Raw genomic sequence first — 114327 nt, 5'->3', positions numbered from 1 at the left:
GGCGCGGTGCTCGTCCGCCGTCTGCCGCAGCAGGGCCCCGAGCACCGTGACCTTGACCACGCTCGCCGAGTCGAAGGCCGCGTGGGCCCGGAAGGTGCACGAGGTCCCGGTGGTGCGGTCGTACAGGGCGAGCGCGGTGGAGCCCTGGCGTCCACGGAGCGCGGCGGCGAGGTCCTGCGACAGCCGGTCCGCGAGCCCCGGCCGCTGCGAGGTGCATGTCACGGGCGAGCCGCCGACGGACGCGCCGCCCGTGCTCGCCTGCGCCGGGGCGGCGGTGGCGAATGCGGCGAGGGCCGTCCCGGCGGTCATGGCCGCGGCCAGTCCCCGCTGGGCGAGGCGGGGTATGCGCGATGCGGGCATGGAGGTTCCGTCCTGCTCGGTGTTGCGGTCGCGGCGGCAGCGCGCACGGAGTCGGCGACGGCTGCGCGAAATGCGGGGAACGAAGGCGACGCTACAGGGACGAACAAGACCAAACGGACCAACAAATAGCACTATGTCCGCTTTGTGCAGATTTCCCGACCTGTGACATTTATCAATGAATTCACCCTTGCCATGCCACGCCCTGCGGCCCGGCAACCCCGTCCGTCACGAAAACGCCATTCCGCCACCACGAGCTGGAACCCGGCATTACGGTCATGCACGCATCCGGCACACCTTGGGGGACCGTCATGACCAACCCGTACGCCGCTCCGCCCGCGCCCCGCTGGGCACGCAAGCGCTACCTGCTGCCCGCGCTCGGCCTGGCCCTGTTCATCGGCGTCGGCATCGGCAGCAGCGGCGGCCGGAATGCGACGGGCACCGACGCAAAGCCTGCGGCCGCCGCCCCGGCGGTCACCATCACCACGACGGCGACCGCGACCCCCGTACCGGCCACCACCGTGACCGCCACGACCACCGTCGAGGTCACCCGCACCGTCACGGCCGAACCGGCGGCGGACACCGGCATCGACGACGGCAGCGTCGGCGGAAGCAGCGGCGGTGACGGCGGCAGTGACGGCGGCGGAAGCGCCTACTACGCCAACTGCACCGCGGCCCGAGCCGCCGGAGCGGCCCCGCTGCACGCAGGCGACCCCGGCTACGACTCCCACCTCGACCGCGACGGAGACGGCGTCGCCTGCGAATGACCATGGGCCTAGGGGGGTTGGGCCGGCCACGAGGACGACCCCCGCCTCGTCCGGGCACCACTGGACGCCGACGACGCGTCACGTCCCGAGACGCACGGCCGGTGTTACGGGGGCCCGCGCGGCCTGCTCGACTTCGACGGCGCGCGCGCCCGCGCCGCACAGCCGGCCGCGACGCTCGACCCGGACGAGGCCGCCGGGACCCCGTACCGGAAGCGGCGGCCCGAGTGGGTGATCCCCATGGACCACCTGCTCACCCTGGACGGAGCGTGGATCCGCTCCACACGGGACGACTACCTCGACCTCGCCAACGCCTACCTGGACGGCCTGGCCCCGGACGTCATCGTCGTCCGCCTGCGCATCCACTGCTGACGGACCGTCCGCGGAGCCGGCCGGCCGGGTTCACAGGCGCACGACGACCAGGGCGGTGTCGTCGGTGGCGTCGCCGGGCGGGAGCAGGTCGCCGAGCACCGCGTCGGCGAGGCTCTCGCAGTCGTCCGTGTGGTGACGGGCCAGGGAATCGGCGAGCCGGGCGAGGCCGACGTCGATGTCCTCGCGGCGGCGTTCGATCAGACCGTCGGTGTAGAGGACGAGGACGTCGCCCTCGTGGAAGGCCGCGGCAGCCTGGATCCGGGGGGCGTGCCGGGGGCGGGCCGCGAGCGGGGGGTCGGTGGCCCGGTCCAGGAACTCGACGCTCCCGTCCGCCCGGGCGAGGGCCGGCGGGAGGTGACCGGCGCTGCTGTAGGTGATGGTGTGGGTGTCCCAGTCGACGAATGCCGTGGCCACCGTGGTGTTCTCGGCGCCGTCGATGGTCCGGGCGTACAGTCCCAGGACTTCCAGGGCGCGGGCGGGGCCCGCGGAGACGAGGCAGGCCGCGCTGAGGGCACTGCGCAGTTGTCCCATGACGCCGGCCGCGGGCAGGCCGTGCCCGACGACATCGCCGACGGCGACGGCGATGCGGTCGCCCGGCCGGTCGATGAGGTCGTACCAGTCTCCGGCCACGTTCAGCGCCGCGGCGGCGGGCCGGTAGCGCACGGCCGCGTGGTGGCGGCCGACCGGGCGGGGAACGGGCAGCATGGCCTTCTGCAGGGACAGCGCGACTTCGCGGGCGCGGATGAGCTCGGTGACCTCCTCCACCCGGTGCAGCAGCAGGGCCACCCGCCCGTCCGGACCGAGGACGGGAATGTTGATCTGGGTCCAGTACCGGTCGTTCAGTGCTCCGGGCCGTTCGGGGTTCTCCTCGGTGTGCCGCAGCGCCATGGTGTCGCTCTCGCCGGTTGCCGCCGCCCGGATCAGTGACGCCTGGACCCTGGACGTGAGGGTCGCGACAGTGGCGTCCGGATCGTCGCGGAAGTCGTCGGGTAGGTACTTGCCGATGACCTGCTCGCGGGTGCGGCCCACCGTGTGCAGGAACGCGTCGTTGGCGTCCACGTAGATCAGCCGCGGCGTCAGCAGTGCCACCGCTCCGGGAAGGGCCCGGAACACCGCCGCGTAGTCGATCTCTGGTTCCGCCACGTCTTTCCCGCCTCGACGTCGCCACTGGCGTGCATGTCCGACGGGGTGCCCCTCGCACGGCCGGCACGGACAGCACCCCAGACCAGCATGTGTCCGGCCCGCGACCTCCGCATCCGGGACCACGGCACCCGGGACCACGGCACCCGGGACCGGCAAGCGCATACCTCACGGCCGCGGCCCTTGGCAGCTCCAGCCCAAAGCCGCTCCCTCCGACCTCATCGGGCCCGTGTGCGATCGTCACGCCTCCCAGGTACGTTGAGCCGTCAGCCGAAGGGGAACGCTCGCGAGGGAGCGCCCCGCAACGCGTGGCTGCGGGGCGCCGATCCACTTTCACAACGGGCCCCAGTGGGGTTTAGTCGACCGTCCGCCCGTCGTACATACCGCCCCTGCAGGTCGGGAGCACGGGCGTCGACCGATCGATCGTTCCGCCGCCGTCCGTGCACTCACCCGGGGTGACGCTGGCCGGGGCGACGCTGGCCAGGGTGACGCTGCCGGCGGTGGCGCTGGCGGTGGCGGCGCCTGTGAGGCCGAGTCCGGCGAGGGCTGCCGTGGCGAAGACTGCGGCGAGGATTCGTCGAATGCGCATTTGGTTCGCCTTTCACAGATTGCCTCGGTTGGGGCACTAGCCAGCTTGATCTTCACCCATATGGGTGGCACGTCATGTTGGGCCATTCGGGTGACAGTGTTGTCGGGTGCGGGGTCGGTGACGCGACCCGTCGGAGCGGATGGAAGCCCGTGCCACATCCGTGCCGGAAAGAGCGGATCCCAGCGGTCAAGACCCTCGGGTGCCTGCTCGGGCTTGAGTTGCGCCGCGTCGGCAGCGGCAAGCGGATGACCTTCGGTAAGTCCGGTGAAGCCACCCTGACTCAGTGGATGGCGGAGCCTGCGAGTGTGCTGGATCGAGCGGGACGAACCGTGGGCCATGGAGTCGCAGCTCACCCAGCCGCGCCCGGAGGGCACAACGAGGGCACAACGGTCTCGCATGGGTTCAACGGCAGCCAACGTCGGCCAACACCGTTTCCCCTGGTCAGCGGCGTACCTTGACAGTCGCCGCAGAGAATGCCCGAAGGGGCGGCACCCCCGCACAGGGTGTCGCCCCTTCTTTTCGAGCACCGGGTCCGCCGCTCATCGGTGAGGGTCGGGGACGAGCGGCGGGCCCGGATCCGGGTGGGATCAGCGGTGGTCGCTGCCCGCCGACTGGGTGGCCGCGCGGCCCGCCTCCAGGCGGGCCACCGGGATGCGGAACGGGGAGCAGGAGACGTAGTCGAGTCCCACCTCGTGGAAGAAGTGGACCGACTCCGGGTCGCCGCCGTGCTCGCCGCAGACGCCGAGCTTGAGGTCGGGGCGGGTGTCGCGGCCCGCCTTGGCCGCGGCCTTGACCAGGGAGCCGACGCCGTCGTTGTCGATCGTCTCGAAGGGGCTGACGCCGAAGATGCCCTTCTCCAGGTAGGCCGTGAAGAAGGAGGCCTCCACGTCGTCGCGGCTGAAGCCCCACACCGTCTGGGTGAGGTCGTTCGTGCCGAAGGAGAAGAACTCCGCCGCCTCGGCGATCTGACCGGCGGTCAGCGCGGCGCGCGGCAGCTCGATCATGGTGCCGATGGCCAGCTTCAGCTCGACGCCGGTGGCGGCCTGCACCTCGGCGATGACCTGGTCGGCCTCCTCGCGGACGATCTCCAGCTCCTGGACCGTGCCGACCAGCGGGATCATGATCTCGGCGCGCGGGTCGCCCTTGGCGTTCCTGCGCTCGGCGGCGGCCTCGGCGATGGCCCGTACCTGCATGGTGAACAGGCCGGGGATGACCAGGCCGAGACGCACCCCGCGCAGGCCCAGCATCGGGTTCTGCTCGTGCAGCCGGTGGACGGCCTGGAGCAGGCGCAGCTCGTTCTCGTGCGGGTCCTTGCGGGCCTCGGCGAGCGCGACGCGCACCGACAGCTCGGTGATGTCGGGCAGGAACTCGTGCAGCGGCGGGTCCAGGAGACGGACCGTCACCGGCAGGCCGTCCATCGCCTCGAACAGCTCGACGAAGTCCTGCTTCTGGAGCGGGAGCAGCTCCTTCAGGGACTCCTCGCGCTCGGCGTCCGTGTCGGCCAGGATCAGCCGCTCCACCAGCTCGCGCCGGTCGCCGAGGAACATGTGCTCGGTGCGGCACAGGCCGATGCCCTGGGCGCCGAAACGGCGGGCGCGCAGCGCGTCCTCGGCGTTGTCGGCGTTGGCGCGCACCCGCAGCCGGCGCTTGCGGTCGGCGAACGCCATGATCCGGTGCACGGCCTCGACCAGCTCGTCGGCGTCGTCGGCGCCCGCGTGCATACGGCCCTCGAAGTACTCCACGACCGGGGAGGGGACGACGGGCACCTCGCCGAGGTACACCTTGCCGCTGGACCCGTCGATGGAGATGACGTCGCCCTCCTCGACGACGTGCCCGCCGGGGACCGTCATCCGACGGCGCTTGGTGTCGACCTCCAGCTCCTCGGCGCCGCAGACACAGGTCTTGCCCATGCCGCGGGCGACCACGGCCGCGTGGGAGGTCTTGCCGCCGCGCGAGGTGAGGATGCCCTCGGCCGCGATCATGCCGTCGAGGTCGTCGGGGTTGGTCTCGCGGCGGACCAGGATGACCTTCTCGCCCGAGCGGGACCACTTGACGGCGGTGTACGAGTCGAAGACCGCCTTGCCGACCGCCGCGCCCGGGGAGGCGGCGATGCCCCGGCCGACCTGCGCGGCCTTCGCGTTCTCGTCGAAGCGCGGGAACATCAGCTGGGCCAGCTGGGCCCCGGTGACCCGCTGGAGCGCCTCGGTCTCGTCGATGAGGCCCTGGTCGACCAGCTGGGTGGCGATCCGGAAGGCAGCGCCCGCGGTGCGCTTGCCGACGCGGGTCTGGAGCATCCACAGCTGGCCGCGCTCGATGGTGAACTCGATGTCGCAGAGATCCTTGTAGTGGTTCTCCAGGGTCTCCATGATCTGCATGAGCTGGTCGTACGACTTCTTGTCGATCGACTCCAGCTCGGCGAGCGGGACCGTGTTGCGGATACCGGCGACGACGTCCTCGCCCTGGGCGTTCTGGAGGTAGTCGCCGTAGACGCCCTGGTGGCCGGAGGCGGGGTCACGGGTGAAGGCGACACCGGTGCCGGAGTCGGGGCCGAGGTTGCCGAAGACCATCGAGCAGACGTTGACGGCGGTGCCCAGGTCGTGCGGGATGCGCTCCTGGCGGCGGTAGAGCTTGGCGCGGTCGCCGTTCCAGGAGTCGAAGACCGCCTTGATGGCGAGGTCCATCTGCTCGCGCGGGTCCTGAGGGAAGTCCCGGCCGGCCTCGGTCTTGACGATCCGCTTGAACCGGGTGACCAGCTTCTTCAGGTCCGCGGCCTCCAGCTCGGTGTCGACCGTGACCTTCTTGGTCTCCTTGGCCTTGTCCAGCGCGTCCTCGAAGAGCTCCCCGTCGACGCCGAGGACCGTCTTGCCGAACATCTGGATGAGGCGGCGGTAGGAGTCCCAGGCGAACCGCTCGTCGCCGGACTGCTGGACGAGGCCCTGCACCGACTTGTCGGAGAGGCCGATGTTCAGGACGGTGTCCATCATGCCGGGCATGGAGAACTTCGCCCCGGAGCGGACCGACACCAGGAGCGGGTCGTCGGCCTGGCCGAGCTTCTTGCCCATGGCCGCTTCGAGCGCTGCGAGGTGTGCACTCACCTCGTCACGCAGTGCCGCGGGCTCCTCGCCACTGTCGAGGTAGGTCTTGCAGGCCTCGGTGGTGATCGTGAAGCCCGGGGGGACCGGAAGGCCCAGGTTGGTCATCTCGGCGAGGTTGGCACCCTTGCCGCCGAGGAGGTCTTTGAGGTCCTTGTTGCCCTCGGTGAAGTCGTAGACGAACTTCACGGCCTCAACGCTGGTGGCGTCCTCGGCTACCTGGGGTTCTTTGTTTTCCGACACGGGTCTCGACTCCTCGAGGACGCGGTGGCTGCCCTGACGGGCAGGAACATACCCAGATCGAAGGCGCCTGGGTACGTCCACTTGTGCGTCATGCGCCTGTAACTCGACGTCCGCCAGCGGATCGAAAGTCAAAGCTTGGCAAGCGTCAAGCAGCTGATGTTTTCATTTCTTGAACACAACATGGGCCATAGGCAGACCATATCGCTCATGTGAGCATCTCTCGTCACGTCTGAGTTCGATCGATGAACGATCAAGGGGTGGCACTCAGTGCCACCCCTTGGAGAAGTGCAGTCGCCCAAGATTCGCTCATGTGAGCGCAACCCTTATCAAGGGTGGCGAGAATCACGCTTTCACAGACGACCGGTTTTCACCATGCGGACGGGTCCCCGGACACGAAACACCCTCGTCATCCGCCCCACACACCGTCCGCCCCACACACCGTCCGCCTCACACACCGAGCGCCAGCAGCCGTTCCTCCACCCGCTCCGGCGCGTACAGGTGCTCCACGACCATCGCGGCGGCGCCCACCAGCCCGGCCCGTTCGCCGAGCGCCGAGGTCACCACGTCCAGCCGGGCCGTGGAGCGCGGCAGCGCCCGCTGGTACAGCAGTTCCCGCACCCCGGTGAGGAAGGGGGTTCCGGCCAGATCCCCGGCGATCATCAGCACACCGGGGTTGAAGAGCGTCACGACGGTCGCCAGCACGTCCCCGACGCTGCGCCCGGCCTCGCGGGCCAGCGCCGCGGCCTCGGGGTGCCCGGCCGCGAGCAGGTCGCGCACGTCCGAGCCGGACGCGGCCGGCACTCCGGCCTCGACGAGCCTGCGGGCCACCGCGCCGCCGCTGGCGACCGCGGCCAGGCAGCCGCGGGAACCGCACCGGCACAGCGCGTCGGCGCCCACCCGGATGTGCCCGATGTCGCCGGCGCCGCCGTCGATCCCCCGGTAGACCGCGCCGTCCACCACCATCCCGGCGCCGATGCCGGTCGACACCTTGACCAGCATGAACGCGGAGCAGTCCGGGTGTCCGGTGCGCTGTTCGCCGTACGCCATGAGGTTGGCGTCGTTGTCGACGAGGACCGGCACGCCCGTGGCGCCGGTGTGCTCGGTCAGGGCGCGGGACAGCCGGCCCCGTATGTCGTACCCGTCCCAGCCGGGCATGATCGGCGGCTGGACCACCCGGCCGGTCTCGGTGTCGACCGGGCCCGGCACCGCGAGACCGATGCCGCAGACCTCGCCGGGCGCGTGCCCCGCCTTGTCCAGCAGCTGGGCGAACCACCGGCCCAGTTCGCCCAGGACGGCGTCCGGGCCGTCCTCGACGACCAGCGTGCCGGAGTGCTCGGCGAGTATCTCGCCGGTGAGGGTGAGGACGGCGGCGCGCGCGTGCCGGGTGTCGAGGTCCCCGGCGAGGACGACCGCGTGGGCGTCGTCGAACTCCAGGGTGATGGAGGGGCGGCCGCCCAGCGGGGAGTCCACCGGACCGCCCGCGCCCTCGCGCAGCCAGCCCGCGCGGAAGAGCCGGTCGAGGCGCTGGCCGACGGTGGCCCGGGAGAGCCCGGTCACCTGCTGGAGGGCTCCGCGCGTCGTGGCCCGGCCCGTGCGCACCAGTTCGAGCAGGTCGCCGGCGCTCGCCTGGCTCCCCGCCCTGGTGACCCTTCCCGCTCTGCCCGGACGTCCGGTCATGCCCACCCCCTTGTGTTTCTCAAGCCTGCATTACATATTGAGTTTTGCGTGTTAAATAGACGTAACTCTACGGTAGCCACTGCCGAACCGGTCCGCCCAACGTCTTCGGGGAGCCCCGAGTGGATCGCACCGCCCAGCTCAGTGCCCGACCCCGTCCGACGGGGCTTGCCGTTGCATACGATCCGCCGGTCGCGGCCGCACCGCTGCACCTCAGAGCCGCGCAGGTGCTGGACGGCAACTGGACGGGAACATCCACGGTGCCCTCGCACAGCCTGTACCCGCACCAGTGGTCCTGGGACTCGGCGTTCATCGCGATCGGCCTGCGGCACGTCTCGCCGCTGCGGGCCCAGACGGAGCTGGAGACGCTGCTGGCCGCCCAGTGGGACGACGGGCGGGTCCCGCACATCGTCTTCAACCCCTCCGTGCCGCTCGACGCGTACTTCCCCAGCCCCGACTTCTGGCGCTCCTCGACCGCGGGGCGCACCGCGGGCGCCCCGCGCACCGTACAGACCTCGGGCATCGTGCAGCCACCGGTGCACGCGCTGGCCGCCTGGCTGGTGCACTGCGCCGACCCGGTGCTGTCCCGGGCGCGCGGCTTCCTGACCCGGCTCCACCCGCGGCTGGCGGCCTGGCACCGCTATCTCCTGCACCGCCGGGACCTGGGCGGGGGCGGGCTGGCGTCCGTCGTCCACCCCTGGGAGCAGGGCATGGACAACAGCCCCTGCTGGGACGCCCCGCTCGCCCGGATCACCCCGGCACCGGCCCGCTCCTTCCGCCGCGCCGACCTCGACCACGGCGCCGCCGAGGACCGGCCCACGGACCTGGACTACGGGCGGTACGTGCGGCTGGCGACGAACTACCGGGACCGGGGGTACGACGACAACCCGGGCGCCCCCGCCGATTCCGGGGGCGGCCGCGGGACGGGTGCCTTCGCCGTGGAGGACCCGGCCTTCAACGCCCTGCTGATCGCCTCCGAGTTCGCGCTGGCGCGCATCGCGCACGAGCTCGGCGCGACCGGCACCGCCCGCCGCGCCCGCGCGCAGCGGCTGACGGCGGCGCTGGTGGAGCGGCTGTGGGACCCGGCGGAGGGCATGTTCCTCTGCCGGGACGTCCGCGCGGGCCGGCCGATCCCCGAGCGCAGCGTCTCCGGCCTGGTCCCGCTGCTGCTGCCCGGCCTCCCGCGCGACATCGTCAGCGCGCTCGTGCGCACCCTCGGCGGTCCCCGTTTCGGACTGGGCGACAGCACCCGGCTGGTCCCGAGCTACGACCTGCTCGGCGAGGCCTTCGACCCGCACCGCTACTGGCGGGGGCCTGCCTGGTTCAACACCGCCTGGCTGCTGGAGCGCGGGCTGCGGCTGCACGGCGAACAGCCGCGGGCCGACGCGCTGCGCACGGCGGCCCTGGAGACCGCCGACGCGACCGGGTTCGCGGAGTACGTGGACCCGTACACCGGCGAGGCGTGCGGCGCGACCGGCTTCAGCTGGACCGCGGCGCTCACGCTCGATCTGCTCCACGAGCCCTTCGGACACGGCGTGTCCGTCCCGGGCAACGGCACGTTCGACATGAGAGACAAGGGAGGGGACCGAGGATGACGGACCGGCTTCATCTGCTCGTGTACGGCGGCACGTTCGCCGTCGTGGGCGACGGTGGGGACATCAGCGGCGTACGCGGCGGCTCCCCCGACGGGCTGTTCCTGCGCGACGCCCGGCACCTCAGCCGCTGGCAGCTGACGGTCGACGGCGCGGTGCCGGAGGCGCTGTCGCCGGTCGCGGACGGGGACACCGCTCGCTGCGTCCTGGTGCCGCGCGGCGGCCGCGCCGACACGCCCGCGTACACGCTGTTCCGTGAACAGGCCGTGGGCGACGGCTCGTTCGTCGAGACGCTGCGGGTCACCAGCAACCGGCCGGTGCCCACCACCGTCCGGCTGGCAATCACCGCGGACGCCGACTTCACCGACCAGTTCGAACTGCGCTCCGACCACCGCACCTACGCCAAGGCCGGCGCGACCCGCTCCCGGCAGGTCCTCGACGACGGCGTGGAGTTCACCTACCGGCGCGGGGAATGGCGTTCCTGTACGACGGTGACGGCCGAGCCCGTGCCCGACGGCGTCGAGGAGACCGGCACCGGCGCCCGGCGGCTGGTGTGGACCCTGGAGCTGGAGCCGCACGGCACGGCCGAACTGACCCTGCGGGTGATGGCCAGGCCGCACGGCGAGAAGCGGGCCCTGCGAGTGCCGCGCTCGCCCGCCGCCCTCACCGAGCAGCTCCTCGCCCTGGAGGGCGACTTCGTGGAGGGCGTGGCCTTCCCGACCGGCTGGCCGGAGCTGGCGGCGGCGTGCGCCCGGGGCCTGGCCGACCTCGCCTCGCTCCAGGTGCCGGCGACCGGCCCGGACGGCGAGGAGCTGCGGGTGCCCGCGGCGGGCGCCCCGTGGTTCCTGGCCCTGCTCGGCCGCGACGCCCTGCTGACCTCGCTGTTCGCCCTGCCCTACCGTCCCCAGCTGGCCGCCGCCACGCTCCCGGCGCTCGCCGCGGCCCAGGCCACGGACACCGCGGTGACGTCGGTGTCGCAGCCCGGCAAGATCGTGCACGAGCTGCGGCACGGCGAACTGGCCCACTTCGGGCAGGTCCCGTACGGCCGTTACTACGGTTCGGTCGACGCGACGCCGTTGTTCCTCGTCCTGCTCGGCGCGTACGTCGAGCACACCGGGGACACCGCCCTGGCCCGGCGCCTGGAGTCGCACGCCCGCGCGGCCGTCGGCTGGATGCTGGACCACGGCGGACTGACCTCCCGCGGCTACCTCGTGTACCGCGCCGACCAGGGCGGTCTGGCCAACCAGAACTGGAAGGACTCCCCCGGGGCCATCTGCCACGCCGACGGCACCCGCGCCCGCGGCACGGTGATGGCGGCCGGGGCCCAGGGCTACGCCTACGACGCCCTGCGCCGCACGGCCTGGGTCGCGCGCACCGCCTGGGCGGACGAGGTCTACGCGGCCCTGCTGGAACAGGCGGCCGCCGATCTGCGCGACCGTTTCCAGCGGGACTTCTGGATGCGCGAGCACTCCTTCCCGGCGCTGGCCCTGGACGGCGAGGGCCGTCAGGTCGACGCGCTGGCCTCGGACGCCGGGCATCTGCTGTGGTCGGGCCTGCTGGACAAGGAGTACGGGAAGGCCGTCGGCCGTCGGCTGCTGGAGCCGGACTTCTTCTCCGGCTGGGGCGTACGCACCCTCGCCTCCGGGCAGCCGGCGTACCACCCGCTGTCGTACCACCGCGGCTCGGTCTGGCCGCACGACAACGCGCTGATCACCCTGGGGCTGGCCCGCTACGGACTGCACGACGAGGCCCGTACGGTCGCCCACGGCCTGGTGGACGCGGCCACCGCGACCGGGCACCGTCTTCCCGAGGTGCTCGCGGGCTACGGCCGCGAGAGCCACGCGGAGCCGGTCCCCTACCCGCACGCGTGTGTACGGGAGTCCCGGTCGGCGGCGGCCCCGCTCGCCCTGCTCACCGCGGTCGGTGGTGCGTAGGGCCCTTCCTGTGGGATGTTGACGAGGCGTTTGCCGGGTGTTTGCCCTGGCTCGTGAACGGGCACCGCGGACAGACCGTACGGGATGACGGCGGGCCGGCCTCCCCAGCGAGGCCCGCCGCTCCCTCACGCGCCTCGCACGGAAGGACCTCCGTTGTCCCAGCACACGAGCAGCCGTCAGGAACCGGACGCGGCAGTGGTTGCCGCGGACGAGCTCCTGACCCCGGACATCGACGAGGGGGCGCCTGCCACGGCGGAGAGCGAGCCCGCACGACGGAGCACGTCCCCGGACCCGGACCCGGCCGAGGACGCGGAACCGACGGCCGCCGAGGCAGCGGGCGAGGCGGCGGAGCCCGGAACCGGGCAGAACTCCGGCACCGACACCGAGACCGAGACCGACGCCGACACCGACACCGGTCAGCAGGACGGGGAAGCGGCCGGGGAAGGCGAACCGGCGTCGGCCGACGCCGACGCCGTCACCGGTGCCAGCACCGGCACCGGCACGCAAGCCGCTTCGGAAGACGCGCCCGCAGTCGCGTCCGACGCCGAGGCCGTGACCGCGGTCGAAGCCACACCCGGAACCGAAGCGGACTCCGAGACCGACACCGAGGCCGAGGCCGAAGCGGAGACCGACGCCGAGGCCACGACCGCCGCCGACACCAAGGCCGAACCCGCCGTCGAGACCGCACCCACCGCCGATACCGAACCCGCCGCCGAGGGCGCCCCCGGTGCGCCGGCCGCTCGCGTCGGGATCCGCGGTCGCTGGCGAGGCTGGCGGGCCGGGCATCCGGCCGTCTCCCGGGGGCTCTCCGTCACCGTCACCGTCCTCGCCGCGCTCCTCGTCCACGTCTGCCTCCAGCTGCCGAGCACGCTCTCGACCCTGCGGCTCCAGGAGTTCCTGCGGCTGCCCGCCGAGGCGGTGATGGTGGCCGTCGTGCTTTTGAGCCTGCCGCGCCGGGCACGACTGGTGGTGTCCGCGGTCCTCGGGGCGCTGCTCGGTGCCCTGACCGTGCTGAACATGCTGGACATGGGGTACAACGACTACCTCGGCCGGCGCTTCAACATCATCCTCGACTGGGGTCTGCTCGACGACGCCCGCTCGTATCTGAAGGACTCGCTCGGCGGGACGGTCACCCTGGCCCTCACCGTCGGTGTCGTCGTCGCCGTGGTCCTGCTGATCGCCCTGGTCTCGCTGGCCCTGGTCCGGCTGGGCAACCTGCTGGACCGGCACCGCAACCAGGCGACCCGGGCCACGCTCCTGGTCGGCACCGTCTGGATCACCTGCACCTCGCTCGGCCTGGAGGTCGCGGGCGTGCCCATCGCCGCGCAGCACATGGCCGGCGTCGTCCAGTTCCAGGTGGACACGGTGCAGCAGACCCTGCACGACGAGGCGGCGTTCCGGAAGGAGGCCGGGAAGGACACCTTCGGCAACACCCCCGCCGACCAGCTCGTGCCGGACCTGCGCGGCAAGGACATGATCTTCACGTTCATCGAGAGCTACGGCCGCAGCGCGATCGAGGACCCGATCATGGCGCCCGGCGTCGACCGGACGCTCGCGGACAGCACCGCGGAGCTGGCGAAGGCGGGCTTCCACGCCAAGAGCGGCTGGCTGACCTCGGCGACCTACGGCGGCAGCAGCTGGCTCGGTCACTCCACCACCCTGTCGGGCCTGTGGATCGACAACCAGCAGCGCTACCGGACCGTCATGAACAGCGACCACCTCAGCCTCACCAAGGCCTTCAAGAAGACCGGCGCCTGGGACACCGTCGGTGTCATGCCGGGCGTCCAGAAGGGCTGGCCGGAGCAGAAGTACTACGGCCTCGACAAGGTCTACAACGCCTTCCAGATGGGCTACCAGGGTCCGAAGTTCAGCTGGTCCACCATGCCCGACCAGTACGCGCTGGAGGCGTTCCAGCGGCTGGAGCACAGCAAGAAGCGCGACAAGCCGCTGATGTCGGAGATCATCCTGACCTCCAGCCACCAGCCGTGGGCGCCCATCCCGAAGATGGTCGACTGGGACTCCATCGGTGACGGCTCGCTCTTCGAGGGCATCGAGAAGGCGGGCAACGACCCGGCGGACGTCATCGCCGACTCCACCCGGTCCCGGGAGGAGTACGGCAAGTCCGTCCAGTACTCGGTGACCGCCCTCACCCAGTGGCTGGAGCGCTACGGCACCGACGACACCGTGCTGGTCTTCCTCGGCGACCACCAGCCGATCGCCCGGGTCAGCGGCAACCACGCCAGCCGTGACGTGCCGATCTCGATCGTCGCCAAGGACCCGAAGGTCCTCGACAAGATCGCCGGCTGGAACTGGACGGACGGTCTGCGTCCCGCGCACGACGCGCCGGTGTGGAAGATGAACCTGTTCCGCGACCGGTTCCTGACGGCGTACGGCTCGACGCCGCACCCCTCCGGGAGCTGATCAGCCCCCGGAGGTGTCCAGCTCCGCGTCCTCGCCGACGCCCGCGCAGTCGTAGGGGTCCTTCAGCCAGCCGTCCGGCAGCACCACCCGGTTGTTGCCGGACGTACGGCCGCGGGGCCCGTCGGCGCCGGAGGGCCAGGGCTGGTCGAGGTCCAGCTCGTCCAGCCCGGTCCGCAGTTCGTCCAGCGACGAGGTGATCGCGAGCCGCTTGCGCATCTCGGAGCCCACCGAGAAGCCCTTGAGGTACCAGGCGACGTGCTTGCGGAAGTCGACGACCCCGCGCGACTCGTCGCCGATCCACTCGCCGAGCAGGGTGGCGTGCCGCACCATGACGTCGGCGACCTGGCGCAGGGAGGGGCGCGCGATGTCGTCGGTCCGCCCCTCGAAGGCCGCCACCAGGTCGGCGAACAGCCACGGGCGGCCCAGGCAGCCGCGTCCGACCACGACACCGTCGCAGCCCGTCTCGCGCACCATCCGCAGCGCGTCCTCGGCCGACCAGATGTCGCCGTTGCCGAGCACCGGGATCTCCGGCACGTGCTCCTTGAGGCGCGCGATGGCCTCCCAGTCGGCCGTGCCGCCGTAGTGCTGGGCGGCGGTGCGGCCGTGCAGCGCGATGGAGGTCACACCCTCCTCGACCGCGATCCGTCCGGCGTCGAGGTAGGTGATGTGGTCGTCGTCGATGCCCTTGCGCATCTTCATGGTGACGGGGAGGTCCCCGGCGCCGCTGACGGCCTCGCGCAGGATCGAGCGCAGCAGGTTGCGCTTGTAGGGCAGGGCGGAGCCGCCGCCCTTGCGCGTCACCTTCGGGACCGGGCAGCCGAAGTTCAGGTCGATGTGGTCGGCGAGGTCCTCCTCCGCGATCATGCGGACGGCCTTGCCGACGGTGGCGGGGTCGACGCCGTACAGCTGGATCGAGCGCGGCTTCTCGGTCGCGTCGAAGTGGACCAGCTGCATGGTCTTCTCGTTGCGTTCGACCAGCGCCCGGGTGGTGATCATCTCGCTCACGAACAGCCCCTTGCCGCCGCTGAACTCCCGGCACAGGGTGCGGAAGGGCGCGTTGGTGATGCCGGCCATGGGGGCCAGCACGACGGGCGGCCGGACGGTGTGCGGGCCGATCTGCAAGGGGGATGCGGGCGTGGGCATTACCCCATTGTCGCGTATCGGCCGCCGTGCCCCGTCGTTCCCCGGCGAAGACCATGTACCGGTAATTAGTTAGACGCACTATTGAAGTCGGCGTACGATGGAACGCATGCCCGAGCTCAGCCCCCGGCGCCGTCAACTCGTCCTCGCGATCTGCTGCATGAGTCTGCTGATCGTGAGCCTCGACGTCACCGCCCTGAACGTCGCCCTGCCGTCGATGCAGCGCGAACTCCATGCCGAGACCTCCGGTCTGCAGTGGACGATCGACGCCTACACCCTGGTGCTGGCCTCGCTGCTGATGCTGGCCGGCTCCACGGCCGACCGGATCGGCCGCAAGAAGGTCTTCATGGCGGGCCTGACCGTGTTCTCGGCCGGCTCGCTGCTGTGTTCCCTGGCACCCAGCCTCGACCTGCTGATCGTGTTCCGGATGATCCAGGCCGTCGGCGGCTCCATGCTCAACCCGGTCGCCATGTCGATCATCACCAACACCTTCACGGCCCCGCGCGAGCGGGCCCGGGCGATCGGTGTCTGGGGTGCCGTCGTCGGCATCTCCATGGCGGCCGGTCCCCTGGTGGGCGGGCTGCTGGTGGAGTCGGACGGCTGGCGGTCGATCTTCTGGGTCAACCTGCCCGTCGGGCTCGCCGCGCTGCTGCTGACCCTGCGCTTCGTCCCCGAGTCCCGCGCGCCGAAGGCCCGCCGCCCCGACCCCGTCGGCCAGCTGCTGGTGATCGCGCTGTTCGGCTCGCTGACGTACGCGATCATCGAGGCGCCGTCCGCGGGCGCGGGCACCGTCCTGCCCTTCGCGCTGCTGGCCCTCGCGGCCCTGGCCGGACTGCTCCGGTACGAGCCCCGGCGCGCCGAACCCCTCATCGACCTGCGCTTCTTCCGGTCGGCGCCGTTCAGCGGGGCCACGGTCGTCGCGGTCAGCGCGTTCGCCGCGCTCGGCGGCTTCCTGTTCCTGTCGACCCTGTACCTGCAGAACGTGCGCGGCCTCGACGCCCTGCACGCGGGCCTGTGGATGCTGCCGACGGCGGTGCCGATGTTCCTGTGCGCACCGCTGTCCGGACGGCTCGTGGGCAGCCGGGGCCCCCGGCTGCCGCTGCTGGTGGCCGGTCTCGCGATGACGGCGAGCGGGGTGCTGTTCGCGGCCTTCGAGGCGGAGACGTCGAACGTCACGCTGTTCGCCGGGTACGTCCTGTTCGGCATCGGCTTCGGCTTCGTCAACGCGCCCATCACCAACACCGCGGTGTCCGGCATGCCGCGCAGCCAGGCCGGCGTGGCCGCCGCGGTGGCCTCCACCAGCCGCCAGCTCGGGCAGACCCTCGGCGTCGCGGTGGTCGGGGCGGTGCTGGCGTCGGGCGTGGGTGCGTCGCCGTACGCGCGGGTGTTCGTGTCGGCCGCACGGCCCGCGTGGTGGATCCTCGCCGGATGCGGCTTCCTCGTGCTGGGGCTGGGCGTGCTCACCAGCGGCCGGTGGGCCCGGCGCACCGCCGAGCGGACGGCCGAGCGGCTGGAGGCCGTGGAGCTGCGGGACGTGGTGGGCGCGGGCGGCAGGGCCTAGGACCCGGCCGCCGGGGGAGGGCACGGCTTGGCCAACTCGCCGTGAAGAAACCCTGTTGATGTTGGTCATGCTGCACACTCCTTGCGGGCCGGGGTTCGCCCGGACGAGACCGCTGGAGGCGTCGTGCCGATGAACGCGAGCAAGGTGACCCGCTGGGACCAGCACGGGCGTGAGCATGTGGTCAGGGTGCAGCGCTCGGGCGTGCAGCGCACGATCAGCTGCGACACGTGCGGCTGGCGGCAGAGCACGCAGTTCCTGCCCTGGCTGAAGGCGCAGGAGCACCTGGCCGAGGCCCACCAGGCCACGGTCGACCCGAGCGAGGCGCAGACGTCGCGATGACTTCCCGGAGCGCGGGCAGTCGTACCCCTACGACGCTCCCGCCCCCGTCGGAAGGCCTGCCATGAGCGCTCTGCACGACACCCTGCGAAGGTACGTGAAGAACGGGACGGTGCCCGGAGCCGTCGGGCTGGTGGCCCGCGGCGACGACGTCGAGGTGGTGACGGTCGGCTCCGCGGATGCCGAGGGCACCGCCCCGATGGCCCGTGACTCGGTCTTCCGTATCGCCTCGATCACCAAGCCGATCACGGCGGCGGCGGTGCTGATGCTGGTGGAGGACGGCCGGATCGGCCTGGACTCCCCGGTCGAGAAATGGCTGCCGGAACTGTCCTCGCCGATGGTCGTACGCACCCCGGCGGGCCCCGTCGAGGACGTGGTGCCCGCCGCCCGCCCCATCACGGTCGAGGACCTGCTGAGCTCCCGGGCGGGCTGGGGCTTCCCCGCGGACTTCTCGCTGCCCGCGGTCCAGGCGCTGTTCGAGGTGCAGAAGGACGGCCGCTTCCCGCAGGAGTGCCCGCCCCCGGACGCCTGGGTGGCCGCGCTCGCCGAGGTGCCGCTGCTGCACCAGCCGGGCGAGGCCTGGCTCTACCACACCTGCTCCGACCTCCAGGGCGTTCTGGTCGCCCGCGCCTCGGGCGGCACGCTGCCGGACTTCCTGGCGGAGCGGATCTTCGAGCCGCTGGGGATGCGCGACACGGCGTTCGAGGTCCCGGCCGGGCGGCGCCACCGCTTCACCGCGGCCTACCGGCCCGGTCCGGACGACACCCTCGTCCTGGCGGACACCCCGGACGGCGCGTGGAGCCGGGTGCCCGCGTTCCCGTCGGGCGGCGGCGGGCTCGCCGCCACGGCCGACGACTGGCTGGCCTTCGCCCGGATGCTGCTGGCGGGCGGCGAGGCGAAGGGCCGCCGGCTGCTCTCCCCCACCTCGGTGAGCCGGATGACCACCAACCACCTGACCGCCGGGCAGCGCGAGGCCGGCACCCTCTTCCTGGAGGGCCAGGGCTGGGGCTACGGCGGTCAGGTCGACGTCGCCCCCGTCGACCCGTGGAACGTGCCCGGCCGCTACGGCTGGGTCGGCGGCACCGGCACCACGGCCCATGTCGTCCCGGCGACGGGCACCGTCACCGTGCTGCTGACCCAGGTGGCGATGACCGGCCCGACGCCCACACCGCTGATGCGGGACTTCTGGCGGTGCACGGCGGGCGGGCGCTAGTCACCCGCGCAGGCCGCGCACCAGCAGGTCCACCAGGGACGCGAAGTCGGCCTGTGCCTCCGGGCGGGTCCACACCCGGGCGTATCCCGGGTCGTGGAAGCGACCGGAGGCCTGGAAGACGGCGCGGGCCGCGGCGGCCGGGTCGGGGACGCCGAAGACCCCCGTCCCGACCCCCTCCTCGATGATCCGGGTCAGCTGGCCGATCAGGTCGGCGATGTGCGCGGCGACCGCCTCGGCGCTCTCGGCGGCCAGCACCCGGTACGTGGCGAACAGCTCCGGGTCGCCGCCCGCCTTGCGGCGCTTGGCGTCGAACAGCGACCGCAGCCAGTCGCGCAGCCGGGCCTCGGGGTCGCCGGGGCCGGACGCGAACGCGGCGAGGCCCTCGGCGGTGCGGTCCAGCCACCGTTTGGTGACCGCCTCGCGCAGCGCGGCCTTGGTGCGGAAGTGGCGGTAGACGCTGCCGTGGCTGACGCCGAGCGCGCGGGCCACGTCCACCACGGTCGCCTTGGCCGGGCCGTGGCGGCGCAGTACCTCCTCGGTCGCCTCCAGGATGCGTTCGGCGGTCAGGGTCTCGGTGCTGGGTGCCATGCCTCAGACCGTACCCACAGGGGTGGTCAGCGCTCGCTGTCGAGGTGGGCCAGGGCGGCGGCTCCGTAACGGTCACCGGCGGCGGCGTCGGCCGGGACGGCCTGCTCGATCGCGGCGAGGTCCGCGTCGTCCAGACGGACGTCCAGCGCGCCGAGCGACTCCGTCAGCCGCTCCCGGGTGCGGGCCCCGACCAGCGGCACGATGTCCTCGCCGCGGGCCAGCACCCAGGCGATGGCGATCTGCGCGACGGTCACGCGCTTCTGCTCGGCGATCTTCCGCAGCGCCTCGACCAGGCCCAGGTTGTGCCGGAGGTTGTCGCCCTGGAAGCGGGGCGAGAAGGCGCGGAAGTCGTTCGCCGCGAGCTGCCGGTCGGCGGTGAAGTGCCCGGAGATCAGACCGCGCGAGAGCACCCCGTACGCGGTGACGGCGATGCCCAGCTCACGGGTGGTCGGCAGGATCGACTTCTCGATGCCCCGGGAGATCAGCGAGTACTCGATCTGGAGGTCGGCGATCGGCGCGGTGGCCGCCGCCCTGCGGATGGTCTGCGCGCCGACCTCGCTGAGGCCGATGTGCCGGACGTACCCCTGCTCGATCAGTTCGGCGATCGCGCCGACGGTCTCCTCGATGGGGACGGCCGGGTCGAGCCGGGCGATGCGGTAGACGTCGATGTGGTCGACGCCCAGGCGCTGGAGGGAGTACGCGGCGAAGTTCCGGACCGCGGCCGGGCGTCCGTCGTAGCCGGACCAGTCGCCGTCCGGGCCGCGCAGGGCGCCGAACTTCACGCTGACCAGGGCCTGCTCCCGCCGGGCCGCGGGGGCGGAGCGCAGGGCCTCGCCGATCAGCATCTCGTTGTGGCCCATGCCGTAGAAGTCGCCGGTGTCGAGCAGGGTCACGCCCGCCTCCAGGGCGGCGTGGATCGTGGCGATCGACTCGGTCCGGTCCGCGTCGCCGTACAGCGCGGACATGCCCATGCAGCCGAGGCCGAGGGCGGAGACCCGGGGGCCGGTGGTTCCGAGGGAACGGGTTCGCATCGTCATGCACATCAGCCTGGCATGACAGATGACAGATTTCAATATTTGTCAGCCGTTCGGCCGCCCGCTCCGGGCGGCCCCGGAAAACGAAAAGTTCCCCGCACCCGTCAAAGGGGTGCGGGGAACTTCCGGTGTGCGGGACCTAGCAGCCGACGAGGCGGCCGGCGAGGTAGCCCTCGATCTGGTCCAGGGAGACGCGCTCCTGCTTCATCGAGTCACGCTCACGCACGGTCACGGCATTGTCGTCCAGCGTGTCGAAGTCGACGGTCACGCAGTACGGGGTGCCGATCTCGTCCTGACGGCGGTAGCGGCGGCCGATGGCGCCGGCGTCGTCGAACTCGATGTTCCAGTGCTGGCGCAGGGCGGTGGCCAGACCCTTGGCCTTCGGGGACAGCTCCGGGTTGCGCGACAGCGGCAGGACCGCGACCTTCACCGGGGCCAGGCGGTGGTCCAGGCGCAGCACGGTGCGCTTCTCCAGCTTGCCCTTGGCGTTGGGGGCCTCGTCCTCGATGTAGGCGTCGAGGAGGAAGGCCAGCATCGCGCGGCCGACACCGGCCGCGGGCTCGATGACGTACGGGGTCCAGCGCTCGCCCGCCTCCTGGTCGAAGTAGGAGAGGTCCTGGCCGGAGGCCTTGGAGTGCGCGCCGAGGTCGTAGTCGGTGCGGTTGGCGACGCCCTCCAGCTCACCCCACTCGTTGCCGCCGAACTGGAAGCGGTACTCGATGTCGGCGGTGCGCTTGGAGTAGTGGGAGAGCTTCTCCTTCGGGTGCTCGAACCACCGCATGTTCTCCTCGCGCATACCGAGGCCGGTGTACCAGTTCCAGCGCTGCTCCATCCAGTACTCCTGCCACTGCTCGTCCTCGCCCGGCTTGACGAAGAACTCCATCTCCATCTGCTCGAACTCGCGGGTGCGGAAGATGAAGTTGCCGGGCGTGATCTCGTTGCGGAAGGACTTGCCCATCTGGGCGATACCGAACGGCGGCTTGCGGCGCGAGGTGGTCTGCACCTGGGCGAAGTTGGTGAAGATGCCCTGGGCGGTCTCGGGGCGCAGGTAGGCGACGGAGCCGCTGTCCTGCGTCGGGCCGAGGTGGGTGGAGAGCAGGCCCGAGAACTGCTTGGGCTCGGTGAAGGTGCCCTTGTTGCCGCAGTGCGGGCAGCCGAGGTCGGCGAGGCCGTTCTCCGGGAGGCGGCCGTGCTTGGCCTCGTAGGCCTCTTCCAGGTGGTCGGCGCGGAACCGCTTGTGGCACGAGGTGCACTCGGTCAGCGGGTCCGTGAACGTGGCGACGTGACCGGAGGCGACCCAGACCTCGGGGGCCAGGATCACGGACGAGTCGATACCGACCACGTCCTCGCGCGACGTCACCATGTAGCGCCACCACTGGCGCTTCAGGTTCTCCTTGAGCTCGACGCCCAGCGGTCCGTAGTCCCAGGCGGCGCGCTGGCCGCCGTAGATCTCACTACACGGGAATACGAAGCCACGGCGCTTGCTCAGGCTGACGATGGTGTCGATCTTGTCGGCGGCCACGGTGCTCTCTTCATAAGGACGACGGGCGGCGAAGCGAGAAGCTTCCAGCGAATGCTTCAGGGTACCGGCGTGGGCTCCCCCACAATCAAATCGGGCCTGCCTCCGGCGGCCGTCCGGGCACGCCGGGGCCTCGTCGGCGCGCTTGTTGACAACGGTTTCCATATTTGTTGAAAATGAGTGTCATGAACGTACGACGACGGCACATATCCGGGGTCGCGATCGCCGTGGCCTGCGCACTCGGGCTCACCGGCCTGACCGCCTGCACGACCGACAGCGCGGCGGCCGCCGGCACCGGGCAGTTCGACGTCGTCGCCTCGTTCTATCCGATGGCCTTCCTCGCCGAGCGGATCGGCGGCAGCCACGTGCACGTCACCAGCCTCACCAAGCCCGGCCAGGAACCGCACGACCTGGAGGTCAGCGTCCGCCAGCGGGTGCGGCTGGAGGAGGCCGACGCGGTGCTCTACCTCAAGGGCCTCCAGCCCACCGTGGACGAGGTCGTCGCCCAGTCCGAGGCGAGGACGAAGATCGACGCCGCCGCCCTGACCACGCTGGAGCGGCACGGCACCGAGGTCGGCGGCCACGCGGCCGAGCACGACAGCGACGAGCACGGGCACGACCACGGGGAAACGGCCGGCCAGGACCCGCACATCTGGCTCGACCCGGTGAAGTACGCCGAGGTGGCCCGGGGCGTCGGCGCGGCCTTCGAGAAGGCGGACCCGAAGCACGCGGCCGACTACCGCAGGAACACCACGGCCCTGGTCGGCGAGCTCGGCGAGCTCGACACCCGGTTCCGGGAGGGTCTGGCCGGCACCGGCTCCAAGGTCTTCATCACCACGCACGCCGCCTTCGGCTACCTGGCCGAGCGCTACGGCCTCACCGAGGAGGCCGTCAGCGGCCTCGACCCCGAGTCCGAGCCGAGCGTGAACCGCGTGAAGGACCTGGAGACGATGGCGAGGGCCGACGGCGTCACCACCGTGTTCTACGAGACGCTCGTCAGCGACCGCACCGCCCGGACCATCGCCAAGGACGCGGGGCTGCGCACGGACGTCCTCGACCCGATCGAGGGCATCACGGACAGCTCCCGCGGCACGGACTACTTCTCGGTCCAGGAAGCGAACCTCAAGGCGCTGCAGACGGCGCTGGGCGCCAAGTGATCAAGTGATCTCCACGGAGGATGCAACCATGAGCGAAGCCGTCATAGCGCTGCGCGGCGTCCGCGCCGAGCTGGGTGCGCGCCCCGTCCTGCGCGGCATCGACCTCACGGTCCGCCGCGGCGAGGTCGTCGCGCTGCTCGGCGCCAACGGCTCCGGCAAGTCGACGGCCGTACGCAGCGTCATCGGCCAGGTGCCGGTCAGCTCCGGCGAGATCGAACTGTTCGGCACCCCGCGCGCCCGCTTCCGCGACTGGCGGCGGGTGGGTTACGTACCGCAGCGCACCACGGCCGCGAGCGGGGTGCCCGCGACGGTCACCGAGGTCGTCTCCTCGGGCCGGCTGTCCCGGGCCCGCTTCGGCATGCTGCGCAAGGCCGACCACGCGGCCGTGCGGCGGGCCCTGGAGCTGGTCGGCATGGCGGACCGGGCGAAGGACTCCGTCGACGCCCTGTCCGGCGGCCAGCACCAGCGGGTGCTGATCGCCCGCGCCCTGGCCGCCGAACCCGAGCTGCTGATCATGGACGAGCCGATGGCGGGCGTCGACCTGGCCAGCCAGGAGGTGCTCGCGCACACCCTCGGCGAGCAGGTCGCCCAGGGCACGACCGTCCTGCTGGTGCTGCACGAACTGGGCCCGGTGGAGCCCCTGATCGACCGGGCGGTCGTGCTGCGCGACGGCTGTGTCCTGCACGACGGCCCGCCCCCGAAGGCGGTCGGCCAGCACGCGCTGCCCGGCCACGACCACGTCCACCCGCACGCTCCGGCGGGCGCCGAACCGATCCGCACGGGACTGCTGAGCTGATGGAACTCCTCGACTACGCCTTCGTCCAGCGGGCCCTGCTCGCCGCCGTCCTGGTCGGCATCACCGCGCCCGCCGTCGGCATCTACCTCGTCCAGCGCCGCCAGGCCCTGATGGGCGACGGCCTCGGCCATGTCGCGATGACCGGCGTCGGCCTCGGCGTCCTGCTGAACGCCTCGCCGGTGTGGATGGCGACGGCCGTCTCCGTCCTCGGCGCGGTCCTCATGGAACTGATCCGCTGGTACGGCAGGACCCGCGGCGACATCGCCCTCGCGATGCTCTTCTACGGCGGCATGGCCTGCGGCGTGATGTTCATCAACCTCGCGCCGACGGGCTCCAACGCCAACCTGACGTCGTATCTCTTCGGCTCGCTGTCGACCGTGTCGCAGTCCGACGTGACGGCGATCTGCCTGCTCGCCGGCTTCGTCGTACTGGTCACCCTGGGGCTGCGCCGCCAGCTCTTCGCGGTCAGCCAGGACGAGGAGTTCGCGCGGGTGACCGGGCTGCCGGTGCGGGCGCTGAACCTGCTGACGGCCGTCACGGCGGCGGTCACGGTGACCGTCGCGATGCGGGTGGTCGGTCTGCTGCTGGTGTCCGCGCTCATGGTGGTGCCGGTCGCGGCGGCCCAGCAGCTCACCCGCAGCTTCGCGGCGACCTTCGCGATCGCCGTGGCCATCGGCGTGAGCGTGACGATCGGCGGCACGGTCACCTCGTACTACCAGGACGTGCCGCCCGGTGCGACGATCGTGCTGCTGACCATCGGGGCGTTCCTGGCGCTGACCGCGCTGGCCGCGCCGCTGGCCCGGCGCCGCGCGCGTGCGCTCGCCGCCGGCCGGCCCGCCGGGGACCCGGCAGAGTGCGCGATTCCGGCCAGTCGGGGGGCCGACGGCCCGGTCGGCGTCTGACCACAGGCAGGCCGGGCTGGCACAATGGCCCGGCAGGCGCAGACGTGAGGAGGCACCCCGTGACGACCGCTGGACCGCCCGTGAAGGGCCGCTCCACCCGGCAGCGTGCCGCCGTGGCGGCGGCGCTCGCCGAGGTCGACGAGTTCCGCAGCGCCCAGGACCTGCACGACATGCTCAAGCACAAGGGCGACTCGGTCGGTCTGACCACGGTCTACCGCACGTTGCAGTCCCTCGCCGACGCCGGCGAGGTCGACGTCCTGCGCACCTCCGACGGCGAGTCCGTCTACCGCCGCTGCTCCAGCGGCGAGCACCACCACCACCTGGTCTGCCGTGTGTGCGGCAAGGCGGTGGAGGTGGAGGGCCCCGCGGTGGAGACGTGGGCGGAGGCCGTCGCGGCGGAACACGGCTACGTCAACGTGGCCCACACGGTGGAGATCTTCGGGACCTGCGCGGACTGCGCGGGACCGCGCCAGGACTGAACCGGCGGGCGCCGGCCGGGCGGGCGCCGGGCCGGCGGGCGCCCGTCGAACGCGCGTCAGACGCGGGTCAGATGGCGGTCGAGGATCGCCCGCAGCCGGTCCGCGTCGGCGGGGCCGGACAGGCCCCGCTTGGGCAGCAGCGTGAAGCAGGTCGCGTTCTTGTCGTCGCTGTACAGCGTGAACAGCTCCGCGCTCTCCCGGTAGCGGGGCTGCCCCGACCAGTAGATCGTCGACGCACCGGCGTCCGTGGTCACCGTCACCCCGGCGTCCGTCACCACCGCCCGGAAGACACCGTTGCGCGCGGCCACGCGCTGCACCGTACGCGCCTGCAACCGGGGCAGGAAGAGGAACATGACCGCGGTGAGGCCCGACCACACCATCAGGAACATGTCCGGCTTCCCGCCGGCCAGCCAGACGGCGGCCTCCACGGCGGCCAGGCAGAACATCACCCCGATCACCCAGTTGAACCGGCGCCCCGCCCTGCTGAACCGCCGGCGTTCCCACAGCACCTGCGCGAAGTCCTTCACGGTCGGCTGATACGTCAGCTCGACCGTCTCCTGCACCGCATCCCGCCCCATGTCCATGACCATGAGGCGGGATCGTACAGGCGGTCGTCGCAGGTCGATCAAGAGCGGCCGAAGCAGCGCTCCAGCTCGTCCAGGTCGTAGAAGACGCTGCCCCGGGAGACGGGACGGCAGCCCGTGCGGAACGCCGTCTCCTTCTCGTTGTAGAGCATGCGCACCAGGTAGCGGCCGTCCTTCTCGAAGAGGTCCCACTGGATGTTCGCGCCCAGGGGAGCCACCGACGCGCCCCGCCACGGGTTGGCGGCGTAGGTGTACGGCCGGTCGGCGGTGACCGGCCGGGTGCTGCCCGGCAGGCCCATCAGGGCGGCCAGCGGGATGATCTCCTCGGCGTGGGTGAAGCGGAGTTCGGCGCCCAGGGCGCTGCTGCCGTCCCGCTTGGCCTCGGCCTGCCGGAAGAAGTCGTCGAGCAGCACGCCGGCCATGCGGTACGTGATGTCGCTGTCGGCGAAGCCGGGGCCCTTCTCGTAGAAGTCCTCCGCGTCGCCGAGGTACCCGAACCAGGCCGCGTCCCGGGCGGAGATCCAGCGCTCCATCCGCCGGCCCCTGCCGTCCGGGCTCTCCTGGCTCATCGCGGGGGCGATGGCGTACAGGTTGTAGACGGCCTGCGCGGCGGCGACCCGGTCGGCCTCGGGCAGCTGCTCGACGAAGTCGGCCGTGAAGATCCGGCGCAGCACCCGGCGGGCGGCCTCGTGGGTCCTGGGCTGGTCGGTGATGCGCGCCAGCGTCTGCGCCAGCCGCCGGTCGTTCGCGAGGTAGTCGCGGTAGGCGGCGCCCCCGGCGGCCTTGTGGAAGTAGAGCAGGTCCTTGTCGGTGCGGGCCGGACCGATGAGCGGGGCCAGCGCCGGATCGGTGGCGGCGAGCGCCGCGGTGAAGACGGTGCCGCTGTCCACGGCCCGGCCCTGGCCCGAGCTGACGACGTCGATCCGCTCGCCGTCCGCGGCGATCCTCGTGAACAGCGACGGCAGCCGCTCGGCCATGCGGACCGCCGTGTCCCGCATCTCCTGCCTGCCGCGTCCGCTGAGACCGCCGTAGCCGACTTCGCCCATGGCGGCCTCCAGGGCGCGCACCTCGGGGCCGAACCCCTCGCCCCTGCGGGTGAGCCGGCCCTCCGTCTGCGCCCGGTCCCACAGCGCGAGGACCAGGTCGCCGTCCTCGCTGTCGGTCGCGGCCCGGGAGCCGTGCCGGGAGACGTTCTCCGTGAAGACGGGGGTGAAGCCGGCCGGGGGCCGCTGGTAGGTGCGCGGGTCCTGCCGCGCGGAGTACGGAGCCTTGGTGCCGTAGCTGTCGAGGTGGGCGGGCTGCCGGTCCGCGGCCTGCGCGGGCAGGACCGTGACCAGCAGCGCGCACACCGCCAGCGTGAGGGTGGGAGTCAGGCGTCTCATGGGCGGATCGTCGACGACCGCCGTGAACCCCCGGTGGCCCCGAGGTGGCCGCCGCCGCCCCTACTCGGCGGCCGGGTCGCCCTCCATCGCCAGCAGCTCCTCGTTCGGGATCGCGCCGCCGAAGCGCCGGTCGCGCGAGGCGAACTCGATGCAGGCCCGCCACAGGTCACGGCGGTCGAAGTCCGGCCACAGCACGTCCTGGAACACCATCTCGGCGTACGCGCTCTGCCAGAGCAGGTAGTTGGAGGTGCGCTGCTCGCCGCTCGGGCGCAGGAACAGGTCCACGTCCGGCATGTCCGGGTAGTACATGTACTTCGAGAGGGTCTTCTCGGTGACCTTCGACGGGTCGAGCCGGCCCGCCTTCACGTCCTCCGCGAGGGCCTGCGCCGCGTCGGCGATCTCCGCGCGGCCGCCGTAGTTCATGCAGAAGTACAGCGTGAGCGCGTCGTTGTCCTTGGTCTGCTCCTGGGCGACCTGGAGCTCCTTGGCGACCGACTTCCACAGCTTGGGCATCCGGCCCACCCAGCGCACCCGGATGCCGAGCTCGTCGAGGGTGTCGCGGGTCTTGCGGATGAAGTCGCGGTTGAAGTTCATCAGGAAGCGCACCTCGTCGGGCGAGCGCTTCCAGTTCTCGGTGGAGAAGGCGTACAGGGAGATGCTGCCCACGCCGATCTCGACCGCGCCCTGGAGCACGTCGAGCACGCGCTCGGCACCGACCTTGTGCCCCTCGGTGCGCGGCAGTCCGCGCTCCTTGGCCCAGCGGCCGTTCCCGTCCATGACGATCGCCACGTGCTTGGGGACCAGCTCGCCGGGGAGCTTGGGCGCGCGGGCGCCGGACGGGTGCGGCTCCGGCGCCTTGTACTCGCGGCGCTGGCGTCCCAGGAACCCGCGTACCACCATGTGCTTCTCGTCTCCTCTTACGGCCTGACGCTTATTTCTCAACGTACCGAAGCGAGCGCAGCCCGCGCTCCAGATGCCAGTGCAGGTAGGCGGACACCAGTCCGCTGCCCTCCCGGACGTGCCTCGGCTCGCAGGCGTCCGCGGTCTCCCAGTCTCCCGTAAGCAGCGCGCCGAGCAGTTCCAGGGTCGCCGGTGAGGGTACGACACTTCCCGGCACCCGGCAGTCCACGCACAGGGAGCCCCCGGAGGCCACCGAGAAGAAACGGTTGGGTCCGGGCATTCCGCACTTCGCGCAGTCGTCGAAGCTCGGCGCGTAGCCGTTGACGGCGAGGGAGCGCAGCAGGAACGCGTCGAGGACGAGATGCGGGGCGTGCTCGCCCCGGGCGAGGGTGCGCAGGGCGCCGACGAGCAGCATGTACTGCTGGACGGCCGGCTCGCCCTCATGGTCGGTGAACCGCTCGGCGGTCTCCAGCATGGCCGTCCCGGCGGTGTACCGGGTGTAGTCGGTGACGATCGAGCCGCCGTACGCGGCGATGATCTCGCTCTGGGTGCACAGCGGCAGCCCGCGGCCGACCAGCTCGCTGCTGCCCCGCGCGAAGAACTGCACGTCCACGTGGGAGAAGGGTTCGAGGCGGGCCCCGAACTTCGACTTCGTGCGCCGCACCCCGCGGGCCACCGCCCGCACCCGGCCGTGGCCGCGGGTGAGCAGCGTGATGATCCGGTCCGCCTCACCCAGCTTCTGGGTGCGCAGCACGATGCCGTCGTCGCGGAACAGACTCATGGGCCCATTGTCGCCTACGGCGGATGCGCTCCGGGGACGGAGTCGGGGAGAAGAGAGTCAGGAGGCGCCCGGCTCGGGCGGGGTCGTCGTCGCCCGCACGGAGTCCGGTAATCCGTTCTGGCTGATGCTCCACAGCTCGGCGAAGCGCTTGACCCGCTCCTGCACCTCCTTCTCGGTCGCGTCCACCGTCGTCCAGGAGGGCACGCCCATCTGGTCCGCGGTGATCTCGTAGGACAGGGCGCCGTCGAAGATGATGAAGTCGATCATCTTGCCGCGCTGGGCGTTGATCGGCAGATGCGGCAGGGCCACGACCCGCACCTCGATGCCGATGCTCCGCTGCTCCTCGCAGAGCGCGTCGAGGGTCGCGATGTCCTCGGGCTGCTTCACCACGAACAGCCGCCGCACCTTGACCCTGCGCTGCGGGTCGTCGATCGCGACACGCTGTGCCTCCAGATACCGGCCGGCCGGCTCGCTGTTCCAGAAGTCGCCGTCGACCGGGGAGGTGCTGATGGCGTCGATGGAGGCGGTGGCGCACTTGGTGAGCGTCAGCAGCCAGTCGTGGTTCTCGCCCGGCGACTTGGCGTTGAGGTTGGCGAAGTTGTACATGTAGCCGGCCAGGCGCTCGATCTCCTGGCCCGCGAAGTCGTGCAGGATCTTGGGCCCGTTGGCGACCACCTTCGTGGCGTACTCGGCCAGCCGGGGCACCCCGTCGCCCCGCAGCTGTTCCACCTCGTTGAAGAGCTTGGTGGCCTCGCCGATGTCCACGAAGCGCTGCTCGACCACTCCGCGCAGCTCGCCCAGCTGCTGCGCGAAGGTGATCATGAACTGGACGATCAGGATCGCGCCGCCGAACAGGACGGACACGACCACCCGCCACAGGTCGTCCGGGCCCGGGGAGATGACGTTGGTCAGCACATAGGCCCCGCCTCCCGTCGCCACGGTGATCAGGAGTTTGCGCAGCAGCGACCGCGCGCTTTCGTCGGATCCCCGGTCTCCCCGGCCGGCCGTGGTGCTGTTGATTCGCGTAGATGTCGGAGCGTTCATCTCGTTTCTCCCCCGTCGGGATCGAGGTGCTGTGCGCGGTCAGGGCGCCATGAGGGACTCCCGCTGCGCCGATGCGGCCCGCAGGGCGAGCTGGTCCCGGACGCGCTGTACCTGGGTGTGCCACTGCCGGCTGAACCCGGGATCGTCCTCGAGTACGTCCCACAGGGCGGCGAGCCTTCGGTCCACCCGCGCTCTCGGCATCCACAGGTGCAGCAGATGGTCGACGAGCGGGCCCAGCACCTTCAGCGCGGCTGCCCCGTCCGCGGATCCGATCCGGATGCCGTCGAGTTTGTCAACGACTGTCGTCAACAACCAGTCGTGTACCGCGAAATCCTCGGCGAGCCGGGCCACCGCGGTGGGTTCGATGTCGTCCGGCACTCTGAACTCGACCAGCCGTACCCCTCCTTCGGCGACCGTGAAGCGTTCGAGCGACACGCCCGCGCCCGCCGCCGCGGGCAGCGCGGCCCAGCGCAGGCCGGTGGTGCGGGAGGTGAGGGGCACGTCGTAGTCGACGAGCAGACGGCTGCGGGAGATCCTGCCGAGGAGGCCCTCGGCCACGGAACCGACGTCGAGCGCGTCGCCGCCGGCCGTCCGGTCGTGGCTCAGGAAGCCGTGCGCGGCCGCGGTGGCGGGGAGTCTGCCGACGGGGACCAGCACGCCCGGCCGGACCAGGTAGTAGCCCCACGGCCGGCGCCGGTCCGGGCCCGCCGTGGGGGCCGAGAAGTACGCCGACGCCTGCAGGACGCGGCCGTCCGTGAGGCTCGCGCGGGCCGCGACCGTGCCGACCACGCGGACCTTGGCCCCGTTGGCGGTGGGCAGCCGGCAGTCGACGCCGGTGAGCACCTCGGGGGACACCACGTACAGGTTGGGGCGGTTCGAGGTGCGGATCCGGTCGTCGGCGCGCAGTTGCAGCAGCCGTTCGGAGACGCCCGCGCCCACCGCGTCCCGGCACGGCAGCAGACAGGTGCGCACCTCGCCGCAGGCCAGGTGCGGGCGGCGCGCCGTCTCCCCCGTCGCGCCCATGTCACAGCCCCGGCGGGAACACGTAGGACGTGCGCTCCACGACGCCCTCCGGCACGGGGTGTCCCTCGGCGGCGGCCCGCGCGACGACCTGGGCCTGTGCCCCGGCGTCCACGTGGGTCTGTTCGAGGATGACCCGGACCGCGTGCTCGACGGGCAGGAAACGGGACGGGAGCACGCTGCACGTGCGGTACGCCGTGAAGGGCGCCGCCGTGGGGTCGAGCCGCAGCAGGCTCGGCAGCGCGTCCCAGTCCTCGGGGAAGGCGGCCCCTTCCCGGTTCTCGGGGACGAGTACGGCGTCCCCCTTGTCGCGCAGCAGGCCCAGCCGGGCCAACTGCCACACGGCGGCCAGGAAGGCGCAGGACCAGACGCGGCTGCCGGTGTGCTCCTGCCACAGTTCGACGTCGACGAAGACGGAGTGGCCGCGGGCGCCGGTCTCGCTGGGCGGCTGCCAGGCGGCCGCGGTGTCGAGGGCGGCCGTGGTGCGCCGGTCGGGGGCGCGGCGGCCGTTGCTGAGCCAGCCGGTCAGGCCCAGGGGCGGGCGGAAGCCCCTGCTGCCGGGCGGCGGTGTCTCGACGAGCCGGTCCAGGACGGCGTCGGCGAGCCCGCCGCGCTCGGGCCGCCGGGGGTCGGTGCGGGCGCAGCCGGACTCGCGGGCCAGGTAGTCGATGCCCAGACCGGCCCGCTCGGCCGCCTTCAGCAGGGGCGGCAGGAGCTCGGCGGGGGTGGCCAGACGGCTGAAGTAGTCGTCGATCAGGAAGCAGGTGCTCACCCGGGGCGGCCTGCCGTCCGGGAGCGCGGGCAGCGAGTCGCGCGCGGCCTGCACCCAGGGCCGTACGGCGGCGAAGTGGTGGTACAGCCGCTCGGGGCCCTCCGCGAAGTCCTCCATGTACAAGTGGCCGAGTTCCAGGGACAGATGGGAGAAGGGCACGGCCTCCGTGCGCGGCTGGGCACTGGTCTCCTGGAACACGGCTCCGCTTCGGCTCACAGCTGCCCCCAGTACTTGTCGTCGGCCAGCCGTTCGGCGAGTTCGCCCATCGCCTGCCAGGTCTCGACGTTGGCGATCCCCCTGTCGAACACGTCCCGGTCGGTGATGAGTTGTTCGCGCAATTGCAGGACGGGTTCCAGCGGCACCGATCCGAGAACCCGGCTCCTGCCGATGCCCAGATCCGCGGCAATGGTCTCCAGTTGTTTGTTGTACTCGCGCATCCACGCCGACTGGGCGGGCGGCACCTCCGACCACAGCGCCGATTTGAGATCGGGCACGGCCGCCCGTACGAAACGGATGGAGCCGAGCAGGGTCTGCCGGTCGTGCCCCATGACCTCGCCGGCGCTCACGATGCCCTGTCGGCCGCCGACGAGTTCGGCGGCCGCCGTCACATGCTGGCGGGTCCAGCGGTGATAGATGAGCCAGCGGGTCTTGATGCGCCGTAACTCCTCGCGTGCGGTGGCCGCGAGAGCTAGGTCCATCGCATAGCTGCGGCCGGCGCTCAGGTCCACCACGATCACGTCGAATTCGCGCTTCAGCCCGAGGATCAGATCCACGCAGCGGTGGAGGTTCTCGGTGTCGGTGACGAATTCACCGCCGCTGCGGTCTCCGGGGAGCAGAACGAGCCGTCCGGAGCGGTCGGGTTTGTCACGCAGGACGTAATGCTCCGTGCGCGCCCAGACATCGACGCGCATCGGTTCCCCCGTCTCGCCTTTCAGATACGAGTGCAGGCCGCACCCTTCGGCTTCCTTGAGGACGTCGGGCAGGTCGAAGACGGCCGGGGCGGTGGGCGAGCCGAAGTCGAAGTCGAGGTAGCAGACGTCGACCCCGGCGAGGGCTCTGCGGTAGGCGAGGTTGGCGCTCGTGACCGAGCGGCCGGTGCCTCCCTTGTCGGAGGCGGCGAAGACCAGCACGGTCACACCCCCGAACCGGTGTCCCTGGCCCGGGCCAGGATGTCGAGCCTGCGCAGCACCCCGTAGGCGAGGGCGCAGGCGGTGCCCGGCTGGTTGTCGAGGACCAGGCGGGCGCGGCGCAGGTCCGCCACCACGCTCGTCAGCTCCTCGCCGCCGCGGCTCTTGGCCGGCGGGGCGGGCTTCATCTGCTCCTTGCCGAGGAGGTGGGTGGCCTCGCTGAGCAGGGCCCGTGCGAGCGCGGTCAGTTCGGTGCTGCGGATCGGCGACTGGTCGTAGAGCTGGGAGGCGGCGACCATGCACTCGGTGACGCGCTCGGTGATGCTCCAGGACAGCGGTCCGGTGCGCTCCTGCGAACTGGGGTAGACCGCGTGGACGTTGTCCCACAGGCCGGCGCCCTCGCCCTCGCCGACGCGCCGCCGCCACAGATGGCCGAGGATGTCCTCGGCGAGCTGGAGCAGCCGGTCGCGGGAGGTGAGGTTGCGGGACAGGGAGCACAGCTGGATGGTCCGTTTGAGCAGCTGGGCGGAGAAGTCGGTCATGGCCCACTGCATGGCCGGGCCGTGCCGGTCGCTGCCGAGCAGGGGCAGCGAGACGCCCGGGTTGTGCAGACGGACCGCCGGATCGTCGTCGGTGGCCCGGCTGGTGATGCGGCCGCGTTCGGCGAGCCGCTCCATGACGTCGACGGTGCGGGCGAGGTCGTCGTCGGTGGCGCGGCGGCGGACCAGGTCGTGGACGAGGATGGAGGCCACGCAGAGCGAGAAGTACTCCGACTCCAGCTGCTGGCCCGTGGTCCGCCAGGGGATGTCCTCCAGGGGCCAGCGGTCGTCGCCGAAGCGGGCGATGCCCGACCAGTACTGCTGGGTGATCTCCCACCGCAGTCGTAACGCCTCGGCCAGCCGCTGCTGTTCGGGGTTGAGCAGGGCGAGGGTGAGGGTGCGCTCGGAGAACAGGTCCTGGATGCCGTCGAGGGCGACGACGGTGAAGTAGAGGTAGGGGACGGCGTCGGCCGCGCCCGGGGGCTGGACCCCGATCTCGTCGGTGGTCTCCACCTGGGGCGCGTCCTGGACCAGGCTCCAGGCCCAGCCGCACTCGAACAGGCGGTTCTCGTTGCGCAGTTGCTCCTCGACCTCGACGCCGAGGGTCAGGCTCTCGCCGATGACGGCGCGCAGTGCCTTGAAGCGGTCCTGGAACCGCTGGAGCACCACCCGGTCGGAGGCGCGCCCCCGGCCGAGGAGACGGCACATGGCCTGTCCCTGGGAGGAGTCGACCTCGAAGACGTTGACGGTGAAGGAGCGCAGCAGGCTCACCATGGCGGAGGTGAGCCGCATGCTGGTGGTGTCCCAGAGCCTCTGGATCAGTCTCTGCGTCTCGGCGCGGGTCGTTCTCGTCCGGTAGACCCGGAGGAAACCGAGGGTGGCCAGGCACAGGGTGACGGACATCGAGAAGGAGTCGACGACCCCGAATTCCCGCTGCTCCTTGGTGAGTTCCTGCTCGGGGTCCGCGGGGAGGAAGTAGTAGCCGCCGGCGAACGTGGGACCGAGGTCGCCGCCGTGGTGCTTGGTCATGAAATCGTTGAGCACCCGGACCAGGTTCCCGGGAATCTCGGTGGCGTCCCCCGCCTCCTTCAGGGCCTGCTCCACGTCCTCCTCGGTGACGTCGGGATTGTCCAGACCGAATTCGGGAATCTCGGTGGCGGGATACATGAGGCACAGCAGACGTTCGGCGTCGGCGACGCTGCTGCGGCCGCCCCATTCACCCCAGTTCCATTCGCCGCTCTCGAAGGTATGGCCGGCGATGGCCTGCCATACGTCGAGAAGCTGCGCGCGCGGTTTGATCTGCATTCCCCATGCCCCCTCACACAGGTGCGAAAAACAACCGCGGTCAGTCGTTGCGGTGACCGCAGGCCAGAATCATTCCCGTGTAGCCGTCGCGAAGGTCGTCCGGTTTTCCGAGGTGCATGGGATCGACATCGCTCGCGAAACCCTTCAGCAGGTTCCTGATCTCCACTGCGCCGACGTAACTCGCCGGAAAGTCCTCCCCGCCCACGGGATATCCACGGGAATTCTCCATGAATGCGGCGGCGAACGGAGCACCCGGTTCCAGGGCGTTCATGAAACAGGCGACGCCGTCCGCGAACTCGTCCCGGGACTCGGTGATCGACTCCGCGACGAAGAACATCGTGCCCATGGCCCAGCGTTCCGTTTCGCCGTCGGGGCCCGGCCTGCCGAGGTCGTACAGGTTCCCGGACCGGACGGTGACGGTCCGCCGGAACCGCTCCCTGGGGTCCGGGCCGAGCGCGGCGTAGCCCTCGCCGCCCTCGCCCTCGCACAGGACGTCCCAGAACGGGTCCCAGGTGGCGGCGTAGCCGGGGATCTCACTGCGCAGATGGGCCACGTTGGCGGCCGACCACTCGTACTGGGTGATGGTCTCGCACCAGGGAAGCATGGCGAAGGCGGGATACAGGTTCGGTCCCGCACCCACGTCGATACCGGACCCGACGCGACCCGGTTTCCTCCGGAAATGATCACCGAAGTGATCGCGGACGACCGACAGGATCTGCTTGTCGTCAGGATGAAGCGCGAGGTAGTTGCGGTGGATGTATTCCTGGGGGTCAAATTTGTCCCAGTCGACATCAGCGTTCAGCTTATCCGCGCCAGTCAGCGATCCCGAGGTCATTGGCTCAATGTAGCGCACGGCGCCCGTGCAGCGGGCCAGCCAATCACGTCAAGTCCCGTTCCCGTCTTGAGTGACCAGAAGACGTCAGGCGAAGATAGGGAAACATGCGCGCCCATCCCGTTCGGTATGCATATCCCATCATTGGTATGCATCTTCGAATCTTCCACAAGGGGACCAGATGCCTCCTCTTCTGCAGATCAGAGCGGTCACCGAAGCGGATCTTCCGGAACTGGTCCGCCTGGACGCGGAGGCCTTCCCCTCCGGACCGTATCCGTACTTCGTCCTGCGGCAGTTCCTCGACGCGTACGGCGACCACATGCTCGTCCTGGACGACGGCGCGAGCCTGCTCGGCTACGTGCTCGCCACCGCACCCAACCGCGACCTGAGCTGGATCCTCAGTCTCGCCATCACCCCGGGCCTCCAGGGCCAGGGGCTCGGCCGCAGGATGATGTCCGAGATCCTCGACCATCTGCGCTCCGAGGGGGTGAAGGAGGTCTGGCTCACCGTCGAACCCGGCAACGACACGGCCGTCCTCCTCTACCGCTCGCTGGGCTTCGCGCCGGAAGGCACGCCCCGCAAGGACTACTTCGGCACGAACCAGCACCGCCTGCGCATGACGCTCCTCCTCTGAGAGCTCCAGGCAACCGAATCCGCCCGCGCGGTGGTCTGGTGGGCGAGGAGGGTGCTTGATGCAGGCCGAACTTGAGGCCCAGTATGAGGAATTCGTCAGAGCGCGATGGTCACGCCTGGTGCGGACCGCGTATCTGCTCACCGGCGACGCCCACCACGCCGAGGACCTGACGCAGACCGCGCTGGCGAAGGCGTACCGGTCGTGGCGGCGCGTCGCGCGCAGCGACAACCCGGAGGCGTACGTCCGCCGGATGCTGGTCACCTGCAACAGCGACCGCTTCCGCAAGCGGCGGGTGGCCGAGGCGCTGACCTCGGCGCCGCCGGAGCGGGCGCGGCGGGACGACGCGGTGGGGCGGGTCGACGAGCGTGGTGTGCTGATGGCCGCGCTGGCCGGACTGCCGCCCCGGCAGCGGGCGGTGGTGGTCATGCGCTATTGGGAGGACCTGTCCGAGGGCGAGGTCGCCGAGGTGCTCGGCTGCTCGGTCGGCACGGTCAAGAGCCAGGCGTCCAAGGCGCTGGCGAAGTTGCGCGTCAATCCGGGACTGGGGCTGGTCGCGGACGCGCCGGAGCCCAGCCGTACGTCGGCCGGACAGGGAGACAGCAGGTGAGCGAGGAAGAGCGACGGTCGTCGCAGGCGGGTTCCGGGGCCGGATCCGGTGGCGCCCCGGCGAGCGGCGAGGACATCGACCCCCGCTTCGAGGAGCAGGTGCGCGAGTTGCTGGCCGAGGACGCGTACGCCTTCCGGCCGGCGCCCGCGCCCTATGCCGCGGTACGGCGCCGGGGTGCGGCCGAGCGGCGCCGCCGGGTGGCGGCGGCGGGGGCGATGCTGGTGACGCTGGCCGCGCTGCCCGTCGGGGCGTACGCGGTGGATGTCGGCGGGAGGTCGGACACGGCTTCGCCGCGGCCCTCCGCCGGCGCCCCGCACAGCCCCCTGCCGGTCTCGTCCGCGCCGGTGTCGGCGCCGGCCACGGAGCCGGCCCGCCCGGCCACGGAGGGACAGCTGCTGGACGGCATCACCTGGGCACAGGCCGCCGACGGGCTGAAGAAGTGCATCGCCTACAACGAGTCGTTCCGGTCCGCGGGCGAACGGAGCCTGGGCAAGGCCGCGGACTACCGGATCGTCCTGGCGATGAACAGCACCGGCGACTCCAACGCCCCCGGTGACGGCATGTACGTCGTGGCGGTCTCGAAGCAGGCGCCGGCCGCGCAGTCGATCCGGCTGATCTGCACCGTCAAGGACGGCGCGGCGACCGGCGGCAACACCAGCGTGGGCAACGACGCCCCCGAGGACGGCGGCCCCGTGTCCGTCGACATGAACAGCGGCAAGCTCTACCAGCAGTCGGTCATCGACCGCGGGCACTGGAGGCTGCCGTTCGGCTGGGCGATCATCGGCACGGTCGACCCGAAGGTGACGAAGGTGACCGTCTCCTACGGCGGCGCCACCGGCGAGACCGTCCTGGACCACGGCTGGTTCGTCGCCCACGGCACCCTGGACCGGCAGGTCACCAGGGCTCCGCACGTCAAGGGCTACGACGCGGCGGGCAAGCTCGTGTACGACTCCGACCAGGACAAGTACTACGAGAAGACGCTGCCCTAGGGCCTGCCTCGGGGATTTCAGGAACCCCGGACGTTTCACCGCGCGCTGCGCGCCCTCGGCAACACGGGCGCGCAGCGCCGTCATGCCGGCGCACCGCGACGCGGGACCGTCGGACGTCCCGCGTCACACGTCCGGCGGTATCCAGGGGCCGTAGAGCCTGATAGGTCGTCAATTGCCGCCATTTCACCGTGCCATTGGTCGGACCTCCGGCGGATACCGCCATTCGTGTGCGGGCCCTTGACCACCCTCACGGCCGCTCCTATGGTCGCGCTGACCAACCGGACGTAGGACGTCGTATCTCCGCGGACAATTCACCCGCTCCGGGCCCGAACCCCCCGCCCTCCTCTCCCCCGAAACCCCTTCGCTGGAGGAACCGTGCGCGACGTGACCCACGACGTTCCGGCGCCGCACCGCCGGTCGTTCCTGAAGCACACCGGCGCCCTGGGCGCGGCCGCGGCGCTCTCGTCGTCGCTGGCGGCCTGCTCGACCGGGCCGCAGTCCACCAACGACACCGGGTCGGACGCCGGCGCGCAGCGCACCCTGACCGCGGTCATCGGCTACGGCAACGACGGCAGCTGGGATCCGACGCAGACGGCGTCCGCCTTCGCCATGGCCGCCAACAACCACATCTACGAGGGGCTGGTCGACACCGACCCGATCACCCGCGAGCCGTACGCCGCGCTGGCGACCCGGACGCCGGAGGACCTTTCGGGCACCTCGTGGAGGTTCGCGCTGCGGCCGGGCGCCACGTTCCACGACGGGCGGCCGGTCACCGCCGACGACGTCGTGTTCGTCTTCGACCGGATCCTCGACCCGGACACCCAGACCCTCGCCAAGGGCTTCTTCGCGAGCTGGCTGAAGGAGGTCCGCAGGGTCGACGCGCGCACCGTCGAGCTGGTGCTGAAGTTCCCCTTCCCGGACGGGGTGTCACGGCTCACCCTCGCCAAGATCATGCCGAAGCACGTGTACGGGCAACCGGGCGCCTGGGACGACGCGATCAGAGGCAGGGCGGTGGGCTCGGGCCCGTACCGGCAGACCGCCCACCACCCGAAGTCCAACACCACCTTCGCCGCGTTCGCCGGCTACAACGGCCCGCGCAGGCCCGCCTTCAGCAGGATGAACTGGCTGACGATCGTGGACGCCGCCCCGCGGGTCGCCCGGATCTCCGGGGCCGCCGCGGGCGCGCAGATCGCCGACAACATCCCGTACGCCAACATCCGGCAGCTACGCAAGGGCGGCATGTCGGTGGTCGGCGGGGCCGGGATGAACAACCTGTTCCTGATGTTCAACACCCGGCACAAGCCCTTCGACGACGTACGGGTGCGCCAGGCGCTGCACTACGCCGTCGACACCGAGAAGATGGTGCAGGTCGCCCTCAAGGGCCACGGCAGGCCGGCCTCGTCCTTCCTCGACGAGGGCAACCCGTCCTACCGGCGGGCGGGGACGGTCTACGACCACGACCCCGAGCGGGCGAAGGCCCTGCTGAAGGCGGCCGGGGTGAGCGGGCTGCACGTCGACCTCCTCGCGGTGAACGTCAGCTGGATCGTCGACTGCCTGCCGACCCTCAAGGCCTCCTGGGACGCGATCGGCGTGCGGACCACGCTCTCCCCGCAGGAGACCACGGCCGTCTTCACCAAGCTGGACCAGAAGCAGGACTACCAGGTCGTGGCGGCCGCCTCGAACCCCAACCAGTTCGGCCTCGACGCCGACCTGATCATGCACTACAACTACGGCCCGCAGAACCTCTGGATGCAGTACGCCCGCTGGGCCGGCGACCCCGTCGCCCGGCAGCTCTTCAAGGACATGGACCGGGCCACCCGGGAACCGGACCCCGCGCGGAAGCTGGCGATGGTCCAGGACTATCTCGACGTCGTCGCCGAGCAGGCCGTGCTCTACCCGGTCGTCCACAACGAGCTGATGACCGCCTGGAACCCGAGGAAGCTGACCGGGATAAGGGCGCAGCCGTACCCCGGTGTGAACCTCCTCCAGGCCAAGTGGACCCAGTGACAGGGAAGTCGCCCTCGTGATCGCCGTCGTCAGGATCCTGGCCCGCCGTCTCGCCCTGCTCGTGCCGCTGCTGCTCGGCATCGTGCTGTTCGTGTTCCTGGTGATGCGCTTCTCCGACGTCGACCCGGCGTCCGCGTTCTTCCAGGGCGCCAACCCGACCCCGCAGCAGCTGCACGACTTCCGCGAGCGCAACGGCCTGCTGGACCCGCTGCCCGTCCGCTACGCCGAATTCGTCGGCGACCTGCTCCACGGCGACCTGGGCACCAGCGCCCTGACCCGGTCCCCGGTCGCCGACCAGGTCGCCACCGCGCTGCCGCTCACCCTCCAGCTGACCTTCCTGGGGCTCGGCGTCGCGGTGGTGCTGGCGCTGGCCGGCGGGGTGACCGCCGCCCTGTACCGGGACCGGCTGCCGGACCAGGTCATCCGCGTCGTGTCCCTGACCGGGGTCGCCGCGCCGTCCTTCTGGCTGGCCCTGCTGATGATCCAGTACCTGGCGGTCGACCGGGGCTGGTTCCCGGCCGGCGGCTACGTCAACCCGGCCGACTCCTTCACCGGCTGGCTGCGGACGATGACGCTCCCGGCGCTGGCGCTGTCCCTGCCGGTGGCCGCGCAGCTCACCCGGGTGGTGCGCACGGCGGTGGTGGAGGAGCTGGACAAGGACTACGTGCGGACCGCGGTCGGCAGCGGGCTGCCGCCGCGGGTCGTGGTGGGCCGCAACGTGCTCAGGAACGCGCTCGTCAATCCGCTGACCGTGCTCGGGCTGCGGGTCGGCTATCTGCTGGGCGGCGCCGTCGTCATCGAGACGATCTTCTCGCTGCCCGGCATGGGCAAGCTGATGATCGACGCCGTGCAGAACGGCGACCCGGCCGTCGTCCAGGGCGTGGTCCTGACGACCGCGGCCGGCTTCGTGGTCGTCAACCTCGTCATCGACGTCCTCTATCTGCTGGTCAACCCGCGTCTGAGGGAGGCTGCATGACCTTCACCCGCGAGGGCCTGGCCCGGGCCCTGTCCCGGCCCGGCATCCGGCTGCGCGGCTGGCGCCGGCTGCCGCCGCTGTCGCGGACGGCCGTCTGTCTCCTGGCCGTCGTCGTCCTGGCGGCGCTGTTCGCCCCGCTGCTGGCGCCGCACGACCCGCTCGACCAGCAGCCGCCCGTCGACGACACCGGACATCCGTCGGCCGCGCACTGGATGGGGCAGGACAGCCTCGGCCGGGACATCCTCAGCCGGCTGATGTACGGCGCCCGCTGGTCGCTGGCGATCGGACTGGGCGCGACCACGCTCGCGCTGGTCGTCGGCGCGCTGCTCGGCGCGGTCGCGGCGACCTCCCGCAAGGGGGTCGACGAGACGCTGATGCGCGCCCTGGACGTGGTGATGGCGTTCCCCGGCATCGCGCTGGCGGCGGTGCTCGTCGCGGTCTTCGGCGGCGGCATCACCGTACTGATCTGCGCGATCGCGTTCCTGTTCACCCCGCCGGTGGCCCGGGTCGTACGGGCGAACGTGCTCGACCAGTACGGCGAGGACTATGTGACGGCGGAGCGGGTGATCGGCGCCCGCACCCCGCACATCGTGCTGCGTCACGTGGCCGTCAACTGCGCGGCACCGGTCCTGGTGTTCTGCACGGTCCAGGTCGCCGAGGCCGTCGTCTTCGAGGCGTCGCTGTCCTTCGTCGGCGCGGGCGTACGGCCGCCGGACCCGTCCTGGGGCAGTGTGATCGCGGACGGCAAGAACATGGTGCTGACCGGCGGCTGGTGGGCGACGGTCTTCCCCGGCCTGCTGATGCTGGTCACGGTGCTGTCGCTGAACATCCTGTCCGAGGGCGTCTCCGACGCGTGGGCGGCCCCGGCCCCGCGGGAGGTCGCGCCGGACGCACAGGAGGACCGGCTGGAGCAGGCCGGACCGGGCGGCGGCGAGACCCTGGAGCTGCCGTCGCTGGCCGAGGCGGCGGACCGGCTGCGGGCGCGGGCCCGCCCGCTGCCCGAGGGGCCGCCGGTGCTCGTGGTCGAGGACCTCGCCGTCGGCTTCGCCGGCCGTCACGGCGGCGTCGACGTCGTCGACGGCATCGGCTTCGAGGTGCGCCCCGGCGAAATCCTCGGCCTGGTCGGCGAGTCGGGCTGCGGCAAGTCGCTCACCGCGCTCACCGTCATGGGCCTCGAGCCCAAGGGCGCCCGGGTGCGCGGGCGGATCCGGTTCGACGGGCGGGACCTGTCGGCCGAGCCGATGCGGGTGCGGCGCAGGCTGCTGGGTCACGAGATGGCGATGATCCACCAGGACGCGCTGTCGTCCCTCAACCCGGCGATGACGATCCGCGCGCAGCTCGGGCAGCTCGTGCGCCGGGGCGGGAGCCGGGAGCCCGCGGAGCTGCTCGCGCTGGTCGGCCTGGACCCGGACCGGGTCCTGCGCAGCTATCCGCACGAGCTGTCCGGCGGACAGCGCCAGCGGGTCCTGATCGCCATGGCCCTGTCCCGCGAGCCGAAGCTGATCGTCGCGGACGAGCCGACGACCGCCCTCGACGTGACCGTGCAGGCGCAGGTCATGGAGCTGCTGCTGGCGCTGCGGGCGGAGCTGGGCTTCGCGCTGGTCCTGGTCTCGCACGATCTGGCGCTGGTCGCGGACGTCACGGACCGGATCGTGGTGATGTACGGCGGGCAGATCGTGGAGAGCGGGGTGACCGCCGACCTGGTGGAGGCGCCCGCCCACCCCTACACGCGCGGGCTGCTCGGCAGCGTGCTGTCCCTGGAGTCGGCGGCCGCGCGCATGACCCAGATCAGGGGGGTCGTGCCCGCCCCCGCGGACTTCCCGCCCGGCTGCCGCTTCAGTTCCCGCTGCCCGCGGGCGGACGACGTCTGCCGTACGACGGCACCGGACCTGGTGGGCGGCGCCCGGCACACCGCGGCGTGCCACCACCCGGCGGTCGCTCTGCCGGCCGGGCAGGACCCCGAGGGCTCGCAGAGCTCGGAGAGCGAGCCGGTGACATGACGGCCCTGGTGGAACTGTCCGACGTGCACGTCGTGCACAAGGCCCGCAGCGGCGGGCTGTTCGCCCGTGACCGGGTGTACGCCCTGACCGGGGCCGGTCTCGCCGTGGCGCCCGGGGAGACGGTCGGCGTGGTCGGCGAGTCGGGCTGCGGCAAGTCGACGCTGGCGAAGGTGCTGTTGGGCGTGCAGCGGCCGACGTCGGGCACGGTGTCCTTCCGGGGCCGCGACCTGTGGTCGATGCCGCCCGCCGAACGCCGGACGGCCGTCGGGGCGGGCACCGGCATGGTCTTCCAGGATCCGTCCACGGCCCTGAACCGTCGGCTGACGGTACGGCGGATCCTGCGCGACCCGCTGGACGTGCACGGCCGGGGCACCGCCGCGGCGCGGGAGGAACGCGTTCGGGAACTGATGCACCTGGTCGGTCTGCCGCGGGCGCTGGCCGACGCGCTGCCCGGACAGCTCTCCGGCGGCCAGCGCCAGCGCGTGGCCATCGCCCGCGCGCTGGCCCTCGAACCGGGTCTGGTGGTGGCCGACGAGCCGACCAGCGCGCTGGACGTGTCGGTCCGCGCGCAGATCCTCAACCTGCTGCTGGACCTGAAGGAACGCCTGGGTCTGGCCCTGGTGTTCGTCTCGCACGACATCCAGACGGTACGCCGGATGAGCGACCGGGTGATCACGATGTATCTGGGCCGGATCGTCGAGGAGTGCCCGGCCGGCCGGGTCACCGACCACGCCCGGCACCCGTACACCCGTGCGCTGTTCTCCGCCACGCCCGGTCTGCTGGACCCGGTCGACCCGATCCCGCTGACCGGACCGGTCCCCTCGGCGACCCGGCCGCCCGGCGGCTGCCCGTTCCGCACCCGGTGCTGGCGGACCGACCAGGAGTGCGTGTCCGTCATGCCGGATTTCTCGGCCGCGTCGGACCCCGCGCATCGCTACCGTTGCCACCATCCTGTGGAGGAGGACCGGCCGACCCGCGACCTCGTACGGCAGAGCCAGCACCCCAGGGAGCCTTGATGACGATCCCCGCCCCGCCGACCGGTGTCGTCCCGCCCGTCTGCACCCCCCTGACACCGGACCGCGAGGTGGACGTCCCCTCGCTGCGCAGACTGGTCGACCATCTGACGGCGGGCGGGGTGCACGGGCTGTTCGTGCTCGGTTCGACCTCGGAGGCGGCCTATCTGACCGACCGGCAGCGGCGGCTGGTCGTGGAGACGGTGGCCGGGCACGTGGCCGGGCGGCTGCCGGTGCTGGCGGGCGCGATCGACATGACGACGCCCCGCGTCCTGGACCACGTACGGGCGGTGACCGAGGCGGGCGCGGACGCGGTCGTGGTGGCCGCCCCCTTCTACACCCGCACCCATCCGGCGGAGATCGCCCGCCACTACCGCCTCGTGGCGGCCGCCGCGTCCGTTCCCGTCATCGCCTACGACATCCCGTCCGCCGTCCACACCAAGCTCCCCGCCGCGCTCGTCCTGGAGCTGGCCGCGGACGGTGTGCTGGCCGGCCTCAAGGACTCCAGCGGCGACCTCGTCGGCTTCCGCGAGGTCGTCACCGGCGCCCGCGCCCATCCCGGCATCACCGGCTTCAGCGCCCTGACCGGCTCCGAACTGGTCGTCGACAGCGCGCTCGCGCTCGGCGCGGACGGCGCGGTGCCCGGCCTCGCGAACGTCGACCCGCACGGCTACGTCCGCCTCGACCGGCTCTGCCGGGACGGCGAGTGGCCGCGGGCGCGGGCCGAACAGGAGCGGTTGTGCGCGCTGTTCGGGATGACCGGGGTGGGCGATCCGGCGCGGATGGGCGGCAGCTCGGCGGCGCTCGGGGCGTTCAAGGCGGCCCTGTACCTGCGGGGGGTCATCGACTGCCCGGCCACGGCGGAGCCCCAGGTGCCGCTGTCGCCGGAGGAGACGGAACGGGTGGGCAAGCACCTGGCGGCGGCCGGCCTGCTCTAGGGCGTGTCCGGCCTGCCGCGGGGCGGCTGGCGGAAGTCCTGTCAGTCCGGCAGCGTCACCCGGCGGAAGGTGATCGTCTCGTACGGCCCCGCCGCCCCCGTCTCGTACAGCACCCCGACCGTCCGTGACCCCGTCTGCACCAGGTCCGAGTACGCCGCCGGCCGGCCCGACAGCGTCATCGCCCTGGTGAAGGTCACGCCGCCGTCCGTGCTGCGCCACAGCGCCAGGGCCCGGCGGGCGGTCGGCACGGACGGGCCGGAGAACAGCAGCGGGGCGGCGCGGCCCCACGGCTGCAGGACACTGCCCTGGACCACCGGCACGTCGTTCAGCGTGGGCTGCACGGCGTAGGGCCGGGTCAGGGTCCGCGCGCCGTCGCGGGAGTAGCTGTCGAGGCGGTGGCCGACGCCGGTGCCGTTCTGGTTCCGGGCGTTGAAGTAGATCCGTCCGTCGGGCAGTTGCGCGGCACCGGTCTCGTTGGGGTGGTGCGGGCCGCCGGCTGAGCCTGCGACGAGACCCAGCCGCCAGCTGTACCCGCCGTCGTCGCTGTAGAACGCGTGCGCGCCGTAGTACCTGGCCTCCCGGCCGGTGTCGGGCGACCCGGCCGGCGGGGCGACGGAGTGGTCGGCGGCGACGACCAGCCGACCCGCGTGCGGCCCCCGGGTCAGGGCGAGGGCGTGGCCGGGCCCGGTCGCGTACCAGCGCCAGCCCGCCGGCTTCACCTCGGCCGTGATGTCGCGCGGCGGCCCGAAGTGCCGGCCGTCGTCCCGGCTGCGCTGTACGAACACCCGCCGGCCCCGCGCGGGCGGGACCTCGCCGCGCATGATCTGCGCCTCGGTCACGGCACCGCTGTTGTACGACGTGACCAGCACGACCGCGCCCGTGCGCGGATCGACCACGGGCGCGGGGTTGCCCCGGGTGTCCCCGTGCCCGGCGGCGACCACGGCCGTCGGGCCCCAGGTGCAGCCGCCGTCGGCGGAGCGGCGCAGCACGACGTCGATGTCCCCGGTGTCGGCGGCGCCGTCGCGCCTGCCCTCGGCGAAGGCGAGGACCGTGCCCGTGCGGGTGCGGACGACGGCGGGGATGCGATAGGTGGCGTAGCCGCCTACGCCCGAGACGTAGGGCACGGAGGAGGTGCAGCCGGTGGCGGCGGAGGCGGTCCGGGCGGTGACCGCCCACGGGGCGAGGAGCACGACGGCGGTCAGGAGGGTGCGGCTCAGCCGGGTCATCGCTCTCCCTTGTGCGGGTGTCGTCCCGCACGGGACGCCGGCCGGTCGGCGTCCCGCGCGGGACGCCGGCCTGTCTCCGTCACATCCTGCCCGGCGTCACCAGCCCCGACTCGTACGCCACGATGACCAACTGGGCCCGGTCGCGTGCCCCCAGCTTCCCCATGATCCGGCTGACATGGGTCTTCGCGGTCAGCGGGCTCAGCCCCAGCGCCTCGGCGATCTCGGTGTTGTTCAGTCCGCGCCCGACCAGGGCGAGCACCTCCCGCTCGCGGTCGGACAGGCACTCCGGTCCGCCGGTCGCCGGTGCCGCGGGGCTGCGCAGGAACCGCGCGATCAGCCGGGCGGTCGGCCCCGGGGACAGCAGCGCCTCCCCGGCCGCCACCGTGCGGATGGCGTCGAGGAGTTCGGCCGGCCGGGTGTCCTTCACCAGGAAGCCGGAGGCACCGGCCCGCAGCGCCTCGACGATGTTCTCGTCGGTGTCGTAGGTGGTCAGGACCAGCACCCGCACGCCCGCCAGGTCCTCGTCGGCCGCGATCAGCCGGGTCGCCTCGATACCGTCCAGGCCGGGCATGCGGATGTCCATCAGGACCAGGTCGGCGCGCCGGGCCCTGGCCAGCTCCACGGCCTCCCGGCCGGTGCCCGCCTGTCCTACGACCTCCATGTCCCCCGCCGACTCGACGAGCATCGCGAACGCCGCCCGTACCAGGGTCTGGTCGTCGGCGAGCAGTACCCGGACGGTCATGCGGTCCCTCCCAGCGGCAGCAGTGCCGTCACCTCGAAGCCCCCGTCGGCGCCCGGTCCGGCCAGTACCGTCCCGCCGACGCTGCGGGCGCGTTCCCGCATCCCGACGAGTCCGAAGCCGGGGGTGCCTGGCCCGGCGCCCGTTCCGTCGTCGCTGACGCGTACCCGCAGGGCGCCCTCGCCGTCGTCCACGCTCACCCGGACGGTGAGGTCGTCCCGGCCGCCGTGCCGTACGGCGTTGGTCAGTGCCTCCTGCACGATCCGGTAGGCGGCGGCGCCGACCGCGGGCGGGGCCTCGCCGGTGCGCACGGCCAGTTCGACCCGGGCGCCCGCGAGCCGGGCCGCCTGCGCGAGGTCGGGCAGACCGTGCAGGCCGGGCAGCGGTCCGCGCGCCTCGGGCGAGTCGTGCTCGCGCAGCACCTCCAGGGTCGTGCGCAGCTCGCCGCGTGCCGTCCGGCAGGTCTCGGCTATGTCGTCGAGGGCCTGTGCGACGGCCGCGCGGTCGAGACGGCCGGGGTCGGCGGCCAGCACGTGTGCGGCCACCGACGTCTGCACGCCGATCAGGGTGATGCTGTGCGCGAGCAGGTCGTGCAGGTCGCGGGCGATCCGCAGCCGCTCCTCGGCGACCCGCCGGCGGGCCTCCTCCTCGCGGGTGCGTTCGGCGCGCTCGGCGCGCTCGACGATCGCGGCCACGTACTGGCGGTAGTAGCGGACGTCGACGCCGAAGAAGAGCACCGCGATCACCCAGCCGGAGATCCGCAGCAGCTCGACGGCCTGGTGGGTGTTGACCGTGAGCATGACGCTGAGGGAGATGCCGAGGACGGTCAGACCGGTCAGCACGGTGCGCAGCGGGCGGCCGGTGACGGCGACGGTGTAGAGCGCGATGTACTCGGCCGCCGTCGGGGCCGCGTGGTTGTTGTCCAGGGCGTGGTAGGGCACGACCAGGGCCACCACCAGGGCGAGGGTGAGCAGCGGACGGCGCCGCCGCCACACCAGCGGCACGACGCCGGCGAGCAGCAGCGTCCAGCCGAGCGCGTCCGGACGGCGCGCCGGGTCGGTGGAGAGCGCGACCACCGCGGAGAACACGGCGGCGGCCACCGCCAGCCACGCGTCGTTGCGGGTGGCGTGCGGGGCGGTCCGGGGGTCGCGGTTGACCACCGCCATGATCCGCTCGATCCGGCGGGGCGGTGTCACGGTGACGGCCTGTGCCGTCCGCGCGGACGGCACGGACGGCACGGGCTGAGCGGGTTGCACGGAATGGTCGGGATGCACGGGTTCATCTTCCGGTAGGAGGGCGCCCCTCCGGCAGGGAGAGGCGCCCCGATGTCGCGCGGGCTCCGTCACACGGATTCCGTCACACGGGCTCCGGCTGCCGCTCGGTCCGTACCGGTGCGGGTGTCCGCGACAGCGGGCCCGGCCACCACACCTTCCGTCCCAGTGCCACGCTCGCGCTGGTCACCAGATAGGTCCGCACGAGGAAGGTGTCCAGCAGCACACCGACCGCGATGACGAAGCCCAGCTCGACGAGCTGCACCAGCCCCATGTTGGTCAGCACCGCGAAGGTCGCGGCGAGGACCAGTCCCGCCGAGGCGATGACCCCGCCCGTGGTGCGCAGCGCGGTCAGCGCGGCGGCCGAGGGTTCCGCGCCGCGCCTGGACTCCTCCCGCATCCGGTGCATGAGGAAGATGCCGTAGTCGACACCGAGCGCCACCAGGAACACGAAGGACAGCAGCCCGAGCCCCGGGTCCGTGCCGCCGAAGCCGAACAGCGGCCCGAACACCAGCCCGCCGATGCCGAGCGCCGCACCCCACACCGCGACGACCGCGGCGACCAGCATCAGCGGCGCGACGAGCGAACGCAGCAGCAGGACCAGGATCAGCAGCACCGAGACGAGGACGATCGGTACGACGACCAGCCGGTCGCGGGCGTTGGTGTCGACGAGGTCCAGCTGCTGGGCGCTGGGGCCGCCGACGTAGGAGCCGGGCAGGGCGTGCCTCAGGTCCTCGATGGTGCGGGTCTCGGCCGCCGACTGGGGGGTGCCCCGCGCGATGACGGAGATCTCGGTCCAGCCGTCCCCGGTACGTCCCGGCTCGGCGCTGTCGACGCCCCGGACGGCGCGGACGGTGCCCAGCGTCGCGTCGGCGCGGCCGGCCGGGGTGATGACGGTGATGGGCTGGCTGGACCGCTCGGGGAAGGCGCGGGCCAGGGTCTGGAGGGCGGTGACCGACTCGGGCCGGTCGACGAAGGTGTCCGTCTGCTTGAGCCCGCCGGGCAGGTTCAGCGCACCCAGGGCGAGCGCGCCGAGCAGGGCGGCGCCGCCGGCCAGGACGGTCAGCGGACGCCGGCCCGCCGAGCTGCCCATCGCGGCGAACAGCGACCGGCGCACCTTGGGCGTGCTGCCGTAGGCGGGCACGAGCGGCCAGAACACGTGGCGCCCCAGCAGCACGAGGAGCGCGGGCAGGAGCGTCAGCATCGCCACGAGCGCGCACAGCACGCCCACCGTGCCGAGCGGGCCCATTCCGCGGCTGCTGTTGAGGTCGGCCGCGAGCAGGCACAGCAGTCCGGCGGCGACCGTCGCGCAGGAGGCGAGCACGGCGGGCCCGCAGCCGCGCAGGGCGGCCAGCATGGCGTCGTGGGGACGCTCGTGGCGCCGTAGCTCCTCGCGGTAGCGGGAGACGAGCAGCAGCGCGTAGTCGGTGCCCGCGCCGAAGACGAGGATGGTCATGACGCCGGAGCTCTGTCCCGAAACCGTCGTGCCGAAGACCTGATGGAGTCCGTAGGCGATGCCCGTGGACAGGAAGTCGGCGACGCCCGCGACGACGAGCGGCAGCAGCCACAGCACGGGGCTGCGGTAGATGAGGATCAGCAGGAGGGCCACGACGGCGACGGTCGTGTAGAGCAGCGGCCCGCCGAGTGATGCGTAGACCCCCGCGGCGTCCGTGGCGAGTGCGCCAGGACCGCCGACCTGGACGCTCAGCCCGTCCGTGCCTCGCGCGACCGCGCGCACGTCATCCACGAGGGCGTTGCGCGCGTCCTCGTCGGTGCCGGGCTCGTTGCTGGCGACGGGGTACATCAGGGTGGTGCCGTCCGCGGAGGGCACGCCCCGCGGGGTCGCGGTCAGTGTGTGCTGCCCGGCGATCCGCGCGATCTGCTCCCCGGCGCGGGCCCGGTCGGCCGCGGTGAGTCCGCCGTCGCGGTGGTAGACCAGCACCAGTTCGGTGGTCTCGCCGCCCGGCAGCCGGTCCTGGATCCTGGCCACCCGGGTGGAATCGGCGCTCGCCGGCAAGTAGTCGGTGACCCGGTCGTGCTGCACGTCGGCGAGTTTCGCCGCGAACGGGGCGACGGCCGCGAGCAGCCCGATCCACAGTGCTAGCACCGCCCAGGGCACGGCCCGCCGCCGTGTCCGCGTACGTGTCTCCAAGGCCCCCATGGACAGGGCTCCCTCCGGTCCGGTCGTCTGCTGACGTCGTCCAGACTTCCGGGGCGGGGAGCGGTTTTCGTCCGGCGCGGGAGCGAGCCGGGACCTACTGCGTCGGGTGGCCCGGGGCCGCCGTTACTCCCCGGGGAGTACGGCGTCCTACGACGGTGTCCTGGCCGCTGCCGCCAGCAGGCGGGTGACGTCGTCCGTGCAGATCGCCAGGGCCGCGCCCACGGTGACCAGGACGTCGCGTTCGGCGGGGGTGTAGGGGCCGTCGGCCAGGGCGATGCGGGCGCCCTGCAGCAGGATCGACTCGCGGCCGACGGCGGCGAGGTGCGGGGTGAGCGGGTCCAGGGCCTCGTGCAGCTCTATGGCGAGGCCGGCCCCGCAGGGCGGGCCGATCACGCGCCCGGTGTCCGCGGCCAGGGCCTCGACGAGGGCGCCGAGCTGGTCCCGTGTGCAGTCCTCGAAGCCGGCCGCGCGGACCGTGGCCGCGGCCGCCTCCAGGGACGCGGGGGCGCAGGTGCCGCCGGCGGCCAGGACGGCGAGGGCGACGGTGTGCACGGCGTCGCGCAGCATGGCGGAGAAGCGGGTGGTGGTCGGGTGGTCCAGGACGTCGGCGCCGAAGTGGCGGCGGCAGGCCGCGCACTCGACGACCGGTCCGGTCTCGCCGCGCGGCAGCACGGGCACGCCGAGCAGGGTGAAGCGCCGGCGGCCGGTCAGCCGCTGGTAGTTGCGGTCGCCTCCGCAGCCGGGACAGAAGAACTCGCCGTCGCCGACGGGTGTCCATGAGGTGCGGGTGCCCAGGATGCGCGCAAACCTGGTGGCACGGCCGTCTTGTCCCCGGACTGGCAGCACGTCGCACCTCCGTAACCCCGCGGCAACATCGCCGCGCTTGCGTGATGTTAGCCACATCGGTGAGGTCGCGTCAGTACCCCGTACGAGACCTGTCCGTGACCTCCTCGGTCGGATGGCCGGTACACGACGGTGCCCCGCCCGCCCGGGCGGGCGGTCGGGGCACCGGAAGGGCCTCGTCGGAGGCGGTGTCAGCGGGTCGCGCGGTTGACGGCCGAGACGACCGCCTTCAGCGAGGCACGCGTCGTGTTCGCGTCGATGCCGATGCCCCACAGCACCTTGTCGCCGATCGCGCACTCGATGTACGAGGCGGCCTGGGCGGAGGCGCCCTCGCTCATCGTGTGCTCCTGGTAGTCCAGCAGGCGTACGTCGACGCCGATCGACTCCAGCGCGTTGAAGAAGGCCGAGATCGGACCGTTGCCGGAGCCGGTCAGGACGGTGTCCTCGCCGTCGACGGTCGCCTCCACGGTCAGCGTGTCCACGCCGTCGGTGTCGGTCGTCGACTGACCCGTGCGGACCTGGAAGCGGCCCCAGGGGTTCTCCGGGTTGGGCAGGTACTCGTCCTCGAAGGCCGCCCAGATGTCCTTCGGGGTGACCTCGCCGCCCTCGGCGTCCGTCTTCGCCTGGATGAGCTTCGAGAACTCGATCTGCATCCGGCGCGGCAGGTCCAGCTTGTGGTCGTTCTTCAGGACGTAGGCGATACCGCCCTTGCCGGACTGGGAGTTGACGCGGATGACGGCCTCGTAGGAGCGGCCGACGTCCTTGGGGTCGATGGGCAGGTACGGGACCGCCCACTCGATGTCGTCGACGGTGACGCCCTTGGCCTTCGCCTCGTCCTCCATCGCGTCGAAGCCCTTCTTGATGGCGTCCTGGTGGGAGCCGGAGAAGGACGTGTAGACCAGGTCGCCCACGTACGGGTGGCGCGGGTGGACCTCCATCTGGTTGCAGTACTCCCACGTACGACGGATCTCGTCGATGTCGGAGAAGTCGATCTGCGGGTCGACGCCCTGGGAGAACAGGTTCATGCCCAGGGTGACCAGGTCGACGTTGCCGGTGCGCTCGCCCTGGCCGAACAGGCAGCCCTCGACGCGGTCGGCGCCGGCCATCAGGGCCAGCTCGGCGGCGGCGACGGCGGTGCCGCGGTCGTTGTGCGGGTGGACCGACAGGCACACGTGCTCACGGCGGGAGAGGTTGCGGTGCATCCACTCGAAGCGGTCCGCGTGCGTGGAGGGGGTGGAGCGCTCGACCGTGGCGGGCAGGTTCAGGATGATCTCGCGGCCCGGGCCGGGCTGGTAGACGTCCATGACCGCCTCGCAGACCTCCAGCGCGAAGTCCAGCTCGGTGTCGGTGAAGATCTCGGGGCTGTACTGGTAGCCGAACTCCGTCTCGGGGCCCAGCAGCTTCTCGGCGTACTCCACGACCAGCCGGGTGCCGTCGACGGCGATCTGCTTGATCTCTTCCTTGGAGCCGCGGAAGACGACCCGGCGGAAGACCGGGGCGGTGGCGTTGTACAGGTGGACGGTGGCGCGCTTGGCGCCCTTCAGGGACTCCACCGTCCGCTCGATCAGGTCCTCGCGGGCCTGGGTCAGTACGGAGATCGTCACGTCGTCCGGGATCGCGCCCTCTTCCTCGATGATCGAGCGCACGAAGTCGAAGTCGGTCTGCCCGGAGGCCGGGAAGCCGACCTCGATCTCCTTGTAGCCCATCTTGACCAGCTGGTCGAACATCCGGCGCTTGCGCTCGGGCGACATGGGGTCGATCAGGGACTGGTTGCCGTCGCGCAGGTCGGTGGAGAGCCAACGGGGCGCTGCGGTGATCCGCTTCCCCGGCCAGGTGCGGTCCGGGATGTCGACCTGCTCGTACTGGCCGTACTTGTGGATCGGCATGGAACTGGGCTGCTGGCGGTTGGCCATGGTGGCGTGGGCTCCTCGTGAAGGTGTCCTACAGGACGGCCGACGACGCAACGCCAAGCTCCGCGGGGAGGGGGTCGGCCTCGACTACAGGCCCTCGCCGCGGCAGCTAAGGAGAAGCAGCCCGAAACGCATGATGCTGCGCAGCCTAGCCGAGCCGCACCGATGGCGCGGGGGTGTTCCAGTATGCGGGACCGGATGGACGTATGGAATGAAACGGACAAAAAGGTGTCTCATACCACTCCGTGACCAAGACGAGGTTGTTTGTCCCTGTATTTCACCAATCATGGTTGCGGGTAGTGACATCCGGACAACACGGTGCCAAGGTGCCGGGCATGACGACACACGGGGGCTCCGAGCCCGTCTTCTGCACGATCGTCCCGCCGCATGTCCTCGACAAGCTCGCGCAGCACGAGGACCCCGCGCTCTCCGGTCCCGCCCGCCGCTCCCTGGAGCACGACGCCCTGGAGCGCACCCGCCGCCGGCTGACCACCGTGGTGGGCGCCCCGGCCGTCGCCGCACCGGCCGCGACCGGCAAGCCGCACCGCACCCTCTACGACGCCCGCCACCACACGGACCTGCCCGGCCACAAGGTCCGCGGCGAGGACGGCCGGGCCGTCAAGGACGCCACCGTCAACCGCGCGTACGCAGGTCTGGGCGCCACCTTCGAGCTGTACCTCAGTGCCTACGGGCGCGACTCGATCGACGGCGCCGGACTGCCGCTGGACGCGACCGTGCACTACGACCGGGACTACAACAACGCCTTCTGGAACGGCGAGCAGATGGTGTTCGGCGACGGTGACGGCGAGATCTTCCTCGACTTCACCCTCCCGGTGGACGTCATCGGCCACGAACTCACCCACGGCGTCACCCAGTACACCGCCAACCTCGCCTACTTCGACCAGTCCGGCGCCCTCAACGAGTCGCTGTCGGACGTCTTCGGCTCGCTGATCAAGCAGTACACGCTCGGCCAGACCGCCGCCGAGGCCGACTGGCTGATCGGCGCGGGCCTGCTCGCCCCCCGCGTCACCGGCACCGCGCTGCGCTCGATGAAGGCTCCGGGCACGGCGTACGACGACGACGTCCTCGGCAAGGACCCGCAGCCCGCGACGATGGACGGCTTCGTGCGCACCGGCCGCGACAACGGCGGCGTCCACATCAACTCCGGCATCCCCAACCACGCCTTCTACCTCGCCGCCACCGCGCTCGGCGGGCACGCCTGGGAGCGGGCCGGACAGGTCTGGTACGACGTGCTGACCGGCGGCGAACTGAAGACGGACGCGCTGTTCGCCGACTTCGCCACGCTCACCGCGGCCGCGGCGCGGGCCCGTTACGGCGCGGGCGAGGAACTCCAGGCCGTGCTGAAGGCCTGGGAACAGGTCGGGGTGCGCACGCTCTGATTCCGTACTAGACACAGACCCATGCGTATTCGGATCAGGCGCACGGGCGGGTTCGCGGGCATCGAGCGGGTCGCCGAGGTGGACACCTCGGGGCGGCCCGACGCGCCCGAGTGGCATGCCCTGGCAGAGAAGGCACTGGCCGCCGGCCGGGGCGTGCCGCCCACCGGGGTCCCGGACGGCTTCCGCTACGAGATCACGGTGGACGGCCGGACGGTGTACGCGGCCGACCCCCGGCTGACCGAGGAGCAGCGCACGCTCGTCTCCCGGGTCCTGAAGGAAGGAGCTTAGGGACTTGTCCCGGCCGCGGTTCGCGCAGGACCGTTGACTTCGGTTACCGGCGGTACCGATGATCCGGCGCATGGCGACTCAAGCGCGCGCTGCCGCGCACCCGATGCCCCGCTTCCCCGACGGCTTCCTGTGGGGGGTGTCGACCTCGGCCCATCAGATCGAGGGCGCCGTGGACCAGCGCGGGCCGTCCGTGTGGGACGCCTTCAGCGCCGGTCCCGGACACATCAAGGACGGCTCGACGGCGGCGGTGGCCTGCGACCACTTCCACCGCTACCCCGAGGACGTGGCCCTCCTCCAGGACCTCGGCGTGGACGCGTACCGCTTCTCGGTCTCCTGGCCGCGGGTGAACTCCCCCGGCGGCCTCGACTTCTACGACCGCCTGGTCGACGCCCTGTGCGCGGCGGGCGTACGGCCCGTGCCGACCCTGTTCCACTGGGACCTGCCCGCGGAGCTGGACTGGCTGGACCGGGACACCGCCGAACGGTTCGCCGAGTACACCTCGGTCGTCGCCGGACGCCTCGGCGACCGGGTCAAGAAGTGGATCACTCTCAACGAGCCCGCCGAACACACCCTGCTCGGCCACGCGCTCGGCGCGCACGCCCCCGGCAGGCAGCTCATGTTCGACGCCCTGCCGGCGGCCCACCACCAGCTCCTCGCCCACGGTCTGGCCGTACGGGCGCTGCGCGCGGCCGGGGCGGACGACCTCGGGATCGCCAACTCGCACGGCCCGACCTGGGCGGCCTCGGACCGCGACGAGGACGTGGCGGCGGCCGACTTCTACGACCTCCTGCTCAACCGGCTCTTCGCCGACCCCGTCCTGCTGGGCCGCTACCCCGACGGCATCGCCGAGCTGATGCCCGGTGACGTCGAGGCGGACCTGAAGATCATCGGAGAGCCGGTCGACTGGTACGGGATCAACTACTACCAGCCGACCAGGGTGGGCGCGCCCGAGGGCTCGGAGATCGAGTTCGGCGGACTGACCCTGCCCGCCGAACTGCCCTTCACCGTCAAGGAACTGGAGGGATACCCGGTCACCGACTTCGGCTGGGCGGTGGTGCCCGAGGGGCTCACCGAGCTGCTCACCGGCTTCCGCGAGCGCTACGGCGACCGGCTCCCGCCCGTGGTCATCACCGAGAACGGCTGCTCGTACGAAGGCCTCGACGACCAGGAGCGGATCGCCTTCCTGGACGGTCATGTCCGGGCGCTGCACGCGGCGTTGGCGCAGGGCGTCGACGTACGCGGCTATTTCGTCTGGTCGTTGATGGACAACTTCGAGTGGGCGGAGGGGTACGCGCGCCGCTTCGGCCTCGTGCACGTCGACTACGACACCCTGGAGCGCACCCCGAAGGCCTCGTACCACTGGCTGCGGGACGTCCTGCGGGCGCAGAGATGACCGCGGCCGAACCGGCCGTGCCCGTGCCCGTCTCCGCCCTCGCCGAACCGGCCGAGCGGGTGGGCCGGGGCTGGACCTCGGCGCTCTGCCTCGCCAACGGGGCGATCTGGGTGGGCTGGTACGGCCCGCTCCAGATCCTCCTCGCCTCCCAGGCGGAGGACTTCGCGCCCGGCTCCGGCATGTCCAAGGAGACGATGCTGGCCTGGGTGACGGGTGCGGGCGCGGTGGTCTCGCTGGTCGCCAACCCGCTCTTCGGCGCGCTGTCCGACCGGACGACCGCGCGGTGGGGCCGCCGTACGCCGTGGATCGTGGCCGGGGCGGCCGGCGGCGCGCTGTCCCTGCTGCTCCTCGCGGGCGCGGGCGGGGTGTGGACGATGGCGGCGGGCTGGTGCCTGGTCCAGCTCACCCTGAACGCCGCGTTCGCCGCGGTCACCGCGGCCGTCCCGGACCGGGTGCCGCGGCTCCAGCGCGGCAGCGTGGGCGGCTGGCTGGGCGCGGCGCAGATCCTCGGCGTGGTCGGCGGCACGGGGCTGGCGACGGTGGCCGGGGGCACCGGCGGCGGGTACGCGGCGTGCGCGGTGTTCACCCTGGTGGGCGTCCTGCCGTACGTCCTGCGCCACGCGGACCTGCGGCTGCCGGCGTCGGCGCGGCCGCCCTGGTCGGGGCGGGCGTTCCTCGCCTCGTTCCGGCTGAGTCCGCGCGAGCACCCGGACCTGGCGTGGGCCTGGCTGACCCGCTTCCTGATCAACCTCAGCAACGCGCTCGTGCTGCTGTACCTGCTCTACTACCTGCGGGACCGGCTGCACCTCGACGACCCCGAGCAGGGGGTCCTCGTCCTCACGGCGGTGAACGGGATCACGCTCCTCGCCACCGTCGTGGTGGGCGGGGTGTGGTCGGACCGGCTGGGCCGCCGCAAGCCGTTCGTGATCTGGTCCGGCATCCTGATGGCGGTGGCGACGGCGGCGCTGGCCTGCTGGCAGACCTGGCCCGGCGCGATCGCCGCCGCGGCCGTCCTCGGCATCGGCTTCGGTGTCTTCACCTCCGTCGACTTCGCCCTGATGACCGACGTCCTGCCGAAGGCCCTGGACCGCGGCAAGGACCTGGGCGTCATCAACATCGCCAACGCCCTGCCCCAGGTCGCGGCCCCGGTGCTGGCGGCGCCGGTCGTGACGTACCTGGGCGGCTACCGGATGCTGTACGCGCTGGCGGCGCTGATCGGGCTGGCCGGGGCGGTGCTGGTGGGACGGATCCGCGGGGTGGACTGAGCCGGGGCGCACCGGGATGGCTGGGGCGAGGCGGCCCGGCCCGGCCCGATGAGCCCACCGGGCCCGTCGGGCCTGCCGCCGCCGGGCTCAGAAGCCGAGCTTGCGCAGCTGCCTGGGGTCGCGCTGCCAGTCCTTCGCCACCTTCACATGCAGGTCGAGGAAGACCGGCGTGCCCAGCAGCGCCTCGATCTGCTTGCGGGACTTGATGCCGACCTCCTTCAGCCGCTTGCCCTTGGGGCCGATGATGATCCCCTTCTGGCTGGGGCGCTCGATGTAGACGAAGGCGTGGATGTCGAGGAGGGGCTTGTCGGCGGGGCGGTCCTCGCGCGGGAGCATCTCCTCCACGACCACGGCGATGGAGTGCGGAAGCTCGTCCCGTACGCCCTCCAGCGCGGCCTCGCGGATCAGCTCCGCCACCATCACCTGCTCGGGCTCGTCCGTCAGGTCGCCCTCGGGGTAGAGCGCGGGCCCCTCCGGCAGCAGCGGGACGATGAGGTCGGCGAGCAGGTCGACCTGCTGGTCGGCGACCGCCGACACGGGGATGATCTCGGCCCACTCGAAGCCGAGCTCCGCGCCGAGCTGGTCGATCGCGATGAGCTGCTCGGCCAGCGCCTTGCCGTCGACCAGGTCGGTCTTGGTGACGATCGCGATCTTCGGCGTCTTCTTGATCGACGCCAGTTCCTTTGCGATGAAGCGGTCGCCGGGACCGAGCTTCTCGTTCGCCGGCAGACAGAAGCCGATCACGTCGACCTCGGCCCAGGTGGTGCGCACGACGTCGTTGAGCCGCTCGCCGAGCAGGGTGCGCGGCTTGTGCAGGCCGGGGGTGTCCACCAGGATCAGCTGGGCGTCCGGCCGGTGCACGATGCCGCGCACCGTGTGCCGCGTGGTCTGCGGCTGGTTCGCCGTGATCGCCACCTTCTGGCCGACCAGAGCATTCGTGAGGGTGGACTTGCCCGCGTTGGGGCGGCCCACGAAGCAGGCGAAGCCGGCGCGGTGGGCGGCCTCGGCCGACTGTTCGGGTGACGGGGTACGAACGCTCATGAGGCCCATTCTCCCTGATCCACGAACCCCGGCTGCACGCAGCGCCAGGCTCCCCCCGACGGTGAGCTCCCGGAAACCTCCCGGCAACAGGAAACTCTGCCGAAACACCCCTGTGCACAACCGGAAACGCCCACCGGTGAACCTCTGACGAGCCCCCATCCCGTTGGAGACACCGTGACCCTGGCCGCGCCCCTCTCCGCCCCTCTCGCCGAAGGGCGCCTCGACACCGGCGACACCGCCTGGCTGCTCGCCGCCACCGCCCTCGTCCTGCTGATGACCCCCGGTCTGGCCCTCTTCTACGGCGGCATGGTCCGCACCAAGAGTGTCCTGAACATGCTGATGATGAGCTTTGTGTCGATAGCCCTGGTCACGGTGGTGTGGCTGGTCGCCGGCTACTCGCTCGCCTTCGGCGACGACGTCGCGGGCGGGCTCATCGGCGGGCTCGGCCACCTCGGCATGGCGGACCTGGGCCCCGACAGCGTCCACGGGAGCGTGCCGACCCTGCTCTTCGCCACCTTCCAGCTCACCTTCGCGATCGTCACGGCCGCGCTGATCAGCGGCGCGGTCGCGGACCGGGTGAAGTTCGGGGCGTGGCTGGTGTTCGTCCCCGTCTGGGCGCTGCTCGTATACGTACCCATAGCCCACTGGGTGTGGGGCCCCGGCGGCTGGATCGTGCAGCACCTCGGCGCCCTCGACTTCGCCGGCGGGCTCCCGGTCGAGATCGCCTCCGGTGCGTCCGGCCTCGCGCTGTGTCTGGTGCTCGGCCCCCGGCTGGGCTTCAAGAAGGACGCGATGCGCCCGCACAACCTCCCGATGGTCATGCTGGGCGCCGGTCTCCTGTGGTTCGGCTGGTTCGGCTTCAACGCGGGCTCGGCGCTGAAGGCCGACGGCCTGGCCGCCGCCGTCCTCCTCAACACCCTGGTCGCCGGCTCCACCGGTCTGCTCGGCTGGCTCTTCGTGGAGCAGCGGCGCGACGGCCACCCCACCACCCTGGGCGCCGCCTCCGGCGCGGTCGCGGGCCTGGTCGCGATCACCCCCTCCTGCGGTTCGGTCTCGCTGCTCGGCGCGCTGGCCGTCGGCCTCGCCGCCGGTGTCGTCTGCTCGTACGCCGTGAGCTGGAAGTTCCGGTTCGACTACGACGACTCCCTCGACGTCGTCGGGGTCCACCTGGTCGGCGGAGTCACCGGCACCCTGCTCATCGGTGTGTTCGCCACCTCGCGGATGACCGGCGGCGCCACGGGCCTGCTGGACGGCGGCGGGCTCGGGCTGCTCGGCCGGCAGGCGGTGGCCGTCGCGGCCGTGGCGGCGTACGCGTTCACGGTGACGTACGGCATCGGCAGGCTGCTGGACCGGCTGCTCGGGTTCCGGGCGAGCGAGGAGCAGGAGCACACCGGCCTGGACCTTACGGTGCACGCCGAGACGGCTTACGATCACGGGGTCCTGGGCCACGGCGCCCCGGTCGGCCACTCCGCCCTCCCCTCCGCGCAGAAGGTCAAGCCCCAGGCATGAAGCTCATCACCGCGATCGTCAAGCCCTACCGTCTCGACGAGGTCAAGACCGCTCTGCAGGAGCTCGGTGTGCACGGTCTGACCGTCACCGAGGCCAGCGGCTACGGCCGCCAGCGCGGACACACGGAGGTGTACCGGGGCGCCGAGTACCGGGTGGACCTGGTGCCCAAGGTCCGGATCGAGGTCGTCGTCGACGACGCCGAGTCCGACGCCGTCATCGACGCCGTCGTCAACGCGGCACGGACGGGGAAGATCGGCGACGGGAAGGTGTGGGCGACGCCGGTCGAGACGGTCGTGCGGGTACGGACCGGCGAGCGCGGCCCCGACGCACTCTGACCAGCAGCACCCCGCCGACGACTCCGGCGGCGAACGCCACCGCCACCAGCAGCCACGGCAGCGCGAGGAACGACGCGCTCGCCGATTCCCGGGTGCCCTGGGCGCTGGCCGTCAGGGTGACCTCGCCCCGGTCGAACTGGGGCGAGCCGTGCCAGGGCTCGCTGAGCCGCACGCGCTGCCCCGGCAGCAGCTCGGCGGGGATCCTGGTCAGCGCGCGGCTGAGGAGCGTACGCCCGAACAGGCCCCGGACCGTCAGCTGCACCTTCGGGTCGAGGGTGACGTTGCCGGTGTTGCGCAGGGTGTAGGAGATCGTCGCCGTGCCGGCGCCGAGGCCGGGCACGAGGGGCTGGTGGTGGCTGATCCGGACGTCCTCGACGGAGATCGCGGGCAGGGCGGGGCCGCTCACCCGCAGGTAGACCCGCGCGCCGACGGCCCGCTGCACCCCGACGGCGAGCGATCCGGAACCGGCGTCGACGCGTTCGTCGAGCGCCACGATGGCGCCGGGGTGGTCGCCCGGTTCGGCGTCCCGGGGCACCGTCAGCGTGACGGGCACGGTGACCGAGCCGTGGGCGGGCACGGTGACCCGGCCGCGGGCCGGCTTCGCCCAGGCGCCCACACCCCGCATCCGCTCCTTCAGCGTCCGCACGGCGAAGCCTCCGTCGCGGGCGGTGTTGTAGGCGTCGGCCGCGTAGAGGCGGAAGGTCAGGGGCGCGCCGGTCCTGTTGGCGACGACGACCTTGTCCTCGATCGTCTGGCCCGGATCGGCGGAGACGTAGAAGTAGGGGCGGGCCGCGGCGGCCGGGGAGGCCGGGTAGACGGACCAGCTGCCGTTGTCGGCGGCGCGCGCGGGGGCGGCCGTGACGGCGAGGAGGAGGCCCACGAGCAGGGCCAGTGCCAGTGCCGGGTACAGCGCCGGGGACGGACGTGACGCCGGGAGCACGGCGGCCGGACGTGGGGCCGGAGGCAGGTGCAGGTGCGGCTTGCGCATGGGTGCGGACCCCCGCTGAGGTGATCGAGCCGAGCCGGACGAGCCGCCGGACGGACGAGCCGCCGGACGGGACCGGCCGGGGTGGACCGACCGGACGGGACCGGCCGGGGTGGACCGACCGGACGGGACCGGCCGACGTGGACGGGACCGGCCGGGTGGACCTTGCCGAGGCGGGACGGGCGGGTGCGGACCCGTGGTGGGGCGCCCGTCCTCGGAAGGGTGCGGTCAGGTGAGCGTCAGCGTGAGGATCCCGGAGTACGTGCCCGGCGGGGTGAACGCCGGTACGTCCAGCGACAGCCGGGCGTCCACGGTGAACTCTCCGCCGGTGAGCGCGGAGTCGGGGGTGGCGGCCAGCGTCGCTCCCGAGGTGCCCACCGTGCCCGCCGAACCGGCCTGGCAGGTGCTCGGGCTGCCCGCCTTGGTGGCGCAGGCGGGGGTCCAGCTCAGCCTGCCGGCGTCGATCTTGGCGCCGGGTCCGGTGAAGTCGGTGACCTTGCCGGTCAGGGACCAGCCCGCGGGTCCGCCGCGGAAGTCCTTGACGGTCACCGTCCGGAGGGATCCGGCCGAGGCGCCGCCCTGGCCGAAGTCGACCGCCGACAGCTGCACCGCGTCCCCGGCCTGGGACATGGACAGCGTCCCCGCCCGGACCGTGGTGGTCAGCTTCTGACTGCCCTCGGGTACGGGCGTGTTGTCGACGACGACATAGGCGGCGGGTCCCGCCCCCTTGTCCGAGCTCCACGCGCCGCCCTCGTACGCCACGACCCCGGTGGTCGTCCGGTCGTTGACGACGAGCGCGCCGCTGAAGGCGCCCTGGGCGTTCGCGGTCACGGTCGCCGTGTCCGCGGTCTGGGCGGTCCCGGCCCGGCCAGCCAGGGTGACGCTCGCGCCCGGGGTGAAGTTGCTGCCGGTGACGGTGACGCTGTCACCGGGGTTGCCGGAGGCCGAACCGAGCGTGATGGCACGGGTGTTGGGCTGGCTCACGTCCGTCGCGGTGACGGTCTCGGAGACCGGCGCGGGCGGGGTGATGACCGTGCAGGGGGTGTCCAGCTCCAGGATGTAGCTGGTGTGGATGTTGTAGTCGCCGGGCGAGAGCGTGATCGCGCCGGGCGCGGTGACCGTGAACGTGCCGGTCATGGAGAACGACGGGAAGGCACCCCGGCCCGGTACCGGGTCGTTCTTCTTCGGCCCGGCGACCGTGACGCTGCCCGTCTGTGCCCCGCCGAGGGTGACCTTGCCGGTCGGCGTCATGATGTCGGCCGGCAGGGCGAGATCGGTGGGGTTGCTCGCGGCGGCCGTGACCACCGTGTAGGTGACGGTGACGGTGTCGCCGACCTTGGGGTTGGCGTTGTCCACCGCGATGTTCGCGGTGGTGGTGCCGTCGATCGGCGGGAGGCCCGCGATCGCGGGCGGGATGCAGTGCGCGGCGAAGTCCACGTTCGTGGACGCGGCTCCGGCCGGACAGGCGAGTGCGCCGCCCGCGGTGACCGCGAGCGCGGTCGCCCCGAGCAGCGACGCCCACCGGCGCCATAGGGATCTCCGGGGTTCTGGACCCATGCTTGCCCCCTCCGAGGGATGCGGGCGCAGCGGCTCGTCTGCGCCGACAGGGGGCCATTGATGTGCAGGTCGCGTGAGAAGTCAATGGAGACGCGACAAGGAAACTGACGCAGTATCAGTTTTGGTGCCGGCGGGCAGCGTCCGGGCTCGGCGGGAACTCCGCGGCCGGCTCCGACGGCCGGCTCAGCGACTTCATTGATGCGTACGGGCCGAGGAACGGCAAGGGCGGATTCCGGACCGCTCCTCGGCCCGCCACGGCGGAGGTGCTCAGCCCGCGGCGACGGTCGCGCCGACCGTGCCGTCCGGTGCGGCCACCAGTACCGGCGTCCCGGGTCCGCCCAGGTCCCGTACCGCCGCCAGGTCCTGCGCGGACGCGGACTGCGCCTCGGTCACCACCGCCGCCGCCTCCAGCGACTTCGCGCCGGACGCCACCGCCATGGCCACCGCCGTCTGGAGGGCGCTCAGCTTCAGGGAGTCGAGATCGACGGTGCCTGCCACATACGTACGGCCGGTCTCGTCGCGCACGGCCGCCCCCTCGGGCACACCGTTGCGGGCGCGGGCGGACCGGGCCAGGGTGACGATCTTGCGGTCCTCGGGGTCGAGCGCGTTGCTGTCGGTCATGCCCCGAGCATACGAAGAGCCGGACCGCCGACGACGAGCCGGGCAGGGATCACGGCCGGTCCAGGCGCAGCCGCTGCGCTCTGGGCAGGCCCGCCACCACCAGGTCGTAGGAGTCCTCGACGAGCTCCCCGACCAGCCGGTCGGAAAGCTCCCCGTCGGCCGTCACGGTGTTCCAGTGGCGCTTGTTCATGTGGTACCCGGGGACGATCAGTGCGGGGTGCTCGTCCCGCAGCCGGACGGCGTCCTCCGGGTCGCACTTGAGGTTGACCGTCAGGGGCCGCGCGTCCAGGTTCGACAGGGCGAACATCTTGCCCAGGACCTTGAAGACGGAGGTCTCCGGGTTGAACGGGAAGTCCTCCACGGTGGCGTTGAAGGACAGGCACAGGGCGCGCAGCTCCTGGGGGGTCACTCCGGCTTCGTCTCCTTCTCGTCGCCCGGTCCGGCAAGGCCCACCGGCTCCACCAGAACCGTCACGATCTTGTTCCGGCGGCCGGCGGAGGCCTCCGCGGTCAGCCGCAGCGCACGGCCGTCGGGGAGTTCGACCGCCGCCGACGCCCCGGCGATGGGCACCCGGCCCAGCGCCTTGGCCAGCAGTCCGCCGACGGTCTCCACGTCCTCGTCGTCGTACTCCTCCAGGCCGTACAGCTCGCCGAGGTCGGTGATGTCCAGGCGGGCGCTGACCCGGTGGCGGTCCTCGCCCAGCTCCACCACCGGCGGGATCTCCCGGTCGTACTCGTCGGTGATCTCGCCGACGATCTCCTCCAGGATGTCCTCGATGGTGACGATGCCGGCCGTGCCTCCGTACTCGTCGATGACGACGGCGACGTGGTTGCGGTCCTGCTGCATCTCGCGCAGCAGGTCGCCGGCGTTCTTGGTGTCGGGGACGAAGGCGGCGGGCCGCATGGCCGTCGAGACCAGCTCGCTCTCCGCGTCCCGGCTGATGTGCGTCTTGCGGACCAGGTCCTTCAGGTACACGATCCCGACGATGTCGTCCTCGCTCTCGCCCGTGACGGGGATGCGCGAGAAGCCGGACCGCAGGGCGAGGGTGAGGGCCTGCCGGATGGTCTTGAAGCGCTCGATGACGACGAGGTCGGTGCGCGGGACCATCACCTCCCGCACGAGCGTGTCGCCCAGTTCGAAGACCGAGTGCACCATGCGGCGCTCGTCGTCCTCGATCAGGGACTCCTTCTCGGCGAGGTCGACCAGTGCGCGCAGTTCGGCCTCGGAGGCGAACGGGCCGCGCCGGAAGCCCTTGCCGGGGGTGAGCGCGTTGCCGATGAGGATCAGCAGCGAGGGGATCGGGCCCATGATCCGCGCGAGCGGCAGCAGCACGTACGCCGCCGCCGTCGCGGTGTTCAGGGGGTGCTGGCGGCCGATGGTGCGCGGCGAGACGCCGACGGCGACGTACGACACGAGGACCATGACCCCGATGGCGACCAGCAGGGCCTCGGCGGTGCTGCCGAACTCCTTCAGGCTGCCGTAGGCGACCAGCGCGGCGGCCGCCATCTCGCAGACGACGCGGACCAGCAGCGCCACGTTGAGGTAGCGGGTGGGGTCGGCGGCGACCTGGGACAGCTTCGCGCTGCCGCGCCGGCCGGACTTCACCGCCTCCTCGGCGCGGAAGCTGGACACGCGTGCCAGGCCCGCCTCCGCGCAGGCGGCGAGCCAGGCGACGACGATCAGCGCGATCGCGCCGAGGACGAGTGGCCCACTCATGAAACGGTGGGAGCCGGAGACGGGCCGGTCAGGCCGTTCTCCGCACGCCAGCCGTCCACGATGGCCGCCTGGAGGCCGAACATCTCGGCCTTCTCGTCGGGCTCCTCGTGGTCGTAGCCCAGCAGGTGCAGCACGCCGTGGACGGTGAGCAGCTGGAGCTCCTCGTCCATGGAGTGCTCCGTGGGCGCCTCCTTGCCCTGGCGTTCGGCGACCTCGGGGCAGAGCACGATGTCACCGAGGAGGCCCTGCGGGGGCTCGTCGTCGTCCTTCGACGGCGGACGCAGCTCGTCCATCGGGAAGGACATGACGTCCGTGGGCCCCGGCAGGTCCATCCACTGGATGTGCAGCTGCTCCATGGCGTCGGCGTCCACGACGATCACCGAGAGCTCGGAGAGCGGGTGGATGCGCATCCGCGCGAGCGCGTAGCGGGCGATGTCGAGGATCGCCTGCTCGTCGACCTCGGTTCCGGACTCGTTGTTGACGTCGATCGACATGGTGCTGACTTGTCTACTTCCGTTTGGTGCGGCCGCCCTTGTGGGTGCCGTTCTCCGTACCGTTCTCGCTGTCGTACTTCTCGTACGCGTCGACGATACGGCCGACCAGCCTGTGCCGGACGACATCCTGGGACGACAGCCGGGAGAAGTGGACGTCGTCCAGACCCTCCAGGATGTCCTGCACCTGCCGCAGGCCGGACTTGGTCCCGTTGGGAAGGTCGACCTGGGTCACGTCACCCGTGATCACGATCTTCGAGTCGAAGCCGAGCCGGGTGAGGAACATCTTCATCTGCTCGGGGCTCGTGTTCTGGGCCTCGTCCAGGATGATGAAGGCGTCGTTGAGCGTGCGGCCGCGCATGTAGGCCAGCGGCGCGACCTCGATCGTCCCCGCGGCCATCAGCCTCGGGATCGAGTCCGGGTCGAGCATGTCGTGCAGCGCGTCGTACAGCGGACGCAGATACGGGTCGATCTTCTCGTACAGCGTGCCGGGCAGAAAGCCGAGGCGTTCGCCGGCCTCCACCGCGGGGCGGGTCAGGATGATGCGGTTGACCTGCTTGGACTGCAGGGCCTGCACCGCCTTCGCCATGGCGAGATAGGTCTTGCCGGTACCCGCGGGACCGATACCGAAGACGATCGTGTGCTTGTCGATCGCGTCGACGTACCGCTTCTGGTTGAGGGTCTTGGGGCGGATCGTGCGGCCTCGCGAGGACAGGATGTTCTGCGTCAGCACCTCGGCCGGGGTCTCCTGGCCGTCGCTCGTCCCGTTCTCGCTCGCCCTCAGCATGGCGATCGAGCGTTCCACTGCGTCCTCCGTCATCGGCTGCCCGGTGCGGAGCACCAGCATCATCTCGTCGAACAGGCGCTGTACGAGGGCGACTTCACGCCCGTCGCCGACGGCGCTGATCTCATTGCCCCGGACGTGGATGTCGGCCGCCGGGAAGGCCTTCTCGATCACGCGCAACAGGGAGTCGCCGGATCCCAGTACGGTCACCATGGGGTGCTGCGCGGGAACGGTGAACTGTGCTCTCGCCTGGCCCTGAGCAGGGGTGCGAGCGGTGGGTGTCTGAGTCATGGGCCGGCTCTGTAGGCCTGCGGTTCCTCCTCGTCAGGGCCGCGTAGCTGAGGGCGGCCTCGCGATTCCAAGGGTACGACGGTGCACCGTCGGCGCCGTAGGGCTTTTCTGCACCGCGGTCCCACGGGCACCGTCCGCCGCGCTCACGCCGAGCGCCCGAACCCGATCGTCGGCACCGCCCGGCGCAGCGGCCAGGGCCTGACCCGCTCCTCCCCCGGCACCAGCCGGTCCAGGAACGCGTACCGCCGCAGCGCGGCCGGATCCTGCTCGTCGACCGACTGCACCCGGCGCCACCAGGCGGCGATCTCCGCCCAGCCGGGCGCCGACAGGGAGCCGCCGAACTCCTGGACGGAGAGGGCGGCGGTCAGGCCGGCGAAGGCCAGCCGGTCGGCGAGCGGCCAGCCCGCCAGGGTGCCGGTGACGAAGCCCGCCACGAAGACGTCGCCGGCGCCGGTCGGGTCGAGGGCCTCGACGGCGATCGCCGGGACCTCGGCGCTCTCGCCGGTACGCCGGTCGACGGCGTACGCGCCGTCCGCGCCGAGGGTGACGACGGCCAGCGGCACGTGTGCGGTCAGGGCGTGGGCGGCGGCGCGGGGGCAGTCGGCGCCGGTGTAGCGCATGGCTTCCTCGGCGTTGGGCAGGAACGCCTCGCAGTGCGCGAGGTCGGCCAGGCCCGCCAGGTCCCAGGCGCCGGTGTCGTCCCAGCCGACGTCGGCGAAGATCCGGGTGCCGGCGCGGGCGGCCTCGGCGATCCAGGGGGCGCGCCGCCCGGGCGTGAGGGAGGCGACGGCGGCGCGGGCCCGGGGGGCGTGCCCGGGGGTGCCCGCTCGGCCGAGCGCGGCCTCGGGGGGCGGCTCGTGGCCGTGCGAGACCATGGTGCGCTCGCCCTCGTAGGCCATGGAGACGGTGACCGAGGAGTGCCAGCCGGGGACCGTGCGGGACGGGGTGAGGTCGATGCCCTCGCCCTGCTCCAGGGCGTCCCAGCAGTACTCGCCGTAGTGGTCGTCGCCGAAGGCGGCCGCCAGGGACGTGCGCAGGCCGAGACGGGCCAGCGCGGTGGCCATGTTGGCGACGCCGCCGGGGCTCGATCCCATCCCGCGCGCCCAGGACTCGGTGCCGCGCACCGGGGCGGAGTCGAGCCCGGTGAAGATGATGTCGAGGAAGACGTCGCCGGTCAGGTACACGTCCCAGGGCGGGTCGTCGGGTGTGCGCAGGGCGGACAGCGGATCGATGTGGGCCTGGCAGTGCGGGCCCGGGGTGATGGGCGACGGTCCCTTTCCGTCGTAGGCGTCGTAAGCGATCACGTGGCGCTCCCTGGCATGGTGCGGTTCTGGCCAGTGTGCACCACGGCACCGACAGCGCGCCGTGCGTCACGTCCGGCCGCCGGCACGGCGGGGACCCGCCCGCGACCGCCCGCCCCACGCACCCCGCCTGCCCCGGCCCGCCCTGCCGGCGGTCGGCGGCGGGGGACGGCCGGGGACGGCGGGGGACGGCCGGGATCGTCACCGGCAGGAAACGGCCGGAGTCGTCACCAGCGGGGGACGGCCGGGGTGACCCAGTGCGGGTCGACGGCGCGCATCGCGGCCGCGTCGTCGCGCTCGCGCAGCCGGCCGTCGTCGTCGAGCCAGCGCCGGTGGAGGAACTCCAGGCGTTCCCGGTCGAGGGTGACGCCGAGTCCCGGGGCGTCCGGGACGGCGACCCTGCCGCCGTCGAAGGCGAGGCGCTCGGTGAGGACGTCCTCCGACTGCCAGGGGTAGTGGGAGTCGCAGGCGTGGTGGAGGTCCGCGACGGTGGCCGCGACATGGGTCATGGCGGCCAGGCTGATGCCCAGGTGGGTGTTGGAGTGCATGGAGATCCCGACGCCGAAGGTGCGGCAGACGGCGGCGAGCTCCCGGGTGTTGCGCAGACCGCCCCAGTAGTGGTGGTCGGACAGGACGACCTGCACGGCGCCCGCGGCGAACGCCTCAGGGATCTCGGCGAAGGTCGTCACGCACATGTTGGTGGCCAGCGGTACGCCGGTGCGGGCGGCGACCTCGGCCATGGCGGGGGTGCCGAGCGCGGGGTCCTCCAGGTACTCCAGGAGGCCGCCGATCTCCTCGGCGACCCGCAGCGAGGTCGCCACGCTCCAGGCGCCGTTGGGGTCCAGCCGCAGCGGGTGCCCGGGGAACGCCTCGGCGAGGGCGCGTACGGCGGCGATCTCCTGGTCCGGCGGGAAGACACCGCCCTTGAGCTTGAAGGAGGTGAAGCCGTGGCGCTCGGTGAACCTGCGCGCCTGCTCGACGATCCCGGCCGGGTCGAGCGCGGCCCCCCAGTCGTCCTTCTCGCAGGCCGTGCCCTCGGGATGATCGGCCCACTTGTAGAAGAGGTACGCGCTGTACTCGACCGTGTCGCGGACCTTGCCGCCGAGCAGGGCGTGCACGGGCAGACCGAGGGCCTTGCCGAGGGCGTCGAGACAGGCGACCTCGAAGGCGGAGACGACGGACAGACGCAGCTTGTCGGCGGTCTGCACGCCCCGCAGACCGCCGACGTCGACCCGGCCGGAGGTGCGGGAGTCGTCGACGGCGACCTCGTCGGCGAGCGGGAACAGCGCGTTCAGGTCGCTGACCCGGTGGCCGACAAGACGGTCGGCGAACGGCCGGGCGAGTTCCAGGTACTTGGTGTCGCCGTAGGTCTCGCCGAGTCCGGTCACGCCGTCGGCGGTGACGATCTCGACGATCAGGCGGGGAGTGTAGGGCTGGTGCACGCCCTGGGTGTTCAGCAGCGGCGGGTCGGCCACCAGGATCGGGGTCAGCCGTACCTCGGTGATGGTCAGGTCGCGCGTCACGGGGTGGCTCCTGCGAGGTCGGGTCCGGTGGCCGTCGGCCGGGCGGTCGGGGCAGCCATCGGAACATCATCTACATATGAAAATGAAGGTTAGATACGCGAACGGACACCGTCAACGACACCGTCTCGCGGCACCCCGGCACCTCAAACGGGACGTTCCTCACATCTCATCCTGAACTCTTCTTCCCGAACAGCGCTTTTGATACAAATTGCCCGCACGCTCCCGTCTGTCGACGGGCGTCGCCCCTCCCTCGCCTTGTGCCGCTCCTCTCGCATGCCCCGGGAACGCCCGTGTCCACCCCTCGCACCAGCCCCTGGCCCCTCGTCGCGCTGTTCACGGCCGGCTGTCTCGCCCCGTACCTGCTGCCCACCCTGGTCGGCCGACTGGACTCCGGACTGCCCCTGTCGGCCACCCAGGCCGGGGCGGTCGGCAGCGCCCTGCTGCTGAGTTCGGCCGCCGCCGGATTCCTGTTCGCCTCGCGCGTGGACCGGATCGGGGCGCGGCGGCTGGCCCGCGTCGGCCTCGCCCTCGCCGCGATCGGCTACGGCGGCGCGGCGCTCACCGGCGCCGTACCGGCCGTCGTGCTCGGCGCGCTGCTGGGCGGGTTCGGGTCCGGCACGCTCACCGCGGTGGCCGCCACCCGGATCGCCACGCAGCCCGACCCGCACCGCGCCTCGGCCCTCGGCCTGCTCGGCGTCTCCGGGCTCGCCGGACTCCTCTATCTCACGCTGCCGCACCTCGGTCCGGGGCACGGCCGGCCGCTGCTCGCGCTCGCCCTGACCGCGCTCGCCGTCTGGCCCCTGACGGGCCGTCTCCCGGCGCCCGCGGCCGCCGCCCCGGTCCCCCGGCAGGAGCGGGCCCGGCGGCAACGGCCCCGGCGGCTGCGGCCGTGCTCCGGTCTCGTGCTGGTCTCGGTGATGCCCTGCTGGTCCCTGGTGCAGAACTCCCTGTGGGGGGTCAGCGGCCGGATAGGGCTGACCCAGGCTCACCTCACCGAGGCGGCCGTCGGCGTGGTCTTCGCCGCCGCGCTCGGGGCGGCGCTGCTCGGGGTGCTGGGCGCGCGGGCGCTGGGGCCGCGGCTGGGGCGGGCACTGCCGATCGGGGCCGGTACCGCGTTCATCGCCGGCTGTGTCGCGCTCAGCGCGTCCGCGACCGGCCCCACGACCTTCGCGATCGGCCAGATCGCCTGGAACACGGTCTACCCGGTGGTGCTGTCGTACGTCATCGGGCTCGCCGCCTCGCTCGCCCCGTGCGGCCGCTGGGCGGTGCTCGTCGGGTCCGCCGCCTCGCTCGGCACGGCGGCTGGACCGCTGACCGGGAGCCTGCTGGCGGCGCGGGCCGGGTTCCCCGTCATGGGCGCGGTGCTGGCCGCCGTACTGCTCCTCGCCGCCGTGCCCATGACGGCCGTGGCGCTGCACGCCGCCGGGCGCCCGCTGCTGCCGGACGCGGTCCGGCGGCGGGGCGCGGGTGTGCACGTCGTCGAGGCGACGCCGGACGCCCCGCCCGTCCCCGCCCGCAGCGCCTTCGAGACGGTCGGCTGACGGTCGGCTGAACGCCCCGTTCGCGGGGGCGGGCGGGGAACGGCCGGACAGGGCCTACGGGAACTCGTACGCCTCCACCTCGGCGAGGTAGCGCGAGCGCCGCTCCTCGTCGTCCTCCAGGAAGGAGGCGAGGAAGGAGTTGCGGGCCAGTTCGCGCAGCCGGTCCTCGCCCAGGCCGAGGGCGGCGCGCACCGCGTCGAAGTTGTCGCCCGCGTAGCCGCCGAAGTAGGCGGGGTCGTCGGAGTTGACCGTGCACAGCAGACCGGCGTCCAGCATGGCGGGCAGCGGATGGTCGGCCAGCACGTCCACCGTGCGCAGCCGGACGTTGGACAGCGGGCACAGGGTCAACGGGATGCGCTCGCGCACCAGCCGCTCGACCAGGTCCGGGTCCTCCATGCAGCGCAGTCCGTGGTCGACGCGCTCGACGCCGAGCACGTCCAGGGCCTCGGTGACGTACTGCGGCGGGCCCTCCTCGCCGGCGTGCGCCACGCGGCGCAGACCCAGGGCGGCGGCCGCCTCGTACACCTCGCGGAACTTCACCGGCGGGTGGCCGACCTCGGCGGAGTCCAGGCCGACCCCGGTGATCCGGTCGAGGTACGGCTTCGCCGCGTCCAGCGTCCGCATCGCCGACTCGGCGGACTCGTCGCGCAGGAAGCACAGGATCAGCCGGGTGGAGACCCCGTGCCTCTCCTCGCTGCGGCCGAGGGCCCGCCACAGCCCCTCGACGACCGTGCCCATCGCCACTCCCCGGGCGAGGTGGGCCTGCGGGTCGAAGAAGATCTCCGCGTGCCGCACGCCCTGCGCGGCGGCACGGGCGAGGTAGGCGTCGGCGAGGTCCTCGAAGTCCCGCTCGGTGCGCAGCACCGTCATGAGCTCGTAGTACAGGTTCAGGAAGGACTGGAGATCGTCGAACCGGTACGCCTCGCGGAGCTCTTCCGTGTCGGCGTACGGCAGCGTGACACCGTTGCGCGCGGCGAGCGCGAACGCCAGCTCGGGCTCCAGGGTGCCTTCGATATGCAGGTGCAGTTCAGCTTTGGGGAGGGGCATCAAAGCATGGTACGGGGGTTTTATCTGCGCTTCGGAACCGGCACTCGGAGCAAGTCGTGCGCCACGCTCAGCTCCCCCTCGAAGCCTGCGGCCCGGGCCTGCCGCTCGAACTCGTCCGGTTCCGTGTAGCGCTGGCTGAAGTGGGTGAGCACCAGGTGCCGTACGCCCGCGTCCCTGGCCACCCGGGCCGCCTGGCCGGCCGTCAGATGCCCGTGCTCCACGGCGAGGTCCTCGTCCTCGTCGAGGAAGGTGGACTCGATGACGAGCAGGTCGCAGTCCTGGGCCAGCGCGTGCACGCCGTCACAGAGCCGGGTGTCCATGACGAACGCGAACCGCTGCCCGCGCCGCACCTCGCTGACGTCCTCCAGCAGGACGGAGCCGATCGCGCCCTCGCGCTGGATCCGGCCCACGTCCGGACCCTTGACCCCGTGGGCGGCGAGCCGCTCGGGCAGCATCCGGCGGCCGTCGGGCTCCACGAGCCGGTAGCCGTAGGACTCGACGGGGTGGGAGAGCCTGCGCGCCTCCAGCCGGTACGCGTCCGTCACGGCGAGCGTGCCGTCCTCGGCGACGGGGACTTCCTTGATGTCGACGGTCTCACGGTAGGCCGTGGCATAGCGCAGACGTTCGAAGAAGTACCGGCCGGAGCGCGGGTAGTGCGCGGTGATCTCGTGCGGCACCCGGTCGAGGTTGATGCGCTGGATCACCCCGGCCAGACCCAGACTGTGGTCCCCGTGGAAGTGGGTGACACAGATCCGGTTCAGGTCGTGGGCGGCGACCCCGGCGCGCAGCATCTGGCGCTGGGTGCCCTCGCCCGGGTCGAAGAGCAGGCCCTCGCCGTCCCAGCGCAGCAGATAGCCGTTGTGGTTGCGGTGCCGGGTGGGCACCTGGCTGGCGGTGCCGAGGACCACCAGTTCACGTACGGACACCGCCGCCTACCCGGGGGGCCACTGCATGCCACGCCCGCCCAGGACGTGGGCATGGGCGTGGAAGACGGTCTGGCCCGCGCCGGCACCGGTGTTGAAGACGACCCGGTAGCTCTCCAGCTTGTCCTCGCCCGCGACCGTCTCCGTCTCGCGCAGCACGTCCGCGGTGAGCGCGGGGTCGGCGGCGGCGAGCTCGGCGGCGTTCGCGTAGTGCGCCTTGGGGATCACCAGGACGTGCGTCGGCGCCTGGGGGTTGATGTCCCGGAACGCGACGGTCGTCTCCGTCTCACGGACGATCGTCGCCGGGACGTGCCCCGCCACGATCTTGCAGAACAGGCAGTCGTCCTGCGGCTCCCCTGCCATGCGTGTGCCTCCTCGCGCGGTCGGTGTCGTACCCGCGCATCGTAGCGAGCCGGAAGGTCAACCGGCGTCCGGGCGGCCGGAGGGACCGGGACGGTCCGGGAGATCCGGCAGGTCCGGCGGGGACTTGGCGGGTGTCGTCTCCAGCGCCTCCAGCGCGATCCGGACGGCCTCCGCGAGCTGGACGTCCCGTCCGGCCGCGTGGTCCTGCGGGCGCTGCACCACCTCGATGTCGGGATCCACCCCGTGGTTCTCCACGCCCCACCCGTAACCCTCCAGCCAGAACGCGTACTTGGGCTGGGTGACCAGGGTCTCGTCGACCAGGCGGTAGCGGCTGTCGATGCCGACGACACCGCCCCAGGTACGGGTGCCGACGACCGGCCCGATGCCCAGCGCCTTGATCGCCGCGTTGACGATGTCGCCGTCGGAGCCGGAGAACTCGTTGGCCACGGCGACGACGGGTCCGCGGGGCGCGTCACGCGGATAGCTCAGGGGCCGCATGCCCCTCGGCATGTTCCAGCCGACGATCCGCCGCGCCAGCTTCTCCACGATCAGCTGGGAGGTGTGGCCGCCCCGGTTCTCCCGGATGTCCACCACCAGGCCCTCGCGGCCCACCTCCGCCCGCAGGTCGCGGTGGATCTGCGCCCAGCCGGGCGCCTGCATGTCGGGGATGTGCAGATAGCCGAGCCGGCCGCCGGACAGCTCGTGCACGTACGCCCGCCGGCCGGTGACCCAGGCGTGGTAGCGCAGCGGCTCCTCGTCGGCGGTCGGTACGACGACCGCGTGCCGCAGGTCGCCGCCGTCGGCCGGGGAGACCGTCAGCTCCACCGGCTTGCCGGCCGTGCCCACCAGGAGCGGGCCGGGGCCGGTCACCGGGTCCACCGGATGTCCGGCGACCGCGACGATCGCGTCCCCCGCGCGCACCGCGACACCCGGAGCGGCCAGCGGGGAGCGGGCGTCGGGGTCGGAGGTCTCCGAGGGCAGGACCCGGTCGATGCGCCAGGTGCCGTCCGGGTGCCGGGAGAGGTCGGCGCCGAGCAGGCCCTGGCGGGCACCGCCGCCGTGGCCCCCGGGCGCGACGACGTACGCGTGCGAGGTGCCGAGTTCGCCCTGCACCTCCCACAGCAGGTCGACCAGGTCGTCATGGGTGGCCACCCGGTCCAGCACCGGGCGGTAGCGGTCCAGGACCCCCGGCCAGTCGGTCCCGCCCAGGTCCGCCCGCCAGTAGTTGTCCCGCATGACGCGGCCGGTCTCCTCGTACATCTGCCGCCACTCGGCCGCCGGGTCGACGCTCTGCCGTACCCGGGTGAGGTCGACGGTGGTGTGGGAGTCGCCGTCGTCGTCGCCCGAGGCGCGCCGGTCGCTGGGGACGACCTTCAGCCGGCCGTCGGTCCACAGCAGCAGCCGCTTGCCGTCGCCGGTGACCTCGAAGCCGTCGGCGTCGGCGGCCAGGTGCTCGATACGCTGCCGGTCCAGGTCGTAGCGCTCCAGCTCGGTCTTGGGATCGGGGTCGTCGGGGGTGGCGCGGGAGGCGCCGAGGACCCCGCGCACCGGGTGGCGCAGCCACAGCACACCTCCCCTGACGGCCCGCAGGGTGGAGTAGCGGGCGGCCTCGACCGGGAAGGGCACGATGCGGTCGGCGAGTCCTTCGAGGTCGATCCGGGTCGCCGGGGTGCCCTCGCTGTCGGGCGTCTCGTCCTTGTCGGGGGCCTCGAAGGGCCGCCCGTGGCGCTGCGGCCCGAACGGCGACGGGGTGGTCGCGGCCAGCGTGATCAGGTGCGGGCGGGTGCTCTCGACGAACGACAGGTCGAAGACGTGCTCGTCGTAGACCGGGTCGAAGGCGCGGGTCGACAGGAACGCCAGGTGTCTGCCGTCGAGGGTGAACGCGGGCGCGTAGTCCTGGAAGCGCAGCGGGGTCGCCTCGGTGACCGACAGATCGGTGGTGTTGGCGAGCCTGAGCTGGGCCAGCGGGCTCGGGCCGGGGTGCGACCAGGCGAGCCAGGCGGAGTCCGGCGAGAAGGCGAGGCCCTCCACGTCGCCGTGCTCGCTGCGGTCGACCTCGCGCACCTCGCCGGACTCCCGCTCGACGAGCAGCAGCCGGCCGTCGTGCGCGGCGACCGCGGCCCGGCTGCCGTCGGGCGCCATCGCCAGGTCCAGGACCCGGCCGAGCCGTCCGGCGGCGATCCGGCGCGGGGTCGCGCCGGGGGCGAGGCCGGTCGCGGGCGCGAACTCCAGGGCGTCGTCGCCCTCGGCGTCGGTGACCCACACCACCCACTCCTCGCCCTCCGTGCGGAAGGTGCGCGGCAGCCGGGCGCGTACCCCGGGCCGGGCGGCCAGCGCCCGGGCCGGTCCCGCCCGGTGGGTGACCCAGTGCACGGCACCGCGCACGGCGACCGCGCTGCCGCGCCCGGTGTGGTCGGGGGAGGCGGAGCCGAACCAGCGGCCGGCGTTGACCGGGTAAGGACGCCGGTCGGTGCGCTGCCCGCCGAGGCGTACGTCGAGGCGGCGCGGCTCGGCCCCGTCGAGGTCGTCGAGCAGCCAGAGTTCGCCGGCCGAGGCGTACACGACCCGGCGGCCGTCGCTCGCCGCGTGCCGGGCGTAGAAGCCGTCGACGGGGGTGTGCCGGCGCAGGCCGGAGCCGTCGGCGAGGGAGGAGTACAGCGCGCCGGTGCCCTCGTGGTCGGAGAGGAACGCCAGCCGCTCCCCCACCCACACCGGGAACTCCAGGTTGCCGTCCAACTCCTCGTGCAGCCGCTCGAATTCGCCGTCGCCGCCGCGGTCGATCCACAACTTGCCCGCCGTGCCGCCGCGGTAGCGCTTCCACCAGGCGGCCTCCCGGCCCATCGGCGCGGACAGCAGCACGGTGTGCGGCCCGTACGCCACGTCCCCGACGGGCCCGTACGGCAGTACGGCGGCCGGTCCGCCGTCCAGCGGGACGGCGCGCGCCCAGCTGCGGCGCGAACTGGCCTGCCCCTGGGTGGTGACGGCGAGGACCTGGCCGTCCGGGGTCCAGCCGCGCACCCTGGTCGTCGCGCTGCCCCAGTACGTGAGCCGTTCGGCGGGGCCGCCGTCGACCGGGGCGATGTGCACCTCGGGGGCTCCGTCGCGGGTGGAGGTCCAGGCGACGGTGGTGCCGTCGGGCGAGATGCGCGGCATGGTCACGGGCATGTTGTCGGCGCTGACCCGCCAGGCCCGCCCGCCGTCCAGGGGCGCGAGCCATACGTCGTCCTCGGCCGTGAAGGCCACCAACTCGCCGTGCAGATGCGGGAAACGAAGGTACGCCGACATGGGGGCGGAGGCAGCAGGCTGGGTCACGCGGTCACCCTATGCAGCGAGGGGCGCGCGGGAACAGAGGGACGTTCACTTGCCCTGGACGGGCCGGCACCGCGGATCGTCCACGCACCAGACGGTCCTGGTGACGGTCACCGTGGCGGTCGGCCCACCGTGCTGTCCGCCGGAACCGCCGCCGACGGGCGAGGGGGTGGTCCTGCAGTCGCCGAGGCCGCTCACGTGGAAGCGCACCTTGCCGCCCACCTTGGCGGTGAGGTCGCCGCGCACACAGGCGCCGTCCACGGCCCGGGTGACCTTCCCGGTGACGGTGATGTCCCGGCCGTCGTCCGTCCGGCCCTGGCAGTCGACGGTGGCGACGGTGCTCGCGCTCGCCGTGGCCGCCTTGTCGCCGAACGCGGCCGTGCAGGTGAGCCAGCGCACGTCCACCTGGCGGCGCTCGAGCTCCTTCGTCGCGGTCCGGTCGGTGGTGTACGCCACCGAGGCGGAACTCAGTCCGCCCGGATCGCACGCCACGGCACCCGCGCCGACGACCACCGCGCACCACGCCACGGCCAGCGCCCGCGTCCCGCGCGGGCGGTCCCAAATCCACCTCAATGCCCCCATGGACGGCAGCGTGCCACTCCTGGGCGTGGGGCGGTAGACCTCATACGGTCACGATGGGGCCTGCGGGGGCCGCCGAGGGGGGCGTACCGGGGTCACCGGGCAGGGCGTGAGGGGAGCGCGCGGAAACCGGGTCAGTCGCGCAACAACAGCCACTCCTGCAGCTCCACCATGTTGCCCTCGGGGTCCTTGAGATGGGCGGCCCGCATCCGCTCGGTCATCTCGGCCGGGCCGTGCAGCAGGGTCGCGCCCCGGGCGGTGATCTGCGCGCAGTAGGCGTCCAGGTCGTCGACGCGCAAGACCACCAGCGAGCGGTGGCCGGTCGCCGGATCGCCGAGTTCTCCGAGGACCCGGGCCATCGTCGCGCGGTCCTGGAGGGCGATGCCCGCCGATCCGGCGGCGGGACCGAACTTCTCGTACGGCCCCTGCGTCGCCCCCGACTGCGGTCTGAGGCCGAGTACGTCGGCATAGAACCGGTAACAGGCGGCGAAGTCGGTGACGAGCAGCCGTACCTGGGCGAGTTCCACGGCGTCCTCCCTGCGGTCAGGACCAGCGTCCGGTGCGGCCGAGCAGCAGGGCCGCGGCCGCGGTGCCCGCGGTCGAGGTGCGCAGCACGCTGGGGCCCAGCCGGTAGGGGCGCGCCCCGGCCTGCTCGAACAGGGCCAGCTCCTCGGGGGAGACGCCGCCTTCCGGACCGACCACGAGCACGATCTCGCCCTCGGTGGGCAGTTCGGCGGCGGCCAGCGGCGCGTCTCCGCTCTCGTGGAGCACGGCGGCGAAGTCGGCGGCCGCCAGCAGCGCGCCGAGCTGACGGGTCGTCGCCGCGTCCGCGACCTCCGGGAACCGCACCCGCCGGGACTGCTTGCCGGCCTCGCGGGCGGTGGCCCGCCACTTGCCGAGCGCCTTCAGCCCGCGCTCGCCCTTCCACTGGGTGATGCAGCGCGAGGCCGCCCACGGCACGATCGCGTCGACACCGACCTCGGTCATGGTCTCGACGGCGACCTCGCCCCGGTCGCCCTTCGGCAGCGCCTGTACGACGGTGATACGGGGCGTGGGCACCGGCTCCTCGTGCACCTCGCGCACGTCGACGACCAGCCGGTCCTTGCCCTCGGCGGCGGCCACCTCGCCCTCGGCCCAGCGTCCGGCGCCGTCGGTGAGGACGACCGTCTCGCCCGCCCGCAGCCGCTTCACGGACACCGCGTGCCGTCCCTCGGGGCCGTCGAGGACGTACTGCCCGGCGCCGTCGGCGCGGACGTCGTCGACGACGAAGACCGGAGCGGTCATCGGACCTCACCACCCTGCGAGAAGGCGGCCCGGGCCGCGTCCAGTTCGGCGCACAGCACCTCGACCAGCCGCCCGGCGGGCAGCTCGCGCGCCATCCGGTGGCCCTGGCCCGCCCACAGCCCCATGCCCTGCGCGTCGGCGGCCAGGGCGGCGGCCTTGCGCAGCGGCGCGGTGAGGTGGTGGATCTCGGGATACGCGGCGGGCGCGTACGGCCCGTGCTCGCGCAGGAAGCGGTTGACCAGGCCGCGGGCCGGCCGCCCGGAGAACGCGCGGGTCAGCTCCGTGCGGGCGAACAGCGGATCGGTGAGCGCCTGCTTGTACACGGTGTGCGCGCCGGACTCGGCGGTGGCCAGGAAGGCGGTGCCGAGCTGGGCCGCTTCGGCGCCGGCCGCCAGCACGGCGGCGATCTGGCTGCCGCGCATGATGCCGCCGGCGGCCACCAGCGGCAGGCCCACGCTCTCGCGGACCTGCGCGAGCAGGGCGAGCAGTCCGAGGCCGCAGCCGTCGTTCTCCTGGAGGTCGCGGTGGGTGCCCTGGTGTCCGCCCGCCTCCACGCCCTGCACGATCACCGCGTCGGCGCCCGCCCGCTCCACGGCGAGGGCCTCCTCGACGGTGGTCGCGGTGACCATCGTGCGGGTACCGGCCCGGCGCAGGGCGTCCAGCGTGTCCCGGTCCGGCACCCCGAAGTGGAACGAGACCACGGGCACCGGGTTGTCCAGCAGCACCGCGAGCTTGGTGTCGTAGCCGTCGTCGCGCCCGCTGTCCGGGTCGCCGAGCTCCACGCCGTACCAGGCGGCCTCACCGGCCAGCTGGTGCGCGTACACCTCGACGGCGCCGGTCTCCGCGTACTCCGGCTGCGGCATGAACACGTTCACGCCGAAGGGTCGGGCCGTCAGGCTCCGCAGCTGTTTGATCTCCTGGTACATGCCGTCGGCCGTCTTGTACCCGGCGGCCAGGAAGCCGAGTCCGCCCGCCTCGCAGACGGCGGCGGCGAGCTTCGGCACGGAGACACCGCCCGCCATGGGCGCCTGCACGATCGGATGCGCGCAGAGATCGGTCAGTGCGGAGGACATGTCGGCATGTTGTCACGTCCCCCGGACAAGTCCGAATCGGGCCGTCGGCGGCCCGCGGCCGGACATGCGGGTGCGGCACGGGCCGCGGCCGCGAGCGGACGCGCGGTACGGACGAAGGGCCCGGGGGCAGGCAGCCCCCGGGCCCTTCATGTCCTCGGCCGCTCGGGTCAGCGCCCGTTGAACGCGTCCTTCAGCCGCGAGAACAGCCCCTGCTGTCCCGGCTGGAACTGCCCCTGCGGACGCTCCTCGCCGCGCAGCTTGGCCAGTTCGCGCAGCAGGCGCTCCTGCTCGGGGTCGAGCTTGTTCGGGGTCTGGACCTCGACATGGACGATGAGGTCGCCCCGGCCGCCGCCGCGCAGGTGGGTGACGCCACGGCCGTGCAGCGGGATCGACTGGCCGGACTGGGTGCCGGGCCGGATGTCGACCTCCTCCATGCCGTCCAGCGTCTCCAGCGGCACCTTCGTGCCGAGGGCCGCCGCCGTCATCGGGATCGTGACCGTGCAGTGCAGGTCGTCGCCGCGCCGCTGGAAGGTGGAGTGCGGCAGCTCGTGGATCTCGACGTACAGATCGCCGGCCGGACCGCCGCCGGGACCGACCTCGCCCTCGCCGGCCAGCTGGATCCGCGTGCCGTTGTCGACACCGGCCGGGATCTTCACCGTCAGCGTCCGGCGGGAGCGCACCCGGCCGTCGCCCGCGCACTCGTGGCACGGGTTGGGCACGACGGTTCCGAAGCCCTGGCACTGGGGGCAGGGCCGGGACGTCATGACCTGGCCGAGGAAGGACCGCGTGACCTGCGAGACCTCACCGCGACCGCGGCACATGTCACAGGTCTGGGGGGTCGTGCCCGGCGCCGCGCCCTCACCGTTGCAGGTGGTGCAGACGATCGCCGTGTCGACCTGGATGTCCTTCGTGGTGCCGAAGGCCGCCTCGTCCAGCTCGATCTCCAGCCGGATCATGGCGTCCTGGCCCCGGCGTGTGCGCGAGCGCGGTCCGCGCTGCGACGCCGTGCCGAAGAACGCGTCCATGATGTCGGAGAAGTTGCCGAAGCCGCCCGCACCGAAGCCGCCCGCGGCGCCGGCGCCGCCCGACTGGGAGAGCGGGTCGCCGCCGAGGTCGTAGACCTGCTTCTTCTGCGGGTCCGACAGCACCTCGTAAGCGGCGTTGATCTCCTTGAACCGCTCCTGGGTCTTCGGATCGGGGTTCACATCCGGATGCAGCTCGCGCGCGAGCCGCCGGAAGGCCTTCTTGATCTCTTCCTGCGACGCGTCGCGGCGCACGCCGAGAACGGCGTAGTAGTCCGTGGCCACTCAGGACTCCGCCAGGATCTGTCCGACGTACCGTGCCACTGCGCGTACCGCTCCCATCGTTCCCGGGTAATCCATACGAGTCGGTCCGACCACACCGAGCTTGGCGACCGCCTCGTTGCCCGAACCGTAGCCGACCGAGACCACCGAAGTGGAGTTGAGTCCCTCATAGGCGTTCTCATGACCGATCCGCACCGTCATGCCCGAATCACCGGCCTCACCAAGCAACTTGAGCAGCACGACGTGCTCCTCCAGCGCTTCGAGCACCGGGCGGATCGTGAGAGGGAAGTCATGTCCGAAGCGGGTCAGATTGGCGGTGCCGCCGATCATCAGCCGCTCCTCGTTCTCCTCGACCAGCGTCTCCAGCAGGGTGGAGAGCACCGTCGAGACCGTGCCGCGGTCGTCCGCCTCGAACGCGTCCGGCAGGTCCTCCACGAGCCGCGGCACGTCCGCGAACCGGCGGCCCGCGACCCGGCTGTTCAGCCGCGCCCGCAGATCCGCCAGGGAGGTCTCGCCGAACGGCGCCGCGCAGTCGACCACGCGCTGCTCTACCCGGCCGGTGTCGGTGATCAGCACCAGCATCACCCGCGCGGGCGCCAGCGACAGCAGCTCCACGTGCCGCACGGTCGACCGGGTCAGCGACGGGTACTGCACGACGGCGACCTGCCGGGTCAGCTGCGCGAGCAGCCGTACGGTACGGGCCACCACGTCGTCGAGGTCCACGGCCCCGTCGAGGAAGCTCTGGATCGCGCGCCGCTCGGGTGCCGTCATCGGTTTGACGCCCGCGAGCTTGTCGACGAACAGCCGGTAGCCCTTGTCGGTGGGGATCCGCCCCGCACTGGTGTGCGGCTGGGCGATGAACCCCTCGTCCTCCAGGGCCGCCATGTCGTTGCGCACCGTCGCCGGGGACACACCGAGGTTGTGCCGCTCGGTCAGCGCCTTGGAGCCCACCGGCTCCTCGGTGCCGACGTAGTCCTGGACGATGGCGCGCAGCACCTGAAGCCTGCGTTCGCTCAGCATCTCGCGCACACCTCCAGACTGTCGTCCCCTGATGCCTGCCGCCTGGCACTCTGCGCGCGCGAGTGCCAACGGTCCCCGAGTCAGTGTACGGCCGTGGGGTACACCCCGGGCAAGGCTGGGCCTGCGACGTCGTGCCGGGCCCGCTTCCGGCATTAGCGTCGCGGTATGACGGTGACTTGGGAAGAGCTGGGGTGGGAGCGGCTGGCGGAGGGGGTCGGGCGGTGCCGGCTGCCGGTGTGGGACTGCACGGTGGGACTGATCACAGGGGCAGGATCCGCGCTGCTGGTCGACGCCGGGTCGAGCCTCGCCGAAGGTACCCGGCTGCGCGGGCAGGCGGAGGCGATCGCCGGCTGCCGGGTGCGCCGTCTCGCCCTCACCCACCCCCACTTCGACCATGTCTTCGGGGCGGCGGCGTTCGCGGGCGCGACGGTACTGGTGGCGGCGGGAGAAGGCGCGCCGCCCGCGCCGCCGGGGGCGGCCGTCACGGGGAACGGGGGCGGGAACGGGGGCGGGAACGAGCGCGCGAACGCGCACGGGCGCGGGGGCGCGGGCGCGAGCGGGAGCGAGGCCAGGGACGGGGGCGCGTACGGGGACGGGGCCGGGAGCGCGTACGGGGACGCGGGCGGGAGCGCGTACGGGGACGCGGGCGGGAGCGGGAGCGCGTACGGGCGCGGGACCGAGGACCGGGTCGCGGACTTCTACGGGGTGGATCGCGCCGGGATGTGTGCGGACGCGGTGCGCAACGGCCTCGGCCGCCGGGCCGCGGAAGAGGCCGCCGACGCCCTCGTGCGCCCCCACCGGACCGTGCACGGCACCCTGGCCCTGGAGCCGGCCGGCGGCCCGCGGATCCTGCTGGCGGACGTGGGCCCCGGGCACACCGCGCGGGACCTCGCGGTGGTGGTGGCGAGCGACCCGGTGGTGGTGTTCTGCGGCGACCTGGTCGAGGAGTCCGGCGAACCGCAGGCCGGCCCCGACGCCGTACCCTCTCGCTGGCCCGCCGCCCTGGACCGGCTGCTGGAACTGGGCGGCGAGGACGCGGTGTACGTGCCCGGTCACGGAGCGGTGGTGGACGCGGCCTTCGTCCGGGCCCAGCGGGACGCGCTGGCGCGGCGTTTCGGCGTGTCGTGAGACCGCGCCGACGACTTCTCCTATCGTCGTGCGAATGCGCTCGTACTCACCCGACCTGACGCCGCCGTGGAAGAAGCCCGGACCCGTACCGGAGGTCCCCGCCGAACCCGGTCTCGTGGTCGAGGAGCCCGCGACCGGGTTCTGCGGCGCGGTGATCCGCTGCGAGGCGGGCACGGTGACGCTGGAGGACCGGTTCGGCAAGCACCGGGTGTTCCCGCTGGAGCCGCGGGGCTTCCTCCTGGAGGGCGCCGTGGTGACGCTGGTCCGGCCGTCCGCGGGCGGTCCCGCACAGCCCTCCCGTACGGCGTCCGGCTCGGTCGCCGTGCCCGGCGCACGCGCCCGGGTGGCGCGCGCCGGGCGGATCTATGTCGAGGGCCGGCACGACGCCGAGCTGGTCGAGAAGGTCTGGGGCGACGACCTGCGCATCGAGGGCGTGGTCGTGGAGTACCTGGAGGGTGTCGACGACCTCCCGTCGATCGTCGCCGCCTTCTCCCCCGGCCCGGACGCCCGCCTCGGCGTCCTGGTGGACCATCTGGTGCCGGGCTCCAAGGAGTCCCGTATCGCCGCGTCGGTGACGAGCGAGCACGCGCTGGTGGTGGGCCACCCGTTCATCGACGTCTGGGAGGCGGTGAAACCGTCGTCCCTGGGCATCCCGGCGTGGCCGCGGGTCCCGCGCGGCCAGGACTGGAAGACGGGCGTGTGCCGGGCGCTGGGCTGGCCCTCGGACAACACGGGCGCGGTGTGGCAGGCGATCCTCGCGCGCGTGGGTTCCTACAAGGACCTGGAACCGGAGCTGCTGGGATGTGTCGAGCGTCTCATCGACCATGTGACCGTGCCCTGAACGCACCCTGAAGTGTGCCGGGCCGGGCAGGCCGTGCTCCCCGCCGTCGCGGGGGCGACCCTACGGTCCACCGTCGCGGGGGTGACCCTTCAGTCCACCAGGTCCCGCACCACCGCATCCGCCAGCAGCCGCCCCCGCAGCGTCAGCACGGCCCGCCCGTCGTCGTACGCCTCCTGCACCAGCAGCCCCTCCGACAGTGCCCGGCGCGACGCCTTGAGACCCTCCTCCTTCAGCAGCCCCAGCGGCACCCCCTCCCGCAGCCGGAGCTCCAGCAGGATCCGCTCCACCCGCCGGTCCTCGTCCGCCAGGACCTCGCGTCCGGCCCCCGGCGACCGCCCGGACGCCAGCGCCGCCGCGTACGCCCCCGGGTGCTTGACGTTCCACCAGCGCACCCCGCCCACGTGCGAGTGCGCCCCGGGCCCGGCGCCCCACCAGTCGGCGCCCCGCCAGTACAGCTCGTTGTGCAGGCAGCGGGCCGCCTGCGAGGTCGCCCAGTTGGACACCTCGTACCAGTCGAAGCCCGCCCCAGCCAGCACCGACTCGGCGATCAGGTAGCGGTCGGCGTGGACGTCGTCGTCGGTCATCGGGACCTCGCCCCGGCGGATCCGCCGCGCGAGCTGCGTACCCTCCTCGACGATCAGCGCGTACGCCGACACATGGTCGGGCCCGGCCCCGATCGCCGCCTCCAGCGAGGCCCGCCAGTCGTCGTCGGTCTCGCCCGGGGTGCCGTAGATCAGGTCGAGATTGACATGCTCGAAGCCGGCCGCGCGGGCCTCGGCGACGCACGCCTCGGGCCGTCCCGGGGTGTGCGTGCGGTCGAGCACCTTCAGCACGTGCTGTTTCGCGCTCTGCATGCCGAAGGAGATCCGGTTGAAGCCGCCGGCGCGGAGCGTGGCGAGGTAGGCCGGGTCCACCGACTCCGGGTTCGCCTCGGTGGTGACCTCCGCGTCAGCCGCCAGCCCGAACTCGTCGCGGATCGCGCCCAGCATCCGTACGAGATCGTCCGCGGCCAGCAGGGTGGGCGTGCCGCCGCCGACGAACACCGTGCGGACCTCGCGCGGGTCGTCGCCGAGGACCTTGCGGGCCAGGCGGATCTCGTCGGTCAGGGTCTCGGCGTAGTTGTCGCGGGAGGCGAGGACGCCGCCGGTGCCGCGCAGTTCGGTCGCCGTGTAGGTGTTGAAGTCGCAGTAGCCGCAGCGGGTCGCGCAGTAGGGGACGTGCAGGTAGAACCCGAGGGGGCGGTCGGCGGCCCCGGCGAGCGCGGGCACGGGCAGCGCGCCGTCGTCGGGGACGGGCTCGCCGTCGGGGAGTGCGGAAGGCATGTGCTCCATTGTCCCGCACGCTCGCAGGACCCCGGTGCCTGTCGCGCCGGGGCCCGTCCGGGGCTATTCCGCCTGGAGCACCAGCAGCGCCAGGTCGTCCTCGGGCGGGTGCCCGCCGAACTCGTGCACCAGCCCTATGATGCGCTCCGCGATCAGCTCGGCGTCCAGCCCCGCGCAGCCGGCCAGCGCGACCGCGAGGCCGTCGCCGTCGTCGAACTGACGCGAGCCGGAGCGCCGCTCGGTCACCCCGTCGGTGACGCACAGCAGGCTGTCGCCGGGGCGCAGCTCGAACGTCTCGCTGGTGTACGTCTCGTCCTCGACGACCCCGAGGAGGGTCTGCGGCCGGGCGACCGTACGGACGTCGCCGTCGGGCCCGAGGAGCAGCGGCAGCGGATGCCCGGCGGAGGCGAGGGTGCAGCTCAGGCCGCCGTCGAAGGGGGCGAGCTCGCCGTACAGGAGCGAGAGGAACCGGGTCTGCGGGCCGTCACCGGGGGAGGTGGGGCCGACGAGGGCGCGGGCGGAGGCGTCCGCGGCCTCGGTGGCGTCGTCGAGGAGGAGCTGGTTGAGGCGGTCCAGGACGTCGGCGACGCGATAGCCCTCGCGGGCCAGCAGTCGCAGCCAGGGCCGGGCCAGGCCGATCACCACGGCCGCCTCGGGGCCCTTGCCCTGGACGTCACCGACGGCGAAGCACCAGCGCCCGTCGCCGGCCGGGAAGAGGTCGTAGAAGTCGCCGCTCGGTCCGCCCTTGTCCCGGGGCTCGTAGACGAGGGCGCTGCGCACCCCGGGGATCTCCGCGACGGCACCGGGCAGCAGACCCCGCTGGAGCACGGCGCTGATGGTGGCCTGGCGGGCGTACTGCCGGGCGGCGCCGATGGCCAGCGCCACCCGGCGGCTGAGGTCCTCGACCAGGCCGGTGACCTCGTCGGGGAAGCGGGCGAGTCCGGCCCGGCCGATGACCAGGGTGCCCAGCGGGCGGCCGCCCGCGACGAGCCGGTAGGCGAGCGCCGTACCGTACGACCCGCCGGTCCCGGACGACCCATCGGTCCCGGACGACCCATCGGTCCCGGACGACCCATCGGTCCCGGACGACCCACCGGTCCCGTACGACCCACCGGTCCCGGACGACCCACCGCGCCCGTACGACCCATCGGTTGCATACGACCCATCGGTTGCGTACGGATCACCGGTCCCGGACAGGGCACCGGCGCCGTACGACCCACCGGTCCCGGACGGGGCGCCGGGTCCGTGGGAGTCGTCCGCGGTCCAGGCCACGGCGGGCCAGGGGAACGGAACCGGTCCGGAGGCGATCCCCTCCGACGGCCGTGGCGGGTCCTTCTCCAGGGCTCTGCGCAGTTCCTCGATGACGTTCTCGCTGCCGTGCCAGACCCGGGCCAGCCGCGGTCCGGCGCCCGCCGCGAGGTCGCCGGACCAGCCGCCGCGGCCGGTGGCCTCGTCCTCCAGCCACACCGCGCACCAGTCGGCCAGCCGCGGCACGAGCAGCTGGCCGGTGAGCGCGGCGACCAGGTCCTCGTCGAGCTGGCCGGCGAGCAGGTCGGAGGCCTCGGCGAGGAAGGTCAGGGCGCCGCGGCCCAGCCAGTCCCCGTCCCGCTCGGCCCGCTGCGGCTCGGGGGCGAGGATCTCGGCCACGCCGAGGGCGTACGCCGGGGCGCACGCGCCGTCGTGCGCCTCGATGCCGTCGGAGGGTTCCCAGGGCAGCCGCGCCCACACCGTCTTGGCGCCCCTGCGGTAGGTGACGCCCCAGGCCTCGGCGAGCGTGGCGACAAGGCGCAGGCCGCGCCCGTACTCCGGGATCTCGTACGCCGGTTCGGCGCCGCCGTCGCGCGGGGCCCGTGAGGGGTGCTGGTCGGAGACCTCCACGACGACCGCGCCCGGCGCCTCCTCCTCCAGGCGGCACACGAGCTCGACGTCCGTACCGGCGTGGACGACGGCGTTGGTGACGAGCTCGCTGACGACCAGCAGCACGTCGTCGGCCAGGCGGCCGGTGCGCAGGGCGGCACGAAGCCCGGCACGGGATTCGTGCCGGGGTTCGGCGTTGCGGCCGGTGTCGGCCGCGGCGCCGGGGTCGGTGCCGGGCCGGCCCTGCTCGGCCCAGTCGACGAGCGCGGCGCGTACGAGTGCGCGGGCGGAGCCGGGCGCGAGGGGGTTCCCGGCCACGGTCGCGCGCACCTGCGCGCGCTCCGGCGCGCAGGCGTCGGAGGCACCGGAAGCATCGGAGGCAAGGGGAAGGTTCTCCCGTTGCGTCGGAATGGCCCCCATGGCGGCTCCCGGACGGTTCGGACGAATGGACCTCGGTCGATGCCGACAGAGTGACAGACCGAGCCCGTCCATAAGCGCCGAGTTACCGAAGTGGGCCGCCATGAGTGAGAACAGTGCTACGCGCGTGCTCGAAGCCGGGCAGAAACCTGACCGACTCCGAGCATCCGGGCAGCACCTGTTGCTCACCGAGCAGGGCCGGACCGCCCTGCCTACGCCTCGCGCGAGCCCGCGTACATCTCGTCGATCAGGTGCTTGTACTCGCGCTCCACGACCGGCCGCTTCAGCTTCAGGCTCGGCGTGATCTCGCCGTGCTCGACATCGAGGTCGCGCGGCAGCAGCCGGAACTTCTTGATGGTCTGCCAGCGCTGGAGGCCCTCGTTGAGCTGCTTGACGTAGCCCTCGACCATGGCGACCGTCTCCGGCGCGGCGACGACGTCGGCGTACGAGCGGTCCGCCAGCCCGTTCTCCTTCGCCCAGTCCAGGATCGACGGCTCGTCGAGCGCGATGAGGGCCGTGCAGAAGTTACGGTCGGCGCCGTGCACGAGGATGTTGGAGACGTACGGGCACACCGCCTTGAACTGGCCCTCGACCTCGGCCGGCGCGATGTACTTGCCGCCGGACGTTTTGATCAGGTCCTTCTTGCGGTCGGTGATCTTCAGATAGCCGTCGGCCGACAGTTCGCCGATGTCGCCGGTGTGGAACCAGCCGTCCGCCTCCAGCACCTCGGCGGTCTTCTCGGGCAGCCCGTGGTAGCCCTGCATGATGCCGGGGCCGCGCAGCAGGATCTCGCCGTCGTCCGCGATGCGCACCTCGGTGCCGGGCAACGGCTTGCCGACCGTGCCGGTGCGGTAGGCCTCGCCCGGGTTGACGAAGGAGGCGGCGGAGGACTCGGTGAGGCCGTAGCCCTCCAGGATGTGGATGCCGGCGCCGGCGAAGAAGTAGCCGATCTCGGGAGCGAGAGCGGCGCTGCCCGAGATGCAGGCGCGCAGGTTGCCGCCGAAGGCCTCGCGGATCTTGGCGAAGACGAGCGTGTCGGCGACCTTGTGCTTGGCCGCCAGCCCGAACGGCGCCGCGTGGCTGCCGGTGCGCCGGAAGTTGTCCTGGGTGACCTTGGCGTACTCGCGGGAGACCTCGGCGGCCCACTGGAAGATCTTGTACTTGGCGCCGCCGCCCGCGCGGGCCTTGGCCGCGACCCCGTTGTAGACCTTCTCGAAGATGCGCGGCACGGCCGCCATGTAGGTCGGCCGGACGACCGGAAGATTCTCGATGATCTTGTCGACGCGGCCGTCGACGGCGGTGACGTGGCCGACCTCGATCTGACCGGAGGTGAGCACCTTGCCGAAGACGTGCGCCAGCGGCAGCCACAGGTACTGCACGTCCTCGAGGCCGATCAGTCCGGTCGCGGCGATCGCCTTCGCCATGTACGACCAGTTGTCGTGCGGCAGGCGCACGCCCTTCGGGCGGCCGGTGGTGCCCGAGGTGTAGATGAGGGTGGCGAGCTGGTCCTTGGTGATCGCCGCGACCCGCTCCTTGATCAGGCCGGGGTGCTTCTCCAGGTAGGCGGCGCCGCGCCGCTCCAGCTCGGCGAGGGTGAGGACCCGCTCGTCGCTCTCGACGCCGGCCGGGTCGATCACCACGACGTGGGTGAGCTCGGACAGTTCGGCGCGCTTCTCCTGCGCCTTGGCGAGCTGGGCCGCGTCCTCGGCGATCAGCACCCGGCTCTCCGAGTCGGAGAGGATGAACGCCGACTCGTCGGCGTTGGTCTGCGGGTAGACCGTGGTCGTGGCGGCGCCGGCGCACAGGATGCCCAGGTCGGCGAGGATCCACTCGACCCGGGTCGAGGAGGCCAGGGCCACCCGCTGCTCGGGCTGCACGCCCAGCTCGATCAGGCCCGCGGCGATCGCGAAGACCCGCTCGGCGGCCTGCGCCCAGCTGAGCGACTTCCAGTCGTCCGGTCCCTGCCCCGAGTCCGCCACCACCGGGTAGCGGTAGGCCTCGGCGTCCGGAGTGGCCGCCACGCGGTCAAGGAAGAGGCCCGCGACGGACGGCGGACGGTTCTCGATCAGTGTCTGTGTGTCGCTCACGACATCCTCCGGGGCCCGCGACGGTGCGGATGGCTCGGCTGGCTCAGTACGGGCCGGCTCAGTACGGCTGGGTCTGCTCACGAGCTGCTGTCCGAGCGTTGTTTAACTCGCGAGTAACTATCGAGCAGAGATCAGAGTAAGGCGCGACCGCCCCTTGCGTAAGAGGCCGCGGCCTGTCACTTCCTACAGAGAGCGACGGCCCGCACGCACCGGGGCCCGCCGCGCTTTCGCACGACGAGCCCCGATTGCGCCCGTTTCGACGATGTACCCACGGTAACTCGCGGTTACTTCTTGCCCTTGCCCGATCCCGCGCTGTCGTCGCTGGAGAGCACCGCGATGAAGGCCTCCTGCGGAACTTCCACGGAACCCACCATCTTCATGCGCTTCTTGCCCTCCTTCTGCTTCTCCAGCAGCTTCCGCTTCCGGGAGATGTCACCGCCGTAGCACTTGGCGAGGACGTCCTTGCGGATGGCGCGGATGGTCTCGCGGGCGATCACCCGGGAGCCGATGGCCGCCTGGATGGGCACCTCGAAGGCCTGCCGCGGGATGAGCTCGCGCAGCTTGGCGACGAGCCGCACCCCGTACGCGTACGCCGCGTCCTTGTGCGTGATCGCCGAGAACGCGTCCACCTTGTCGCCGTGCAGCAGGATGTCGACCTTGACCAGGCTCGAGGTCTGCTCACCGGTGGGCTCGTAGTCGAGCGAGGCGTAGCCGCGCGTCTTCGACTTCAGCTGGTCGAAGAAGTCGAACACGATCTCCGCGAGCGGCAGGGTGTAGCGGATCTCGACCCGGTCCTCGGAGAGGTAGTCCATGCCGAGCAGGGTGCCGCGCCGGGTCTGGCACAGCTCCATGATCGAACCGATGAACTCGGAGGGCGCGAGGATCGTGGCGCGCACGACCGGCTCGTACACCTCGTTGATCTTGCCCTCGGGGAACTCGCTCGGGTTGGTGACGACGTGCTCGCTGTTGTCCTCCATGAGGACGCGGTAGACCACGTTCGGCGCGGTGGCGATGAGGTCGAGGCCGAACTCGCGCTCCAGCCGCTCCCGGATCACGTCGAGGTGCAGCAGGCCGAGGAAGCCGACGCGGAAGCCGAAGCCGAGGGCGGCGGAGGTCTCCGGCTCGTAGACGAGGGCGGCGTCGTTGAGCTGGAGCTTGTCGAGGGCGTCACGCAGCTCCGGGTAGTCGGAGCCGTCCAGCGGGTAGAGGCCCGAGAACACCATCGGCTTGGGGTCCTTGTAGCCGCCCAGCGCCTCGGTCGCACCCTTGTGCAGGGTGGTGATGGTGTCACCGACCTTGGACTGGCGCACGTCCTTCACGCCGGTGATGAGATAACCCACCTCACCGACGCCCAGGCCGTCGGCCGGCAGCATCTCGGGCGAGTTGGTGCCGATCTCCAGCAGCTCGTGCGTGGCGCCGGTGGACATCATCCGGATCCGCTCACGCTTGTTGAGCTGCCCGTCGATGACACGCACATACGTCACGACGCCCCGGTAGGAGTCGTACACCGAGTCGAAGATCATCGCGCGGGCGGGCGCGTCGGCGACGCCGACCGGCGCCGGAACCGTCGCCACGACCTTGTCCAGCAGCGCGTCCACCCCGACACCGGTCTTCGCGGACACCCGCAGCACGTCGTCGGGGTCGCAGCCGACCAGGTTGGCGAGCTCCTCGGCGAACTTCTCGGGCTGCGCGGCCGGCAGGTCGATCTTGTTCAGCACGGGGACGATCGCGAGGTCGTTCTCCATCGCCAGGTACAGGTTGGCGAGGGTCTGCGCCTCGATGCCCTGGGCGGCGTCGACGAGGAGGACGGTCCCCTCGCAGGCGGCCAGCGACCGCGAGACCTCATAGGTGAAGTCGACGTGCCCCGGGGTGTCGATCATGTTGAGGATGTGCGTCGTGCCCTGGTCGGGGCCCGTGGTCGGGGCCCAGGGCAGACGCACCGCCTGGGACTTGATCGTGATGCCGCGCTCGCGCTCGATGTCCATGCGGTCGAGGTACTGGGCGCGCATCTGCCGCTGCTCGACCACACCGGTCAGCTGGAGCATCCGGTCGGCGAGCGTGGACTTGCCGTGGTCGATGTGCGCGATGATGCAGAAATTGCGGATCTGAGCCGGGGCGGTACGGCTCGGCTCGGGCACATGGCTAGGGATCGCGGGCACGCAGGGTCCTGATTCTTGAGGCGTCCGCAGTGTGTGCGGTCTCGGGTCGGATCGTTACGCAGCCTCCATGGTCCCACGCGCGGCGACCTGAAGCCGGTTTGGGCCAGCCGGAGAGCCCCTGGTAACGTAGGCAGCTGTGTCTCTTGCCCTCTCAGCGCGAGACACGCCCCAAGAAAATCATCGGCGCGGGACCCGAGCGGCCCCGTGCCAGAACCTGTGAAGGCTCATTCGTGGCGAACATCAAGTCCCAGATCAAGCGGATCAAGACCAACGAGAAGGCCCGGCTGCGCAACAAGGCCGTCAAGTCCTCCCTGAAGACCGCGATCCGCAAGGCCCGCGAGGCTGCTGCCGCGGGTGACGTCGAGAAGGCCACCGAGTACCAGCGCGCTGCCGCGCGTCAGCTCGACAAGGCCGTCTCCAAGGGCGTCATCCACAAGAACCAGGCCGCCAACAAGAAGTCGGCGCTGGCTTCCAAGGTCGCCAACCTCAACGGCTGATCCTCTTTCTTGATCTGACCGCCGGAAGGACCCAGAGCGGGCCCTCTCTCATCCGCTCCCGTCCGGCACCCATGGATCTGCGCGCGGCCTGCGTTCGCCACGCGGGCGCGGATCCCCCGGTTCGAACCGAAGGCCCCGGCACCTCGCCCTTCCCCAGGACGAGCACCGGGGCCTTCGGCGTACACGCGGACGGAGCACCGGACGCGGTCCGGGGCGGGCGAAGGCAGGGGCGGGGGCGGGGGCGGGCAAAGGTAGGGGTGGGCAAGGGCAGCGGCGGCCGCCCCCGACCGCGTCCGGCTCGCCCGACCTCGGGACCGGGGGGCGCGGACTGGCTCCGGGTTACGCCCGTCCTCCGGACCGCGGACTGCGGACTGGCTCCGGGTTACGCCCCTCCTCGGGACCGGGGGCCGCGGACTGGCTCCGGGTTACGTCCGGCCTCCGGACCGTGCCGCCCGTGCGATCGTCACGACCGCCTTCTCCAGGGCGTACTCGGGGTCGTCCCCGCCGCCCTTGACCCCGGCGTCGGCCTCGGCCACCGCCCGCAGGGCGACGGCGACCCCGTCCGGCGTCCATCCCCGCATCTGCTGCCGGACCCGGTCGATCTTCCACGGCGGCATCCCGAGCTCCCGCGCCAGATCGGCCGGCCGCCCGCCGCGCGCCGAGGACAGCTTCCCGATCGCCCGCACCCCCTGCGCCAACGCACTCGTGATCAGCACCGGCGCCACCCCCGTCGCGAGCGACCACCGCAGCGCCTCCAGCGCCTCCGCCGCCCGCCCCTCGACCGCCCGGTCCGCGACCGTGAAACTCGACGCCTCGGCCCGCCCGGTGTAGTACCGCCCGACGACGGCCTCGTCGATCGTCCCCTCGACATCCGCGACCAGCTGCGCCGCCGCGGACGCCAGCTCCCGCAGATCACTGCCGATGGACTCGACGAGTGCCTGGCACGCCTCCGGCGTGGCCGACCGCCCCAGCGTGCGGAACTCGCCCCGCACAAACGCCAGCCGGTCCGCCGGCTTCGTCATCTTGGGGCACGCCACCTCCCGCGCCCCCGCCTTGCGCGCGGCGTCCAGCAGGCCCTTGCCCTTGACCCCGCCCGCGTGCAGCAGCACGAGCGTGATCTCCTCGGCCGGTGCCCCGAGATACGCCTTCACGTCCTTGACCGTGTCGGCGGACAGATCCTGCGCATTGCGTACGACCACGACCTTGCGCTCTGCGAAGAGCGACGGGCTCGTCAGCTCGGCCAGCGTGCCGGGCTGCACCTGGTCCGAGGTCAGGTCGCGTACGTCCGTGTCGGCGTCGGCCGCCTTCGCGGCGGCCACCACCTCCTGCACGGCGCGGTCGAGCAGCAGGTCCTCCTGGCCCACGGCGAGCGTCACCGGGGCGAGAGGGTCGTCATTCGCAGTCTTCCTTGGCATCGGGACAAGCATGGCACGGCCCACTGACAACGATCCGCGAGTCGGCCGACGGCCGACCGGCCGAAGAGCGCCGCCTCGGGACCGGATCCCCGCCCCAGCCGCCGTCCCGGCGCCCGCCGTCCGCCGGATTCCTCGTCCCCGGGTCACGGCACCTCGCGAACCCGGGTCACGGCTCCTCGCGAACCCGGGTCACGGCTCCTCGCGAATCCAGGTCACGGCTCCTCGCGCCAGCCGTCCCATTCCCCCACGAACGCGTCCAGCTCCCGGGGGTCCAGCCGCCCCTCCGCGTCCTGGAGGACGAGGAGCCACTGCGCGTCCTCGGCATCGTCCTCGCCGGCCAAGGCGTCCCTCACCAGCTGCGGCTCCTCGTCGAGTCCGAACCGCTCCCCGAGCGCCTCCACCGCCTCCTCCGCGGCATCACGGTCGGGCAGCACCAGCACATGTCTCACATCGCTCACGGACCCATTCTCCGGCACCGCGACACCCGGCAGCCGCCACCTCCCGTCGCCTCACCCCGTCCCTCGTCCTCCGTTCTCGCTTCACCCGCCGCCTGTCGCCTGTCGCCTGGTGTCCTTTCTCCCTCCCCCACCGCCCGCCGTCCCCCAGTCGTCCCCCACCCGTCATCCGTCCTCGGTGACCCTCAGCTCCCCCTTCTCCTCGGTCACCGCCAAGGCCCCGTCCACATCCGTCCGCAGCACCACGGCTCCGCCGGCCCGCAGCGCTGCGACCGTGCCGGGGGCCGGATGCCCGTACGGGTTGTCCGCGCCGCAGGAGATGAGGGCCAGCCGTGGCGACACCACCCGTATGAGATCCGGATCCTGGTAGGCCGAGCCGTGATGGGCCACCTTGAGCACGTCCACCGCCGCCAGCGCCCCGGCCGTCGGTGACCGCAACAGCGCCTGCTGGGCCGGAGGTTCGAGGTCACCGAGCAGCAGCAGTCGCAGTCCGGCCGACCGCACGAGCAGCGTGACGCTGGCGTCGTTCGGGCCGTCGGGCGCGGGCACCTGACGCGGCGGCGGCCACAGCACCTCCCACGAAAGGTCGCCGATGCGGCGCTGTTCCCCGGCGGCGGCCTCGGTGACCGGAACGCCGTGCGCCGCAGCCTGCGTCCGCACGAACCCGGCCTGGTCCGCGGGCTCCGCGAACCCCGTCGTCTCGATCGCGCCCACCGAACGTCCGCGCAGCACGCCCGGCAGTCCCGCCACATGGTCGGCGTGGAAGTGGGTCAGCACGATCAACGGGATCCTGGTGATGCCGAGGACGCGCAGACACCGGTCGACCGACGCCGCGTCGGGTCCGGCGTCCACGACCACACCGGTGCCCTCCCCCGCCGCCAGCACCGTCGCGTCCCCCTGTCCCACATCGCACACGGCGTACCGCCAGCCCGGCGGCGGCCATCCGCTGATCACCCTGGTCAGCGAGGGCGGCCGCACCACCACGAGGACGAACAGCACCCCACAGGCCCCGGCCAGCCACGGGCTCCGCGGCAGCCGCCTCCCGACCGCCACGACCACCACCATGACGAGCGCGAGCAGCAACGCGCCCGCCCAGCTGCCGGGCCAGTCCACTCCCCCACCCGGCAATGCGGCACCGTACCGTGCCACGCCCGCGATCCAGCCCGCCGGCCAACTCGCGCACCACGCCAGTGCCTTGGCCACCGGCATCATCACCGGCGCGGTCGACAGCGCCGCGAAGCCCAGCACCGTGGCCGGTGCGACCGCGAACTCGGCGAGCAGGTTGCACGGCACCGCCACCAGGCTCACCCGCGCCGACAACACGGCGACGACCGGCGCGCACAGCATCTGGGCCGCGCCCGCCGCGGACAGCGCCTCGGCCAGCCGTGGCGGCACCCGTCGCCGTCGCAGCGCGGCGCTCCAGCGCGGCGCCAGCGTGAGCAGCGCGCCGGTGGCCAGCACCGAGAGCAGGAAGCCGTAGCTTCGGGCCAGCCAGGGGTCGTACAGCACCAGCAGCAGTACCGCCGCCGCCAGCGCCGGGACGAGGGATCTGCGGCGGCCGGTCACGAGGGCGAGCAGCGCGACCGTGCCGCAGGCCGCCGCCCGCAGCACACTCGGGTCGGGTCGGCACACGACCACGAACGCCACAGTGAGCGTGCCGCCGAAGAGCGCCGTCGTGCGGAGCGGGATGCCGAGGCGGGGTGCGAGACCGCGTCGCTCGACCTGCTGAGCCAGGCCGGGCGGCCCGAGGAGCAGGGCCAGGAGAATCGTCAGATTGCTCCCGGAGACCGCCAGGGTGTGCGCGAGATCGGTCCTTTTGAAGGCCTCGTCCAGTTCGGGTGTGATGCGCGAGGTGTCCCCGACGACCAGGCCGGGCAGCAGCGCCCGCGCGTCCCCCGGGAGCCCGTCGGTGGCTTGTCTCAGCCCCGCGCGCAACCGTCCCGCGAACCGCTGCGCCCCCGAGGGGCCCTTCGTCACCTCCGGCGCCGCCCGGTCCCGGACCCGCAGCACGGCCGCGATCCGGTCGCCGCCTGTCGTGGCCGGAACCAGCCGCCCGGTCACCCGCAGCCGGGTCGAGGGCAGCAGCGCCAGCCAGGGCGATCCAGCCACCCCACCCCCGGGCCCGGCAGCGGCCCCTGACGTACCGACAACCTGCCCCGGCCGGGCGCGAGCCGCGCGGACGTCGACGATCACCAGGACCGGCGTCCGTGTCGACACCGTCGCCCCGCCCGGCTGCTCCACCCCGCGCACCTCGGCCTCGATCAACGCGGAGACCGGCGCCGCGCGATCGCCTCTGACACGAGGTGCGAAGAGCCGCGGGTCCGAGGTGATCTCCACCTCGGCGGTGACGGTGGCGTACCGCCGTGCCAGCGTCGGCACCGGTCCCCGGCGCAGATCCGCTCCGTGCAGCCCGGCCGAAGCGGCGGCCGCCGCCGCACACAGCAGCACGGCGGCGATCGTCGCCCGTGGCCAGGTGCGCGTTCCGGACTCCCCTCCGCCGACGGTGCCCGGTCCGGAAACAGATCGCCCGGCGGTGTCCGATCCGGGCGCGGGTCGACCGACCGCGGTCGGCCTGCGGGTCAGCAGGAGTGCGCCGCCCAGGGCCAGACCCGCGGCCACGACGGCGACGACATGCCCCGTCGGCGCGTCCAGTGTCAGCGCGGCCGTCGCCCAGGCCGCGAGGGCCGGCGGTACGAGTCGCAGGTCGGTCGGCCCTTCCTGTCGCGGGTGGGCCACCCCCAGCCGGTTCCCCGAGTCGGCGTGCACGGTTCGGCGAGAGCGGGAGAAGAGAGCCGGAGAATCGCGGCGGGGGCCGCTGCTCACGGCCGTACGGGAATCCGCGCTCACGGCCGTACGAGATTCCGCAGATCGGCGAAGCGGCGGTCGCCGATGCCGTTGACGTCGCGCAGTTCGTCCACCGACCGGAAGCCGCCGTGCTGCACGCGGTAGTCGAGGATGTGCCGGGCCAGCACGGGCCCCACGCCGGGCAGGGTGTCGAGCTGTTCCACGGTGGCCGTGTTGAGCGAGAACGGGGCCGCGGGCAGAGCGCCGCCGGCCGGTCCGCCGCCGGGAGTACCGCCCGTACCGAGCCCGGCCGCCGCGGCCGGTGCCGGACCGCCGACGATCACCTGCTCCCCGTCCACCAGGAACCGGGCGCGGTTGAGGCTGTCGGTACTGGTACCGGGACGCACCCCACCGGCCGCGCGGAGTGCGTCGACGACGCGCGAACCGGCGGGCAGGCGGTGGATCCCCGGATCGCGGACCTTGCCGCTGACGTCGACGACGATCTCGGTCCCGGCCGCACCGGTCCCACCCGCGCCCGCGCCCGGACCTGCCGTGCCCGCCTGCTCCTCGGCGCCTTGCGCGCCCGCCGTGCCCGGGGAGCCGAACGCAGTGCCCGATGCGGCCGGCCCGCCCGCGGCCCGTCCCTCGTACGGCGCGGCCGCCCGCACCGTTTCCGGCGCCTGGACGGACCGGGGGCGGCCGGTCCAGAAGTGCTGTGCGGCGAAGCCCGCCGCGACGACGAGCACCACCGTGAGGGCGACCACGTTCCTGCGTTCCAGACCGCATCGTGTCTGCAACCACACCGGCATCCGCTCCCGCAGGGCCGGTCCGACCCGCTCCCGCCAAGTCCCGCGTGTACGGCCGGAGTCGGAAGGGTCCCCGACGCCGAGCAGGGCCCTCATACCCGTCATGGCCCTCATGCCCGGCGTCGCGGACTCGGGTTGCAAGTGGGTTCCGGTCACGGCGGCTCGGGCACGCGGCTCGCGCCGAGCGAGGGGTGGTCCGCCGTCGCCCGCGAGCGCGGGTGCCGGGTCCGGTGGCCCGGTCCCGGGCTCGTGTCGCTTGTCCGTGCGGTCGGCGAAGAGCACCTGGACACGTCGGCGGAGCTCCTGCGCCGGTGTGTGACGGTGCCGGGAGCCGCTGCGGGCAGCCGGGGAGCGGCGGTGGCGGGCGCGGACGTCGGAAGCGGGGCCCCGGCCGGGACCACTGGTCGCGGATCCTGTGTGTGAGCGTGATCGAAGTGCCATGCGACGAGGATCGGGCATCCGGGCATTTCGTGTTGATCTTGCTCAAATACCGTGGAACACCGTCGAATTGTGGATAACTTCGCCCCTCACACGGGTGAGCCCTCCGATGCGGTCGGGCTGTCCGGCTGCACGGTGGGCTTCACCGGCCGCACGGCCGGCCCTGCGTCACCGTGCCGACACCACGACGCCCAGCAGTCCGGGCCCCGTGTGCGCGCCGATCACCGCTCCGACCTCGCTGACATGCAGGTCGGCCAGCCCGGGGAGGCGGGTCCTCAAGCGGTCCGCGAGGGCGGAGGCCCGGTCGGGTGCGTCGAGATGGTGGACGGCGATGTCGACGCGGGCGCTGCCGGCCCGGTCGGCCACGATCTCCTCGATACGGGCGATCGCCTTCGCGGCCGTACGCACCTTCTCCAGCGGGCCGATCCGGCCGTCCTCCAGTTGCAGCAGCGGCTTCACCGCGAGCGCGGAGCCCAGCAATGCCTGCGCGGCCCCGATCCGGCCGCCGCGGCGCAGAAAGTCGAGGGTGTCGACGTAGAAGTAGGCGGAGGTGCCGGCGGCCCGCTTCTCCGCGGCGGTGACGGCCTCGTCCACGGTGCCGCCCGACTCGGCCGCTCGCGCCGCGGCGAGCGCGCAGAAGCCGAGCGCCATCGCGACCATGCCGGTGTCCACCACGCGGACCGGCACCGGCGCCTCGCGCGCCGCGACGACCGCCGCGTCGTACGTCCCGGACAGTTCGGCGGACAGGTGGAGCGAGACGATGTCCGTGGCGCCTGACTCCGCGATCCGGCGGTAGGTCTGTGCGAACTGCTCCGGGCTGGGGCGGGAGGTGGTGACGGGGCGCCGCTTCTGGAGTGCCTGGGCCAGGGAGCGGGTGGAGATCTCGGTGCCCTCTTCGAGCGCCTGTCCGCCGATGACCACGGTCAGGGGCACCGTGGTGATGCCATGGCGCTCCGTCGTCCGGGGCGGCAGGTAGGCCGTTGAATCGGTGACGATCGCGACATGGCGGGACATGAGCTGGAGGTTACCTGGCGTAGCGCCCAAGCGGCAGTCCGGCCCCTCGCACCCGGACGGTGTACGGCCGGATCAGGTGGTGCTCTCGGGGCGGGGCTTCTTCTGCCAGGGGTAGGCGGGGCGCCGAAGCGGCGGGGTGATGGCCGGTTGCGTCGGCTCGGCCGCCGGGCGGGACCAGGGGGACCCCGAGCCGGTCCGGTCGTCCGCCGGGGCGCCGGCCGCCGGTGCCTCGGGCCACGGGGCGGACGCGGGGGTGGGATCCTCGGTGGTCCAGTGGCGCAGTGCGCCCGCCTCGACGTCGATCTGTGCGCTCAGCGAGTCGAGGTCGTCCTGCGCGAACCGGCCGGCCCGGTCGCGGGCCGCCCAGCGCAGGGAGTCCGCGGACTTGGTGATGCGCTCGGTGCGCTCGCGCAGGCCGGGCAGCCGCTCGGCGAGCCTGGCCCGGTCCGGTTCGGATTCCAGGCGCTTGAGATCGCGGTCCAGTTCGAGCCCGTGGGCGCTGAGGCGCTCGAAGAGGCCGATGGACTCCTTGAGGGACTCGTCCTCCGCCACACCCGAGCGCAGCGCGTCCTGGGTGGCGCGCATCGAGGTGCGCAGCCGGAGCCGGAGCTGGGCGATCTCGCCCGCCGGTCCGGGCTGGGTGAACGACTTGGCCCGCAGCGCGTGGTCCTCGACCGTGCGGCGGGCCTGGTCGAGGGTGCGGTCCACACCGCGCTTGGCGGCGCCGACCGCCTTCACCGTCGCATAGGCGCCGAGCACCACGAAGAGCAGGAAGAGCAGGGCGAAGACTGTGATCACGGTTGCCACGGTGCTCCTCCTCGGACTGCCGCGGCACCCACCGCGCCGCCCTATCAACGGTAAACGCAACGGGCAGGTACGGAGTTCCGTCAGAACCCCGAACCTGCCCGTAGGGGACCACCCCGAGCCGGACGGCCGGCCCACCCGGACGACCGACCGGAACGACCGGCCGGGGCCCGGGACGACCGACCGGAACGACCGGCCGGGGCCCGGGACGACCGACCGGGACGGCCGGCCTCACGGGCGGCCGGGTCTCGCGACCGGCCGCCCGCGGGATCCGCGGCTACGCCGTGACGATGTTCACCAGCTTCGGCGCCCGCACGATCACCTTGCGGATTCCCGCGCCGTCCAGCGCCGCGACGACCTTCTCGTCGGACAGCGCGACCTTCTCCAGGTCCTCCTCGGAGATGGCCGGGGAGACCTCCAGGCGCGCCTTGACCTTGCCCTTGATCTGCACGACGCAGGTCACGGTCTCGTCCACTACGTAGGCGGGGTCGGCCACGGGCAGGTCCTGGTGGACGACCGAGTCGGTGTGGCCCAGCCTGCGCCACAGCTCCTCGGCGATGTGCGGGGCCAGCGGCGCGATCAGCAGCACCAGCGGCTCGGCGACCGTGCGCGGGATCGTGCCGCCCGCCTTGGTCAGGTGGTTGTTCAGCTCGGTGACCTTGGCGATGGCGGTGTTGAAGCGCAGCCCCTCCAGGTCCTGGCGCACGCCGTCGATCGCCTTGTGCAGGGCGCGCAGCGTCTCCTCGTCGGGCTCGGCGTCGGTGACGGTGACCTCGCCGGTCGCCTCGTCGACGATGTTGCGCCACAGCCGCTGCAGCAGCCGGTACTGGCCCACCACCGCGCGCGTGTCCCACGGGCGCGAGACGTCCAGCGGGCCCATCGCCATCTCGTACAGGCGCAGCGTGTCCGCCCCGAACTCGGCGCAGATCTCGTCCGGAGTGACCGCGTTCTTCAGGGACTTGCCCATCTTGCCCAGCAGCCGGGTGACCTGCTCGCCCTGGTAGTGGTACGTGCCGTCGCGCTCCTCCACCTCGGCGGCCGGCACGGCGATGCCGCGGCTGTCGCGGTAGACGTAGGCCTGGATCATGCCCTGGTTGAACAGCTTGTGGAACGGTTCGGCCGACGAGACATGGCCCAGGTCGAACAGCACCTTGGACCAGAAGCGCGCGTACAGCAGGTGCAGCACGGCGTGCTCGGCACCGCCGACGTACAGGTCGACACCGCCGTGCGGCTGGCCCTCGCGCGGGCCCATCCAGTACCGCTCGATCTCCGGGTCGACCAGCGCGCGGTCGTTGTGCGGGTCCAGGTAGCGCAGTTCGTACCAGCAGGAACCGGCCCAGTTGGGCATGGTGTTGGTCTCGCGCCGGTACTTCTTCGGCCCGTCGCCCAGGTCCAGGGTGACGTTGACCCATTCCTCGTTGCGCGACAGCGGGGTCTCGGGCTCGGTGTCGGCGTCGTCCGCGTCGAAGGTGCGCGGCGAGTAGTCCTCGACCTCCGGCAGCTCCAGCGGCAGCATCGACTCGGGCAGGGCGTGGGCGGTGCCGTCCTCGTCGTAGACGATCGGGAAGGGCTCGCCCCAGTAGCGCTGGCGGCTGAACAGCCAGTCGCGCAGACGGAAGTTGACGGTGCCCTCGCCGATGCCCTTGCGGGCCAGCCACTCGGTGATGCGGGCCTTGGCGTCGACGACGCCCAGGCCGTCCAGGGAGATCTGGTCGCTCGCCGAGTTGACGATCTTCGCGTCGTACGAGGCGAAGGCGTCGTCCCAGGTGGAGGGGTCCGTGCCACGGTCGTCGGCCGGCTCCACGACACAGCGCATCGGCAGCTCGAAGGCGCGCGCGAAGGCGAAGTCGCGGGTGTCGTGCGCCGGGACGGCCATGATCGCGCCGGTGCCGTAGCCCATCAGGACGTAGTCGGCGATGAAGACCGGGATGCGCTCGCCGTTGACCGGGTTGGTCGCGAACGCGCCGGTGAACACACCGGTCTTGTCCTTGGCCTCGGCCTGCCGCTCGACGTCGGACTTCGAGGCGGCCTGCGCGCGGTACGCCGCGACGGCCTCGGCCGGGGTGGCGTGACCGCCGGTCCACACGTCGTGGGTGCCCTCCGGCCAGGCGGCCGGGGTGAACTTGTCGACCAGCGGGTGTTCGGGCGCCAGCACCATGTAGGTCGCGCCGAACAGGGTGTCCTGGCGCGTGGTGAAGATGGTGATGTGCTCGCCGTCGATGGGGAAGTCGACGCGTGCGCCTTCGGAGCGGCCGATCCAGTTGCGCTGCTGCAGCTTGATGGCCTCGGGCCAGTCCAGCGCGTCCAGGTCGTCCAGCAGCCGGTCCGCGTAGGCGGTGATGCGCATGTTCCACTGGCGCAGCTTGGCCTTGAAGACGGGGAAGTTCCCGCGCTCGGAGCGGCCGTCGGCGGTGACCTCCTCGTTGGCCAGCACGGTGCCCAGTCCGGGGCACCAGTTGACCGGCGCCTCGGAGGCGTACGCCAGACGGAACCCGCTCAGGACGTCGGCACGCTCGGCCGCGGTCAGCTCGTTCCACGCGCGCGTGTGGCCCGGTACGGCGCGTTCACCGGACTCGAACTGGGCGATCAGCGCGGAGATCGGACGGGCCTTGTCCGCCTCGTCGTCGTACCAGGAGTTGAAGATCTGCAGGAAGATCCACTGGGTCCACTTGTAGTAGTCCGGGTCGATCGTGGCGAAGGACCGGCGCCGGTCGTGGCCCAGGCCCAGCCGGCGCAGCTGGGCCTTCATGTTGACGATGTTGGCCTCGGTCGACACGCGCGGGTGCGTGCCGGTCTGCACGGCGTACTGCTCGGCGGGCAGGCCGAAGGCGTCGAAGCCCAGGGTGTGCAGGACGTTGTGGCCGGTCATCCGCTGGAACCGGGCGAACACATCGGTGGCGATGTAGCCCAGGGGGTGGCCGACGTGCAGGCCCGCACCGGAGGGGTACGGGAACATGTCCATGATGAACTTCTTGGGCTTGGCGACCAGCTCGGGATCGCCGGCCAGGTCGCCCGTGGGGTTCGGCGCCGCGTAGGTGCCGTCGGCGTCCCAGAAGTCCTGCCAGCGTGCCTCGATCTCGGCGGCCATGGCTGCCGTGTAGCGGTGCGGCGCGGCGTCCGCCGGCACGGCGGCGGCAGCAGCGGGGTTCGTCTCGCTCATGATCCTCAAAGCTCCATCGATCGTCTCTGCCTGCGGAAATGAAAAAGCCCCTCGCACAGGAGGGGACGCCGCGCCGATGCCGACCACGGGTCTCACCGGTGGTCGGGACTGATCAGCGCGGCTCGCTAAGCAGAAGGCGTACAGCACGCATGGCGCTAGGGTACCGCAGGCCCTGAGCACGTTGCGTCGCACTTGCGTATGTCTCCATGGAGATCATGCACACCACACGAAAGCTGAATCAAGTTCAACGATTACTTCGCGTAACAGCAGCAACAGGGACATCGCAACGGACGCGCTGTCCTTTGATAACGACGCAATAACTCAAACCTCGTACCCATTGGTATGGAGCCACTTAGAGTTCGGCAGCGGGACCGCTTTCCCGAAACTGCTCGGAGTTGCCCCCATGAACCCTCGTCGTAGCAACAGCTCGCTCCCCAAGCCCGGCCGGTCGGCCTACGGGGTGGCGTCGGCTGTCGTTCTGCTTCTCATCCCTGTGGTGGTGCTGGTCGGAGGTGATCAGTTCCAGCAGTTCCTCAACTTCGGCGCCGGCGTGCTGTCCCTGGTCTGCCTGACCTGCTCGGTGATCTGGGGCCTCATAGCCCAGGACCGGCTCATCCTCAACACACGTCAGCGGCTCATCGCGCAGGGCGTCCACCGCGTGACCGCCGTCGGCTCGATCGCCTTCCTCATCGTCCACATCAGCGTCAAGCTGCTCCTGGGACACACCGTCCTGATCGCCGCGCTGCTCCCCTTCAGCCTGGGCGTCAAGGGCAGCGCCGGACTCATCGGTCTCGGCTCGCTGGCCGGCCTGCTCATGATCTTCGTGGGCATCACGGGCGCGCTGCGCAACCAGTTCGCCGCACCGGCCATGGTCGCCGCCCGCTGGCGCGCGATGCACATGCTGGCCTACCCCGCCCTGTGCGCGGCCCTGACCCACGGTCTGTTCGCGGGCCGTGCGGCCAAGCCCTTCTTCATGGTCTCGTACGAGCTGTGCCTGGCCGGAGTCCTGGCCGCCCTCGCGCTGCGCAGCTCCCCCCGTTCGGTCAAGCGCAAGGTCGCCGACCAGCTCATGCAGTTCATGGGCAACAGCGACATGTCCGCCATGGACGGCCTGGAGGCGAGCCGGGCCCGGGTGGCGGAGGCCGGATCGTCGCTGCCGGGCTACGAGGGCCGTGGCGGTCGTCCGTCGCCGACCGCCGAGACGATGGCCTCCCCCCGGATGACACCGCCTGCGTCGTCCGCCTCGCCGTACGGCGCATCCGCCGCCCCGGAGTCCGAGAACGGCTTCGCGGCCGCCTACCGGACCGCCAACGCGCCTGCGGGCGGCGGGCAGCAGTCCTACCCGGCCGGCCAGACCGGGCGCACGAACATGCCGTTCGAGACGCAGGCCACGGCGGCCATGCCGCGCATGGACGCCAACGGCAACGCCGGGGGCAGCTGGCCGGTCCCGTCCCCGCCGCCGGTCGGCGAGGCGCCCCCGTCCGCCTACGACCCGCTCCAGGACACGGGATTCAGCATCCCGGCCTACGGCAGCCAGGGTGCCGCCGGGTACCGCGGAAGTGATGTGTACGACACCGGTGAGACGAACGCCCGGTACAACACGTACAACCAGAACGACACGTACAACAGCGGTCCCGCCAATGAACCAAACCCCGGTGCGTCGTACGACACACCGGGTTCGGGCGAACCTTGGAACATGCCTTCCGGAGGCTATAGGTGAACGAGGCCCTGCCCGACGTTCCAGAAGTCCGCGTGGTCGGACTTCCGCAACTCACGTCGGGCTTCGACCTTGTCGAGAGACTCGATCTGCCCATGCACCTGAAGGTGCACGGGCCGCTCGAACCCCTGGGCGGAGAGAAGCTCGCGCAGCTCTCCGAACGCATCAACCTCAAGGGCCGCGGCGGCGCGGGCTTCCCCTTCCACAAGAAGCTGCGCTCGGTCGCCGAAGCGGCGATCAAGCGCGGCGTCCGGCCGGTCGTCGTCGTCAACGGAAGCGAGGACGAACCGGCCTGCCGCAAGGACACGGTGCTCATCAACCGTGCCCCGCACCTCATCCTGGACGGCGCGCTGCTGGTCGCGGAGGCGCTGGGTGCCCGCACGCTCGTGGTGGCGGTCACCCGTGAGTCCACCCAGCGGTCCATGGAGGCCGCGCTCGCCGAGCGCGGCCTGAGCAACGGCCGGCGCTCGGCGCTGAAGGCCTTCGTCCAGCGCAACCCGATCCGCATGGTCACCGGCGCGGCCGCGTCCGTGATCCGTTCCATCGACGGCGGCCCGGCGATCCCGCCCGGCCGCAAGGTCAGCGCCTCGCAGAACGGCGTGGGCGGCGCCCCGACCCTGCTGTCCAACGCCGAGACCTTCGCCCAGCTGGCGATCGCCGCCCGCATCGGCCCCGAGCGCTACGGCAACACCGGCCTGTACGACGAACCCGGCACCGTCATGCTGACGGTCTCGGGCGCCGTGGCCCGCCCGATGGTCCTGGAGGTCCCCACGGGCGTACCGCTGCGCTACGTGCTCCAGCTGGCCGGCGCCCCGCCCGTCCCCCAGGGTGTGCTGACCGGCGGCTACCACGGCAAGTGGATCGACGCGGCCACGGTCAACGAGGCGATCGTCTCCCGCGACTCCCTGGACGCGGTGGGCGGTGCGCTCGGCGCGGGCGCGATCCTGCCGATCACTCAGGAGACCTGCCCCCTGGGCGAGTCGCTGCGCGTGGCCCAGTGGCTGGCCGATGAGAGCGCGGGACAGTGCGGTCCCTGCTATCTCGGACTGCCGGCCGCGGCACGCGGCATGGAAGACATCCTCAACGGCGGCGGACCCGCCGCGCTGGAGGCCCTCAAGCAGGTCGCCAAGAACGTCAAGCGGCGCGGCGCGTGCTCGCATCCGGACGGCTCCGCGATGTTCCTGGAGTCGACCATCAAGGCGTTCACCGACGACCTGGCCGCGCATGTCCTCGGCAACGGCTGCGGACGACCCGTGGAAGGCGTTCTGCCGCTCTTCGAGCCGGGAATGGCTCCGGCGGCCATCATGGGCGCCGAAAAGCCCGCAGACGACAGCGAGAGCCGTCAGAAGATCTTCGTCGACTGGACCCTGTGCCGGGGCCACGGTCTGTGCGCGGACCTCCTCCCGGAGGTGTTCGAGCTCGGCGCCGACGGCTTCCCGACCGTCGCGCAGGCGAAGGTCCCGCGTTTCGCGGAGGCCAAGGCTCTGCGTGCGGTGCGCCGCTGCCCGGCCCTCGCCCTGCGCATCGAGGAGGACACCCGCTCGCAGGCGCCCGCCCGCAACCTGCCGGTCGTGTCCCAGGGGCGCGGCCGTCGCGCCCTCGGCCGCTGACCCGACGCGCCGGTGGCCGGCCCCGGGCGGGGCCGGCCACCGGCGCGTGGGCGTACGGCGGCGGTCGCACGGCCGCCGGGCCTCACCCCTGGAACACGTAGAAGGCGGATCACTCGACCGAGTGATCCGCCTTCTAATTCTGTGGAGCTAAGGAGAATTGAACTCCTGACCTCCTGCATGCCATGCAGGCGCTCTACCAACTGAGCTATAGCCCCTCGCGGTCATGCGGTGGACCCGCATGTTGACCGTGTCGCCCGGTTTCCCCGGCGGCGACGCCAACATTACACGGTCACCGGGGTGCACCACCAAATCGATTCCGTTCTGTACGGATTCGCTCGGGATAGTGTCGTCCGTTGTGACCGCGCTCACGCTCTCCGCAGGCCACCGCCGCACGCCGATGGCCCTGGGGGCCTGCCTGTTCTCCTTCACCGCCTTCTGGATCGCCCAGCGGGCCGCCCATGTCTCGATGATCGACCTGATGGTCTACCGGGCCGAGGGCGCGACGGTGCGCGCCGGAGGCGACCTGTACGCGCTGCGCGCGACGGCGGAGCACCTGCCCACCACGTACCCGCCCTTCGCGGCCCTGCTGTTCACTCCGCTGACCCTGCCGGGCGCCGCGAACCTGCGTGTCCTGGCGACGGCCGGGAACCTCGTCCTCCTGGTGGCGTTCGTCAGGCTGTCGCTGCGGCTCGTGGGCCACACGCGCGTGGAGACCGTCTGGTGGGCCGCCGCGGTGGCCGTGTGGTGCGAGCCGGTGTGGACGACGCTGCGCTACGGGCAGGTGAACCTGCTGGTCGCCGTCCTGGTGCTGTGGGACCTGACCCGGCGCCCCGGGCACCGCTGGGCAGGTCTGGGCATCGGGCTGGCGACGGCGGTGAAGCTGACGCCCGCGCTGTTCGTGGTGTTCCTGCTCGCCGCGGGTGTCACGGCCCGGGTCGGACACGGCCGTGCGGGCCACCGGCTGCGGCACGCGCGCGGGGCGGTGGCCGCGTTCGCCTGCGCCACCCTGCTGACGGCGGCGGTCCTGCCGCGGGACTCCCGGCGGTTCTGGACGGACACGATGTTCCGTGCCGGGCGGGTCGGTCACGCGGAGGAGACCGCGAATCAGGCTCTGCGGGGCCTCCTGGCCCGATTCCTGCACACGCCGGAGCCGGGGAGCCTCTGGGTCGCCACGGCGGCCGTGGTGGCCCTGGGAGGGCTCGCGGTGGCGGTCGCGGCGGAGCTGCGCGGGCTGCGGGCCTGGGCGGTGATCGTCTGCGCGATGACGGCGCTGCTCGTCAGCCCTGTGTCGTGGTCGCACCACTGGGTGTGGTGTGTGCCACTGATCCTGCTCCTGGTGACGCACGGACACCGGGCGGCGGCCCTGGGAACGCTGCTCGTCTTCGGCTCGTACGCACTGTGGTGGGTGCCGCACGGCCACGGGCGGCCCGAACTGCATCAGCAGGGTGCCGAGTTGGCACTGTCGGCCCTCTACACGGGGGCGGGCCTGCTCTTCCTCGTCCTCGCCGGGATCTCGCTGCGAGGCCCCGGCCGTGATCAAGCCGTGACGAACGAATAGAACCGTTTGAGTGTGCAGTGCTCCTCGAGGAGCCGGCCGTAGATCGGTTCGCCGTCGAGTTCGCGGTACGTCTCGATGGGGTCGCCTTTTATGATCAGCGCCCGCGCGCATTCCTCGCACCAGTACTGGTAGTCGGGATTGAGCGGCTCCATGTCGCGCACGATCGGCGTCCCGCTGCCGCACCAGTCGCACTTTCGCCTGTGTGCACCCATCGCTCAGCTCCAGCTGTGGCCGCAGGCCGTGCACACATAGGAAATTCCGCCGTTGTCGCCCAGCACCTGCGCGACGTCCACGGAACCACAGGAAGGGCAGCTGAGCCGGATGATCGTATCCCGTGTCAGTACTGCGTCGAAGAGGTCACGAACCTCTTCGAGGATGCTCGCAGGCATCACCACTCCCTCCCAGTCGGGCCGCGCCCCCTTCCGGCCGTTTGATTCTGCCACGGCCGGGCCGATACGGTCAGCGACGCCTTAGTACCAGTCCGGACACGGCGCCCGTCACGGCCACCGCGGCAAGCGCGAACATGCACGCCACAAGCGCTTCCGCAGAGGTATACGCCCCGGGGACCCCAAGTGACTCAAGGCGGTCCAGGAACAGTGTGCCGAAGACCGCGACGCCGATCAGCTGGCCGAGCTGGGTGACCGTGGCGAGCAGTCCGCTGGCGTCCGCCGCGTCCTCGGGGCGCACGCCGGCCAGCGCCCGGGTGAGCGTCGGGCTGAAGCCCAGCGCGACCCCGGTCCCGGCCCCCGCGTAGGCCGCGTACAGCCAGGCGCCGCCCTCGCCGCCGCCCTTGAACACCAGGCCGACAGCCACCATGGACACCGCGGTGAGCGCGAATCCGGCCGGGATCAGCATCCGCTGCCAGGAGGCGGGCCAGGACCGCCAGGTCAGGCCGACCAGTCCGAAGACGACGGCGGTCGGCGCGAAGGCGAGACCGGCGTGCAGCGCGCTGTAGCCGAGGCCGCCCTGGACGTGCAGAGTCAGCGCGAACAGGAAGCCGCCGTTGACGGCCATGACGGCCGCGATCCGGAAGACGGCCAGGCCCATGCCGGGGTGGCGCAGGACCCGCGGGGCGATCAGCGGGGCGCCGCCGCGCCGGGCGAGCCGCGCCTCGAAGCGGCAGAACAGCGCGAACAGGCCCGCCGCGGCGGCCAGCGACAGCCAGGACCACAGCGGCCAGTCCTCCTCCTGCCCGAGCACCAGCGGCACCGTCAGGAGCGAGACGGCCCCGCCCAGCAGCACCAGCCCGGTCAGGTCGAACCGGCGCGTCCGCTCCGCCGCGCCGCCCCGGGGCAGTGCGTGCCGGCCGACGGCCAGGAGCACGGCGCCGACCGGCACGTTGACGAGGAACACGGGCCGCCAGCCGGTGCCGAACAGATCGGCGCTGACCAGGACACCGCCGATCACCTGTCCGGCCGCCGCGCCGACGGCGACGACCGCCGCGTACGCGCCGAGGGCCCGCATCCGGGCCTCTCCGGTGAAGGAGCGCTGGATCAGGCTGAGCACCTGCGGGATCATCACCGCAGAACCGGCGCCCTGCACCAGCCGGAAGGCGATCAGCCCGGTCACGCCCTGGGCCAGCCCGCAGGCGAGCGAGGCGGCGGTGAAGAGCGCGAGCCCGGCCAGGTGGACCCGGCCGTGACCGAGCCGGTCGCCGAGGCGGGCTCCGGTGATCAGCAGCACGGAGTACGTGATGGCGTATCCGGCGATCACCAGTTGCAGGTCGGCACCGGAGGCGTGCAGGTCGGAACCGATGGTGGGGGCCGCCACGTTCACGATGAAGACGTCCAGCAGTGCCATGAACTGGGCCGCGAGCACGACCGCGAGCAGCCGCCGGGACCGGTTGTCAGTGCCGGGGGCTTTACTGGATCCAGGTCGCGGTACGGGTGCGGAATCCGGGTCCGTGCGAGGTGTTGTCGTCATGCCGTCGAGCGTGACGAGGCTTCGGTACGGGTGTGCAGTGCCCGCTGATGCTGGTACTGCCAGCACCTGGCAGGGACCTCGCCGGGCGGTGACGATGGACTTCGCGGCGGCGGGCGGTGGGACGACGGGCGGCAGGACGACGGGGGGACGTGACGATGAGGACGACACAGCGGCGCCGGCCGGAGCTGGCGGCCTTCCTGCGCAACCGGCGCGCCCGGGTGACACCGGCCGACGTGGGCATGCCCCCGGGGCTGCGGCGCCGTACACCGGGGCTGCGGCGCGAGGAGGTGGCCCAGATCTCGGGTGTCGGGGTCACCTGGTACACGTGGCTGGAGCAGGGGCGGCCGATCAACGCCTCCGCGCAGGTCCTGGACGCCGTGGCCCGCACGTTGCGGCTGGACCCGCCGGAGCGGGAGCATCTCTACCGCCTGGCGGAGGTCCCCTTCGAGCCCGACCCGGAGTCCCTGACCCAGGCCGTCGCCCCGGAGATCCAGGGCGTCATCGACGCCCTCGACCCGCTTCCGGCGGCGGTCTACAACTCGCGCTACGACGTCCTCGCCACCAACCCGGCCTACCGCGACCTGTTCCTGATCCCGGAGACCGTGCGGATCGGGGTGCCGAACGTGCTGTGGACGCTGTTCACGGTGTCCGAGGAGGCCTGCCCGGTGGTGCACCGGGAGCGTGAGCTGCCCCTGATGGTGGCGACACTGCGCTCCTCGTACGGACGGCACGTCGGTGAGCCGGCCTGGGAGAACTTCATCCGAAGACTGTCGGCGGCCAGCCCTCACTTCGCCGAGGTGTGGGCGAGCGGCGAGGTCATACCGCCGGGACCGCGGGTGAAGACGTTCCGGCACCTGGCGGTCGGCGAACTGCGGATGACCTCGCAGTCGCTGTCGATCGACGGGATGCCGGAGTGCCGGATCGTCGTCTACACACCGGAGAGCGAGGAGGCGCGAGGCAGGCTCGGGCTGCTGCGGGAGACCAGGCAGCGGCTGTGGCCGCCGTCGGACGAGGGGGTCGCCGAGATCGTCCGGCAGTGGCAGACCCGGCAGTGGCAGACAGAAAATCCCGCCCCCTGAGGGGACGGGATCCTGATTCAACCGATCTTTGACAACTCGACAGAGTGTCGTTCTGTGGAGCTAAGGAGAATTGAACTCCTGACCTCCTGCATGCCATGCAGGCGCTCTACCAACTGAGCTATAGCCCCTTGCTTCACCGGGCGAAACCGCCTGGTGTTTCGTTCCGCTCTGCGGTGCGAACAAGAAGAACTCTAGCCTGTGACCTGCCGGAAAGTGAAATCCGGGTACCGGGCCCCGCTGCGCGGCCCCGGGACGGCGGTCAGTCGTCGTCGCCGAGCACGGGCTCCGGGAGAGTGCCGGCGTTGTGCTCGAGCAGGCGCCAGCCGCGGGCGCCCTCGCCGAGGACGGACCAGCAGCAGTTGGAGAGGCCACCGAGGCTCTCCCAGTGCCGTGGCTCCAGGCCGAGGAGGCGTCCGATCGTGGTGCGGATCGTGCCGCCGTGGCTGACCACGACGAGGGTGCCGTCGTCGGGGAGCTTCTCGGCGTGGTCGAGGACGACCGGGGCGGCGCGGTCGGCGACCTCGGTCTCCAGCTCGCCGCCGCCGCGGCGGACCGGCTCACCGCGCTTCCAGGCGGCGTACTCCTCGCCGTGCCGGGCGAGGATCTCCTCGTGCGTCAGCCCCTGCCAGACGCCCGCGTAGGTCTCGCGCAGGGCCTCGTCGTGGGCGACCGTGAGGCCGGTGAGCGCGGCGAGCTCGCCGGCCGTCCCGGCGGCCCGCCGAAGGTCGGAGGCGACGATCGCGTCGGGTTGCAGGGACGCCAGCAGCCGGGCGGCGCGGCGGGCCTGGGCCACGCCGGTCTCGGTGAGCTCGACGTCCGTGCTGCCCTGGAAGCGGCGCTCCACGTTCCAGGAGGTCTGGCCGTGCCGCCAGAGGATGATCCGGCGCCCGCGGCCGGGCTCACGTTCGGCCGCGGATCCGGCCCGGGCACCCGGGGTGGTCATCGCCACTCACCGTCCCCGTCGGCCTCCTCCTCGGCCGCGCGCAGCTTGGCGTGCTCCGCGGCCTTGCCGCGGGTCGCCTGGGCGTCCGCGGGCAGCGTCAGCTCGGGGCAGTCCTTCCACAGCCGCTCCAGGGCGTAGAAGACCCGCTCCTCGCTGTGCTGGACGTGGACGACGATGTCGACGTAGTCGAGCAGCACCCAACGGGCCTCGCGGTCGCCCTCGCGGCGCACCGGCTTGGCGCCGAGCTCCTTGTTGAGCCGTTCCTCGATCTCGTCGACGATGGACTTGACCTGGCGGTCGTTGGGTGCGGAGGCCAGCAGGAAGGCGTCCGTGATCGACAGCACATCGCTGACGTCGTAGGCGATGATGTCGTGCGCGAGCTTGTCGGCCGCCGCCTGGGCGGCGGTGTTGATGAGCTCGATGGAACGGTCAGTGGCGGTCACTACAAGGCTTTCCGTCGGCGGTCATGTGTCACCAAGGGTCTCACGGACAGCCGACGGCGCCCCACGTGACGACCGGATCACTCGTCCAGATCACGTGGGGCGCGGGGGCTCGGGCTAGAGCGCCGGGGGCTTGTAGTCCTGGCCCAGGATCACCACGACGGCCGCGTTCGCGGAGACCTTGCCCTTGGTCACGGCGCTGGTGGGCAGCCCCAGCGTCTTGGCGACCTCGGTGGCGTTGTCCTTGTCGGCGGCGTCGGCGTAGGTGACCTCGGAGGTGGCCTCGGAGCCGTCCGCGGTGCCGCCGTCCAGGAAGGTGAAGCCGCCGTTGAGGAGCGCGACGCGGGCCTTCTCGGTGTTGTCCTTGGTGCCGGTGGCGTTCTGGACCGAGACGCGGATCGCCGAACCCTGGTCGGGGCTCTTCGCTGCACCGCCGAGCACGTCCTTGACCACGCTGCTGCTGGTCTGGGCGCTCAGGGTGCCGTCGGACTGGACGGGCAGCAGCGCCGTCTTGTAGTCGCCGCCCTTGGCGAGGTCGGCGAGCTTGGCGAGGAAGGCGCCGAGGTCCTTGTCGGTGAGCGACGGGTCGAGGATCTGCGCCAGCGTCTGCACGGTGACCGTGGCCCCCTGCGCGTCGGAGGACACCTTGCGCAGTACGCCCTGCATGACCTGGCCGAAGCGTTCCAGCTGGGCGTTCTGGGCCTCGCCGGAGGCGCTGTAGGTGGCGTAGGCGACGGCCATCTTGCCGCTGAGGGTCTGGTCCTTGCCCTTGTGGACGAGGGGGGCGGCGTTCTTCTTCTCGGCCTCGGGGTCGGGGACGTCGGTGTCGGTGTCGACCTCGATGTTGCCGACCAGGTCCACGAGGTTCTGCAGGTAGGGGGTGTCCAGGCGCCAGGTGCCCTCGATGTCGGTGCCGAGGACCGTGTCCAGCGCGTCGCGCGTGCCGGAGGAGCCGTCGTCGTCGACCGACTTGGCGAGTGTCGTGGAGGAGCCGTCGTCGCCGGTCACCGCGAGGGAGTTGGGCAGCAGGACGGTGGTGCCCTGCTTGGTGGTGGTGTTGTCGACGAGCAGCGCCGTGGAGGTGCCGCCCTTCTTGGTGTTGTGCAGGTGGACGACGATGACGTCCCGGTTCTGGGCGCCCGCGGCGGCGGTGGTGCCGGACTTGTCCGCCGACTTCCCGAGGCCGGGGATCTTGCCCGCGTACCAGAGGTAGCCGACGCCGCCGACCACGAACAGGGCCATGACCACGACCAGGGCGACGATCCGGCTGCGGGCGCGGCGGCGGGCCTCCTCGCGGCGCTCGGTGCGATTCTCGGTGAACGCCATCCAGTCGATGACGTCCTCGGAGTCGCCGTCGGGCTCCTCCACGAAGGCGAACTGTCCGGTGCTGTAATCGGGTTGCGGCCGGCCGTCGGCGTCGGGCGCCTCGTTCTCGGACGGCTCCGGGTCCGGGGCGGGGCCGGCCTGCTGCGGTATGTAGCCGGTCCGCTCGGCGACGCGGGGCTGCTGCCCGCTGGTGGCGGTCTGCCCGTAGGGGTCGTACGGGGCGGCGGCCGCGCCGTTCGTGCGCCTGCCGTGCATGCCCGAGCCGGGGTGCGTGCCCGAGCCGGGGTGCGTGCCCGAGCCGGGGTGCGTCCCGGAGGCGTAGTCGTCGTAGGCGGGCACCTGTGGCTGCTGCCCGGTGTCGTAGGGGTCGTACGGGGCGACGGGCTGTTGACTGCCCGTGGCGTACGGGTCGTAGCCGTAGCCCTGCTGCGTGTACGGGTCGTACGCCTGCTGCGGGGGCCGGGGCGCCTGCTGCGTCCGGACCTGCCGGTACATCGGCCGGCCGTACTCGTCGTAACCGACGAGTTCGTACTGGTCTTCACCGTATTCCGCGTCGTATCGGTCGTTCACCGGTAGCCCCTCTCGGCTCACTCGCCGCGGTACAGCTCACGTTTGTCGATGTAGCGCACGACTCCGTCCGGCACCAGATACCAGACGGGGTCGCCCTTGGCGACTCTCGCACGGCAGTCTGTGGAGGAGATGGCGAGCGCGGGAACTTCGACCAGGGAGACTCCGCCCTCGGGAAGGCCGGGGTCGGTGAGTTGGTGGCCCGGTCGGGTGACGCCGATGAAGTGCGCCAGGGAGAACAGCTCCTCGGAGTCCCGCCACGTCAGGAGCTGGGCGAGGGCGTCGGCGCCGGTGATGAAGAACAGGTCGGCGTCGGGGTTGAGCGCGCGCAGGTCGCGCAGGGTGTCGACGGTGTAGGTCGGGCCGCCGCGGTCGATGTCGATGCGGCTGACCGAGAACTGCGGGTTCTCGGCGGTCGCGATGACCGTCATCAGATAGCGGTCCTCGGCCGGCGAGACGCTGCGGTGGGTCTTCTGCCACGGCTGGCCGGTCGGTACGAACACCACCTCGTCGAGGTGGAACTGTGCGGCGACC

General features: G+C 72.2%; 97 protein-coding genes and 2 tRNA genes (2 of these 99 only partly in view). 34 read left to right on the top strand and 65 right to left on the bottom strand.

Annotated features, from left to right (window positions below; genetic code table 11):
* Positions 1-360, bottom strand: partial view of a serine hydrolase gene (locus ACZ7OY_RS02820; protein ID WP_471909706.1) — the beginning only. The gene continues 528 nt to the left of window position 1, outside the view; the window shows 360 of its 888 coding nt (coding positions 1-360); the start codon lies at positions 358-360; its stop codon lies off the left edge, out of view.
* A 308-nt stretch (positions 361-668) separates the two neighbouring features.
* Here ACZ7OY_RS02820 and ACZ7OY_RS02815 point away from each other — a divergent pair, with 308 nt between their 5' ends.
* Both ACZ7OY_RS02815 and ACZ7OY_RS02810 read left to right on the top strand, forming a co-directional pair.
* Positions 669-1124, top strand: a complete 456-nt coding sequence (locus ACZ7OY_RS02815) for an excalibur calcium-binding domain-containing protein (protein ID WP_471909705.1) — start codon at positions 669-671, stop codon at positions 1122-1124.
* Positions 1125-1361: 237 nt separating this feature from the next.
* The gene (locus tag ACZ7OY_RS02810) at positions 1362-1493 is read left to right on the top strand and encodes a hypothetical protein (RefSeq protein WP_471909704.1); all 132 of its coding nucleotides are present in this window, start codon (positions 1362-1364) and stop codon (positions 1491-1493) included.
* 30 nt (positions 1494-1523) lie between these two features.
* On the opposite strand, the gene ACZ7OY_RS02805 is transcribed toward ACZ7OY_RS02810, so the two are convergent.
* From ACZ7OY_RS02805 to ACZ7OY_RS02790, 4 genes are all read right to left on the bottom strand, one after another.
* Positions 1524-2636, bottom strand: a complete 1113-nt coding sequence (locus ACZ7OY_RS02805) for a PP2C family protein-serine/threonine phosphatase (protein WP_471909703.1) — start codon at positions 2634-2636, stop codon at positions 1524-1526.
* 352 nt (positions 2637-2988) lie between these two features.
* Positions 2989-3222, bottom strand: a complete 234-nt coding sequence (locus ACZ7OY_RS02800; protein ID WP_471909702.1) for a hypothetical protein — start codon at positions 3220-3222, stop codon at positions 2989-2991.
* Positions 3223-3809: 587 nt separating this feature from the next.
* Positions 3810-6557, bottom strand: a complete 2748-nt coding sequence (ppdK, locus tag ACZ7OY_RS02795; protein WP_471909701.1) for a pyruvate, phosphate dikinase — start codon at positions 6555-6557, stop codon at positions 3810-3812.
* A gap of 447 nt (positions 6558-7004) precedes the next feature.
* Entirely contained in the window at positions 7005-8234 is a 1230-nt protein-coding gene (locus tag ACZ7OY_RS02790; protein ID WP_471909700.1) for an ROK family protein, read from the bottom strand.
* A 119-nt stretch (positions 8235-8353) separates the two neighbouring features.
* Between ACZ7OY_RS02790 and ACZ7OY_RS02785 the strand changes: the two genes are divergently transcribed.
* The 3 genes from ACZ7OY_RS02785 to ACZ7OY_RS02775 all read left to right on the top strand — a co-directional run bounded on the left by ACZ7OY_RS02785 (position 8354) and on the right by ACZ7OY_RS02775 (position 14178).
* Positions 8354-9826, top strand: a complete 1473-nt coding sequence (locus ACZ7OY_RS02785; protein ID WP_471909699.1) for an MGH1-like glycoside hydrolase domain-containing protein — start codon at positions 8354-8356, stop codon at positions 9824-9826.
* On the top strand, positions 9823-11757 hold the full coding sequence (locus tag ACZ7OY_RS02780; protein WP_471909698.1) for an amylo-alpha-1,6-glucosidase: 1935 nt from the start codon (positions 9823-9825) through the stop codon (positions 11755-11757). Before ACZ7OY_RS02785 ends, ACZ7OY_RS02780 begins: the two co-directional genes overlap by 4 nt.
* A gap of 552 nt (positions 11758-12309) precedes the next feature.
* Positions 12310-14178 (top strand): alkaline phosphatase family protein, encoded by a 1869-nt coding sequence (locus tag ACZ7OY_RS02775; RefSeq protein WP_471910363.1) that lies wholly within the window; start codon positions 12310-12312, stop codon positions 14176-14178.
* Here the strand turns inward: ACZ7OY_RS02775 and dusB are convergent, their stop codons facing one another.
* Entirely contained in the window at positions 14179-15321 is a 1143-nt protein-coding gene (gene dusB, locus ACZ7OY_RS02770; RefSeq protein WP_471909697.1) for a tRNA dihydrouridine synthase DusB, read from the bottom strand. It lies immediately after the preceding gene.
* Between the two features lie 106 nt (positions 15322-15427).
* On the opposite strand from dusB, the gene ACZ7OY_RS02765 reads away from it, so the two are divergent.
* From ACZ7OY_RS02765 to ACZ7OY_RS02755, 3 genes are all read left to right on the top strand, one after another.
* Positions 15428-16879, top strand: coding sequence for an MFS transporter (locus ACZ7OY_RS02765; RefSeq protein ID WP_471909696.1), 1452 nt, complete (start codon positions 15428-15430; stop codon positions 16877-16879).
* 129 nt (positions 16880-17008) lie between these two features.
* A complete protein-coding gene (locus ACZ7OY_RS02760) occupies positions 17009-17218 on the top strand; it encodes a hypothetical protein (RefSeq protein ID WP_471909695.1) in 210 nt (69 codons plus the stop codon).
* Positions 17219-17279: 61 nt separating this feature from the next.
* Entirely contained in the window at positions 17280-18428 is a 1149-nt protein-coding gene (locus ACZ7OY_RS02755) for a serine hydrolase domain-containing protein (protein ID WP_471909694.1), read from the top strand.
* Here the strand turns inward: ACZ7OY_RS02755 and ACZ7OY_RS02750 are convergent, their stop codons facing one another.
* The 3 genes from ACZ7OY_RS02750 to ACZ7OY_RS02740 all read right to left on the bottom strand — a co-directional run bounded on the left by ACZ7OY_RS02750 (position 18429) and on the right by ACZ7OY_RS02740 (position 21572).
* Positions 18429-19016, bottom strand: coding sequence for a TetR/AcrR family transcriptional regulator (locus ACZ7OY_RS02750; protein ID WP_471909693.1), 588 nt, complete (start codon positions 19014-19016; stop codon positions 18429-18431).
* Positions 19017-19042: 26 nt separating this feature from the next.
* The gene (locus ACZ7OY_RS02745; RefSeq protein ID WP_471909692.1) at positions 19043-20053 is read right to left on the bottom strand and encodes an aldo/keto reductase; all 1011 of its coding nucleotides are present in this window, start codon (positions 20051-20053) and stop codon (positions 19043-19045) included.
* A 136-nt stretch (positions 20054-20189) separates the two neighbouring features.
* Positions 20190-21572, bottom strand: coding sequence for a glycine--tRNA ligase (locus ACZ7OY_RS02740; protein WP_471909691.1), 1383 nt, complete (start codon positions 21570-21572; stop codon positions 20190-20192).
* A gap of 182 nt (positions 21573-21754) precedes the next feature.
* On the opposite strand from ACZ7OY_RS02740, the gene ACZ7OY_RS02735 reads away from it, so the two are divergent.
* From ACZ7OY_RS02735 to ACZ7OY_RS02720, 4 genes are read left to right on the top strand one after another with little or no spacing between them, the layout of a single operon-like run.
* Positions 21755-22726, top strand: a complete 972-nt coding sequence (locus tag ACZ7OY_RS02735; RefSeq protein WP_471909690.1) for a metal ABC transporter substrate-binding protein — start codon at positions 21755-21757, stop codon at positions 22724-22726.
* A 28-nt stretch (positions 22727-22754) separates the two neighbouring features.
* Positions 22755-23522: a metal ABC transporter ATP-binding protein gene (locus tag ACZ7OY_RS02730; protein WP_471909689.1), complete on the top strand. Its 768-nt coding sequence runs from the start codon at positions 22755-22757 to the stop codon at positions 23520-23522.
* Entirely contained in the window at positions 23522-24424 is a 903-nt protein-coding gene (locus ACZ7OY_RS02725) for a metal ABC transporter permease (RefSeq protein WP_384725945.1), read from the top strand. Before ACZ7OY_RS02730 ends, ACZ7OY_RS02725 begins: the two co-directional genes overlap by 1 nt.
* Positions 24425-24483: 59 nt before the next feature.
* Entirely contained in the window at positions 24484-24903 is a 420-nt protein-coding gene (locus ACZ7OY_RS02720) for a Fur family transcriptional regulator (protein ID WP_351605350.1), read from the top strand.
* Positions 24904-24959: 56 nt separating this feature from the next.
* On the opposite strand, the gene ACZ7OY_RS02715 is transcribed toward ACZ7OY_RS02720, so the two are convergent.
* From ACZ7OY_RS02715 to ACZ7OY_RS02670, 10 genes are read right to left on the bottom strand one after another with little or no spacing between them, the layout of a single operon-like run.
* Entirely contained in the window at positions 24960-25493 is a 534-nt protein-coding gene (locus ACZ7OY_RS02715; protein ID WP_471909688.1) for a YcxB family protein, read from the bottom strand.
* Positions 25494-25528: 35 nt separating this feature from the next.
* Entirely contained in the window at positions 25529-26869 is a 1341-nt protein-coding gene (locus tag ACZ7OY_RS02710; RefSeq protein ID WP_471909687.1) for a histidine-type phosphatase, read from the bottom strand.
* A gap of 60 nt (positions 26870-26929) precedes the next feature.
* Positions 26930-27769 (bottom strand): isoprenyl transferase, encoded by an 840-nt coding sequence (locus ACZ7OY_RS02705; RefSeq protein ID WP_471909686.1) that lies wholly within the window; start codon positions 27767-27769, stop codon positions 26930-26932.
* A gap of 31 nt (positions 27770-27800) precedes the next feature.
* Positions 27801-28550, bottom strand: a complete 750-nt coding sequence (gene recO / locus ACZ7OY_RS02700) for a DNA repair protein RecO (protein WP_471909685.1) — start codon at positions 28548-28550, stop codon at positions 27801-27803.
* A gap of 57 nt (positions 28551-28607) precedes the next feature.
* Complete coding sequence (locus ACZ7OY_RS02695; protein ID WP_471909684.1) at positions 28608-29594, bottom strand: hypothetical protein; 987 nt, start codon at positions 29592-29594, stop codon at positions 28608-28610.
* A gap of 39 nt (positions 29595-29633) precedes the next feature.
* Entirely contained in the window at positions 29634-30617 is a 984-nt protein-coding gene (locus ACZ7OY_RS02690) for an SCO2521 family protein (RefSeq protein ID WP_471909683.1), read from the bottom strand.
* 1 nt (position 30618) lies between these two features.
* The gene (locus ACZ7OY_RS02685; RefSeq protein ID WP_471909682.1) at positions 30619-31602 is read right to left on the bottom strand and encodes an SCO2522 family protein; all 984 of its coding nucleotides are present in this window, start codon (positions 31600-31602) and stop codon (positions 30619-30621) included.
* Entirely contained in the window at positions 31599-32516 is a 918-nt protein-coding gene (locus ACZ7OY_RS02680) for an SCO2523 family variant P-loop protein (RefSeq protein ID WP_471910362.1), read from the bottom strand. Before ACZ7OY_RS02680 ends, ACZ7OY_RS02685 begins: the two co-directional genes overlap by 4 nt.
* 2 nt (positions 32517-32518) lie before the next feature.
* Positions 32519-34357 carry an SCO2524 family protein gene (locus ACZ7OY_RS02675; RefSeq protein WP_471909681.1) on the bottom strand — a complete coding sequence of 613 codons (1839 nt, stop codon included), beginning with the start codon at positions 34355-34357 and terminating at the stop codon, positions 32519-32521.
* Between the two features lie 40 nt (positions 34358-34397).
* A complete protein-coding gene (locus ACZ7OY_RS02670; RefSeq protein ID WP_471909680.1) occupies positions 34398-35192 on the bottom strand; it encodes an SCO2525 family SAM-dependent methyltransferase in 795 nt (264 codons plus the stop codon).
* Between the two features lie 178 nt (positions 35193-35370).
* On the opposite strand from ACZ7OY_RS02670, the gene ACZ7OY_RS02665 reads away from it, so the two are divergent.
* The 8 genes from ACZ7OY_RS02665 (at position 35371) to ACZ7OY_RS02630 (ending at position 44353) form a co-directional block, all read left to right on the top strand.
* Complete coding sequence (locus tag ACZ7OY_RS02665; protein ID WP_471909679.1) at positions 35371-35823, top strand: GNAT family N-acetyltransferase; 453 nt, start codon at positions 35371-35373, stop codon at positions 35821-35823.
* 58 nt (positions 35824-35881) lie between these two features.
* On the top strand, positions 35882-36430 hold the full coding sequence (locus tag ACZ7OY_RS02660; RefSeq protein WP_471909678.1) for a SigE family RNA polymerase sigma factor: 549 nt from the start codon (positions 35882-35884) through the stop codon (positions 36428-36430).
* Positions 36427-37419, top strand: coding sequence for a hypothetical protein (locus tag ACZ7OY_RS02655; protein ID WP_471909677.1), 993 nt, complete (start codon positions 36427-36429; stop codon positions 37417-37419). Before ACZ7OY_RS02660 ends, ACZ7OY_RS02655 begins: the two co-directional genes overlap by 4 nt.
* 375 nt (positions 37420-37794) lie before the next feature.
* Positions 37795-39426, top strand: coding sequence for an ABC transporter substrate-binding protein (locus tag ACZ7OY_RS02650; protein WP_471909676.1), 1632 nt, complete (start codon positions 37795-37797; stop codon positions 39424-39426).
* A 16-nt stretch (positions 39427-39442) separates the two neighbouring features.
* A complete protein-coding gene (locus ACZ7OY_RS02645; protein WP_471909675.1) occupies positions 39443-40402 on the top strand; it encodes an ABC transporter permease in 960 nt (319 codons plus the stop codon).
* The gene (locus ACZ7OY_RS02640; RefSeq protein WP_471909674.1) at positions 40399-42402 is read left to right on the top strand and encodes a dipeptide/oligopeptide/nickel ABC transporter permease/ATP-binding protein; all 2004 of its coding nucleotides are present in this window, start codon (positions 40399-40401) and stop codon (positions 42400-42402) included. The genes ACZ7OY_RS02645 and ACZ7OY_RS02640 overlap by 4 nt, the downstream gene beginning before the upstream one ends.
* Complete coding sequence (locus ACZ7OY_RS02635; RefSeq protein WP_471909673.1) at positions 42399-43418, top strand: oligopeptide/dipeptide ABC transporter ATP-binding protein; 1020 nt, start codon at positions 42399-42401, stop codon at positions 43416-43418. Before ACZ7OY_RS02640 ends, ACZ7OY_RS02635 begins: the two co-directional genes overlap by 4 nt.
* On the top strand, positions 43418-44353 hold the full coding sequence (locus ACZ7OY_RS02630) for a dihydrodipicolinate synthase family protein (RefSeq protein WP_471909672.1): 936 nt from the start codon (positions 43418-43420) through the stop codon (positions 44351-44353). Before ACZ7OY_RS02635 ends, ACZ7OY_RS02630 begins: the two co-directional genes overlap by 1 nt.
* 41 nt (positions 44354-44394) lie before the next feature.
* Here ACZ7OY_RS02630 and ACZ7OY_RS02625 read toward each other — a convergent pair whose 3' ends face one another.
* From ACZ7OY_RS02625 to leuA, 6 genes are all read right to left on the bottom strand, one after another.
* Positions 44395-45579 (bottom strand): sialidase family protein, encoded by a 1185-nt coding sequence (locus ACZ7OY_RS02625; protein WP_471909671.1) that lies wholly within the window; start codon positions 45577-45579, stop codon positions 44395-44397.
* Between the two features lie 79 nt (positions 45580-45658).
* On the bottom strand, positions 45659-46321 hold the full coding sequence (locus tag ACZ7OY_RS02620) for a response regulator (RefSeq protein ID WP_471909670.1): 663 nt from the start codon (positions 46319-46321) through the stop codon (positions 45659-45661).
* The gene (locus ACZ7OY_RS02615; protein ID WP_471910361.1) at positions 46318-47484 is read right to left on the bottom strand and encodes a sensor histidine kinase; all 1167 of its coding nucleotides are present in this window, start codon (positions 47482-47484) and stop codon (positions 46318-46320) included. Before ACZ7OY_RS02615 ends, ACZ7OY_RS02620 begins: the two co-directional genes overlap by 4 nt.
* A gap of 190 nt (positions 47485-47674) precedes the next feature.
* Complete coding sequence (locus tag ACZ7OY_RS02610; RefSeq protein WP_471909669.1) at positions 47675-49750, bottom strand: MMPL family transporter; 2076 nt, start codon at positions 49748-49750, stop codon at positions 47675-47677.
* Between the two features lie 147 nt (positions 49751-49897).
* Positions 49898-50596 carry a TerB family tellurite resistance protein gene (locus tag ACZ7OY_RS02605; protein WP_471909668.1) on the bottom strand — a complete coding sequence of 233 codons (699 nt, stop codon included), beginning with the start codon at positions 50594-50596 and terminating at the stop codon, positions 49898-49900.
* Positions 50597-50784: 188 nt separating this feature from the next.
* Positions 50785-52506 (bottom strand): 2-isopropylmalate synthase, encoded by a 1722-nt coding sequence (leuA, locus tag ACZ7OY_RS02600; RefSeq protein WP_471909667.1) that lies wholly within the window; start codon positions 52504-52506, stop codon positions 50785-50787.
* A 332-nt stretch (positions 52507-52838) separates the two neighbouring features.
* Here leuA and ACZ7OY_RS02595 point away from each other — a divergent pair, with 332 nt between their 5' ends.
* From ACZ7OY_RS02595 to ACZ7OY_RS02580, 4 genes are read left to right on the top strand one after another with little or no spacing between them, the layout of a single operon-like run.
* Complete coding sequence (locus tag ACZ7OY_RS02595) at positions 52839-53903, top strand: M4 family metallopeptidase (RefSeq protein WP_471909666.1); 1065 nt, start codon at positions 52839-52841, stop codon at positions 53901-53903.
* Positions 53904-53924: 21 nt separating this feature from the next.
* The gene (locus tag ACZ7OY_RS02590) at positions 53925-54191 is read left to right on the top strand and encodes a protealysin inhibitor emfourin (RefSeq protein WP_384722711.1); all 267 of its coding nucleotides are present in this window, start codon (positions 53925-53927) and stop codon (positions 54189-54191) included.
* A gap of 58 nt (positions 54192-54249) precedes the next feature.
* A complete protein-coding gene (locus ACZ7OY_RS02585; RefSeq protein ID WP_471909665.1) occupies positions 54250-55584 on the top strand; it encodes a GH1 family beta-glucosidase in 1335 nt (444 codons plus the stop codon).
* Positions 55581-56849: an MFS transporter gene (locus ACZ7OY_RS02580; RefSeq protein ID WP_471909664.1), complete on the top strand. Its 1269-nt coding sequence runs from the start codon at positions 55581-55583 to the stop codon at positions 56847-56849. The genes ACZ7OY_RS02585 and ACZ7OY_RS02580 overlap by 4 nt, the downstream gene beginning before the upstream one ends.
* Before the next feature lie 87 nt (positions 56850-56936).
* Here the strand turns inward: ACZ7OY_RS02580 and era are convergent, their stop codons facing one another.
* Positions 56937-57899, bottom strand: coding sequence for a GTPase Era (gene era, locus ACZ7OY_RS02575; protein WP_351601750.1), 963 nt, complete (start codon positions 57897-57899; stop codon positions 56937-56939).
* Positions 57900-58064: 165 nt separating this feature from the next.
* On the opposite strand from era, the gene ACZ7OY_RS02570 reads away from it, so the two are divergent.
* The gene (locus ACZ7OY_RS02570) at positions 58065-59399 is read left to right on the top strand and encodes an ammonium transporter (RefSeq protein WP_471909663.1); all 1335 of its coding nucleotides are present in this window, start codon (positions 58065-58067) and stop codon (positions 59397-59399) included.
* Positions 59396-59734 carry a P-II family nitrogen regulator gene (locus ACZ7OY_RS02565; RefSeq protein ID WP_152884130.1) on the top strand — a complete coding sequence of 113 codons (339 nt, stop codon included), beginning with the start codon at positions 59396-59398 and terminating at the stop codon, positions 59732-59734. Before ACZ7OY_RS02570 ends, ACZ7OY_RS02565 begins: the two co-directional genes overlap by 4 nt.
* Here the strand turns inward: ACZ7OY_RS02565 and ACZ7OY_RS02560 are convergent.
* The 9 genes from ACZ7OY_RS02560 to ACZ7OY_RS02520 all read right to left on the bottom strand — a co-directional run bounded on the left by ACZ7OY_RS02560 (position 59628) and on the right by ACZ7OY_RS02520 (position 69003).
* Positions 59628-60722, bottom strand: coding sequence for a DUF916 domain-containing protein (locus ACZ7OY_RS02560; protein WP_471909662.1), 1095 nt, complete (start codon positions 60720-60722; stop codon positions 59628-59630). The two genes, ACZ7OY_RS02565 and ACZ7OY_RS02560, sit on opposite strands and share 107 nt — an antisense overlap.
* 225 nt (positions 60723-60947) lie before the next feature.
* On the bottom strand, positions 60948-62276 hold the full coding sequence (locus tag ACZ7OY_RS02555; RefSeq protein WP_471909661.1) for a beta-xylosidase: 1329 nt from the start codon (positions 62274-62276) through the stop codon (positions 60948-60950).
* A gap of 267 nt (positions 62277-62543) precedes the next feature.
* Positions 62544-62897: a cytidine deaminase gene (locus tag ACZ7OY_RS02550; RefSeq protein ID WP_471909660.1), complete on the bottom strand. Its 354-nt coding sequence runs from the start codon at positions 62895-62897 to the stop codon at positions 62544-62546.
* Positions 62898-62946: 49 nt separating this feature from the next.
* The gene (locus tag ACZ7OY_RS02545; RefSeq protein WP_351601765.1) at positions 62947-63306 is read right to left on the bottom strand and encodes an MmcQ/YjbR family DNA-binding protein; all 360 of its coding nucleotides are present in this window, start codon (positions 63304-63306) and stop codon (positions 62947-62949) included.
* On the bottom strand, positions 63303-64613 hold the full coding sequence (locus ACZ7OY_RS02540; protein WP_471909659.1) for a hemolysin family protein: 1311 nt from the start codon (positions 64611-64613) through the stop codon (positions 63303-63305). The genes ACZ7OY_RS02545 and ACZ7OY_RS02540 overlap by 4 nt, the downstream gene beginning before the upstream one ends.
* Positions 64610-65107, bottom strand: a complete 498-nt coding sequence (gene ybeY, locus ACZ7OY_RS02535) for an rRNA maturation RNase YbeY (protein WP_384722683.1) — start codon at positions 65105-65107, stop codon at positions 64610-64612. Before ybeY ends, ACZ7OY_RS02540 begins: the two co-directional genes overlap by 4 nt.
* Positions 65108-65120: 13 nt before the next feature.
* Entirely contained in the window at positions 65121-66179 is a 1059-nt protein-coding gene (locus ACZ7OY_RS02530; protein WP_152884144.1) for a PhoH family protein, read from the bottom strand.
* 143 nt (positions 66180-66322) lie between these two features.
* Positions 66323-67483 (bottom strand): carbohydrate kinase family protein, encoded by a 1161-nt coding sequence (locus ACZ7OY_RS02525; protein ID WP_471909658.1) that lies wholly within the window; start codon positions 67481-67483, stop codon positions 66323-66325.
* A 224-nt stretch (positions 67484-67707) separates the two neighbouring features.
* Complete coding sequence (locus ACZ7OY_RS02520; RefSeq protein WP_471909657.1) at positions 67708-69003, bottom strand: glucarate dehydratase family protein; 1296 nt, start codon at positions 69001-69003, stop codon at positions 67708-67710.
* Between the two features lie 290 nt (positions 69004-69293).
* On the opposite strand from ACZ7OY_RS02520, the gene ACZ7OY_RS02515 reads away from it, so the two are divergent.
* Positions 69294-70544 carry an MFS transporter gene (locus ACZ7OY_RS02515; RefSeq protein WP_471909656.1) on the top strand — a complete coding sequence of 417 codons (1251 nt, stop codon included), beginning with the start codon at positions 69294-69296 and terminating at the stop codon, positions 70542-70544.
* 54 nt (positions 70545-70598) lie between these two features.
* Here ACZ7OY_RS02515 and ACZ7OY_RS02510 read toward each other — a convergent pair whose 3' ends face one another.
* The 10 genes from ACZ7OY_RS02510 to hrcA form a co-directional block, all read right to left on the bottom strand.
* Positions 70599-71591, bottom strand: a complete 993-nt coding sequence (locus tag ACZ7OY_RS02510; protein ID WP_471909655.1) for an adenosine deaminase — start codon at positions 71589-71591, stop codon at positions 70599-70601.
* Positions 71592-71611: 20 nt separating this feature from the next.
* Positions 71612-72517 (bottom strand): ribonuclease Z, encoded by a 906-nt coding sequence (locus ACZ7OY_RS02505; RefSeq protein WP_450660841.1) that lies wholly within the window; start codon positions 72515-72517, stop codon positions 71612-71614.
* Positions 72518-72523: 6 nt separating this feature from the next.
* The gene (locus ACZ7OY_RS02500; protein ID WP_471909654.1) at positions 72524-72877 is read right to left on the bottom strand and encodes a histidine triad nucleotide-binding protein; all 354 of its coding nucleotides are present in this window, start codon (positions 72875-72877) and stop codon (positions 72524-72526) included.
* A 57-nt stretch (positions 72878-72934) separates the two neighbouring features.
* Positions 72935-76189 carry a S41 family peptidase gene (locus ACZ7OY_RS02495; protein WP_471909653.1) on the bottom strand — a complete coding sequence of 1085 codons (3255 nt, stop codon included), beginning with the start codon at positions 76187-76189 and terminating at the stop codon, positions 72935-72937.
* A 45-nt stretch (positions 76190-76234) separates the two neighbouring features.
* A complete protein-coding gene (locus tag ACZ7OY_RS02490; RefSeq protein WP_471909652.1) occupies positions 76235-76768 on the bottom strand; it encodes a hypothetical protein in 534 nt (177 codons plus the stop codon).
* A gap of 131 nt (positions 76769-76899) precedes the next feature.
* Positions 76900-77292 carry a VOC family protein gene (locus ACZ7OY_RS02485; protein ID WP_385528494.1) on the bottom strand — a complete coding sequence of 131 codons (393 nt, stop codon included), beginning with the start codon at positions 77290-77292 and terminating at the stop codon, positions 76900-76902.
* Positions 77293-77308: 16 nt separating this feature from the next.
* Positions 77309-78049 carry a 16S rRNA (uracil(1498)-N(3))-methyltransferase gene (locus tag ACZ7OY_RS02480; RefSeq protein ID WP_351601801.1) on the bottom strand — a complete coding sequence of 247 codons (741 nt, stop codon included), beginning with the start codon at positions 78047-78049 and terminating at the stop codon, positions 77309-77311.
* A complete protein-coding gene (locus ACZ7OY_RS02475; RefSeq protein ID WP_471909651.1) occupies positions 78046-79122 on the bottom strand; it encodes a nitronate monooxygenase in 1077 nt (358 codons plus the stop codon). The genes ACZ7OY_RS02480 and ACZ7OY_RS02475 overlap by 4 nt, the downstream gene beginning before the upstream one ends.
* A gap of 167 nt (positions 79123-79289) precedes the next feature.
* Complete coding sequence (gene dnaJ, locus ACZ7OY_RS02470) at positions 79290-80429, bottom strand: molecular chaperone DnaJ (protein ID WP_162469791.1); 1140 nt, start codon at positions 80427-80429, stop codon at positions 79290-79292.
* Positions 80430-81446 (bottom strand): heat-inducible transcriptional repressor HrcA, encoded by a 1017-nt coding sequence (gene hrcA, locus ACZ7OY_RS02465; RefSeq protein WP_385529152.1) that lies wholly within the window; start codon positions 81444-81446, stop codon positions 80430-80432.
* Positions 81447-81611: 165 nt separating this feature from the next.
* Between hrcA and ACZ7OY_RS02460 the strand changes: the two genes are divergently transcribed.
* Entirely contained in the window at positions 81612-82574 is a 963-nt protein-coding gene (locus tag ACZ7OY_RS02460) for an MBL fold metallo-hydrolase (RefSeq protein ID WP_471909650.1), read from the top strand.
* A gap of 34 nt (positions 82575-82608) precedes the next feature.
* Positions 82609-83415, top strand: coding sequence for a DUF3097 domain-containing protein (locus ACZ7OY_RS02455; protein WP_471909649.1), 807 nt, complete (start codon positions 82609-82611; stop codon positions 83413-83415).
* Positions 83416-83504: 89 nt separating this feature from the next.
* Here the strand turns inward: ACZ7OY_RS02455 and hemW are convergent, their stop codons facing one another.
* The 4 genes from hemW to lepA all read right to left on the bottom strand — a co-directional run bounded on the left by hemW (position 83505) and on the right by lepA (position 91257).
* Positions 83505-84737 carry a radical SAM family heme chaperone HemW gene (gene hemW / locus ACZ7OY_RS02450; RefSeq protein WP_471909648.1) on the bottom strand — a complete coding sequence of 411 codons (1233 nt, stop codon included), beginning with the start codon at positions 84735-84737 and terminating at the stop codon, positions 83505-83507.
* Between the two features lie 63 nt (positions 84738-84800).
* The gene (locus ACZ7OY_RS02445; RefSeq protein WP_471909647.1) at positions 84801-87014 is read right to left on the bottom strand and encodes a SpoIIE family protein phosphatase; all 2214 of its coding nucleotides are present in this window, start codon (positions 87012-87014) and stop codon (positions 84801-84803) included.
* A 209-nt stretch (positions 87015-87223) separates the two neighbouring features.
* Complete coding sequence (locus tag ACZ7OY_RS02440) at positions 87224-89098, bottom strand: AMP-dependent synthetase/ligase (RefSeq protein WP_351612697.1); 1875 nt, start codon at positions 89096-89098, stop codon at positions 87224-87226.
* Positions 89099-89382: 284 nt separating this feature from the next.
* The gene (gene lepA, locus ACZ7OY_RS02435; protein WP_471909646.1) at positions 89383-91257 is read right to left on the bottom strand and encodes a translation elongation factor 4; all 1875 of its coding nucleotides are present in this window, start codon (positions 91255-91257) and stop codon (positions 89383-89385) included.
* Between the two features lie 230 nt (positions 91258-91487).
* Between lepA and rpsT the strand changes: the two genes are divergently transcribed.
* Positions 91488-91754, top strand: coding sequence for a 30S ribosomal protein S20 (rpsT, locus tag ACZ7OY_RS02430; RefSeq protein WP_351612692.1), 267 nt, complete (start codon positions 91488-91490; stop codon positions 91752-91754).
* A gap of 425 nt (positions 91755-92179) precedes the next feature.
* Here the strand turns inward: rpsT and holA are convergent, their stop codons facing one another.
* From holA to leuS, 7 genes are all read right to left on the bottom strand, one after another.
* Complete coding sequence (gene holA / locus ACZ7OY_RS02425) at positions 92180-93169, bottom strand: DNA polymerase III subunit delta (RefSeq protein ID WP_471909645.1); 990 nt, start codon at positions 93167-93169, stop codon at positions 92180-92182.
* 212 nt (positions 93170-93381) lie between these two features.
* Positions 93382-93627 carry a hypothetical protein gene (locus ACZ7OY_RS02420; RefSeq protein ID WP_471909644.1) on the bottom strand — a complete coding sequence of 82 codons (246 nt, stop codon included), beginning with the start codon at positions 93625-93627 and terminating at the stop codon, positions 93382-93384.
* A 162-nt stretch (positions 93628-93789) separates the two neighbouring features.
* Positions 93790-96390, bottom strand: coding sequence for a ComEC/Rec2 family competence protein (locus tag ACZ7OY_RS02415; protein ID WP_471909643.1), 2601 nt, complete (start codon positions 96388-96390; stop codon positions 93790-93792).
* 77 nt (positions 96391-96467) lie between these two features.
* A complete protein-coding gene (locus ACZ7OY_RS02410) occupies positions 96468-97655 on the bottom strand; it encodes a ComEA family DNA-binding protein (RefSeq protein ID WP_471909642.1) in 1188 nt (395 codons plus the stop codon).
* A gap of 165 nt (positions 97656-97820) precedes the next feature.
* Entirely contained in the window at positions 97821-98666 is an 846-nt protein-coding gene (locus ACZ7OY_RS02405; RefSeq protein ID WP_471909641.1) for a DegV family protein, read from the bottom strand.
* 72 nt (positions 98667-98738) lie between these two features.
* Positions 98739-99464, bottom strand: a complete 726-nt coding sequence (locus ACZ7OY_RS02400; RefSeq protein WP_471910360.1) for a hypothetical protein — start codon at positions 99462-99464, stop codon at positions 98739-98741.
* Between the two features lie 283 nt (positions 99465-99747).
* Positions 99748-102630 carry a leucine--tRNA ligase gene (gene leuS, locus ACZ7OY_RS02395; RefSeq protein ID WP_471909640.1) on the bottom strand — a complete coding sequence of 961 codons (2883 nt, stop codon included), beginning with the start codon at positions 102628-102630 and terminating at the stop codon, positions 99748-99750.
* Between the two features lie 403 nt (positions 102631-103033).
* Between leuS and ACZ7OY_RS02390 the strand changes: the two genes are divergently transcribed.
* Entirely contained in the window at positions 103034-104350 is a 1317-nt protein-coding gene (locus ACZ7OY_RS02390; protein ID WP_471909639.1) for a ferric reductase-like transmembrane domain-containing protein, read from the top strand.
* A complete protein-coding gene (locus ACZ7OY_RS02385; RefSeq protein WP_471909638.1) occupies positions 104347-105957 on the top strand; it encodes an NADH-ubiquinone oxidoreductase-F iron-sulfur binding region domain-containing protein in 1611 nt (536 codons plus the stop codon). Before ACZ7OY_RS02390 ends, ACZ7OY_RS02385 begins: the two co-directional genes overlap by 4 nt.
* A 142-nt stretch (positions 105958-106099) precedes the next feature.
* Here ACZ7OY_RS02385 and ACZ7OY_RS02380 read toward each other — a convergent pair.
* Positions 106100-106172: transfer RNA gene (locus tag ACZ7OY_RS02380), tRNA-Ala, on the bottom strand.
* A 140-nt stretch (positions 106173-106312) separates the two neighbouring features.
* Between ACZ7OY_RS02380 and ACZ7OY_RS02375 the strand changes: the two genes are divergently transcribed.
* Entirely contained in the window at positions 106313-107515 is a 1203-nt protein-coding gene (locus tag ACZ7OY_RS02375) for a glycosyltransferase 87 family protein (protein WP_471909637.1), read from the top strand.
* On the opposite strand, the gene ACZ7OY_RS02370 is transcribed toward ACZ7OY_RS02375, so the two are convergent.
* The 3 genes from ACZ7OY_RS02370 to ACZ7OY_RS02360 form a co-directional block, all read right to left on the bottom strand.
* Complete coding sequence (locus ACZ7OY_RS02370) at positions 107494-107727, bottom strand: DEAD/DEAH box helicase family protein (RefSeq protein ID WP_351604272.1); 234 nt, start codon at positions 107725-107727, stop codon at positions 107494-107496. The two genes, ACZ7OY_RS02375 and ACZ7OY_RS02370, sit on opposite strands and share 22 nt — an antisense overlap.
* 3 nt (positions 107728-107730) lie before the next feature.
* Positions 107731-107904 carry a hypothetical protein gene (locus ACZ7OY_RS02365; RefSeq protein ID WP_351604274.1) on the bottom strand — a complete coding sequence of 58 codons (174 nt, stop codon included), beginning with the start codon at positions 107902-107904 and terminating at the stop codon, positions 107731-107733.
* A gap of 70 nt (positions 107905-107974) precedes the next feature.
* The gene (locus ACZ7OY_RS02360) at positions 107975-109333 is read right to left on the bottom strand and encodes an MFS transporter (RefSeq protein ID WP_471910359.1); all 1359 of its coding nucleotides are present in this window, start codon (positions 109331-109333) and stop codon (positions 107975-107977) included.
* 260 nt (positions 109334-109593) lie between these two features.
* On the opposite strand from ACZ7OY_RS02360, the gene ACZ7OY_RS02355 reads away from it, so the two are divergent.
* On the top strand, positions 109594-110517 hold the full coding sequence (locus ACZ7OY_RS02355) for a helix-turn-helix transcriptional regulator (protein WP_471909636.1): 924 nt from the start codon (positions 109594-109596) through the stop codon (positions 110515-110517).
* Positions 110518-110572: 55 nt separating this feature from the next.
* Here ACZ7OY_RS02355 and ACZ7OY_RS02350 read toward each other — a convergent pair.
* The 5 genes from ACZ7OY_RS02350 to nadD all read right to left on the bottom strand — a co-directional run.
* Positions 110573-110645: transfer RNA gene (locus ACZ7OY_RS02350), tRNA-Ala, on the bottom strand.
* A 131-nt stretch (positions 110646-110776) separates the two neighbouring features.
* A complete protein-coding gene (locus ACZ7OY_RS02345) occupies positions 110777-111460 on the bottom strand; it encodes a histidine phosphatase family protein (RefSeq protein WP_471909635.1) in 684 nt (227 codons plus the stop codon).
* Positions 111457-111903 carry a ribosome silencing factor gene (gene rsfS, locus ACZ7OY_RS02340; RefSeq protein WP_469385679.1) on the bottom strand — a complete coding sequence of 149 codons (447 nt, stop codon included), beginning with the start codon at positions 111901-111903 and terminating at the stop codon, positions 111457-111459. Before rsfS ends, ACZ7OY_RS02345 begins: the two co-directional genes overlap by 4 nt.
* A 114-nt stretch (positions 111904-112017) precedes the next feature.
* On the bottom strand, positions 112018-113796 hold the full coding sequence (locus tag ACZ7OY_RS02335) for an LCP family protein (RefSeq protein ID WP_471909634.1): 1779 nt from the start codon (positions 113794-113796) through the stop codon (positions 112018-112020).
* 17 nt (positions 113797-113813) lie between these two features.
* Positions 113814-114327: the 3' portion of a nicotinate-nucleotide adenylyltransferase gene (gene nadD, locus ACZ7OY_RS02330; protein WP_471909633.1), read on the bottom strand. 218 nt of this gene lie beyond the right edge of the window; only the last 514 of its 732 coding nucleotides appear in the window; its start codon lies beyond the right edge, outside the window — the gene reads right to left on this strand; the stop codon is at positions 113814-113816.

Source organism: Streptomyces sp. NPDC107559 (assembly GCF_055657365.1).
This window is presented reverse-complemented; position numbering and strand designations above follow the sequence as displayed.

What these genes read in the sequence shown, in the direction of transcription:
- ACZ7OY_RS02370 (WP_351604272.1), bottom strand. Translation starts at nt 107,727, where the DNA reads ATGGGTGCACACAGGCGAAAGTGCGACTGGTGCGGCAGCGGGACGCCG.
- ACZ7OY_RS02560 (WP_471909662.1), bottom strand. Translation starts at nt 60,722, where the DNA reads ATGCGCAAGCCGCACCTGCACCTGCCTCCGGCCCCACGTCCGGCCGCC.
- leuA (WP_471909667.1), bottom strand. Translation starts at nt 52,506, where the DNA reads ATGGCCAACCGCCAGCAGCCCAGTTCCATGCCGATCCACAAGTACGGC.
- ACZ7OY_RS02755 (WP_471909694.1), top strand. Translation starts at nt 17,280, where the DNA reads ATGAGCGCTCTGCACGACACCCTGCGAAGGTACGTGAAGAACGGGACG.
- ACZ7OY_RS02640 (WP_471909674.1), top strand. Translation starts at nt 40,399, where the DNA reads ATGACCTTCACCCGCGAGGGCCTGGCCCGGGCCCTGTCCCGGCCCGGC.
- ACZ7OY_RS02500 (WP_471909654.1), bottom strand. Translation starts at nt 72,877, where the DNA reads ATGGCAGGGGAGCCGCAGGACGACTGCCTGTTCTGCAAGATCGTGGCG.
- ACZ7OY_RS02405 (WP_471909641.1), bottom strand. Translation starts at nt 98,666, where the DNA reads ATGTCCCGCCATGTCGCGATCGTCACCGATTCAACGGCCTACCTGCCG.
- hemW (WP_471909648.1), bottom strand. Translation starts at nt 84,737, where the DNA reads ATGCCTTCCGCACTCCCCGACGGCGAGCCCGTCCCCGACGACGGCGCG.
- ACZ7OY_RS02355 (WP_471909636.1), top strand. Translation starts at nt 109,594, where the DNA reads ATGAGGACGACACAGCGGCGCCGGCCGGAGCTGGCGGCCTTCCTGCGC.
- ACZ7OY_RS02625 (WP_471909671.1), bottom strand. Translation starts at nt 45,579, where the DNA reads ATGACCCGGCTGAGCCGCACCCTCCTGACCGCCGTCGTGCTCCTCGCC.
- ACZ7OY_RS02725 (WP_384725945.1), top strand. Translation starts at nt 23,522, where the DNA reads ATGGAACTCCTCGACTACGCCTTCGTCCAGCGGGCCCTGCTCGCCGCC.
- ACZ7OY_RS02475 (WP_471909651.1), bottom strand. Translation starts at nt 79,122, where the DNA reads ATGTCCTCCGCACTGACCGATCTCTGCGCGCATCCGATCGTGCAGGCG.
- ACZ7OY_RS02490 (WP_471909652.1), bottom strand. Translation starts at nt 76,768, where the DNA reads ATGGGGGCATTGAGGTGGATTTGGGACCGCCCGCGCGGGACGCGGGCG.
- ACZ7OY_RS02590 (WP_384722711.1), top strand. Translation starts at nt 53,925, where the DNA reads ATGCGTATTCGGATCAGGCGCACGGGCGGGTTCGCGGGCATCGAGCGG.
- ACZ7OY_RS02750 (WP_471909693.1), bottom strand. Translation starts at nt 19,016, where the DNA reads ATGGCACCCAGCACCGAGACCCTGACCGCCGAACGCATCCTGGAGGCG.
- ACZ7OY_RS02790 (WP_471909700.1), bottom strand. Translation starts at nt 8,234, where the DNA reads ATGACCGGACGTCCGGGCAGAGCGGGAAGGGTCACCAGGGCGGGGAGC.
- ACZ7OY_RS02665 (WP_471909679.1), top strand. Translation starts at nt 35,371, where the DNA reads ATGCCTCCTCTTCTGCAGATCAGAGCGGTCACCGAAGCGGATCTTCCG.
- ACZ7OY_RS02810 (WP_471909704.1), top strand. Translation starts at nt 1,362, where the DNA reads ATGGACCACCTGCTCACCCTGGACGGAGCGTGGATCCGCTCCACACGG.
- ACZ7OY_RS02800 (WP_471909702.1), bottom strand. Translation starts at nt 3,222, where the DNA reads ATGCGCATTCGACGAATCCTCGCCGCAGTCTTCGCCACGGCAGCCCTC.
- ACZ7OY_RS02585 (WP_471909665.1), top strand. Translation starts at nt 54,250, where the DNA reads ATGATCCGGCGCATGGCGACTCAAGCGCGCGCTGCCGCGCACCCGATG.
- ACZ7OY_RS02580 (WP_471909664.1), top strand. Translation starts at nt 55,581, where the DNA reads ATGACCGCGGCCGAACCGGCCGTGCCCGTGCCCGTCTCCGCCCTCGCC.
- ACZ7OY_RS02610 (WP_471909669.1), bottom strand. Translation starts at nt 49,750, where the DNA reads ATGGGGGCCTTGGAGACACGTACGCGGACACGGCGGCGGGCCGTGCCC.
- ACZ7OY_RS02715 (WP_471909688.1), bottom strand. Translation starts at nt 25,493, where the DNA reads ATGGTCATGGACATGGGGCGGGATGCGGTGCAGGAGACGGTCGAGCTG.
- ACZ7OY_RS02780 (WP_471909698.1), top strand. Translation starts at nt 9,823, where the DNA reads ATGACGGACCGGCTTCATCTGCTCGTGTACGGCGGCACGTTCGCCGTC.
- ACZ7OY_RS02480 (WP_351601801.1), bottom strand. Translation starts at nt 78,049, where the DNA reads ATGACCGCTCCGGTCTTCGTCGTCGACGACGTCCGCGCCGACGGCGCC.
- ACZ7OY_RS02595 (WP_471909666.1), top strand. Translation starts at nt 52,839, where the DNA reads ATGACGACACACGGGGGCTCCGAGCCCGTCTTCTGCACGATCGTCCCG.
- ACZ7OY_RS02730 (WP_471909689.1), top strand. Translation starts at nt 22,755, where the DNA reads ATGAGCGAAGCCGTCATAGCGCTGCGCGGCGTCCGCGCCGAGCTGGGT.
- ACZ7OY_RS02565 (WP_152884130.1), top strand. Translation starts at nt 59,396, where the DNA reads ATGAAGCTCATCACCGCGATCGTCAAGCCCTACCGTCTCGACGAGGTC.
- ACZ7OY_RS02735 (WP_471909690.1), top strand. Translation starts at nt 21,755, where the DNA reads ATGAACGTACGACGACGGCACATATCCGGGGTCGCGATCGCCGTGGCC.
- leuS (WP_471909640.1), bottom strand. Translation starts at nt 102,630, where the DNA reads ATGAGCGAGACGAACCCCGCTGCTGCCGCCGCCGTGCCGGCGGACGCC.
- ACZ7OY_RS02530 (WP_152884144.1), bottom strand. Translation starts at nt 66,179, where the DNA reads ATGACTCAGACACCCACCGCTCGCACCCCTGCTCAGGGCCAGGCGAGA.
- ACZ7OY_RS02345 (WP_471909635.1), bottom strand. Translation starts at nt 111,460, where the DNA reads ATGACCACCCCGGGTGCCCGGGCCGGATCCGCGGCCGAACGTGAGCCC.
- ACZ7OY_RS02555 (WP_471909661.1), bottom strand. Translation starts at nt 62,276, where the DNA reads ATGGGTCCAGAACCCCGGAGATCCCTATGGCGCCGGTGGGCGTCGCTG.
- ACZ7OY_RS02445 (WP_471909647.1), bottom strand. Translation starts at nt 87,014, where the DNA reads ATGGGGGCCATTCCGACGCAACGGGAGAACCTTCCCCTTGCCTCCGAT.
- era (WP_351601750.1), bottom strand. Translation starts at nt 57,899, where the DNA reads ATGGGCCTCATGAGCGTTCGTACCCCGTCACCCGAACAGTCGGCCGAG.
- ACZ7OY_RS02815 (WP_471909705.1), top strand. Translation starts at nt 669, where the DNA reads ATGACCAACCCGTACGCCGCTCCGCCCGCGCCCCGCTGGGCACGCAAG.
- hrcA (WP_385529152.1), bottom strand. Translation starts at nt 81,446, where the DNA reads ATGCTGAGCGAACGCAGGCTTCAGGTGCTGCGCGCCATCGTCCAGGAC.
- ACZ7OY_RS02615 (WP_471910361.1), bottom strand. Translation starts at nt 47,484, where the DNA reads ATGGCGGTGGTCAACCGCGACCCCCGGACCGCCCCGCACGCCACCCGC.
- ACZ7OY_RS02550 (WP_471909660.1), bottom strand. Translation starts at nt 62,897, where the DNA reads ATGACCGACAGCAACGCGCTCGACCCCGAGGACCGCAAGATCGTCACC.
- dusB (WP_471909697.1), bottom strand. Translation starts at nt 15,321, where the DNA reads ATGCCCACGCCCGCATCCCCCTTGCAGATCGGCCCGCACACCGTCCGG.
- ACZ7OY_RS02510 (WP_471909655.1), bottom strand. Translation starts at nt 71,591, where the DNA reads ATGCCCCTCCCCAAAGCTGAACTGCACCTGCATATCGAAGGCACCCTG.
- ACZ7OY_RS02410 (WP_471909642.1), bottom strand. Translation starts at nt 97,655, where the DNA reads ATGGCACTTCGATCACGCTCACACACAGGATCCGCGACCAGTGGTCCC.
- ACZ7OY_RS02620 (WP_471909670.1), bottom strand. Translation starts at nt 46,321, where the DNA reads ATGACCGTCCGGGTACTGCTCGCCGACGACCAGACCCTGGTACGGGCG.
- ACZ7OY_RS02710 (WP_471909687.1), bottom strand. Translation starts at nt 26,869, where the DNA reads ATGAGACGCCTGACTCCCACCCTCACGCTGGCGGTGTGCGCGCTGCTG.
- ACZ7OY_RS02460 (WP_471909650.1), top strand. Translation starts at nt 81,612, where the DNA reads ATGACGGTGACTTGGGAAGAGCTGGGGTGGGAGCGGCTGGCGGAGGGG.
- ACZ7OY_RS02635 (WP_471909673.1), top strand. Translation starts at nt 42,399, where the DNA reads ATGACGGCCCTGGTGGAACTGTCCGACGTGCACGTCGTGCACAAGGCC.
- ACZ7OY_RS02760 (WP_471909695.1), top strand. Translation starts at nt 17,009, where the DNA reads ATGAACGCGAGCAAGGTGACCCGCTGGGACCAGCACGGGCGTGAGCAT.
- recO (WP_471909685.1), bottom strand. Translation starts at nt 28,550, where the DNA reads ATGAGTCTGTTCCGCGACGACGGCATCGTGCTGCGCACCCAGAAGCTG.
- ACZ7OY_RS02695 (WP_471909684.1), bottom strand. Translation starts at nt 29,594, where the DNA reads ATGAACGCTCCGACATCTACGCGAATCAACAGCACCACGGCCGGCCGG.
- ACZ7OY_RS02675 (WP_471909681.1), bottom strand. Translation starts at nt 34,357, where the DNA reads ATGCAGATCAAACCGCGCGCGCAGCTTCTCGACGTATGGCAGGCCATC.
- ACZ7OY_RS02660 (WP_471909678.1), top strand. Translation starts at nt 35,882, where the DNA reads ATGCAGGCCGAACTTGAGGCCCAGTATGAGGAATTCGTCAGAGCGCGA.
- ACZ7OY_RS02765 (WP_471909696.1), top strand. Translation starts at nt 15,428, where the DNA reads ATGCCCGAGCTCAGCCCCCGGCGCCGTCAACTCGTCCTCGCGATCTGC.
- ACZ7OY_RS02540 (WP_471909659.1), bottom strand. Translation starts at nt 64,613, where the DNA reads ATGAGTGGGCCACTCGTCCTCGGCGCGATCGCGCTGATCGTCGTCGCC.
- ACZ7OY_RS02745 (WP_471909692.1), bottom strand. Translation starts at nt 20,053, where the DNA reads ATGACGATGCGAACCCGTTCCCTCGGAACCACCGGCCCCCGGGTCTCC.
- ACZ7OY_RS02365 (WP_351604274.1), bottom strand. Translation starts at nt 107,904, where the DNA reads ATGCCTGCGAGCATCCTCGAAGAGGTTCGTGACCTCTTCGACGCAGTA.
- ACZ7OY_RS02630 (WP_471909672.1), top strand. Translation starts at nt 43,418, where the DNA reads ATGACGATCCCCGCCCCGCCGACCGGTGTCGTCCCGCCCGTCTGCACC.
- ACZ7OY_RS02390 (WP_471909639.1), top strand. Translation starts at nt 103,034, where the DNA reads ATGAACCCTCGTCGTAGCAACAGCTCGCTCCCCAAGCCCGGCCGGTCG.
- ACZ7OY_RS02705 (WP_471909686.1), bottom strand. Translation starts at nt 27,769, where the DNA reads ATGGTGGTACGCGGGTTCCTGGGACGCCAGCGCCGCGAGTACAAGGCG.
- ybeY (WP_384722683.1), bottom strand. Translation starts at nt 65,107, where the DNA reads ATGTCGATCGACGTCAACAACGAGTCCGGAACCGAGGTCGACGAGCAG.
- ACZ7OY_RS02690 (WP_471909683.1), bottom strand. Translation starts at nt 30,617, where the DNA reads ATGGGCGCGACGGGGGAGACGGCGCGCCGCCCGCACCTGGCCTGCGGC.
- ACZ7OY_RS02455 (WP_471909649.1), top strand. Translation starts at nt 82,609, where the DNA reads ATGCGCTCGTACTCACCCGACCTGACGCCGCCGTGGAAGAAGCCCGGA.
- ACZ7OY_RS02670 (WP_471909680.1), bottom strand. Translation starts at nt 35,192, where the DNA reads ATGACCTCGGGATCGCTGACTGGCGCGGATAAGCTGAACGCTGATGTC.
- holA (WP_471909645.1), bottom strand. Translation starts at nt 93,169, where the DNA reads ATGCCAAGGAAGACTGCGAATGACGACCCTCTCGCCCCGGTGACGCTC.